Source organism: Streptomyces sp. NBC_01429 (assembly GCF_036231945.1).
Taxonomy (GTDB): Bacteria; Actinomycetota; Actinomycetes; order Streptomycetales; family Streptomycetaceae; genus Streptomyces.
This window is the reverse complement of sequence record NZ_CP109599.1, coordinates 2,065,515-2,180,857: the sequence shown is the minus strand read 5'-3', so window position 1 is coordinate 2,180,857 and position 115,343 is coordinate 2,065,515. Positions and strand designations below refer to the sequence as shown.

Sequence of the window (115,343 nt, the reverse complement as noted above, 5' to 3'; positions counted from 1 at the left end):
TGGCCCGCAACCTCCGCTGGTCCTGGCACACCGGCACCCGTGAACTCTTCGAGGCCGTCGACCCCGACGGCTGGCGGGCCTGCGGCGCCGACCCCGTACGGCTGCTCGGCGCCGTCTCCGCCGCGCGCCTGGCCGAGCTGGCCGGGGACCGCCCCTTCCTCGACCGGCTCGGCGCCGCCGCCACCGATCTCGACACCTATCTGCACGGCGACCGCTGGTACCAGGAACGGGACGGCGAGGGCGCGGGACTGCCCGCCGCCATCGGCTACTTCTCACCCGAGTTCGGCGTGACGGCCGCCCTGCCCCAGTACTCCGGCGGCCTCGGCATCCTCGCCGGCGACCACCTCAAGGCCGCCAGCGACCTCGGCGTACCGCTCATCGGCGTCGGACTGCTCTACCGGCACGGCTACTTCCGCCAGTCGCTCTCCCGCGACGGCTGGCAGCAGGAGCGCTATCCGGTCCTCGACCCCGACGAACTGCCCCTCACCCAGCTCCGCGAGGCCGACGGCACACCCGTCCGTATCGCCCTCACCCTGCCGGGCCACCGCTCGCTGCGCGCCTGCGTCTGGCAGGCCAGGGTCGGCCGGGTCCCGCTGCTGCTCCTCGACTCCGACGTCGAGGAGAACGGGCCGGGCGAGCGCGAGGTCACCGACCGGCTCTACGGGGGCGGCAGCGAACACCGGCTGCTCCAGGAGATGCTGCTCGGCATCGGCGGCGTCCGCGCCGTCCGCGCGTACTGCCGGCTCACCGGACACCCCGCGCCCGAGGTGTTCCACACCAACGAGGGCCACGCCGGCTTCCTCGGCCTGGAGCGCATCCGCGAACTCATGACGAGCGGCCCGAGCCCGGACGGGACCACGGGCGAGGGTGCGGGCAGCGGTGGGGACGGCAGCGCCGGAGAAGGCGGGGCACTCGGCTTCGAGGCCGCGCTGGAGGCGGTGCGGGCCGGGACGGTCTTCACCACCCACACCCCCGTCCCCGCCGGCATCGACCGCTTCGACCGCGACCTGATCTCCCGTCACTTCGGCGACGACGGCGAGCTGCCCGGCGTGCCCGCCGAGCGCGTCCTCGGCCTCGGCGTGGAGACCTACCCCGGCGGCGAGCCCCACCTGTTCAACATGGCGGTGATGGGCCTGCGGCTCGCCCAGCGCGCCAACGGCGTCTCCACCCTGCACGGCGCGGTCAGCCGCCAGATGTTCGCCGGGCTCTGGCCGGACTTCGACCCGGACGAGGTGCCCATCACCTCCATCACCAACGGCGTGCACGCGCCGACCTGGACCGCGCCCGAGGTCACCCGGCTCGGACCGGCCGAGGAGGTGCCCGCCGCCGAACTCTGGGAGGTACGGCGCGCGCTGCGCGAGCGGCTGGTCGGCGAGGTGCGCACGAGGCTGCACGCCTCCTGGCGGGAGCGCGGCGCCGAAGCCGCCGAACTCGGCTGGATCGACGGTGTCCTCGACCCCGACGTCCTCACCATCGGCTTCGCCCGCCGCGTCCCCTCGTACAAGCGCCTCACTCTCATGCTGCGCGACCGCGAGCGGCTGACGAACCTGCTGCTCCACCCGGAGCGGCCCGTCCAGATCGTCGTCGCCGGCAAGGCCCATCCGGCCGACGACGGCGGCAAGCGGCTGGTGCGCGAGCTGGTGCGGTTCGCCGACGACGCCCGGGTCCGCCACCGCATCGTCTTCCTGCCCGACTACGGGATGGGGATGGCGCAGAAGCTCTACCCGGGCTGCGACGTCTGGCTCAACAACCCACTGCGCCCGCTGGAGGCGTGCGGCACCAGCGGTATGAAGGCCGCGCTCAACGGCTGTCTCAACCTGTCGGTGCTGGACGGCTGGTGGGACGAGTGGTTCGAGCCGGACTTCGGCTGGGCCATCCCCACCGCCGACGGCTCGTCCGCCGACGAGAACCGGCGCGACGAGCTGGAGGCCAACGCGCTCTACGAGCTGCTGGAGGACCGCATCGCGCCCCGCTTCTACGACCGGGGCGAGGCCGGACTGCCGGACCGCTGGATCGAGATGGTCCGGCGCACCCTGGTCACGCTCGGGCCGAAGGTGCTGGCCGGCCGGATGGTACGGGAGTACGTGGAGCGGCTGTACGCCCCGGCGGCGGACGCCCACCGCGCGCTGGACGCGGACACCGCGACGGAGCTGGCCGCCTGGAAGTACCGGACGCGCACCCTCTGGCCGTACGTCTCCGTGGACCATGTCGAGGCGGTCGCCGCGAGCGGCGCCCCCGGCGGCGAGGGAAGCGGCGCCGAGCTGGGCTCCACGCTCTCCCTGCGGGTGCGCGTCGGACTCGGCGAACTGCGCCCGGAGGCGGTGGAGGTCCAGGCCGTCGCGGGCCGGGTCGGCTCGGACGACACGATCGCCGACGCCCGGACCTTCCCGCTCAAACCGGCCGGCGGCCCCGACCTGGAGGGCCGCTGGGTGTACGAGGGCCCGCTCGCCCTCGACCGTACGGGCCCCTACGGCTACACCGTCCGCGTCCTGCCCGCCCACCCGCTGCTCGCCACCAGCGCGGACCTGGGACTGGTCGCGCTGCCCACGGAGGCGACCGGGGAGGGCGCGGGCGTCCTGATGCGCTGAGGGCGCCGCGCCCGGCGGCCGGGGTGGGCCGCCGGACGCGGCGCGGCACCTACGGCAGGCGCCGTGCCTTGACGGTGTTGTTCGCGTGGAAGCCCTGCTGCCCCTCGGGGCCGGTCGAGGGCGCCCGGTGTTCCGCGGCGACCAGGATCTCCCACTCCCCGGAACGGAGTTCGAGGGCGTCGAGCACCTCCCGCGCGCCCGGCAGCCGCACATCGGCCGGCGGCTCCTCCATCCATGAGGGGAAGCCGGAGTGGCCGACCACGAGCAGCACCCCGCCGGGCGCGACGGCCGAGGCGGCGGTCCGCAGGATCCGCTCGCGCGGCATGTCCAGGTACGAGTGCAGGAAGTGCGCGCAGACCAGGTCGAAGGAGCCCTCGGGGAAGGACTCCGCGAGGTCGTGGCGCTCCAGGACCACCCGGTCGGTGACACCGGCGCGCGCCGCGTGCTCGGCCGTGCGGCCGAGGGCGACCCCGGAGACGTCGGTCGCGGTGACGTGCCAGCCCTGCCGCGCGAGCCAGATCGTGTCACCGCCCTCGCCGCAGCCCAGTTCGAGCGCGGTGCCCGGCTTCAGGCCGGCGGTCTCCTCGACCAGGGTGGCATTGGGGTCGCCGCTCCAGATCCGCTCGCTCTCGTTGTAACGGTCGTCCCAGAACTGCTCGTGCGTGGTGGACTCGTCGGCCCCGGTGGCCTGGGCGGACTCGGCGGTCCGGGTGGACTCGGTGGTCATCGGGGCGCCTTCCGGTCGTCGGTGGTCGTGCGGGCGGGGCCGGACGCACGCCGTTCGGCGACGGCCACGCGGATCTCCTCGGCCGTCAGATCGGCGTTGATCGCCGCGCCCGCGAGCGTGCCGCCGGTGGCCGCGGCGTTGACCTGGGCGGTCGGGTTGGTGACATTGCCGGCCACCCATACGCCCGGCACCCCGGTGGCGCCGGTGGGGTCGGCGGCGATGTGCGTGGCGACGACATGGCCCGACATCTCCTGCTCCGTGACGTCGAGGCCCAGGCCGGTGAGGAAGCCCGCGCGGGCGGTGAAGCGCGGGGCGACCACCACGGCCTGGCAGGGCAGCGTGCGGCCGTCGGCGAGCCGGACCCCGGCGAGCCGGTCGCCGGTGACCTCGACGCCGGTCACCTCGCCGTCCACCACGGCGATCTCCCGGGCGGCGAGCCGCTCGTACTCCTCGTCGTCCGGTTCGGGTCCGGTGTGCAGGAAGAGGGTGACGTCCTTGCTCCACTGCCGCCACATCAGCGCCTGGTGCACGCCGAGTGGCCCGCTCGACAGGACTCCGATCGGCTCGTCGCGGACCTCCCAGCCGTGGCAGTACGGGCAGTGCAGCACCTCGCGCCCCCACCGGCCGGCCAGCCCCGGCACCTCGGGCAGCTCGTCGGTCAGCCCCGTGGTCACCAGCAGCCGGGCCGCCGTGACCGAGGACCCGTCCGCCAGCTCGACCCGGAACCCCGCGTCGTCCGCGAGGCGCCGCGCCGTCACCACGGTCCCGTCGACGATCTCGCCGCCGTACCCGGTCACCTCCCGGCGCCCGGCGGCCAGCAGCTCGGCGGGCGCGGTGCCGTCCAGTCCCAGATAGCCGTGGATCCCCGACGCGGGCGCGTTACGGGGCCGGCCCTCGTCGATGACCAGCACCGAACGCCGTGCGCGTGCCAGCGTCAGCGCCCCACTGAGCCCGGCCGCCCCGCCGCCGATGACCACGGCGTCGTACCGGTCCGCCGTGCCGAGTCGTCCGCGCGTGCTCGATTGTTCTCGCGTACCCATGCGTAGTACCTCCGTTCACGGCCGATGCTCCGCTCGGAGGTGCACGCGTGGCAACTATTGTTGCCGAACCGGCAAAGCGCCGAGAGTGGGCGCCCCGCCCTCACGCGCTCGTGTCCGACAGGGGCGTCCTCAGCCGCCCTCGGTCAGCGTCCGCGGATCCGTGTTCGCGCCGCACAGCACCACGCACACCCTCTCGTCCGCGGCCGCCCGGTACGCCCCGCCGCTCAGCGCCGCCATCGCCGTCGCCGCGCCGTGTTCGACCGCGATGCGGTGGTCGTGCCAGAGGAGCCCGCGGGCGCGGACGATCTCCGTGTCCGGGACGAGGACGCTGCGCACGCCCTCCCGCCGGGCCGCGTCCAGCGCGGCGGCCGAGACGCGGCGCGCGCCCAGGGAGTCGGCCGCCACCGAGTCGACCGGGACGTCCACCACGGCGCCCGCCTCGACGGCGGCGTTGAGCGCGCGGCAGTTCTCCGGCTCGACCGCCACCACCCGTACGCCGTGCTCCCGCGCGGCCGTGGCCACGCCCGCGAACAGGCCGCCGCCGCCCACCGCGACCACCACGGTGTCCAGGCCGGGGAGGCGCTCGTGGATCTCCTCCATCAGCGTCCCGGCCCCGGCGGCGATCAGCGGGTTGTCGTACGCGTGGGAGGCGAGCGCGCCCGTCGTGGCGGCGAACTCCTGGCACGCGGCCAGCGCTTCGGCGTACGCCGTGCCCACGAGACGCACCTCGGCGCCGTACGAACGCAGTCGCGCGACCTTCACCTCCGGCGCCGTCCGCGGCAGGAACACCGTCGCGCGCGTCCCCTGCCCGCGCGCGGCCCACGCGCAGGCCAGTCCGGCGTTGCCGCCCGAGGCGATCGTGACACCGGCGTCCGGCAGCGTGCCCGACTCCGTGTGCGCGCGCAGGAAGTTGACCGCGCCGCGCGCCTTGAAACAGCCGGTGTGCTGGAGATACTCCAGCGCCAGCCGGACCCGGGGGCCGGGTCCGGCGCCGTCCGGGTCAGCCGGCGCCACCGTCACCGCGCGCACCCGGCCCGCCGTGCGGTCCACCGCCCGCTTGATGTCGCCGTAGGTCAGTTCGGACATGTGCGCGCTCGCTCCCTGGGTCCCGTCCGGAACTCCGATACGCTGTATCGTACGATGGCTCACATGACCGGGCAATCCGCTTCCCCCGACCCCGCCGCCCCCGCGCGCATCGCCGCCGCCGCGCTCTCGCTCCTCGACGAGGACGGGCCCGGCGCGCTCAGTTTCCGTACGGTCGCGGCCCGCCTCGGCGTCGCGCACGCCACGGTGCAGCGCCGCTGCGGCGACCTCGCGGGGCTGCTGGACCTCTGCGCCGACCAGCTGGCCGCCGAGCTGCCCGGCATCCCGCCGGGGAGCGACTGGGCCTCGGCCACCGAGGCGCGCTTCCGCGGGCTGTACGGCGCGCTGACCGCCCGTCCCGGGCTGCTCGCCCTGCGCGGCGGGCGGCCGTGGCTGGGGCCGGAGCTGCTGGGGAAGCTGGTGGAGCCGCAGCTCGCGGACAGCGTCGCGGCGGGCATGACGCCCGAGCGGGCCATGGTCACGTACCGCCAGCTGTATCTGCTCACCCTCGGCAGCGCGACCTTCGTCGACCACCGGGACCCGAAGGCGGCCGTCGCCCTGACCCGTACCGCCCTGGCGGCGCTGGATCCGGCGGAGTTCCCCGTACTCACCGGGCACTTCGCCGCGATGCTGCCCGCCACCGTGGACCACGAGGTGTACTACGACGCGCTGCGCAAGCTCATCCACGCGGCGGAGCCGCCCGGGGCGTGGGACACCCCGGACGGCTCATAGGCGTGCTGGACCGTACCGCTCATGCGGCCGTTCGGCCCGTCAGGCCCGTACGGCTCAGAAGGTGAGCTTGAAGCCGTTGATCCGGCCCGTGTCCCGGGCCGCGACGTCCTGGACCTTCAGCTGCCAGGTGCCGTTCGCCGTCTCCGACGACGCGTTGACGAAGTACGTCTCCACCACGTCCTGCGCGGAGTCGCCGCCGCTGGAGCTCTTCAGCCGGTAGGACGTGCCGCTCGGCCCGACCAGGTCGACGACCAGGTCGCCGCGCCAGGTGTGCGTGATGTCCACGTCGACCTGGAGGGAGGCCGGGGCGTTGCCCGTGATGCCGGTGACCGCGAGCGGCGAGGTGACCGCCGGGCCGTTGTCCGGGATGGCGACCACGGTGCTGCTGGAGAAGACCGTGCCCGTGTTGCCGCCGCTGCCGGGGCGGGCGCCCACGTTGATGGCCGCCCAGGCGTCCGTGACGGACTTGTACTCGGCGCTGTCCGTGCCGTACAGGTCGGCCGTCACGGCGAGCGTGCCGGTGCGCGCCGCCGCGTAGTTGGTCGTGGAGGTGAACTTCGTGGTGAGCGCCTTGAACCAGATCTGCGCGGCCTTGTCCCGGCCGATGCCCGTCACCGGCAGGCCGTCGTAGGTCGGCGAGTCGTAGGCGACACCGTTGACGGTCTTGGCGCCGCTGCCCTCGGAGATCAGGTAGAACCAGTGGTTCGCCGGGCCCGAGGAGTAGTGGACGTCCACATTGCCGAGGGTGGAGGACCAGTAGTCGCGCGAGGCGCCGTCCTTGCTGGGCTTGTCCATGTAGCGCAACGGGGTGCCGTTGCCGTTGATGTTGATCTTCTCGCCGATGAGGTAGTCGCCCGGGTCGTCGGCGTTGTCGGCGTAGAACTCGACGGCGGCGGCGAAGATGTCGGAGGTGGCCTCGTTGAGACCGCCGGACTCACCGCTGTAGTTGAGCTTGGCGGTGACGGAGGTGACGCCGTGGGTCATCTCGTGGGCGGCCACGTCGATCGAGGTCAGCGGGCGGGCGTTGCCGGAGCCGTCGCCGTAGGTCATGCAGAAGCACGAGTCCTGCCAGAAGGCGTTGACGTAGCCGCTGCTGTAGTGGACGCGGGAGTACGCGCCGACGCCGTCGCCCTTGATGCCGGTGCGGCCGTGCACGTTCTTGTAGTAGTCCCAGGTGAGCCCGGCGCCGTAGGCCGCGTCCGCGCCGGCGGTCTCCAGGTTGGCCGGGAGGCTGTTGCCCCAGGTGTCGGTGGAGTTGGAGAAGAGCGTGCCGGTGCCGGAGGTGGAGCGGTTCAGGTTGTACGTACGGTGGTTGCCGCGCCCCCCGTCGGTGAGGTTGTACGTGGATCCCGACGGGGTGGATCCCAGGGTGACCTGGCCGCTGTACTGGGTGTTGCCCACGCCGTTCTCGACGGCCTGCCACTCGTACAGCTTCGCGCCGGTGGCCGCGTCGGTGACGACGTGCAGCTCGTTGGGGGTGTCGTCGTGCTGGAACCCGCCGATCACGGTCTCGTACGCGAGGGTCGGGGTGCCCTTGGCCATCCAGACGACCTTGCGCGGCGCGCTGTCGGTCTCGATCTTCTTCGCGTCGTTCGCCTTGGAGTCGGCCTTCGCGGCGGCGCTCAGCGCCTGCTTCTCGGCGGCGGCCGGGGTGATCGAGGCGGTGGTGGAGACGTTCTTCAGCGTGGCGGTGGACGCCTTGCTGACGGTCTCGGTCGCGCCCGACTTCGACGCGGAGACGACGAGGTCGCCGCCGAGGACGGGAAGCCCCTGGTAGGTGCGCTCGTAGCGGGTGTGCGTGGTGCCGTCGACGTCCTGCACGACATCGCGGACGACGAGTTTCTCTCCCGCCCCCAGGCCGAGGTCCTTCGCGGTCTCCGTCCTGGTGGCGTCGGCCTCGCGTATCAGCGCGGTGCGCGCCGCGGGCGAGAGCGAACGCGGCAGCGCGCCGGGGTCGGCCTTGCCGGCGACGGGCTTCGCGGGCGCGCTGCCGGGCTGTGCGGTGGCGGTGGTGGCCTGGACGCCGACGCCGAGCAGGGCCGCGGCGGCGATGAGCGCGCCGGTGGCGGTGGCGCGGCGGCGGGACGTGGCACTCAGGGGTCTGACAGGTCTCACGCGAACTCCTTCTGCGAGGGGGGAGTGCGGGACGGCTCTGATCAGCCGTGTGTGCGGAGCGAGCGGAGCAAGTGGTGCGTGGTGGTGCGGGGTGGTGCTGGGGTGGTGCGAAGAACGGGGGAAGAGTCGCAGCCGGGACGCCCCACTGTCAGGAGCGCGTCAACAAGTTGGCCGGAAATCGTCCGCTGCCAGAAATGACATGTTCGTTAAGCGGACGTTTCGTCGATCATCACGGCGATGCCGTCGAGGGTCAGCCGCAGCCCGAACTCGAAGAGGGTATCGAGGTCCAGATCGAACTGGTCCTGTGTGAAGAGCGTGTTGATCAGCGGATAAGCGCCGCCCGCCACGATGGCGTCGAACCGTGGCTCGTTCCGCGCGAGCCACTCCTCGTCGGACAGCCCGGTGTCCTGCCTCGCCTGGTTCTCCATGTCCGCCGCCATGGCCAGTCCCTGGACATAGGCGAAGACTGTGAGATGGCTGTGAATCATCTCGAACGGCGAGAGCCCGGTGTTCCGCAGGGTGTTCAGCACCCACTCCGTGTACGCCATGGCGTCGGGCGCGGCGGCGGGGCGGGTGAAGGAGGCCATGGCGGTGGCCAGCCAGGGGTGGCGCGCGTTCGCCCGCCACAGCCAGCGCGCCGCGTGCTCCAGACCCGCGCGCCAGTCGGCCGGTACGGGCCCCATCGGCTCCTCGCCCGAGACCGCGTCGGACATCAGCCGCACCAGCTCGGCCTTGCCGGGGACATGGCGGTAGAGCGCCATGGTCGAGGTGGCGAGCGCGGTGGCGACCCGGCGCATCGAGAGCGTGGCGAGCCCCTCGGAGTCCGCCAGTTCGATCGCGGTCCTGACGATCCGCCGCCGGTTCAGGGCCGGTTCGCCGCGCACCGGGTCCCCGGGGTTGCGGCGCGGCTGGGCGCCGGCCCGGTCGACCACCGTGCCGACGCCCGGCACGGCCCGTACCAGGCCCTCCTGGCGCAGCGCGGCCAGCGCCTTCGTGGCGGTCGCCATCGCCACCCCCCACTCCTGGGTGATCGCGCGGGTGGACGGCACGCGGTCGCCGGGGCGCAGCACGCCCGCCTCGACGCGGTCGCGGATCTCGGCGGCGATCCTGAGATAGGGCGGCAGGTAGGGCGGTTCGGTCACCACGAGCGTGAGTGTACTAGTGCGGTTGAACGGGGGTAACCGCGGTTGAGCTGGGGCGGGGAGCCCCACGGCAGCCCGGTGCACTAGGCAGGGCTGGCGGTGTACGCGCCGGGCTGCTGTGCTCCCCGTATGACCGAGGGAATGACACCCGACAGCGCACCCCACGAGAAGCACGAGCAGCACGAGAGGCACGAACAGCACGAGACACCCGGGGCGCCGGGCGCCGCGCGCGCCGGACGCCGGGAGTGGACGGCACTGGGCGTGCTGATGCTGCCGCTGCTGCTGGTCTCGATGGACGTCTCCATCCTCTACTTCGCCATCCCCGCCATCAGCGAGGACCTGCGGCCCGGCTCCACCCAGCAGTTGTGGATCCTCGACATCTACGGATTCGTGCTCGCCGGGCTCCTGATCACGATGGGCGCCCTCGGCGACCGCGTCGGCCGCCGCCGGCTGCTGCTGGCCGGCGCCGTGGTCTTCGGCGCGGCCTCGGTCGCCGCCGGATACGCGCACACCCCCGGCGCGCTCATCGTCGCGCGGGCCCTGCTCGGCGTGGGCGGCGCCTGCCTGATGCCGTCCACGCTCGCCCTGATCCGCAACCTCTTCCGCGACCCCGGGCAGCGTGCCAAGGCCATCACCCTCTGGACGACCGTGATGGCCGGCGGGGTCGCCTTCGGCCCCGTGGTCAGCGGCGCGCTGCTGGAGCACTTCTGGTGGGGCTCGGTCTTCCTGATCAACCTTCCGGCGATGACCCTGCTGCTGGTGCTCGCGCCGCTCCTGCTCCCGGAGTTCCGCTCGCCGCCGGCCGGCCGGTTCGACGTACTGAGCGCGGTGCTCTCACTCGCCGCCCTGCTGCCGCTCATCCAGGGCATCAAGGAGCTGGCCAAGAACGGCTACGAACCGCTGTCCGTGCTCGCCGTCGCCGTCGGGCTGCTGTTCGCCGCCGCCTTCCTGGTCCGTCAGCTGCGCCTCGATCATCCGATGGTCGATCTGGCGCTGGTGCGGCGGGCGGCGTACGGCGGCTCGGTGCTCGTCAATCTCCTCGCGATGGCAGCGACCGTCGGCTACGCGATCTTCCTCACCCAGTACCTCCAGTCGGTGCTCGGCAAGAGCCCGTTCGAGGCCGCGCTGTGGAGTCTGGTGCCCTCGCTCGGCGTGGTGGTCGCCGCCCCGACCGGAGCCGCCCTCGCCACCCGCGTGGACCGCGCCCATGTCATGTGCGGTGGACTGCTCCTGTCGGCCGCCGGGTTCGGCTGGCTCAGCCAGGTCCGTACGGACTCGGCGCTGTGGACCGTACTCGTCGGCTCCTCGATGTACGCGGCCGGACTGGTCACCGCGATGACCCTGGCCAACGAACTCGCCCTCGGCGCCGCCCCGCCCGAGCGCGCGGGCTCGGCGGCCGCCGTCCTGGAATCCGGCCAGGAGCTGGGCGGCGCGCTGGGCATGGCCATCCTCGGATCGATCGGAGCGGCCGTGTACAGCGCCGACATGAAGTCCGCCGCCCCCGACGCCCCGGCCGCCGCGCGCGAGACGCTCGGCGGCGCGATGTCGGCGGCCCAGCGGCTCGGCGGGGACGCCGGGGACTCCCTGCTGGCCACCGCGCGCGAGGCATTCACGCACGGCATGGGCTACGCCGGGGTGGGCGCCGCCGTGACGATGGTGGGGGCGGCGGTCCTCTCGGTCACGGTGCTGCGGCACGCGCGGGTGGGGGAGGAGGCCGGTCCGCGACAGGCCGGCGGTTCCGCGGACCGGCCGGGTGCCGAAGCGGGGACGGCGGGCGCGCCCAGCGGGACGCGATGACCGCGCACACCATCAGCTGGATCTGGTGGTAGAGCATCAGCGGAAGGATCACCGGCCCGGCCGAGGCCCCGAACAGCGCCGCCGCCATCGGCAGCCCCGTCGCCAGGCTCTTGTTGGAGCCGCAGAAGACGATGGCGACCCGGTCCTCCCGGCTGAACCCCAGCCGCAGCGCCGCGTACGACGTCGTGCCGAGGGCCAGTGCGAGCAGCGTCGCGCACACCGCGAACAGGGCGAGCAGCCGGACGGGGGTGACCTGCTGCCAGACGCCCTCCACCATGCCCCGGCTGAAGGCCGTGTAGACCACGAGCAGGATGGCGCCCCGGTCCAGCAGGCCGAGCTTCCTCTTGTGCCGGGCGACGAAGTCCCCGATCCATCGGCGGCACAACTGCCCCGCCAGGAAGGGGAGAAGCAGCTGTACGACGAGGGCCCGCGCCCCGTCCGCCGAGAAGCCCGCCGTGGCGCCGATCAGCCAGCCGGCGAGCAGCGGGGTGGCCGCCATGCCGAGCAGGCTGGAGTACGTACCGGCGCAGATCGCGGCCGGCACATTGCCCCGGGCGGTGGAGGTGAGGGCGATGGACGACTGGACGGTGGAGGGCACGACACAGAGGAAGAGCAGGCCCATGTGGAGCCGGTCGGTGAGTACGTGCGGGACGAGCCCGCTCGCGGCCAGCCCCAGCAGCGGGAAGAGGACGAAGGTGGCCGCCCCGACGAGGAGATGCAGCCGCCACTGCCGCAGGCCGTCCACCGCCTCCCGGGCCGACAGCCGCGCGCCGTACAGGAAGAACAGCAGTCCGATGGCGAGGTCGGCGCAGCCGCCGACGGCCCCGGCCGCCCGGCCCGTCGCGGGCAGCAGCGCGGCGAGCGCGACCGTACCGAGCAGGGCGAGGACGTACGGATCGACGGCCCTCCTCAGCCGGGCGGGCAGCCGGGCGGGCGGCTCGGCCCCTTGGCTCGTCCCCGGAGCCGTCCGTGACGCCGCGTCAGTCACCGTTCTCCCCCTGCCAGGGGGGATGGCCGATCAGCGGGATCCAACTGCCCGACCCGCCGCCGGCCGTACCGCCGTCGGTACCGGTGGCCGGGGGCGCGGCCGGGGCCGTGCTCTCCCCGGCCTGTACGTCGATGGCGCCGCCGCCCCCGTCGTGGTCGCTGCCCGCCGTCCCCTTGGCGCCGATCAGGAAGTTGAGCGTCCGGTCGATCTCCAGCCAGGAGTCCGCGTGGGAGTTGTCGATCACCAGGAGGCCGACGTTCCGGCCGGCGATCAGCGCGGTCGGCGGGGGAGGCTCGTCGGCCTGTGCGAGACCGGCGCCGGCGCCGCCGCAGAGGATGCCCGCGGCGACGGCGACGCCCTTGGCGGACGCGCGCGTCGGACGTGGCCCCTTCTCCGTCATGCGATGCCGGCCGGTGCCCGGCCGAAAGGGATTCGTCGACACGAGAGGGAATACCGGATCAGACCGATACCGGGACCGGGACGGATTCCGGGTCCGGGTGCCGCCCGAGGTGATGCCTGCTGATGTTCTTCTCCAGCAGTTCCGTGGAACCCTTCACCCCGATGGCGCCGGTCTCCCGGGAATCCGGGAGCCGCCCGTCGGACATCTTCAGATCGATCAGCGCGCCGTCGATCGCGCCGTGCGCGGCGAAAAGGCACGGGGTGCTGTAGATGGCCACATCGACACCCAGCTCGGAGAGTTCCGAGAGCGAGAGCCGCGGCGACTTGCCGCCCGCGATCTGATTGAACAGCAGGGGCTTGTCACCGACCACCGCGCGGATCCGGCGGATCCACTCGACGCTGCGCACCCCGTCGACGAGGATGACGTCCGCGTCGGTCCGCGACAGGGCCTCCGCGCGCCGTACGATCTCCGCCTCCTCCGTGGCGTCCGTACGGGCCACCACGAGGAGGTCCTCCCTGCTGCGCAGCACCAGGTCGAGCTTCTCCAGGTACTCCTCCAGCGGCAGGATCAGCTTGCCGTCGGCGTGCCCGCAGCGGCGGGGCCGCTTCTGGTCCTCCAGGATCACCCCGGACGCCCCGATGCTCTCCAGTTGCCGCACCACATGGCAGGCGACCTCCGGGTCCACATAGCCGTCGTCGATGTCGACGAGCATGTGGTGGTGGGGGAAGGCCATCCGGAGCCGGCCCGCGAAGGCGACCATGTCGGGCCAGGCGATGTAACCGATGTCCGGGAGCCCGTAATGCGACGCGGCGAAACCGAATCCGGAGACGAAGAATCCGTTGTAGTGCTGGGCCGCGATAGAGGCCGAGTACATGTCGTAAATTCCGATGAGCGGGGTGGTGCGAGGCGTTGCGACCGCTTCGCGCAAAGCAGTGCCGTAGCGCATGGCTCTCCCTGATGACAGAACTCGCCCGTCGCGAGTTCGGGACCTGTGCTGAATGACCTGTGCTGACGGGCAAAAGATTTGCAAGAGAACCAAGAATCGGTAATGCGACACACCGGTCACTCTCTCGATCTGGCAAAATTCGCGTATAGATCGCTATTTGCGCAAGTCGTGAAGAGACACGTATGGCATAGGGCATCTCACGAGGAGGCGACGGGAGCGGGCGGGCGGAATCAGCGCCAGGGGATGTTCCGCCACGGGCTGCCCTCGTGCTCCGTCAGGAGCCGGTGGGCCACGACGGTCTGCTCGTAGTACGAGCCGTACTCCTCGTCGTCGAAGCGCAGCACCCGGCCCAGCGCGTACGCCGCCGAGAACTCCTCCCACGAGCCGTAGGCCGACTTGCTCAGCGCCCCGGCGTACACGATCGCCTGCTCCGCCTCGTGCGGGTCGCAGAATCTGGCGGACAGCCCCCAGCGCGCCAGGTTCACCGCGCGTCCGTAGTCGTAGGCGACCGCGGTGACGACCCTGCCGTCCGGCGGCAGCAGTCCGTCCGCGCGGAACCGGGCCTCGTACCGGATGACGCGCCGCACCAGCTCCTCGATGCGCACGACCGCGTCCTGGCCCACCCCCAGGTCCTGCGCGTGGCCGGCCGCCGTCTCGCGCCACAGCTCGGCGGGCGGCGGCTCGCCGAGGCCGGTCCGCAGCTCCTCGCGCACCCGCAGGACGAAATCGGTCTCCGCCGGGCTGTTGCGCCCGTCCAGCAGGAGGTTCAACTGCTTCTGCCAGCCGGTACGTTCGGTGATGCCCCAGGAATCGCGGAGCAGTTCGCGCTCGGTGGAGTACTCGAAGCAGACCGTGCCCACCTCGTTCCACGGCACCCCGTGCCCGATCGCCAGATGCACGCCGCAGGCCAGGCCGTAGGCGAGCGGCCCGTGCAGCGCGCCGTGCCGCAGCGCGATCAGCCGGTCTCCGTCGGGGCGGTCGTGCTCCGCGTAGCAGCGCAGCCACAGCGCGCGGTGCCGGGGCGTGGCGGGCAGCAGGAGCTGGCCCGGGGTGCCGCCGTTGACGATCAGCGGCTGCCTCGGGTCCCGCCACTCGAACGTGGCGATCCACTTGAGGGTGACCCCGTGGAACACCCACTCGGGATGCCACGGCGGCAGCATGCCCCGGGTGAGCACCGGCTTGCCGACCAGCCCCGTCGCGTCCCGGTGCGGGCGCCAGGTGACCATGCCGGGCTCTGCGTCGGCCTCGGCCTTCGGCGCGCCGATGTACAGCTCCGCGCCCGCCAGCACCCGCAGTTGCGCCTCCACGTCGCCGCGCGCGCCCGCCTCGTACAGCAGCTGCTCGGTCTCCGACGGCGGCACCCAGGGCGCCGCGTACGCCGGGTGCTGGGGGAAGGGACGGGGCGGCCGCTGGTTCATGACCACGGGATGTTCCGGTAAGGGCTCGTGGGGTCCTGGGTGAGGATGCGGTGCTGGGCGAGCGACTCCTCGCGGGTGATCTCCGCCTCCTCGTCCCCGGCGTAGTGGATCACCCGGGCCAGCCCGTAGCCGAGGGAGAACTCCGCCCAGGATCCGTAGGCCCGCCGGGCGAGTTCACCGATCCGCACCACGGCCTGCCCGGCCTCCGCCGGATCGCAGTAGCGCGCGCCCAGCGCCAGCCGTACGACGTTGACGGCCCGTCCGTAGTCGAAGGCGGCCAGGGTGTCGATCCGCCCGTCCGGCGCGAGGAAGCCCTCGGCCCGGAAACGGTCCTCGCAGTCGACGACGCGCCGCAGCCACTCCTCGGCCTCCGCGAGGTCGGCGGCGGACGCGCCGCGTTGGACCAGCGCCCCCGTGACGCCGTCGGCCCACTCCTGGCGCGTCGGGGCGCGCTTCAGCCTGCGGACGAGACCGAGCCGGGTCCGCAGGACGGACTCGGGAGCACGGCCCATCAGCCGGGTGGCCATCAGCGAGTCGAGCGTCCGCCGGTAGCCGGCGCGGTGGGTGACTCCCCACGGGTCGCGCAGCCGGGCGATGTCCGTCTCGTAGTCCAGGTAGGCGGCGCCGAGCTGGTTCCAGAAGAGGCTGTTGTGCACGGCGAGATGGGCGCCGACGGCCAGACCGTGGGCCACCGGTCCGTGCGTGGGGCCGCCGCCGTGCGTCAGCAGCAGTCCGGCCGGCGGTCCGCCGGACCGCGACTCCGCCGCCGGCCACGCCTTGCGCCGCGCGGGGCGGGCGTCGACGACCGTCGCGTACGGGGTGCCAAGGTTCACCCCCAGCCACCGCTTGTCGTGGGGCCAGCGGTGGGCGAGTTCGGCGAGGGAGGTCCGCCGGAAGACCCACTCCGGATGCCAGGGCGGCACCATGCCCGAGGTCAGCACCGGGACGCAGGTACGGCCTGTCGCGGGATCGCGCTGCGACGGCAGCGCGGCGGTGTGGCCGGGGGTGTCGGCGTGCAGCCGGGCGGTGAGCAGACGGAGCCGGCCGCGCGCGAGCGCGTCGAGCACCCCGTCCCCGTCCCCGCGCGCCGCCGCCTCGCTCAGCAGCGACTCGATCCATGTCGGCGACGCCCAGCCCGTATCCGTCCCCGTGTCCGTCGCCGTTCCCGTCCCCTTTGTCACGGCCCGATCCTACGGAACGGGCCGGTGGCCCCGCCGACCCGGTGGGCCGGATCCATGCCCGCCGCCCGTCCAGGAGGCGCGCGCGATCGACGGCTCAGACCAGGCTGTCCCGCCAGGCGCGGTGCAGGTCGGCGAAGCGGCCCGTGCCCGCGATCAGGTCGGCCGGGGCGCCGTCCTCCACGACACGGCCGTGCTCCATGACCAGCACCCGGTCGGCGATCTCGACCGTGGAGAGCCGGTGCGCGATCAGCACCGCCGTACGGCCGTGCAGAACGGTGTCCATCGCGCGCTGGACCGCGCGCTCGCCCGGTATGTCGAGCGAGCTGGTCGCCTCGTCGAGGATGAGGACGGCCGGGTCGGCCAGCAACGCGCGCGCGAAGCCGACCAGTTGGCGCTGGCCCGCGGAGATGCGGCCGCCCCGTTTGCGCACGTCCGTGTCGTAGCCGTCGGGCAGGCCGCTGATGAAGTCGTGGGCGCCGATGGCCTTGGCCGCGCGCTCGATCTCCGCACGCGAGGCGTCGGGGCGGCCGACGGCGATGTTCTCGGCGACCGTGCCGGAGAACAGGAACGCCTCCTGGGTCACCATCACCACACCGCGCCGCAGTTCGGCCGTCTCCAGATCGCGCAGATCGACCCCGTCGAGCAGCACCCGGCCCTCCGTCGGATCGTAGAACCGGGCCAGCAGCTTGGCGAGCGTGGACTTGCCAGCGCCCGTCGAGCCGACCACCGCGACCGTCTGTCCGGCCGGGACCCTCAGATCGAACCGGGGCAGGACCTCCCCGCCCGTACGGTACGAGAACGCCACCGACTCGAAGACGGCCTCGCGCCCCGGGAGTTCACCGGTGAGCGCGGGCAGCGGCCGGGGGGCGGCCGGCTCGGGCACGGACGGCGTCTGGGCCAGCAGACCGGCGATCTTCTCCAGCGAGGCGCCGGCAGACTGGTACGAGTTGAGGAACATCCCCAGCCGGTCGATCGGTTCGTAGAGCCGCCGCAGATACAGCACCACCGCCGCCAGCACACCGAGCGCCAGCGTGCCGTCCGCCACCCGGTAGGCGCCCCACAGGACCAGCCCGGCGACGGTGACGTTCGCGACGAGCCGCGAACCGACCACATAGCGGGCCATCTCCAGCAGCGAGTCCCCGTTGCTCCGCTCATGGGTCCGGTTGAGCGTCAGGAACGCCGCGTCGTTGGCGCGCTCGCGCCGGAACGCCTGCACCGGCCTGATGCCGTTCATCGTCTCCGCGAACTTGACGATGACGGCGGCGATCGCGGTGGAGCGCCGGCCGAAGACCAGCGCGGACCGGCGCTGGTAGAGCCGCACCAGCAGATACAGAGGTACGAAGGAGAGCACGGCCGTCGCGCCGAGCCCCAGGTCCAGATAGAGCAGCATCGCCGAGATGTAGACGAACGACAGCACCACGCCGATGAGTTCCTGGAGGCCCTCGCTCAGCAGCTCGCGCAGGGACTCCACATCGGTGGTCGACCGGGAGATCAGCCTGCCGGAGGTGTACCGCTCGTGGAAGTCCACGCTGAGCATCTGCGCATGGCGGAAGATACGGCCGCGCAGATCGAGGAGCACGTCCTGGTTGATCCGGGCGGCGGCCCGGACGAACGCGTACTGGAACGCGCCGGAACCCAGCGCGCAGATCAGATACCCCGCGCCCACCGCGTACAGCGGGCCGTGGTCGCCGTCCCGGAAGGCCGGCACCCCCCGGTCGATGGCGTACGCGACGAGCAGCGGGCCGGTCTGGGCGGCGGCCTGCTGGAGCAGCAGAAGCAGCGCGGCAACGGCCACGCGCGTACGGCGGGTGGCCAGCAGCGACCGCAGCAGCGCGCCGGTCGCGCCGTCGGCCGTCGGCAGATCGTCGCGGACGAAGCAGTCCGGGGCGGGGGAGTCCACGACGGGCGTGGACGTGGGCGCGGGCGCCGTGGCGGACGGCCGCGCGGGCGCGGTGGCGCCGTCCGGCCCCGTACTGGTCGATGTCGTCATCACTCGCTCCCCTCAACGGCCCCGGCCCCTGCCGTGCTCTTCGCCGGGGTCTCGGCGTCCGGCGCCGCCCCGGCCATCAGCCACGCGTACTCCGTACTGCTCCGCAGCAGCTCCTGATGGGTGCCCACCGCGGCGATCCGCCCCTCCGACAGCAGCGCCACCCGGTCCGCGAGCAGCACGGTCGACGGCCGGTGCGCCACCACCAGCGCCGTGGTCTCCCGCAGGACGCGCCGCAGCGCCGCCTCCACCAGTGCCTCCGTGTGCACGTCCAGCGCGGACAGCGGATCGTCCAGCACCAGGAAGCGCGGCCGGCCCACCACCGCGCGCGCCAGCGCCAGCCGCTGGCGCTGACCGCCGGAGAGGCTGTGGCCCTGCTCGCCGACCTCGGTGCCGATCCCCTCGGGGAGATCCCTGACGAACCCCGCCTGCGCCACGTCCAGGGCCCGGTCCAGCGCGTCCTCGTCGGCGTCGGCCCTGCCCATCAGCACGTTCTCCCCGACGCTCGCGGAGAACAGCGTCGGCTCCTCGAACGCCACCGACACCAGCTCGCGCAGCCGCCGCCGCTCCATCAGGGCGATGTCCTCGCCGTCCAGGGTGATCCGCCCGGACGTCACTTCGTGCAGCCGGGGGACGAGCGCGGTCAGCGTCGTCTTGCCCGATCCGGTGGCGCCGACCAGGGCCATGGTCTCGCCGGGTCTGATGTGCAGATCTATCCCGGTCAGTACGGGCACGGACTCCGCGCCCTGGTCCTCTTCCGGATACCGGAACGAGACGCCCTCGAAGCGCAGCCCGTCCCCAACGGACGTCCCCGCCGCGGTCGCGGCGCCCGCCGCGCCCGCCCCGGTCCCCGCGGGCTCGGTCTCCTCCGGCACGTCCATCACTTCGAAGAACCGCGTGGTCGCCGTCGCCGACTCCTGGCTGATCGCCAGCAGGAACCCGATCGACTCCACCGGCCACCGCAGTGCGAGCGCGGTCGACAGGAACGCCACCAGCGTGCCCGCCGAGAGCCCGCCGTCCGCCACCTGGATCGTGCCCAGCACCAGCGCCGCGCCGATCGCCAGCTCCGGGATCGTCATGATCAGGCCCCAGATGCCCGCCAGCAGCCGCGCCTTGCCCAGCTCCGTGCCGCGCAGCCGCCGGGTGAGCGCGCGGAAGGCGAGGGACTGGCTCTGGTGGCGTCCGAAGCCCTTGATGATCCGGATGCCGAGGACCCCCTCCTCGACCACCGTCGTCAGATCACCCACCTGGTCCTGCGCCTGCCGCGCGACCAGCGCGTACCGCGCCTCGAAGAGCGAACAGAGGATGACCAGCGGGACCACGGGCGCCAGCAGCACCAGCCCCAGCGTCCACTCCTGTATCAGCAGAATGACGAAGCCGACCAGGATCGTGGTGGAGTTGACCAGCAGGAAGGTCAGCGGGAAGGCCAGGAACATCCGCAGCAGCATCAGATCCGTCGTCCCGCGCGACAGCAGCTGACCCGAGGGCCACCGGTCGTGGAAGGCCACCGGCAGCCGTTGCAGATGACGGTAGAGATCGGCCCGCATCGCCGCCTCCACCCCGGCCAGCGGCCTGGCCACCAGCCAGCGGCGCAGGCCGAACAGCACCGCCTCCACGATCCCCAGCGCCAGCAGCACCAGCGCCCCCAGCCAGACACCTCCGGGGTCCCGGTCGGTGACCGGACCGTCCACCATCCACTTCAGCACGAGCGGGATCACCAGGCCGAGGCAGGACGCGACGACCGCCACGAACGCCGCGCCGAAGAGACGCCCGCGCACCGGCCGTACGTACGGCCAGAGCCGCAGCAACGTGCGCACGGCGGACGGTTTCCGGGAGGCAGCGTCGGTGGCTGCGTATGTATCGGTCATCAGGGGCGAGCCTACGGTTCACCACTGACATGGCTCACGGGGTTTTCCACAGGCGGCGGCCGAAGCCATACCTTCATACCGGTTGTTCGGACACTCACCCCGCGTCCTACGCGCACACCCGGAACAGCAGCACCGACCGCCCCGGGACCCTCACCGCCGCCCCCGCCTCGTACACCGTCCCCGGCGGCTTCGTCTGGTCCTCCCGCGCCGTGTCGACCACCAGCTCGTACGCCCGCGCCCACGGCGCCCCCGGCAGGACGAAGTCCCGGTCCCGGTCGCACGCGTGCAGCACGGTCAGGAAGCTGTCGTCCGTGATCCGGGCCCCGCGCTCGTCCCGCCCCGGGATGTCCCGCCCGGACAGGAAGAGCCCCAGCGTCGTGGCCGGCGCGTACCAGTCCCGCTCCGTCATCTCCGTGCCGCACGGCGTGAACCACGCCAGATCCGCCAGCCCGTCCGGGTCGCGCGGACGGCCCGAGAAGAAGGCGCGCCTGCGCAGTACGGGATGGGCCCGGCGCAGCGCGAGCAGCCGGGTGGTCAGCCGGTGCAGCCCCGCCCCCGGTCCCGCCGGGTCCGCCAGCAGCGACCAGTCGAGCCAGCTCACCTCGTTGTCCTGGCAGTACGCGTTGTTGTTGCCGCGCTGCGTGCGGCCCATCTCGTCGCCCGCGACCAGCATCGGGACGCCCGTGGAGACCAGCAGGGTGGTCAGCAGATTGCGCAGCTGCCGGCGCCGCAGCGCGTTGACGCGCGCGTCGTCGCTCTCGCCCTCCACCCCGCAGTTCCAGGCCCGGTTGTCGTCCGTCCCGTCCCGGTTGCCCTCGCCGTTGGCCTCGTTGTGCTTGTGCTCGTACGAGACGAGGTCGCGCAGCGTGAAGCCGTCGTGCGCGGTGATGAAGTTGACGGAGGCGTACGGCCGCCTCCCGCCCCACGCGTACAGGTCGCTCGACCCGGAGAGCCGGTAGCCGAGGTCCCGTACGTCGGGCAGGGCGCCGCGCCAGAAGTCCCTTACGGCGTCGCGGTAGCGGTCGTTCCACTCCGTCCACAGCGGCGGGAACGCGCCCACCTGGTAGCCGCCGTTGCCCACGTCCCACGGCTCGGCGATGAGCTTCACCCGGCGCAGCACCGGGTCCTGGGCGATGACGGCGAGGAACGGCGAGAGCATGTCGACGTCGTGCATGGAGCGCGCGAGCGCCGCCGCCAGATCGAAGCGGAAGCCGTCGACGCCCATCTCCGTCACCCAGTAGCGCAGCGAGTCGGTGATCAGCCGCAGCACGTTCGGCTGCACCACGTGGAGGGTGTTGCCGCACCCCGTGTAGTCCGTGTAGCGGCGGGCGTCGGAGGGCAGCCGGTAGTAGCCGCGGTTGTCGATCCCGCGCAGCGAGAGCGTCGGCCCCAGCTCCCCGGCCTCCGCCGTGTGGTTGTAGACGACGTCCAGGATCACCTCGATCCCGGCCGCGTGCAGCGCCCGCACCATCGCCTTGAACTCCGTGACCTGCCGGCCGCGGGTGGAGCCCGCCGCGTAGCCCGCGTGCGGCGCGAAGTAGCCGATGGAGTTGTAGCCCCAGTAGTTGCGCATCCCGCGCCGGAGCAGATGCTCCTCGTGGGCGAACTGGTGCACGGGGAGCAGCTCCACCGCCGTCACCCCCAGCTCCCGCAGATACGCGATCGCCGCCGGGTGCGCGAGCCCCGCGTACGTACCGCGCAGCTCCTCGGGGATGCCCGGATGGCGCTGGGTGAAGCCCTTCACATGCAGCTCGTAGATGACCGAGTCGGCCCACGGCGTCTTGGGCCGCCGGTCGTCGGCCCACTCGTCGCCGGGCGCCTCGTCGTGGACGACGACGCCCTTGGGGACGTACGGGGCCGAGTCGCGTTCGTCGCGCACCGTGTCGGCGACATTGCCCTGCGGCCAGTCGCGGACATGGCCGTAGACCTCCGGCGGGAGGCCGAACTCGCCGTCGACCGCGCGGGCGTACGGGTCGAGCAGCAGCTTCGCCGGATTCCAGCGGGCGCCGGTCCAGGGGTCCCAGCGGCCGTGCACCCGGAACCCGTAGCGCCGGCCGGGGCGGACACCGGGCACGAAGCCGTGCCAGATCTCATGGGTCAGCTCGGTCAGCGGCAGCCGGATCTCGGTCCCGGGACCGTCCGCTCCGGCGCCCGGCCGGCCGTCTACGTCCCCGTTCCCGTCCCCGTTCCCGTCCCCGTCCCCGTCCCCGTCCTCCTCCGGGCCGAAGAGGCACAGCTCGACCGCCTCGGCGCCGCCCGCCCAGAGCGCGAAGTTGGTGCCCGCCACACCGTCGGGGCCCACCCGGTAGCGCGCCCCGAGGGGGGTCGGGGCCCCCGGCCAGACCTCGGGGGGCGCGGTGCGGGACCGCTCGTGGTGGCCGGTCCGGCTGATCCCGGGAGGCGCCTCGGGCCGTTGGGCCCCTGGCGCGGCGCGCTCCTCGTCCCGTACTCCGTCCCGTACCCCGTCGCGCGGCCCCTCCTCCTCTTCCCCTCGCACTGCCTCCTGCTCGGCTGCGCTCGCCACTGACCGGCCTCCCGCGGCTCGACGGCCCCGCGGGTCGGAGCGCGCGGCGTCCCGGCCGCGGCTCGCCCAATGGGGTCCTTCTCCTGTTCTGCCCGCAACAGGGCCCGCCCTCACGTTTCCCCCGGAGGGGGGTGGTCGTTGGGACGAGCGTGAGAAACGTAACGAAGCGGGCAGGGGCGGGCGCAGCCACCGTCCTGACATGGGCAGGACTGGTGGCCGTACTGGCCTTACTGTCGGGATGCACCGGCGGAGCAACCTTCACTGAAGGCAAGTCGCGGGGGGCCGGCGACACCATCGCCATCACCCCGAAGGACGGCGCCAAGGGCATCGGCCGTACGGATCCGGTCGAGGTGACGGTGCCAGACGGCCGACTGGAACGGGTCAGGGTGACCCAGATCGAGGACGCCCAGCCGAGGGAACTGTCCGGAGAGATCTCCGAGGACGGCCGCTCCTGGACCCCCCGGAGCGGCGCGCGGGTCGCGCTCGCCGCCAAGTACAGCGTGGACGCGGTGGCCGTCGATGCAGCGGGCCGCCGCTCGGCCCGCCACACCACCTTCACGACGGCGGTGCCCACGGACCGGTTCATCGGCTACTTCTCCCCGGAGAACCGCTCGACCGTCGGTACCGGCATGATCATTTCCTTCGATTTCAACCGTAGGATCCGGGACCGCGTCGCCGTCGAACGCGCCATCAAGGTGACGGCCGATCCGGCGGTGGAGATCGAGGGCCACTGGTTCGGCGACCAGCGCCTGGACTTCCGGCCCAGGGAGTACTGGGAGCCGGGCACCGAGGTCACCGTCGAACTGGCCCTGCGGGACGTCCAGGCCGCACCGGGCGTCTTCGGCATCCAGCACAAGACCTTCGGGTTCACGGTCGGCCGCTCCCAGGTCTCGCTGGTCGACGCGGAGAAGCACACCATGGAGGTACGGCGCGACGGCGACCTGCTGTCGACCGTACCGATCACGGCGGGCGCCCCGAAGAACACCACGTACAACGGGAAGATGGTGGTCACCGAGTTGTACGACGTCACACGCATGGACGGCAGGACGGTCGGGTTCGGCGGCGAGTACGACATCAAGGACGTGCCGCACGCCGTGCGGCTCACCACCTCGGGGACCTTCCTGCACGGCAACTACTGGGCGGACTCGGAGACCTTCGGCTCGGAGAACGTCAGCCACGGCTGCGTCGGGCTGCGGGACGTCAAGGGCGGCGGCCCCGACACCCCGGCGGGCTGGTTCTTCGAGCGGACCCTGATCGGCGACGTCGTGGAGGTGGTCAACTCCAAGGACCGCACGGTCGCCGCCGACAACGGGCTCGGCGGCTGGAACCTCGACTGGAACCGGTGGCGCGCGGGCTCGGCCCTTCGCTGACCGTTCCCCGATCTCCCCTCTGCCGGCTCCCCGCCCGCCTTGATCGTTCCGCCCGCCCGCACGGGCCTGATGGGCCGTCATACCGCCTTGACCTGCGCCGTCCCGGGCCGGTTGGGACCGAATAGTGACATTCCGCAGGTCTGTGTCACGCCTCCGGTGTGGTTATCTAACGCCGTGCGCGTGCACTGGACGCGCAGGAGTGCGGGCCGTGGCGGGGCCAGGCCGTGCGAGGGGAGACGACCATGGGGAACGGGCTGCCGATATCGGGGGCTTCCGAAGCGTGTCCGGGTGACCGGGGAGCGGGCGGAGCACCGGAACGGCGAATACGGCAGGCGCGGCCGGTACGGCGCGGACGACGGGGGACCGGGGTGCCGGCCCTCCTGATGGGAGCCCTGCTCCTGCTGGTCACCGCGTGCGGCGGCGGAGGCGGGAGCGAGGGCTCCGGCAGCGGCGACGGCGGCAAGGGCGACGGCAAGGGCGCGTCGAAGGTCGGCAACGCCGCGTCGGTGGCGGTGGTGACCGTCGCGCCGAAGGACAAGGCCGACGACGTGGCCACCACCGGCGCCCTCAAGGTCTCCGCCACCGACGGCAAGCTGACCTCGGTCGAGGTCCAGGACGACAAGGGCGAGCCCGTCGAGGGCAAGCTCGCCGCCGACGGCGCGACCTGGGAGCCGCTCCAGCACCTGGCCGGCGCCACCAAGTACCGGGTGCACGCGACAGCCAAGGACGACGACGGCCGCGAGTCCGCCAAGGACACCACCTTCACCACCCTCGTACCGAAGAACACCTTCATCGGTCAGTACACCCCTGAGGACGGCTCCACGGTCGGCGTCGGGATGCCGGTCTCCCTCAACTTCACCCGGGGCATCACCGAACCGGAGGCCGTGGAGAAGGCGATCACCGTGACGGCGAAGCCGTCCGTGCCGATCGAGGCCCACTGGTTCGGCAACGACCGGCTGGACTTCCGCCCCGAGAAGTACTGGGCCGCCGGTACGAAGGTGACGGTCAAGCTCAACCTCGACGGCGTCGAGGGCCGCCCCGGGGTCTACGGCAAGCAGGCCAAGTCCTTCTCCTTCACCATCGGCCGCAGCCAGATATCCACCGTGGACGCGAGCGCGAAGACGATGAAGGTGGTCCGCGACGGCAAGCTCATCAAGACGATCCCGATCACGGCGGGCGCCCCCTCGACCACCACGTACAACGGCCAGATGGTCATCAGCGAGAAGTACGCGGTGACCCGGATGGACGGCGCGACGGTGGGCTTCGGCGGCGAGTACGACATCAAGGACGTGCCGCACGCCATGCGCCTGTCCACCTCGGGCACCTTCATGCACGGCAACTACTGGGCCTCCGCAGGCACCTTCGGCTCCGCGAACGTCAGCCACGGCTGCGTGGGGCTGCGGGACATCCGGGGCGGCGGCGACAACGGCACGCCTTCGGCGTGGATGTACAACGCCTCGATCATCGGCGACGTGGTGATCGTGAAGAACTCGAACGACAAGCAGATCGCCCCGGACAACGGCCTCAACGGCTGGAACATGTCCTGGGCGGAGTGGACCGCGTAGACCTCGCGCCACCGGGGTGGCGAGCGGGCCCGGAACGCGGTGGGACCGCGCGCCGGGCCCGATGTCGTGAGCGGGCGTTAACCTGCGGTATGGCCTATGTGAACCTGGAAGTCTCCGGCGGCGTCGGTACGATCCGGCTCGACCGCCCTCCGATGAACGCGCTCGACACCTCCATCCAGGACCGGCTGCGCGAGCTGGCCGAGGAGGCGGGGCGGCGGGACGACGTGCGCTCCGTGATCCTCTACGGCGGCGAGAAGGTCTTCGCGGCCGGCGCCGACATCAAGGAGATGCGGCGGATGGACCACGCGGCGATGGTCGTGCGCTCCCGGGCGCTCCAGGAGTCGTTCACCGCCGTGGCCCGTATCCCCAAGCCCGTCGTCGCCGCGGTCACCGGCTACGCGCTGGGCGGCGGCTGCGAGCTGGCGCTCTGCGCCGACTTCCGGATCGCCGGGGACAACGCGAAGCTCGGCCAGCCGGAGATCCTGCTCGGGCTGATCCCGGGCGCGGGCGGCACCCAGCGGCTCGCCCGGCTGATCGGCCCGTCGCGGGCCAAGGACCTCATCTTCACGGGCCGTCAGGTCAGGGCGGACGAGGCGCTGACGATCGGTCTGGTCGACCGGGTGGTCCCGGCGGCGGAGGTGTACGAGCAGGCGCACGCCTGGGCCGCCAAGCTCGCCCAGGGCCCGGCGCTGGCGCTGCGCGCCGCCAAGGAGTCGGTGGACGCGGGCCTGGAGACCGATCTGGAGAGCGGGCTCGCGATCGAACGCACCTGGTTCGCCGGGCTGTTCGCCACCGAGGACCGCGAGCGCGGGATGCGGTCGTTCGAGGAGGAGGGGCCGGGCAAGGCCAAGTTCCTCTGAGAGCGGACCCGTTGGACACGCAGTGTGTTCATGTGGGATACGCGGAGTCGTCACGTCAACTCGACGACCGACTTAGCCGGGCCTTAAGACGACCTTAAGCAATTCGCCGAAATAACACCCGGTGATCATTTTGACGCTTGTCGTTACCGCAGGTCAGAATAGGTCAGTGGGTATCAGCACTGCCACCGGCATATGCGTTGAAGGCCCCCCGGAGTCACTCGTTCCGGGGGGTCGATTCCCCCGGAACGCCCCCGGAAATGGCTCTGTGCGGCCATGATGGGAGACATGGCGGGCCTGGAGGATGTGGAGCAGCCGCGGCGGCGCGGCAGCGCGACCGCTGGGCGGTGGATACCGTCCGGCGAGGACGAACAGGCGCTCAGGGCGCTGGAATTGTTCGGCAATCCGACCGAGGCGGAAGTCCGGTTACCCTCCCGGCCCGAATCCGCCTCGGCCGCCCGCAGGATCACTCACTCGGTGGTGCTGCGTCAGTGGGCGCTCTCGCCCCAGACCGCGGAGCACGCGGTGCTGCTCGTCTCGGAACTCGTCGGCAACGCCGTACGCCACACCGGGGCCCGGGTCTTCGGGTTACGGATGCTGCGCAGACGCGGCTGGATCAGGATCGAGGTGCGCGATCCCTCGCGCGGGCTGCCGTGCCTGATGCCGGTGCGCGAGATGGACACCAGCGGGCGCGGACTCTTCCTGGTGGACAAGCTCTCCGACCGCTGGGGAGTGGACCTGCTGCCGCGCGGCAAGACGACCTGGTTCGAGATGCGGATCTCCGACCGCCAGTCGCCCTGAGCCCCGGCCGACGCCCCGGCCCACGTCCCGGCCCGACGCCCCGGCTGTCCCGCGGCCCCGGCCCACGTCCCGGCTGCCCCGGTGATCCGCCCGGAGCAATCCCGCGAGCCCGCGAAGCCGCCAAAAGAGTCAATCGTTCTCCTACGCGCTCCTTCCCCCTCGAATTCGCGCTTCTTGCCCCTTAAATGGGGGCGTGATCCCGATCGACCGTCGCAGTGCACTGCGCGCAGCAGCGGGAGCGGCCGTCGCGGGCGCCCTCGCCACCGGCTGTACGGACGGCACGTCCGACTCCGTACCCGCTTCCGCCGCCCCGTCAGGCTCCCCGTCCGCCAACGGCTCCAGCTCCGGCGGGTCACGTCCCGTCGCCAAGTCCGCCCCCGCGCCCCGGCGTTTTCCGGGCCGTCCCGTCGAGATCGCGCACGGCCCCCGGGACCGGCCCCGGGTCGCCCTCACCTTCCACGGCCAGGGCGACCCCGCCACCGCCACCGCCCTGCTGGCCGAGGCGGAGCGCGCCGGAGCCCGGGTCACCGTCCTCGCCGTCGGCGAATGGCTCGACGAACATCCCGCGCTCGCCCGCCGGATCCTCGACGGCGGCCACGACCTCGGCAACCACACGCTGCACCACACCGACATCTCCGAGATGGACGAGGCGCGGGCGTACGCGGAGATCACCGGCTGCGCCGATCGGCTGCGCCGGCTCACCGGCTCCATCGGCACCTGGTTCCGCCCCTCGCGCACCCAGCACGCCACCCCGCTCGTGCGGCGGCTCGCCGCGCGGGCCGGCTACCCGCACGTCCTCTCCTACGACGTCGACTCCCTCGACTTCACCTCGCCCGGCGCCACCGCCGTCACCCGTACCGTCACCGAAGAGATCCGCAACGGCTCGGTGGTGAGCCTGCACTTCGGCTACGCGGACACGGTGGCCGCACTGCCCGCCCTCCTCGACGCACTGGAACGCCGCGGCCTGCGCGCGGTGACGACCACGGAGCTGCTGACCTGATGCACCGGATGCCGCCCCCCGCCGGGCCCTCCCGCACCCCCCGAACCTCGCGCGCCTTCCCCGCCACGCGCGCCTCGGCGCCGGCGCTGGCCGCCGTCCTCGCGCTCCTGGCGGGCTGCGGCGGCGCCGACGACGCCGCGCCGACGGAGAGGGCCGCGACCAAGGCCGCCGTCCGCCCGGCCGTCCCCCGGGCGACGGCGCCGCCCGGGCTGCCCGGCATGCCGCCGGTGCAGGACCCCAAGGACGTCTACGCCGCCGACCGGCCGGGGATGCTCTCACCCGTCGTACGGGGCTTCCCCTCCCGGGTCTACGTCCCCAACACCAACTCCGACACCGTCTCCGTCATCGATCCGGCGACGTACAAGGTCATCGACACCATCGACGTCGGCCGGCAGCCGCAGCACGTCGTCCCGTCCTGGGACCTCAAGACCCTCTGGGTCAACAACAACCGCGGCCATACGCTCACTCCGATCAACCCCGCCACCGGCGAGGCGGGCGAGCCCGTCGACGTGCACGACCCGTACAACCTGTACTTCACGCCCAACGGCAAGTACGCCGTCGTCATGGCCTCGCTCGACCGCGAACTGGTCTTCCGCGACCCGCACACCATGGAGATCAAGAAGACCGTGCCGGTCACCTGCGCCGGCGTCAACCACGCGGACTTCTCCGCCGACGGCCGGTACTTCATCGTCTCGTGCGAGTTCTCCGGCGAACTCCTCAAGGTCGACACGGAGAAGATGGAGGTCATCGGCCAGCAGGAGCTGCCCTTCGACGGCGCGATGCCGCAGGACGTGAAGATGTCGCCCGACGGCAAAACGTTCTACATCGCGGACATGATGGCGCACGGCATGTGGGTGCTGAACGGCGAGAAGTTCACCACCCCCAAGCTGCTGCCCACGGGCGAGGGCTGCCACGGGCTGTACGTCAGCCGCGACTCCAAGGAGATGTACGTCTCCAACCGGGGCGAGGGCACCATCTCGATCTTCGACTTCACCAAGAACCGGCTGACCAAGAAGTGGCACCTGCCCGAGGGCGGCAGCCCCGACATGGGCGGCGTCTCGGCCGACGGCAAGGTCCTGTGGCTGGCCGGGCGTTACGACTCCGAGGTGTACGCGATCGACACCGCCACCGGCAAGCAGCTCGCCCGGATCCCGGTGGGCGGCGGCCCGCACGGACTGGCGGTCTACCCGCAGCCCGGCCGCTACTCCCTGGGCCACACGGGAGTCTTCCGCTGACCCGACCCGCCGTTGACCCAACTCGCCGTGCCCCGGGCAGCGTTCCGGTCCGACACGCCCCCGAAGGGGTGGCGGTCCACGGCCCGCCGCCGTACGGCGTGGAGGGTGCATCCCATGATCGCCTCACGAAACCGGCGGCGGGCCGCCGCGCTCGCCCTGTCCGTCTGCGCCGTACTCCTCCCGGCCTCCGCGTCCGCCACCACGTCGGACGCCACGGGGGACCCGGCGCCCCCCGCTGAGCCCGCCGGGACCGTTCAGCCCGCCGGGACCGCCGAGGCGCCCCGGGCGGCCGACCTCTGTCCGCCCGTCACCGACCCGCTGTTCGCCGCGGCGGACCGCAGCGTCGAGGCGGACCGCATCAGCCCGGCGCCGACCTGGCGCACCAACTGCAAGCAGCTCTACCGCGCGGAGAGCCGGGCGCCGGAGATCGTCTTCGAGCAGGGCTTCCTGCCGAAGGCGCCGGTCAACGGCCAGTACGACGTGGAGAAGCACGTCCTGGCCGGCCAGGACTCGCCGTACGTCTCCGCGACCCACGACCACGACCTGTACAAGCAGGAGAGCGTGAGCGGCTTCAACTACTACATCGACGCTCCCGGCGGGATCGATGTGAACAGGACGATCGGCGCCACCCACAAGGCGGCCCACCGGGAGGAGGTCGCCTTCCCCGGCGGTGTCTCGCGTGAGCTGATCGTCGGTGTCTGCCCGGTCGACAGGGCGAAGAAGACCGAGATCATGGCCGAGTGCCAGGACAACCCGCACTACAAGCCCTGGCGCGGCTGAGCCCTGCCGGGACCGGAGGCCGCCTTCCTCCTGGAACGCCCGCGCCCGGTGGGCGTTCCGGTCCCTTCCGGCCCTGCGTACGGCATCTGCCGTAGTCGCGTTGCGAGTGATCGACCGGGATAAGAGGATCAACCGGTGATATTCCCGGAACCGTCCGCCGAGGACACCACCCGCTCCGTACCGCGCAGGGCCACCCTCACGGCGGGTCTCGCCACCGGGGCCGCCCTGCTCGCGCTCCTCGTCGCGCTGCTCGGCGCGGGCATCGCCGCGCGGGGCACCGGAGAGCTGCGGATACCCGCGGCGGGTGCGACGACCGTCCTGCGCGTCGCCGTCTTCGCCGCCCTCGCACTGCACCTCGGCGAGCTGGCGGGCATCCGGCTGGCCCGTACCGGCCCCCTCCCGCGGAGTTGGGCGCTCGCCGCCGCGCTCACCGGAGCGGGCGCCGCCGCCGGACAGATCCTGCTGCTGGCCGCCGTCAGCGGCCTCGGCCTCACCGAGGTGTACGGGACGGTCGAGGGCCGCCTCCTGCTCGTCATGGCCAACGGCTTCCTGCTGGCCGCCGGGTGCGTGGCGCTGAACCGCCCGCCGCTGGCCGTGGTTCCGCTCGCCGTGGTGGTCGGCGCCGAGGCGCTCCGGGCGCACCCGGAGCCGTACACCCCGCTGCTGGGCGCCGCGCTCACCGTCGTCCACCTCGGCGCCGCCGCCCTGTGGACCGGCGGGCTGCTGCACGCGCTGCGCACCATGCGGCTGCGGCGCGCTGACCCGGCCGGCGCCCGGGAGGTACTGGCGCGCTACGCCCGGCTCGCGGGCCGCCTCTTCGCCGCGCTCGTCCTCACCGGCACGCTCTCCACGCTGCGCAGGCTGCCCGTCGATGTCGTCCTCACCACGGCCTACGGCCGCGTCCTGATCGCCAAGCTGCTGCTCGTCGGGGTGGTCGCCGCCCTCGCCCTGGCCGCCCGCCGCCGACTGCGCCGCGCGGCCGACGCCACCGGCCCGGCCCGCGTCGAACTGGCCGTACTCGCGCTGGTCCTGCTGGTCTCGGCGATCCTGACGGTCGTTCCCGACCCGCACTGGCTCAGCACACGGTGAGGTTCCTCAGGCGCCGGACAGCCCCTCGGCCGCGTTTCGCCCGGCGTCGGCGGTACGGCGGAGGAGGTCGGCGAGCCGTTCGGTGGTGAGACGATGCCGGAGGATCTTGCCGGTGCAGGTACGGGGGAGCTCCCGCACCGGTTCGATCAGGCGGACGCGGCGCTGCGGCGACACCTGCCGGGCGACGTGGGCGAGCAGGCCTTGAGGACGAAGTGTTCGCGGCCGAGGGGGGGATGTGGCCAGGCGGTAGAGGAAGCGTTCGAGGACGTCCTCGACCATGATCTCGTCTGTTGACCGGCTGGTGCGTCGGGCCAGGTTGCGCAGGTCGTTGTAGACGCGGCCGGCTGTGGTGTCACGCGTGGGGCTGGCCATCAGGCGAGCACTGCCTCAACGGCAGGGCGGATGAGGGGGAGCGCACTCAACTCGCGCGCGACGTGCTGGAGTTCGCCGACGTTATGGCGTCCGCCCTGGCGCAGATAGCGGCCGAGCGCGGACAGGGCGAGGGTTTCGCCGATGCGGCTGCGGTGTCGCATTGCGTCGATGACGCTGCGGGCGGCGCTGTACACGGGGATGGTTTCTTCTGGGGCTGCTTCGAATCGTTCGACGCCGAGGGCGAAGGTCGTCGGGGCGTACTGCGCCACTACGGTGGGCGGGTAGGAGATCGTGGGGCGGCGTGTACCGCGCGGCACGGCGATGTGTACCGCTGTAGGGATGTCGTCGATGAGTTCGTGCAGGGCCAGGGCGGACTCACCGCACACGACGGCACGCGGAGCCCGCGCGCACACGGCCAGCAGATCGGCGTGCGCCGTCTCTGGTGCGTCTGCCCGTCGGTAGACCCCCCGGGACAGTCTGTCGATCTCTCCCGCCGCGACCAAGGACGTCAGATCACGGGGGGAAAGCAGGGCCTGACGTGCCTGTGCCGTCGTGAACGTGGGGGCGAGGCCGGTCAGTCGCTGCTCCAGGCGTGAGGTCTCCGCAGCACTCATGTATCGAATGGTACCCCTGTGGTGGCCTTAGGGGATCGATTTGATACAACCTCGTGGTTGTCGGCAGCCTGTGCGAAGCGGAGCAGTAATTGCTGGGTGTTGCGATTCCCCAGGTCAGGCGCCTGTCCCGTGGAACAACCCAGGGACTTTTCAGGGACTTTCCGCCGCGTGAGCGGGGAAGGCCCTGACAGCGCCGAAAGATACGAACGCGCTGGTCAGGGCCCATCTGCCTAGCACTCGATGATGTTCACCGCGAGCCCGCCGCGCGCGGTCTCCTTGTACTTCACGGACATGTCGGCGCCGGTCTCCTTCATCGTCTTGATGACCTTGTCGAGGGAGACCTTGTGACTGCCGTCGCCCCGCAGGGCCATCTTCGCCGCCGTGACGGCCTTGACCGCCGCCATGCCGTTGCGCTCGATGCAGGGGATCTGGACGAGGCCGCCGACCGGGTCGCAGGTGAGGCCGAGGTTGTGCTCCATGCCGATCTCGGCGGCGTTCTCGACCTGTTCCGTCGAGCCCCCGAGGACCTCGGCGAGGGCGCCGGCGGCCATGGAGCAGGCGGAGCCGACCTCGCCCTGGCAGCCGACCTCGGCGCCGGAGATGGAGGCGTTCTCCTTGAAGAGCATGCCGATGGCGCCGGCCGCGAGGAGGAAGCGGACGACGTTGTCGTCCTTCTCCGTCTCGGTGGCGCCGCCCGCCGCGAAATTCATGTAGTAGTGCAGGACCGCCGGGATGATGCCGGCGGCGCCGTTGGTGGGGGCGGTGACGACGCGGCCGCCCGCGGCGTTCTCCTCGTTGACGGCCATGGCGTAGAGCGTGATCCACTCCATGGCGTGGGTCTGCGGGTCGCCCTCGGCGCGCAGCTGGCGGGCCGAGTGGGCGGCGCGGCGGCGGACCTTGAGGCCGCCGGGGAGGATGCCCTCGCGGGACATGCCGCGTGCGACGCACGCCTGCATGACGCGCCAGATCTCCAGCAGACCGGCGCGGATCTCGTCCTCGGTGCGCCACGCCTTCTCGTTCTCCAGCATCAGCGCGGAGATCGACAGACCGGTGTCGGCGGAGAGCCGCAGCAGCTCGTCGCCGGTCCGGAAGGGGTGCTTCAGCACGGTGTCGTCGGGGACGATGGGGTCCTTGGCCGTGCCGTCCGTGTCGAGCACGGTCTCGTCCACGACGAAGCCGCCGCCCACCGAGTAGTACGTCTTCTCCAGCAGCGCGCCCCCGTCGGCGCCGTACGCCGCGAGCGTCATGCCGTTGGCGTGGTACGGCAGGGCCTTGCGGCGGTGCAGGACGAGGTCCTCGTCGGCGTCGAAGGCGATCTCGTGCATGCCGAGCACCTGGAGCCGGCCGCTGGTGCGGATACGTTCCGCCTCGGCGTCGGCGTTCTCCACGTCGACCGTACGGGGGGAGTTGCCCTCCAGGCCCAGCAGGACGGCCTTGGGGGTGCCGTGGCCGTGGCCGGTCGCGCCGAGGGAGCCGTACAGCTCGGCCCGGATCGAGACCGTATGGGCGATCAGGCCCTCGTTCTTCAGGCGGCGGGCGAACATCCGGGCCGCGCGCATGGGGCCGACCGTGTGCGAGCTGGACGGGCCGATACCGATCGAGAACAGGTCGAAGACCGAGATGGCCACGGTGGGACTCCTTGTTGCCGGTTGGCGGACGCCGTTGCCCGCCGGGGTGGTGCGGAGAGGACGGAATACACGGGGCGGGGCACCGCGCGCACTGTTCCAGTGTGCGCGGTGCCCCGGTGACGCGGGCTGTACGGGTGATTACAGGCCGGGGTACAGCGGGTGCTTCGCGGCCAGCTCGGAGACCCGGCCCGCCAGCGCCTCGCGGTCGAACGCGGGCTTCAGCGCCGCCGCGATGATCTCGGCGACCTCGGTGAAGTCCTCGGTCGTGAAACCGCGGGTGGCCAGCGCCGGGGTGCCGATGCGCAGACCCGAGGTGACCATCGGGGGGCGCGGGTCGTTCGGGACGGCGTTGCGGTTGACCGTGATGCCGACCTCGTGGAGCCGGTCCTCGGCCTGCTGGCCGTCCAGCTCGGAGTTCCGCAGGTCGACCAGGACCAGGTGGACGTCCGTACCGCCGGAGAGCACGGAGACACCGACCTCGGTGACATCCGGCCGGCCCAGCCGCTCGGCGAGGATCCGGGCGCCCTCCAGGGTGCGCAGCTGGCGCTCCTTGAACTCCTCGGTGGCCGCCACCTTGAAGGAGACCGCCTTGCCCGCGATGACATGCTCCAGCGGGCCGCCCTGCTGACCGGGGAAGACCGCGGAGTTGATCTTCTTCGCCAGTTCCTTGGTGGAGAGGATCACCCCACCGCGCGGACCGCCCAGGGTCTTGTGCGTGGTGGTGGTCACGACATGGGCGTGCGGCACCGGGTTGGGGTGCAGGCCCGCGGCGACCAGACCGGCGAAGTGCGCCATGTCGACCATCAGGTACGCGCCGACCTCGTCCGCGATCCGGCGGAACGCGGCGAAGTCCAGCTGGCGGGGGTAGGCGGACCAGCCGGCCACGATCAGCTTCGGACGGGACTCCTTGGCGAGCCGCTCGACCTCGGTCATGTCGACCTGACCGGTCGTGTCGTCCACGTGGTAGGCGACGACGTTGTAGAGCTTGCCGGAGAAGTTGATCTTCATGCCGTGGGTCAGGTGCCCGCCGTGGGCGAGGTTCAGACCCATGATCGTGTCGCCGGGGGAGAGCAGCGCGAACATCGCGGCGGCGTTCGCCTGGGCACCGGAGTGCGGCTGTACGTTCGCGTGCTCGGCGCCGAAGAGGGCCTTCACCCGGTCGATGGCGATCTGCTCGATCACGTCGACGTGCTCACAGCCGCCGTAGTAGCGGCGGCCCGGGTAGCCCTCGGCGTACTTGTTGGTCAGTACGGAGCCCTGCGCCTCCATCACCGCGACCGGAGCGAAGTTCTCCGAGGCGATCATTTCGAGGGTGGACTGCTGCCGGTGGAGTTCGGCGTCGACAGCGGCGGCGACGTCGGGGTCCAGTTCGTGGAGCGAGGCGTTCAGAAGGGAATTCGAAGACATCACAGTCCCTGGGGTGTCAGTTGCCGGAGAACTCTTTGTACTCGTCGGCGGAGAGCAGGTCGCCCGGCTCCTCCGCGACGCGCACCTTGAACAGCCAGCCGCCCTCGTAGGGAGCGGAATTCACCAGCGAGGGGTCGTCCACGACGTCCTGGTTCGTCTCGGTGACCTCGCCGGTCACAGGGGAGTAGAGATCGCTGACGGACTTGGTGGACTCCAGCTCTCCACAGGTCTCGCCCGCGGTCACCGCGTCACCGACCTCGGGGAGCTGGGCGAACACGACGTCGCCGAGGGCGTTCGCCGCGTACTCCGTGATGCCGACCGTCGACACACCGTTGTCGGCGGCCGTCAGCCACTCGTGCTCCTTGCTGTAGCGCAGCTGCTGGGGGTTGCTCATGACCTGAATTCTCCTGTACGCGGGGGTGTGGTGCGGAACAGCCGTCTTACGGACCGAGACGGCGGGGGACGGCGGGTCGTCGGGGACGTCGCGGGACGGCGGGGCGTGGACGGACTCGGCGCGTACGGACGCGACCGGTCCGTCCGTATCACTTCCGGCGCTTGTAGAACGGCAGCGCCACGACCTCGTACGGCTCGTGGGAGCCCCGGATGTCCACGCCGACGCCCTCGGTGCCGGGCTCGGCGTGCCCGGCGTCGACGTAGGCCATCGCGATCGGCCGGCCCAGGGTCGGCGAGGGGGCGCCCGAGGTGACCTCTCCCACCTTCGCCCCCGCGGCGACCACCGGGTAACCGGCGCGCGGCACGCGGCGGCCCTCGGCGATCAGGCCGACCAGTTTGCGCGGCGGGGCGCTCGCGGCGCGCTCGGCCGCCGCCTCCAGGGCCGTACGCCCGACGAAGTCGCCGTCGTTCGACGTCTTCTCGAACTTCACGACCCGGCCGAGGCCCGCGTCGAACGGGGTGAGGCCGGTGGACAGCTCGTTCCCGTACAGCGGCATGCCCGCCTCGAGACGCAGGGTGTCGCGGCAGGACAGCCCGCACGGCACCAGGCCGACGCCCTCGCCCGCCTCGGTCAGCGCCCGCCACAGCCGCTCGGCGTACCGGGGCTCGACGAACAGCTCGAAGCCGTCCTCGCCCGTGTAGCCGGTACGGGCGATCAGCGCGGGGACCCCGGCGACCGTGCCGGGCAGACCCGCGTAGTACTTGAGCCCGTCCAGATCGGCGTCCGTCACGGACTTCAGGATGCCGGCGGCCTCGGGGCCCTGGACGGCCAGCAGCGCGTACGCGTCCCGGTCGTCGCGCACATCGGCGTCGAACCCCTCGGAGCGCGCGTTCATGGCGTCCAGCACCACGCGGGCGTTGGAGGCGTTGGCGACGATCATGTACTCGTCGTCCTGGAGGCGGTAGACGATCAGGTCGTCCAGGATCCCGCCGTCCTCGCGGCAGATCATGGTGTAGCGGGCCCGGCCCACGGCGAGCGCGCCGATGTTGCCGACCAGCGCGTAGTCCAGGAGCGCTCCGGCCGCCGGACCCGACACGGTGATCTCGCCCATGTGGGAGAGGTCGAAGAGGCCCGCGCGGGTCCGCACGGCGAGGTGCTCGTCACGCTCGCTGCCGTACCGCAGCGGCATGTCCCAGCCCGCGAAGTCGGTCATGGTCGCGCCCAGCGCGCGGTGCGTGGCGTCGAGGGCGGTCGTACGGGGGCCGACGGGCGCGGCGGGGGTGCTGCTCGGGGGGACATGGCTCATCGGTGTGGCTCCCAGGGCATGACGGCGAGGACGGTCCTCCCCATCTGTCATCGGAACCTGAGAGGTTCACCACGGCCACACGTACGCACGCGCACGCAGGTCGTGACTTGCACCTTGGGTGGAGCCGCTGTCAGTGCGGCCCGCTTTTCAGATCTGCCTCATCCACGCGGTACGGGGCCTGAGAGATTCAAGGGAGGAACTTGCTCCTTCGGCGCCCGGCGCACACGGTGACCGGGACTCTCCCGCGCGGATTCAAACGGCCGGTATGCAGTTGGCGGGCACATCATCGCACGCATCGGCACGGATCGGGCCCGGGGGCCCCCAACTCGCCCGGCCGGGTGAAAAGCTTGTGCGACATTGCCATTTCTTTACACTTCGTGGGCAAGGGTCGTGCACACGTACCGGGACCAGACCCTGTACGGGCGGGCTGACAGGGGGACGGCGAATGATGTCGCAGGGGTCCGGAACGTATCCGGCGGCCGGCGCGACGGCGCGCGTGCCCGTCCAGCCGGGAGCACCCGCCGGGGACACGATCGCGGATACGGGACCGGGAGCACGGGACGTACGGGACTTACGCGGCCGGCCCGGCCGGGTGCCGCGCACCCTGGTCTTCGCCGCCGGGGACGTGGTGGTCGTCTCCGGGCTGCCCGGCAGCGGCAAGTCCACCCTCATCCGGCGCACCGCGCCGGGCGGCGGGATCGACTCCCAGGACGCCAGGGACCGCTGGGCGCGCGTGCTGCCGCCCTCGCTCCCGTACTCCCTCTACCGCCCGCTCGTACGGCTCGCCCACTACGCGGGCCTGTGGCGCGCGCTGCGCTCCGGCGCGGGCATCGTCGTCCACGACTGCGGTACGCAGAGCTGGGTACGGAGCTGGCTGGCCCGCGAGACCGGCAGGCGCGGCCGGCTGCTCCACCTCCTCCTGCTGGACGTGGAGCCCGAGGTGGCCCGCGCCGGACAGCGCGAACGGGGGCGCGGCGTCTCCCGGTACGCCTTCGCCCGGCACCGCCGCGCGGTGGGCCGGCTCCTCGCCGGCGCCGAGTGCGGACTGCTTCCGGCGGGGTGCGCCTCCGCGGTGCTCCTGGACCGGGAGGCGGCCGGGGCGCTGGAGCGCGTCGTGTTCCGGGGCGCAGCGCCCGGGACCCCGGCGGCCGGTACGCCGTAAGGTGCTTGCCGCAGGGTCGAGGCGGAGGATTGAGGACAGTGAACACAGCATGGCCGGGCAATGAGCTGGAAGAGGTGCTCGCCGCCTCGCTCGGTGTCGAGGGAGCGGGCGCGCGGCTGATCGAGGTGCTCGGGCGCAGCGAGGTCTGGGTGCCGCTGCCCAACGGCGGCGGACCGGACAGTCCCTCGCTCGATCTGCCCACGGTGGAGATCGAGGGTGGCGCCTACGTCCCGGTGTTCAGCTCGGCGGAACAGTTCCGCACCTGCGTCGGCACCCACATGGCCTTCACCGTCGCCCCCGCACGCGACTTCGCCCGGGGCCTGCCGCCGCAGCTCGGCGTCGTGGTCAACCCGGGAGGGCTGGTCGGCATGCCGCTGCCGCCGCTCGCCGTCGCCGAGTTGTGCCGGGCGGGCCGCACCCCGCTCGACGGCCCGGCCAGCGGGGGCCGGGCCAGGCTCTTCGAGCCGGACTGGCAGGAGGACCCGGTGGAGTTCCTCACCGCGGCGGCGGCCGAGTTCGAGGCCGTCGGCGTCGTCCTGTCCGCCCGCCGCGCGCTCGCCAGCGTCGAGGGCGAGCCGCCGGTGCTCTTCGTAGGCGTCCAGCTCTCGTCCTGGGAGGCCGCCGAACGCAACGCCCCGATGGACGCGCTGGGCCGGGCCCTGGGACGGGTGGAGGTCGGCTGGCCGGTGAACCTGCTGCTGCTGGACGTGGCCCAGGACCCCGTGGCTGACTGGCTGCTGACGAAGGTGCGGCCCTTCTACCAGCGCGGGTAGCGGCGCGGGCGGCCACCTCGGTGGCCGCCGAGGAGGCATGGCCTTTCGGCCAGGCGGGATTCTCACCACACCGCCTAAGCTGTTTCCTGGCCGGGCCGCCGCACCGTGTGCCCGGACGGTGCCCGGGGGAGCTGGGCGCATGGTGGATCGACGAGGGGCGGAACCCACAGTGAGCGCGTCAGGCACCGCGGCGGCCGGGCAGGTCGAGCACATGCTGCGTCAGGTGACGCCCGGACGGTACGACGCGTACGAGGCGCTCCTGGAGGCCCTCGCCGACGACAGCGTCTGGATGCTGCTCTGGCACGGCGGGGCCGGCTCGCCCGACGCCCAGTACGGAAACATGGAGATCGACGGACTGGGCTACGCCCCCTGCGTCACCTCCGCCCAGGAACTCGCCGTCAGCGGCTGGACCCGCGCCCACGAGGTGGTCACCGGCCGCGACATCGCCCGCGCCCTCTACCCCGACCGCTGGGGGATCTGGCTCAATCCGCACGCTCCCGGCGGCGGCGTCGGCATCCCCTGGCTCGACCTGCGCCGCATCGCCACCGGCCTGGACCGGATGCCCGCGGGACCGCTGCGCCTCTCCGAACCGGCCGTACCGCTCGCGCAGTTCTACGCCCTGCTCACGCAGAACGCGCACCGCACGCCCGCCGTCCGCTCGCTGCGCCGCACCTGGGTGCAGCCCGCGCTCGGCGTGCCGTACCTCGCGATCGGCCTCGATCTGTACGACACGAGTCCCGCCTCCGTCGACTCCGTGCACGCGATGATGCGGCAGTCGGTCGCCGCCGTACCGGACGGGCTGCCGGTCTCCACCGTCGCGATGTCCGACGAATACGACCCGGTAACAATGTGGCTGCGCTCCAACTCCCGTCCGTTTTACGACCGCGAGGCCCACGCGGCGCCCGCGGGACCGGACCGCGCACCCGGATACGGCTATCCGCTGCCCGGCCCCGGCGGCTACTGAGCGCGCCGCGCCCCGGACGTCCGGGGCGCGGCGGATCGGCCGCGCACAAGGTCTGGACCTGCGGTCTTGCCGGGTGTCGAACACTGGGGAGACAGGAGTTCGGGGTGGCCGGATGGGTTGGTTGCGCAGGGCATGCGGGTAGCTGGGCGGCATGACCGATCTGGTGGATTAGTCACCCACATCGTCCGTTGAGCCGAAAACCGTGTCCGGATAACGGTAACCCTCTTATCGCATCACGTTTGAGCAACCATTCACCGTGAGGGCTGGCGGGTGATCGCTTCGTGGTTGAAGACTCCGTGCAGCAGGTGGCCTCGGCACGTACTAGTGTGCGATGCGCTCCAAGAAGCAGTCCCCCGGGATCTAGGGGGACCACTGTGCGAAATCTGAAGTGAACGAGCCGCTACAGCGGCGGTCATGGGCCGGCCACCGTCGGCCGAGAGGGGTCTCCAGCGCAATGACGGCACCTATCGAGACCACCGGATCGGCGGCGCCGCCGGAAGCGGTGCTGGAAGGCGCCGGGGTCAAGCAGATCGAGGGCCGCTCGCTCGGCCGGATCGCGTGGACGCGTTTCAAACGGGACAAAGTCGCCCTGGTCGGCGCGCTGATCGTGATCCTCCTGGTCCTTGTCGCCGTACTTTCCAAGCCGATCCAGTCGGTCTTCGGGCTCGACCCCAACGCCTTCAACCAGGACCTGGTGGACCCCACCCTGCTGGCGCCCAAGGGCAGCTTCGGCGGGATCAGCTGGGACCACCCGCTGGGTGTCGAGCCGCAGACCGGCCGCGACATCCTGGCCCGCATCATCGAGGGCTCCTGGGTCTCCCTGGTCGTCGCGGCCGGTTCCACGATGCTCTCCGTCGTCATCGGCGTCGTGATGGGCGTGGTGGCCGGGTTCTACGGCGGCTGGGTCGACAGCGCGATCAGCCGCATGATGGACACCTTCCTCGCCTTCCCGCTCCTGCTGTTCGCGATCTCCATCTCGGCGTCGCTCCAGGGCAGCGCGTTCGGCCTCGAAGGGCTCTCCCTGCGCATCGCGGTGCTGATCTTCGTCATCGGCTTCTTCAGCTGGCCGTACATCGGACGCATCGTGCGCGCGCAGACCATGAGCCTGCGCGAGCGGGAGTTCGTGGAGGCCGCCAGGTCGCTGGGCGCCCGCGGGCCGTTCATCCTCTTCCGGGAGCTGCTGCCGAACCTGATCGCGCCGATCCTGGTCTACGCGACGCTGCTGATCCCCACCAACATCCTCTTCGAGGCGTCCCTGAGCTTCCTCGGCGTCGGCATCGCCCCGCCGCAGGCCTCGTGGGGCGGCATGCTGTCCACCGCGGTCGACCTCTACCAGGTCGACCCGATGTTCATGATCATTCCTGGCATGGCGATCTTCATCACCGTGCTGGCCTTCAATCTGCTGGGGGACGGGCTGCGTGACGCACTCGACCCCCGTGGCAAGTAATCGCGGCCCTGCCGCACCGGTCAATCGAGGGGGCTTTCCTCAGGATGAACAGCAGAAAGACAGCATCGGCCATCGCGGTCACGCTGGCGGTGGCGCTGGGTGCGACCGCCTGTGGCAGCGGTGACAGCAAGGACAAGGACGGCAATGGGGGCGGCAGCGCGAAGGCCGATGCCGGACTGAGCAGCATCGTCAACGCGAGTGACAAGAAGGGGGGGACGGTCACGTACGAGCACTCCAGTGGCCCGGACTCCCTGGACCCGGGCAACACGTACTACGGCTGGGTGCAGAACTTCTCCCGCCTGTACGGCCGTTCGCTCGTGACGTTCAAGCCGGCGGCGGGCAAGGAGGGCCTCACGGTCGTTCCCGACCTGGCCACCTCGCTCGGCAAGGGCAGCGCGGACGCCAAGACCTGGACCTACACGCTCCGCAAGGGCGTCAAGTTCGAGGACGGCACCGAGGTCACCTCGAAGGACGTCAAGTACGCCATCGAGCGCTCCAACTTCGCGCCCGAGGCCCTGTCCAACGGCCCGACGTACTTCAAGGCCTACCTCGACGGTGGCGACAAGTACAAGGGTCCGTACAAGGACAAGTCCAAGGACGGTCTCAAGTCCATCGAGACGCCGGACGACTACACGATCACCTTCAAGCTGAACAAGCCGTTCGCGGACATGGACTACCTCGCGGCGTTCTCGCAGACCGCTCCGGTCCCGCAGAAGGCCGACAAGGGCGCCGAGTACGTCCAGAAGATCGTGTCCTCGGGCCCGTACAAGTTCTCGTCGTACAGCGAGAGCCGCGGCGCGACCCTGGTGCGCAACCCCGAGTGGGACGCCGCGTCGGACCCGATCCGCAAGGCCCTGCCGGACAAGATCGACCTGAAGTTCAACGTCAACGCCTCGACGATCGATGAGCACCTGCTCAACGACACGATCACCGCGGACATCGGCGGCACCGGCCTCCAGTCGAAGACGCAGCCGAAGGTGCTCGTCAAGCCGGCGGAGAAGGCCAAGACGGACAACCCGTACGCGGGTGCCACCCAGTACCTGGCGATCAACGTCAACGTGAAGCCGTTCGACAACGTCGAGTGCCGCAAGGCCGTCCAGTACGCCGTGAACAAGGCCGGCATGGTCGACTCCATCGGTGGTTCGGTCAAGGGCGAGCCCGCGACGACGCTGATCCCGCCGTCGGTCGCCGGTTACAAGAAGTTCGACCTGTACCCGTCCGCCGGCAACAAGGGCGACGAGGCCAAGTCGAAGGAGGCCCTGACCGCGTGCAAGCAGCCGAAGGGCTTCAAGACCAACCTGACCGCGCGCTCGGACCGTCCCGATGAGGTCACCGCGGCCACCCAGCTCCAGGAGAGTCTGAAGAAGGTCGGCATCACCGCCGACATCAAGACCTTCCCGAGCGACAAGTACTTCACGGACTTCGCCGGTTCGCCGAAGTGGGTGCACGACAACAAGGCCGGCCTCATGATGATGGCCTGGGGTGCCGACTGGCCGACCGGCTACGGCTTCCTCGACCAGATCGTGAACGGTTCGGCCATCAAGCCGTCCGGTGGCACGAACCTGATGGAGCTGAACGACCCGAAGATCAACAAGGCGCTGACGGACGGTATCGGCACGCTCGACACCGACGCCCGCGGCAAGATCTGGGGCGAAGTGGACCAGATGGTCGCCGAGAACGCCTCGGTCGTCCCGCTGTTCTACCGCAAGAACCTGCTCTACCGCCCGGAGTCGGCGACCAACGTCACCGTCGCCGAGTCCTACCTCGGCATGTACGACTACACGCTGATGGGCTCGTCGAAGTAGTAACGCCCTGTGGCCTGCCTTCCGGGCCTCGTAACACCTCGTAACACCTGTACATCAAAACAGCACCCCCCGAAAGGCAGGTGAAGGTGCCGGGTCGTGCGGGCGTACCCCGCTCGCACGACCCGGCACCGCACGGCTGTGGCTGCGTACATCATCCGACGCGTCTTCGCCGCGGTGTTGCTGCTGCTGGTGGTCAGCGCAGTCACGTTCGCGATTTTCTTCCTGGTGCCCCGCCTCGGCGGGCAGACGACCGACTCACTGGCCGCCCAGTACGTCGGTAAGGGAGCCGACCCCGCCTCCGTCGCCGCGATCAAGGCGAACCTGGGGCTGGACGATCCCCTCTACCTTCAGTACTGGCACTTCATCAAGGCCATCGTGGTCGGCGCCGAATACAACTTCGGCCCCAACCCCTCGATCTGCAACGCCCCGTGCTTCGGCTACTCGTTCAAGACGCATGTCGAGGTCTGGCCCGAGATCGTCCAGCGCATACCCGTGACCCTGTCGCTCGCCGTCGGCGCGGCTGTCATCTGGGTCCTCTCCGGTGTCGCCATCGGCGTGCTCTCGGCGCTCAAGAAGGGCTCGATCTTCGACCGCCTCGCCATGGGCGTCGCCCTGGCCGGCGTCTCGCTGCCGATGTTCTTCACCGGCATGGTCTCCCTCGCCCTGTTCAGCTTCCACTGGACGATCTGGGAGAACGTCGAGTTCGTACCGTTCACCCAGAACCCCGGTGAATGGGCCTGGAACCTCCTCCTTCCCTGGTGCACCCTCGCCTTCCTGTACTCCGCGCTCTACGCGCGGCTCACCCGGGCGGGCATGCTGGAGACCATGGGCGAGGACTACATCAGAACCGCGCGGGCGAAGGGCCTGCGGGAGCGCAACGTGGTCGTCAAGCACGGCCTGCGCGCCGCGCTCACCCCGCTCGTCACCATCTTCGGCATGGACTTCGCGCTGCTCCTGGGAGGCGCGGTCATCACCGAGACCGTCTTCTCCTTCCAGGGCATGGGCCAGTACGCCATCCAGGGCGTGACCAAGAGCGACCTGCCCATCGTGATGGGTGTGACCATGGTCGCGGCCTTCTTCATCGTTGTATGCAATCTGCTGGTGGACCTCGTGTACGCCGCGATCGACCCCCGGGTGAGGCTCTCATGAGCGACGCGAGCAAGAAGTTCCTCTCCGTACGGGACCTGCGCATCCACTTCGACACCGACGACGGCCTGGTCAAGTCCGTCGACGGCGTCAGCTTCGACCTCGAAGCGGGCAAGACCCTCGGCATCGTCGGCGAGTCCGGCTCGGGCAAGTCCGTGACGTCCCTGGGCGTCATGGGCCTGCACAACTCCGACCGGGCCAGGATCTCCGGCGAGATCTGGCTGGACGGCGAGGAGCTGATCGGCGCCGGACCCGAGCGGGTGCGTCAGCTGCGCGGCCAGAAGATGTCGATGATCTTCCAGGACCCGCTGTCGGCGCTGCACCCGTACTACAGCATCGGCGCGCAGATCGTGGAGGCGTACCGCGTCCACAACGCCGTCGACAAGAAGACGGCCAAGAAGCGCGCCGTCGAGATGCTGGACCGGGTCGGCATCCCCGAGCCCGCGCGGCGCTACAACGACTACCCGCACCAGTTCTCCGGCGGTATGCGCCAGCGCGCGATGATCGCGATGTCCCTGGTCAACAACCCCGAGCTGCTGATCGCCGACGAGCCGACGACCGCGCTGGACGTGACCGTCCAGGCGCAGATCCTCGACCTGATCCGGGACCTCCAGAAGGAGTTCCACTCGGCGGTCGTCATCATCACCCACGACCTGGGCGTCGTCGCCGAGATCGCGGACGAGCTGCTGGTGATGTACGCCGGCCGCTGCATCGAGCGCGGCAGCGCCGAGAAGGTCTTCTACCAGCCGCAGCACCCGTACACCTGGGGTCTGCTCGGCTCGATGCCCCGGATCGACCGTGAGCAGACCGAGCGGCTCATTCCGGTCAAGGGAACCCCGCCCAGTCTGATCAACGTCCCGTCCGGCTGCGCCTTCCACCCGCGCTGCCCGTACGCCGACGTCCCCAAGGACAACCTCACCCGTACCGAGCGTCCCAATCTGCGGGAGATCACCGACGGGCACTTCTCCGCCTGCCACATGTCGAAGGCGGAGCGGGAACAGATCTGGACCGAAGAGATTGCGCCGAAGCTGTGACTGAGCTGACGAAGAAGATTCCGGAGCAGGTCGCGACAGGCGAGGCCGCGGCGGGCGGGGCGTCGGACGGGCCCGAGCCGATCCTCAAGGTCACCGGCCTGGTGAAGCACTTCCCGATCACCAAAGGGGTGCTGAAACGCAAGGTCGGCGCCGTCCAGGCCGTCGACGGGCTGTCCTTCGACGTCCGCCCGGGGGAGACCCTCGGCGTCGTCGGTGAGTCGGGCTGCGGCAAGTCGACCATGGGCCGGCTGATCACCCGGCTGCTCGAACCGACCGGCGGCAAGGTCGAGTTCGAGGGCAAGGACATCACCCACATGTCCGCCGGGGCGCTGCGACCGCTGCGGCGCGACATCCAGATGATCTTCCAGGACCCGTACGGGTCGCTGAACCCGCGCCACACCATCGGCGGGATCGTCTCCACCCCCTTCAAGCTCCAGGGCATCGAGCCCGAGGGCGGCGTGAAGAAGGAGGTGCAGCGGCTGCTGGAGCTGGTGGGCCTGAGCCCCGAGCACTACAACCGCTATCCGCACGAGTTCTCCGGCGGTCAGCGCCAGCGCATCGGTATCGCGCGGGCGCTGGCGCTCAACCCGAAGCTGGTCGTCGCCGACGAGCCGGTCTCGGCGCTGGACGTGTCGATCCAGGCGCAGGTGGTGAACCTGCTGGACGACCTCCAGGACGAGCTGGGTCTGACGTACGTGATCATCGCGCACGACCTGTCGGTCATCCGCCATGTCTCGGACCGGATCGCGGTGATGTACCTCGGCAAGATCGTCGAGCTGGCCGACCGAAAGTCGCTGTACGAGTCGCCGAAGCACCCGTACACGAAGGCGCTGCTGTCGGCGGTGCCGGTGCCCGACCCGAGCAGGCGCGGTGGCAAGAGCGACCGGATCCTGCTCAAGGGCGATGTGCCGTCACCGATCTCGCCGCCGAGCGGCTGCCGGTTCCACACCCGGTGCTGGAAGGCGACGGAGGTCTGCAAGACGACCGACCCGCCGCTGATCCAGCTCGCGCCCGGCCACCAGGCGGCCTGCCACCACCCGGAGAACGCGCCGGACCAGCGGCCGCAGGACACGGTTTCGGTGGCGGCGCGCGAGACGGTGGAGCTGGCCGAGCCGGGTGCGAGTGCGGGAGCGGGAGCGGGTACCGGGAAGCCGGCGGCCGAGACCGCTGCGGACGCCGGGGAGCCGGACGCCGGGACCGCCGGTACTCAGGACGCCGGGGAGCCGGACAAGAAGTAGGCGCTTCGGGTAGAGAGCGAGCGCTCTGCCACGGAGCGGTGCGAGCGCTCTGCCACGGAGCGGAGTGAGCACGGGACCAGGGACGCACGACATCGGCCTTCGCGGCCGGTCTCGTGCGTCCCTGGTCCCGTTCCGCGGTGTCCTCGCCGCACCGGCACAATGTCCGGGTGCTCCACGACCTTTTCACCCCCTCCGTCCAGCACGCGCTCGACCTCGTCGGCATCTTCGTCTTCGCGATCTCCGGCGCCCTGCTCGCCGTCCGCAAGAACTTCGACGTCTTCGGCATGGCGGTGCTGGCCGAGATCACCGCGCTGGGCGGCGGACTGCTGCGCGATCTGATCATCGGCGCTGTGCCGCCCGCCGCCTTCACCGACCTCGGCTACTTCTCCATGCCGCTGGTGGCGACCGTGCTGGTCTTCTTCCTGCATCCGCACGTCGAACGCATCCAGGGCGCGGTCAATGTCTTCGACGCCGCCGGGCTCGGCCTCTTCTGCGTCACGGGCACCACCAAGGCGTACGAGTACGGTCTCGGCCTCACCTCCTCCGTCGTGCTCGGCCTGGCCACGGCGGTCGGCGGCGGGGTGCTGCGGGACGTGCTCGCCAACGAGGTGCCCTCGCTGCTGCGCTGGGACCGCGACCTGTACGCCGTACCGGCCATCGTCGGCGCCTCGATGGTGGCGCTCTGCATCCGCTTCGAGGCGCTGAACGGGCTGACCAGCACCCTCGCCGTGCTCACAGCGTTCGCTCTGCGGCTGCTCGCGATGCGGTTCCACTGGCGGGCGCCGCGGGCCTGGAACCGGCGCTCGGCGGCGGCCGAGGAGGAGGGGGCCGGAGGGTGAGAGATGCCGAGCGGTCAGCGGGCCGTGGCCGTCAGCTGGCCGTGGCCGTCCGGGCCGCGGCCGTCCGGCCTTCGGCCAGGAAACGAGCCACCGCCGCGGTGAGTTCCGCGGGGGCGTCCTCCTGGACGAGATGGCCGGCACCCGCCAGCAGCCGTAGCTCCGCGCCAGGAATGAGCGCCGCCAGTTCGCGTCCCCTGGCCGGCGGGATCCAGCTGTCCTCCTCGCCCCAGCAGATCAGCACAGGCAGCTCCAACTCCCCGTAGCGGTCCTGGATCTCGTCCGTGAACCGCTGGTCGTTCTGCTCGATCTGCCGGTAGAAGGCGGGCTGTCCGTCCGCCCCGCACCAGTCGTCCGTCAGCCGGTCCAGGACGTCCGGCGCGAGCCCCGGTGGCTCCCCGAGGAGAGGTACTCGCGCACCAGCGCCCGGTGCAGAGCCGCGGGCAGCCGGCCGAAGACCTCGCCGTGCCGGCCGAGCAGCCGGTACGTGGGGGAGCCCCAGGGCGCCAGCGCCACCGGATCGACCAGCGCCAGCCGCTCGTACCGGACGCCGTGCAGCAGATAAGCGCGGAGCGCGACGCAGCCGCCGAAGTCGTGGGCGACGACGCGGGGCGCGGCCGGGCCCCGGTCCAGCCCCCAGTGGCCGAGGAGCTCGGTGAAGACCCGCGCCTGGGCGGCCAGCGACACGTCCTGGTCCGGGCTCCGCTCCGACGCGCCGTATCCCGGCATGTCCCAGACCAGCACCCGGTGGTCCTGGGCGAGGGCGCGCGCGACGGCGCGCCAGACGTACGAGGAGAACGGCGTCCCGTGCAGCAGCACGACGGGCGGCAGTTCCGGCGAGCCGAGTTCGGCCCACCGCACGGCGCCGGAAGAGCTGGGGAAGGTGCGGTCGAGCATCCACGCTGTCATGACCGTAAAGCTAGACGCTACTGTCGCATCCGGGCAAGAGCACCGCTGGACGACGGGGTGGCGCGCGCGGCGGTGCGCGGTTCGCGCGGCCCGTCCCCGGGCCTGCTGCGAGCGCGTCCGCCCGCGCTCGTAGAATCGTGCGCACCATGGCTTATCTCGACCACGCCGCGACCACTCCGATGCTGCCGGAGGCGATCGAGGCGATGACCGCCCAGTTCCGCCTCGCCGGCAACGCCTCCTCGCTCCACGCCGCCGGGCGCCGGGCCCGCCGTACCGTCGAGGAGGCCCGCGAGACGCTCGCGGAGGCCCTCGGCGCGCGGCCCAGCGAGGTGGTCTTCACGTCGGGCGGCACGGAGGCGGACAACCTCGCCGTGAAGGGCCTGTACTGGGCCCGCCGCGCCGCCGACCCGGCCAGGACCCGGGTGCTGGCCAGCCCCGTGGAGCACCATGCCGTCCTCGACGCCGTGGACTGGCTCGCCGAGCACGAGGGCGCGACCGTCGAATACCTGCCGGTCGACTCGCACGGCCGGGTGGCGCCCGAGGCGCTGCGCGCGGCCGTCGAGCGGAACCCCGACGATGTCGCGCTCGCCACCGTCATGTGGGCCAACAACGAGATCGGCACCATCCTGCCGATCAGGGAACTCGCCGAGGTGGCGGCGGAGTTCCGGATTCCGCTGCACTCCGACGCCGTTCAGGCGTTCGGCCAGACGGAGCTGGACTTCGGTGGATCCGGGCTCGCCGCGATGACCGTCAGCGGCCACAAGATCGGCGGCCCCTACGGCATCGGCGCGCTGCTGCTCGGCCGCGAGTACACCCCCGTACCCGTCCTGCACGGCGGCGGCCAGGAGCGCCATGTGCGCTCGGGCACCCTCGACGTGCCCGCGATCGCCGCCTTCGCCGTCGCTGGACGGCTCGCCGCCGAGCGGCGCGAGGAGTTCGCGCGGGACATCGGCGTGCTGCGGGACCGGCTGGTGGCCGCCGTACGGGACGTGGTGCCCGACGCGGTCCTCGGCGGCGACCCGGACAACCGGCTGCCCGCCAACGCGCACTTCAGCTTCCCCGGCTGCGAGGGCGACTCCCTGCTCCTGCTGCTCGACGCCCAGGGCATCGAGTGCTCGACGGGCTCCGCGTGCACGGCCGGGGTGGCGCAGCCCAGCCATGTCCTGCTGGCCACCGGCAGCGACCCCGACCTGGCCAGGGGCACCCTGCGGTTCTCCCTCGGCCACACCTCCACTCCGGCGGACGTCGAGGCGGTCGCGCAGGCGATCGGACCTGTGGTGGCCCGTGCCAGGAGCGCGGGCCTGAGCTGACGGCCGACGGGGGAGCGGGCGAGGGGCCGCGGGCGCGTGGCCGCCGGCGGTGAGCGGGCGCGGCGGTCACTCCGCCGGTGCGGTCTCCTGGCGGGCGTACGCCTCCCGTACGTACCTCATGTACCGGTTCCAGTCCCAGCCCTTCCCCGGGTCCGTGTGATCCGTGCCAGGGACCTCGACATGCCCGACGATGTGCTCGCGGTCCACCGGTATCCCGTACCGGTGGCATATGTCGGCGGTGAGCCGCGCGGAGGAGCGGTACATCGTGTCCGTGAAGGACTCCGGCCGCTCCACGTACCCCTCGTGCTCGATCCCGATCGACCGCTCGTTGTAGCCGCGGTCGCCCGCGTGGTACGCCACGTCCAGCTCGCGGATCATCTGTGCCACATGGCCGTCCTTGGCCACCACGTAGTGCGCGGCAGCGCCGTGAGCGGGATCCTTGAAGACCTGGAGCGCCACCGCGTAGCTGCCCTGGACGACATGGATCACGACGCGGTCGATCCGGTAGTCGTCGGGGCGGTCGGCCATCTGCCAGTTCGCGGACGAGGCGGCGGCCCACTCGGCGGGGATGTAATCCAGCTCACCCTCCTTGCGCGGCTTGTGCCCCACGGACAGTTTCCGCCAGACCCACGACAGCTCGTCGCGCGCCAGCACACCGCCGCCGAGCACCGTGGCGGCGCCGCCGATCAGCACCGCCCTGCGGGTGGCCTTCGGGCCGTCGGCGGACGCGCGCCGACGCGTGCCGCGACTCCCGGTACCCCGTGATTTCTCGCCCATATGATCGTCAACGCATTCTCGCGCGAATGTGGTTCCCCCGGGCCGTACCCTGGTTGGGCTATGACTCAGAATTCCCAGCGCACCCGCCCGCTCCGCGTACTCGCCGCCATGTCCGGCGGCGTGGACTCCGCCGTCGCCGCCGCCCGTGCGGCCGAGGCGGGCCACGACGTCACCGGAGTGCATCTGGCGCTCTCCGCGAATCCGCAGTCCTTCCGCACCGGCGCACGCGGCTGCTGCACCATCGAGGACTCCCGCGACGCGCGCCGCGCCGCCGATGTCATCGGCATCCCGTTCTACGTATGGGATCTCGCCGAACGGTTCCGCGAGGACGTGGTCGAGGACTTCGTCGCCGAGTACGAGGCGGGCCGCACCCCCAACCCGTGTCTGCGCTGCAACGAGAAGATCAAGTTCGCCGCGCTGCTCGACAAGGCGCTCGCCCTCGGCTTCGACGCCGTGTGCACGGGCCACTACGCCACGGTCGTCACCGCCCCCGACGGCGGCCGCGAGCTGCACCGGGCGAGCGACATGGCCAAGGACCAGTCCTACGTTCTCGGGGTGCTGGACGAGCGCCAGCTCGCGCACGCGATGTTCCCCCTGGGCGACACCCTGACCACCAAGGACGAGATCCGCGCCGAGGCCGAGCGCCGGGGCCTCGCCGTGGCGAAGAAGCCCGACAGCCACGACATCTGCTTCATCGCCGACGGCGACACCCAGGGCTTCCTGGCCGACCGGCTCGGCCGCGCCGAGGGCGACATCGTCGACGAGTCGGGTACGCGGATCGGCAGCCACGACGGCGCCTTCGGCTTCACGATCGGCCAGCGCAAGGGCCTGCGCATCGGCCACCCGGCCGCCGACGGCAAGCCGCGCTACGTGCTGGACATCTCGCCCGTCGACAACACCGTCACCGTCGGCCCCGCGGCCGCCCTCGACGTCACCGCCCTGACCGCCCTCAAGCCCCGCTGGTGCGGCACCGCCCCGGCCGGCCCCGGCGAGTACACCGCCCAACTGCGCGCCCACGGCGACGAGACCCCGGTCACGGCCGAACTCACCGACGGCACCCTCCACGTCCGCTTCGACGCACCGGTCCGCGGCGTCGCCCCCGGCCAGGCGATCGTCCTGTACGACGGCACCCGCGTCGTCGGCTCGGCGACGATCGCGACGACCCAGCGGCGGACGGGCGCGCTGGCGGGCTGAGCGCGGGGAGGGGCCGTGCACCGTAGCCCGCCGGCGCTCAGCGCATGTACGGCGGCGGCCACTCCCGCTCCCACGCGGCGGACACAGTGATCACCGCACTGCCGCGTGGGCGCTCGACCACGGCCCCGGACTCGTATTCGTCCGGGGTCAGAGCCAGCACCGCGTCGCCGCCCTGAGCCGCGACGTCCTCGGGCGGCGCCTCGAAGCGCCAGCCGCGATCGGTCAGCTTGCGCAGCAGCCGCTGATAGGCGCGCTCGGCGACGGGGGCGTCCTCACAGGTGTACGTCCACTGGTGCTGCCCCACACAGGAGCTGTCCTGGCTCCGGACGTACACGTAGGGCTTCTCCTCGGAGGGCCAGCCGCCGATGAGGCCGTCCAGAACCTGGCTGGAGACGTCCTTCACACCGTTGAGGGCCTGCTGCCGCACCTTCAACTCGGTCTTGGTCGTGGGGAGGGGAAGGCCGAGGTCACTGGAGACGGGGGCCTTGACCTCGTCGGGCTCCTTGTCCCAGAAGCACGGGGAGGTGACGCCCACACTGAGCTGGCCGCCGAGGCCCATGGCCACCTGCATGAGGAAGTCGTCGGGCTTCCTACGCAGGTTGGCGCCGACGGCCCTGCGCTCGTAGTCCGGTGCGGCATCGACGGTGTGACCGGCGGTCTTCCAGTTCTCGAACACCTGGCGGACGACGTCCTTGCCCTGGTCGGGGGGGATGTCGCGCAGCCAGTAGTTCTTTGTCAGCGTCACACGGTCCTCGGACCCGCCATCACTCGGGTCCAGGCACGGCCCCACTTCTCCGCCGAGAGGCTCCAGGCGCGGCACCGGGCTTACGCCGTGGATCGCTTGCTGAATCAATTCGTCGGCCGTGCCTCTTGCTTTTTCCATATTCATCGGGGTGCCTCCATTTTCATCAGTGGATTCGTTCGACGTCCGAGAGGTTGGGACCCCAAGGCGAATCCCCGTGACGCCCAACTGATCTTCACGACACACGACGCCACCCTGCTTGGCAGCGAGGTCCTGGACCGGCCGCTCGGCCGGGCTCAGGTCTGGATCACGGCGAAGGACCGCACGGGAGCGACCGAGCTGTATCCGCTGACCGCCGCGCGTCCGGCGGATGGCGAGAGCCTGGAACGGGGCTATCTGCGAGGCCGGTACGGCGGCGTCCCGCGCGTCAGCGCGGGTGAGATCGCCCGTGAGGTGTCCTGGCAGGAGGCGAAGGCGACAGCGTGAATACGCGGGGTGGCGGGCAGCAGGGGAAACCGGGACACCGGCGGGACGAGGACTCGCCGGAGGCCGGTACGCCGAAGCGGAAAAGCGCAGGGTGAGTAAAGGCGACGAGCAGCCGCTGATTCCGACCCCGACTCCGCCGCCGGACGCTTCCCGGGCGGTGCGGGTGGCGTACGTGGGGTGCGAGGGCGAGTCCACCGAGGTGGACCACCTCAACCACCTCAACGACCGGTACGGGGACGGCAGCGGGTACGAGGGCCAGCGGTTCCATATCCAGCCTGTCTACAAAAAGAACGGCTACACGCTGGCGGAGGCCGTGGCGGCCGTACGCGACGAAGCCGCGGAGGACGAGGCGTGGGCTCTCTTCGACCGCGACGACCACCACGACATCCCGAAGACTCTGAGAGAAGCGGCGGAGGGCTCCACCGAGGTCTGTTTCTCCCATCCGTCCTTCGAACTGTGGCTGCTGCTGCACTTTCAGGAGTTCGGCGGGCGGCAGAGCGGCAAGAACAAGGACGTCATAAAGAAGCTGCGGCAGGCACATCCCGCCTTCAAGAAGTTCGACGGCAGGAACGACAAGAGCATCAAGGACGTGCGGCGAACGGCGCTGGACGGTTCCGGGACGCTGAAAGAGGCGGTGTCCCGCGCGAAGCGCCTGGTCGGCCAGTGCGAGCACGGTTCGTGCAAGGCGGTCAACGCCAAGACGTACCCGTACAGCCGCGACAATCAGCCGAAGTCCACGACATCATGGGCTGCACGCTCCGGGCACGCCCATGACTGCGAGACGCTGCGGCGAGACCCGTCGACCGACGTGTGGCGCCTGGTGGTGAGCCTGGGCATCGTCGAGGACTCTTCACGGTCGGCGGCAAGCCGGGGCCACGGTTATTCAGCAGGGCCCTGGGGCGGCCCCCCGGTCCGGTCGGGGCCCGCGATCCCGGCCGCCGCTGGGGCGCCCGGGAACAGGGCGGATCCATCTCGGTCCACTGGGCACTGATGCAATTGCCCACGCTGGTTCACGGACGAAGAGCCCCACCTGTGGCGTGGGGCGGTCCGTCCGCGGTGAGCGCCTGCGGGGGCCGGTAAGACGCGTCACGCCGCGAAGAACTCCTCCAGCACCGGCGCCAGCACATGCGGGGCCACCTCGTGCGTCTGGCCCGTCAGGGTGCGGTGGCGGCCTCGGGGGAGGGACCTCGCCGTCGCGCGGGCCGCGTCGCGCAGGGCCGCAGGGGAGGCGCCGCCGTCCACGACCATCGCGCGGGTGCGCACCGCCGCGAGCCGCTCGGCGGGCACCGGGCCCCGGCCCAGCACGGCGTCGTCGTACGCCAGGGTGTGGGCCACCGCCGTCAGCCCCGGCCACATCGGCGACCGCCGCATCACGGCGATCATCGCTGGCGTCGCGTCCACGGCCGACAGGAACAGCTCGACCGCCTCGTCCCGCAGCCCCAGCGCCAGCAGCCCGGCCAGCCGCTCGCGGTAGGCCGCCATGCCGCGCGGATCGGCGGCGTCGGTGACGTACGGGGGCTCGTACAGCGCCAGTTGGGTGATCGGCAGCCCGGCGATCGCCGCCTCCAGCACCAGCGCCGCGCCCGAGGACACGCCGTACACCGAGGCGTCTCCGCCCGCCTCTTCGAGAAGGGCGGCGAGATCCTCGATCTCCCGCTCCACCGCGTACGGAGCGGTGTCCCCGCTGGCGCCGCGCCCGCGCCGGTCGTAGGTGATGACACTGAAGACCGGCGCGAGCAGCTTCGCCAGCGGAGCCTCCGACTCCGCCGTACTGAACGCCCCACCCACCAGAATGACCGGCGGTCCCTCGCCCGACCGCCGGAACGCGATCGGGGTGGCGTCCCCCGACTTCACCAAGCACACGTTGTCCATGGAGAGTCAGACCCCGGTGCCCCGCTCAACTCATCGCTCGGCGGCGAAGATTTCCTCGTCTTCTTCAGGAGGGCTTCGTCAGTCCGCGACGACCTCCGTGTCGTAGAAGCAGAAGTGGTCCTTGACCTGCGCGACCTCCGCCTTCGGCACGGGGTACGCCCAGACGAGATCAGGGGCGTCCGGCAGCGACCAGTAGGAAGCGTCGCCCTTGAACGGGCAGTGCGTGGTGGTCTCCGACGGCGTCAGCAGCTGGGTCCGGACGTCGCTCGGCGGAATGTAGTAGCGCACGGGGCAGCCGGTCTCGCGCAGCAGCAGCGGACGGCGGCTCTCCGCGAGAAGCCGCCCGTCGCGTACGACGCGTACATGCTCGGTGCCCTGCTCGACGGTGATGCGGTGTCCGGTGGCCATCGTGATCATCTCTCCCTCGGTCGGTCCTGTCGTCCCTCGGTACTGTGACCGCACTCAGGTCAGCAACAAGGAGCGGCGCGCTCTTCCCCGCGCGCTCTACCGTGGCCCCATGAATATTTGTGTCTTCCTCTCCGCCGCCGACCTCGACGAGCGCTACACCCGCCCCGCCCGCGAGTTCGGCGAGCTGATCGGCAAGAGCGGCCACACGCTCGTCTGGGGCGGCTCGGACAGCGGGCTGATGAAGGTCGTCGCCGACGGAGTGCAGGAGGGCGGCGGCCGGCTGGTCGGGGTCTCGGTGGGCTTCCTCCAGAACGTGGCCCGGCCGAACGCCGACGAGATGGTGATCGCGAAGGACCTCGCGGAGCGCAAGGCGCTGCTGCTCGCCAAGTCCGACGCCGTCGTGATCATGGTCGGCGGCACCGGCACCCTGGACGAGGCCACCGAGATCCTGGAACTCAAGAAGCACGCCCTCCACACCAAGCCCGTGGTGCTGCTCAACACGGCGGGCTTCTACGACGGGCTGAAGCAGCAGTTCCGCCGGATGGACGAGGAGGGATTCCTGCCGATGCCCCTCACCGACCTGGTGTTCTTCGCCGAGGACGGGGTGAGCGCACTCGCCTACCTGGAGGAGTCGGCCGGCGAACGCTGACCGTGTCATGACCGGCCCGGGGTGATGCGACGATGACCGCATGGCTACCCATCTGATCACCGGTGCGGGCTCCGGCATCGGCGCCGCCGTCGCGCGCCGCCTGCACGAGCGCGGCGACGACCTGCTGCTGTTCGCGCGCGACGCCGCCCGCGCCAAGGAACTCGTCGCGGGCTTTCCCGGCGCCCGTACCCTCGTCGGCGACCTCTCCAACCCCGACCGGCTCTCCTGGGCGCTCGCCCAGCAGTCCATGCCCGACCGGCTCGACTCGCTCCTGCACATCGCGGGCGTCGTGGACCTGGGGACGGTCGGGGAGCTGACCCCCAAGGCCTGGCACAGCCAGCTCGCGGTGAACCTCGTGGCCCCGGCGGAGCTGACCCGGCTCCTCCTGCCCCAACTGCGCGTCGCACACGGCCAGGTGATCTTCGTCAACTCGGGCGCCGGGCTCAGCGCCCACGCCGAGTGGAGCGCGTACGCCGCCTCCAAGCACGGCCTCAAGGCGCTGGCCGACGCGCTGCGCGAGGAGGAGCGCCCCAACGGCCTGCGGGTCACCTCCGTCTACCCGGGCCGTACGGCGAGCCCCATGCAGGCCAAGGTCCACCAGCAGGAGGGCAAGGAGTACGACCCGTCCCGCTGGATCGACCCCGAGTCCGTGGCCACCACGATCCTGGCCGCGCTCGATCTGCCGCGCGACGCCCGGATCGACGACGTCACGGTCAGGCCGGGCCGGTGAGCGCGCTGTCCTACGGACCCGCCACGGGCATCGGCTCCCTGCCGGGCGGCGACGCGCGGGAGACCGCCAGGGCCGTCACCGGAACCTTCGAGGGATTCCCGTACCTGCCGGAACTGCCCGCACGCGGGCCCGGCGCCGACATGATCGGCCGTACGGCGGGGCTCCTCGCCGAGGTCTACGCGCGCGTGGAGCCAAGCGGCTGGCGGATCGGCGACCGGCCCGGCCGGGACACCAAGCGGGCCAGGTCATGGCTGGGGGAGGACCTGGACGCGCTGGAGGAGTTCACCCAGGGATACGAGGGGCCGCTCAAGATCCAGGCCGTCGGACCGTGGACCCTGGCCGCCGCGCTGGAACTGCGCAACGGCGAGGCGGCGCTCAGCGACCCCGGAGCCTGCCGGGACCTGACCGCCTCCCTGGTGGAAGGGCTCACCGGGCATCTCGCCGAGGTACGGCGCCGGGTGCCGGGAGCCGTACCGGTGCTCCAGCTCGACGAGCCGTCCCTCACCGCCGTCCTGCGCGGACACATCAAATCCGCCAGCGGCTACCGCGCCCACCGCGCGGCGGACCGCCAGGTGGTCGAGAGCGCGCTGCGGGAGGTGACCGCGCTCGGTGCCGGGACGACGGTGGTGCACTCGTGCGCGCCTGACGTGCCCTTCGCGCTGCTGCGGCGCGCGGGCGCCGCGGCCGTTTCGTTCGATTTCGACCTGCTCACCGAGCGTGATGAGGAGACGATCGGCGACGCCGTCGAGGGCGGTACGAAACTCTTCGCCGGAATCGTGCCGGGTACCGACGGCCCATTGTCAGACCCTGCCGGTAGCGTCAGGGGAGTCAGAACGCTGTGGCGCAGGCTGGGGCTGAATCCGGGGACTCTCGCGGAGTCCGTGGTGCTCACCCCCGCGTGCGGGCTCGCGGGTGCTTCACCCGCGTACGCGCACGCCGCGCAGGCCCACTGCGTCAGGGCCGCGAGATCCCTCGTGGACAACCCTGAGTGACGATCCCGGCGACGGGTGACGGCCGGATCATGGTGAATCGGGAGGACGAGACGGTGGCAGGCGAACAGCGGAGCGTGGTGTCTGCGATGCCCGAGGTGCCCGCGGAGGCGCGGGAGCGGCACGCCCTGCTCTCCGAGCAGATCGAGGAGCACCGCTTCCGGTACTACGTGAAGGACCAGCCGGTCGTCAGCGACGGCGAGTTCGACCGGCTGCTGCGCTCGCTGGAGGAGCTGGAGGAGACTCATCCGGAGCTGCGCACCCCGGACTCCCCGACCCAGAAGGTCGCCGGGCAGTACGAGACGGAGTTCACCGCGGTCCAGCACCGCGAGCGGATGCTCTCCCTGGACAACGCCTTCGACGACGAGGAGCTGGCGGCCTGGGCGGAGCGCGTCGCCAAGGACGTGGGCACCCCCGACTTCCACTTCCTGTGCGAGCTGAAGGTCGACGGACTGGCCGTCAACCTCACCTACGAGCACGGTCTGCTGACCCGCGCGGCGACCCGGGGCGACGGCCGTACGGGCGAGGACATCACGCCCAACGTCCGTACGATCGCCGAGATCCCGCACCGGCTGCACGGCGAGCGCGTCCCGGACCTCGTCGAGATCCGCGGCGAGGTCTACTTCCCGATGGAGGCGTTCCAGGAGCTCAACGCGCGTCTGGTGGAGGCCGGCGACAAGCCCTTCGCCAACCCGCGCAACGCGGCGGCGGGTTCGCTGCGCCAGAAGGACCCGAAGATCACCGCGACCCGCCCGCTGCACATGGTGGTGCACGGCATCGGGGCCCGTGAGGGCTTCGACATCGACTGCCTCTCGCACGCCTACGAGCTGCTGCGCGAGTGGGGTCTGCCCACCGCCCAGCACAACAGGGTGGTCCAAAGCGTCCAGGAGGTGCGGGAGTTCATCGCCCACTTCGGGGAGAACCGGCACTCCGTCGAGCACGAGATCGACGGCGTCGTCGTCAAGCTGGACGAGATCCCGCTCCAGGGCCGGCTGGGCTCCACCTCGCGCGCGCCGCGCTGGGCGATCGCCTGGAAGTACGCGCCGGAGGAGGTCAACACCAAGCTGGTGAACATCCGGGTGGGTGTCGGCCGCACCGGGCGCGTCACCCCGTACGCGCAGGTCGAGCCGGTGACGGTGGCCGGCTCCGAGGTCGAGTTCGCCACCCTGCACAACCAGGAGGTGGTGAAGGCCAAGGGCGTGTGGATCGGGGACACGGTGGTGCTGCGCAAGGCGGGCGACGTCATCCCGGAGATCCTCGGCCCGGTCATCGATCTGCGCCCTGAGGACGCGTACGAGTTCGTGATGCCGGCCGAGTGCCCCGAGTGCGGGACCCCGCTGCGGGCGATGAAGGAGGGCGACATCGACCTCCGCTGCCCCAACGCGCGCACCTGCCCGGCCCAGTTGCGGGAGCGGCTGTTCTACCTGGCGGGCCGCAAGTGCCTGGACATCGAGAACTTCGGCTATGTCGCCGCCGCCGCCCTGACCAAGCCGCTGGAGCCCGACACCCCGCCGCTGGTGGACGAGGGCGACCTCTTCGACCTCACCATCGAGCAGCTGCTGCCCATCAAGGCGTACGTCCTGGACCAGGACAGCGGACTGCCCAAGCGGGACCCGAAGACGGGTGAGGACAAGAAGGCGATGGTCTTCGCCACCAAGGAGGGCGAGCCCAAGCGGAACGCCGAGAAGATGCTGGAGAACATCGCGAAGGCCAAGGACCGCCCGCTGGCCCGGATCATCACCGGCCTCTCCGTGCGCCATGTCGGGCCGGTCGCCGCCGAGGCGCTGGCCCGGGAGTTCCGCTCCATCGACCGGATCGACGAGGCCACGCAGGAGGAGCTGGCGGCCGTCGAGGGCGTCGGACCGGTCATCGCGGCCTCGCTCAAGGAGTGGTTCGCGGACGAGTGGCACCGCGAGATCCTGCGCAAGTGGCGCGCGGCCGGGGTCCGTACGGAGGACGAGGGCTCGGGCGAGGACCAGGGGCCGCGCCCGCTGGAGGGCCTCACGGTCGTGGTGACCGGCACGCTGGAGCGGTACACGAGAGATGGCGCGAAAGAGGCGCTTCAGGCGCGTGGTGCCAAGGTGACCGGATCCGTGTCGAAGAAGACCGCCTTCGTCGTGGTCGGCGAGAACCCCGGTTCGAAGCACGACAAGGCCGTGCAGTTGAAGGTCCCCGTGCTGGACGAACGGGGCTTCACCGTCCTCCTGGAGCAGGGTCCGGACGCGGCCGCGGCGGTGTCCGTCGCGGCCGCCGAGAAGAGTGCGGAAACGGCCGAGGAGAGCACGGAAACGGCCGAGAACAGCGCGGCGGCGGATAGGACAGGGCCGGAGATGGGTAAGGAGACGGAAATCACTCCCCAGGAGTAAGAGCGGTCAACGCCCCGAGGACCAGGGCCCGCACCGTCGAATTCGGGCCGTCAAGGTCACCCGTTCGGCGCATACCAGACGGATACGGATGGGCGGGTCGCATTCGGGCAACAGCTGTAGAGCGCTGCCCGTTGGGGCCTTCGGCGGCCTACTGTTGGGATGTGCGCCTGTCGTGCACGGCTGAGGAGTCGATTCCAGCCGTGTTGGCATGACAACGTGCCATCGCGTGGCATCGGCTCCGCCGGCTGTGAGAGGGACGGGAATGAAACCGACCGAGAGCGCCGCCCCGGCCTCACCCCCGCGCGGAATCGCGGGATTTGTGGCGGGACGCGCCGGTATCGCGGCCTGGACACCCCCTCTGGTGGTGGGACTGGCCGTGGCCGTCCTGGCGACAGGACTGGTCCGTACGCTGCTGGACGGGCTCGCGCTCTTCCCCGGCTCCACGGCCGGCTGGGCGCTGGCCGTCCTCACCGGCATCATCGTCGGGCACCTGGTCGCGCTCGGCCGCGACCGCTGGTGGGGCGGTACGGGCTCCGGCGCCGCCCTCACCCTGGCGGTGCTGCTGCTGTACGGCTGGGTGGCGGCCGGGCTGGTCAGCCTGACCGTCGTGGTCCTGGTCGGCGTGGCCCGCCGGCACCGCTGGCGGCAGGGCGTGCTGCACGGAGCGGCGGACATGCTGGGCATCGGCGCCGCCGCGCTCGTCCTCGCCCTGTTCGGCGTGGTCCCGACCGTCGAGCGGCCCTGGCAGCCGCTCGACTGGTCCATCGGCAGCGTCCCGGAGATCGTGCTCGCCGCCGCCACCCATCTCCTCGTCACCCGGCTGCTGTTGTGGTACGCGCTCTCCCCGCAGCACAGCGGCGAGCCGGCCGGCGCCAGGACCGCCCTCTACCGACAGGGTCTCGTCGCGGTCGCGCTGCTCGGCATCGCGCCGCTGATCTGCGTCGTCGCCGTGTCCCTGCCGGTGCTGCTGCCCCTGTTCGCCATTCCGCTGATCGCCCTCGACTCGACGCTCTGGATCGCCAGGGCGCGGGCCGAGGAGCAGTTGCGCGACCCGCTGACCAAACTGCCCAACAGGCAGTGGCTGCTGGAGCGCACCTGGTCGGCGCTGGAGGAGGCGGAGGGCATGGGGGCCAGGTCCGCGCTGGTCCTGATCGACCTCGACCGCTTCCGTTCCGTCAACGACACCCTCGGCCATCTCGCGGGGGACCGGCTGCTCCTCCAGATAGCCGACCGGCTCAGGCTGGCCCTGCCGCGCGGCGCGGAGGCCGCCCGGCTCGGCGGCGACGAGTTCGCCGTACTCCTGCCGACCTGCGACTCCACCACCAGCGCCCAGCGCGTCGCCCGCCATCTGGTGGCCGAGCTGTCCTCGCCGCTGGATCTCGACGGCCTCACGCTCGTCCTGGAGGCCAGCGCCGGAGTGGCGGTCTACCCCGAGCACGCGGCGGACGCGGAGGGCCTGCTGCGCCGCGCGGACGTCGCGATGTACCAGGCGAAGCGGGACCGCACGGGCGTCGAGGTGTACGAGTCCAAGCGCGACTCCAACACCCCCGACCGGCTCGGGCTGCTGGGCGACCTGCGGCGTGCCCTGGACGCCGGCGAGGTGGAGCTGCACTACCAGCCGAAGGTTCGCTTCGACGGCCAGGTGGCCGGCCTGGAGGCGCTGGTGCGCTGGGTGCACCCGGAGCGCGGCCGGGTCCCTCCCGACGACTTCATCGCCATCGCCGAGTCCTCCGGTCTCATGCCTCACCTCACGGAATACGTACTGGAGAAGGCTCTCGCTCAAGTCGCCCGCTGGCGATCCCAGGGACTGATGGTCCCGGTGGCCGTCAACGTCTCGCCGCGCGATGTGCACACCCCCGGATTCGCGGGCGCGGTGGCCGCCCGGCTGGCCCGGCACGGCGTCCCGGCCGGCTCCCTCCAGCTGGAGATAACCGAACACGTACTGCTGGAGGACCCCCAGCGGGCGGCCGACACCCTCGCGGGACTGACCGGGCACGGCGTGAAGATGTCCCTGGACGACTTCGGCACCGGATACTCCTCGCTGGTGCACCTGCGCCGGCTGCCGGTCAGCGAGCTGAAGATCGACCGGTCGTTCGTGGCCAGGCTCGCGGTCGACACCGAGGACGCCGAGATCGTGCGCTGCACTGTCGACCTGGCGCACTCGCTGGGACTCCTCGTCGTCGCGGAGGGCGTCGAGGACGACGAGACCTGGGAGCGGCTGCGGGACCTGGGGTGCGACGCGGTGCAGGGCTGGCTGGTGGCCGCCGCGATGCCGCCGCACGAGGCGACGGCCTGGCTGCTGGCCAGGGGCGAGCGGGGCTGGCAGCGCCCGGCCGAGTTGGAGGCGGCGCGCGCCAGGGAGCGCTCGCAGGTGGTCCAGCAGTCGGGCCACGTCGTGCAGTAGCGGCGTCCGGTGGCGGCGGCCGGTGGCGCGGCCGGGCCACCGGCCGGGGCGGCCGGGTGCCGGAGGGGCAGCCCCCCGGGGGGTGTCCGTCCGCACGGCCCCGGGGGTAAGCGTTTCGTGGGTACGGGACCGGGCCCATAGGATTGGGCCACAACCCATCACACTCACCCCAGAGGATCGCTGCATGCCTGGCATCACGCGCGAGGAGGTCGCCCACCTCGCCCGGCTGGCGCGTCTGGAGCTGAAGGGCGAAGAGCTAGAGCACTTCGCCGGACAGCTCGACGACATCATCGGCGCGGTCGCCCGCGTATCCGAGGTAGCCGACCAAGACGTACCGCCGACCTCCCACCCGCTGCCGCTGACCAACGTCATGCGCGCGGACGAGGTCCGTCCGTCGCTCACCCCCGAGCAGGCGCTTTCCGGCGCCCCTGCCCAGGAGCAGCAGCGTTTCAAGGTGCCGCAGATCCTGGGGGAGGACTAAACAGTCATGACGGACATCAGCAAGACGGACATCACCAAGCTCACCGCCGCCGGGATCGCCGAGCGCATCGCGTCCGGCGAACTCACGGCCGTCGAGGTCACCGAGGCCCATCTCGCCCGTATCGAGGCCGTCGACGAGAAGATCAACGCCTTCCTGCACGTCGACCGCGAGGGGGCGCTGGCCCAGGCCCGTGCCGTGGACGCGAAGCGGGCGGCGGGTGAGCCGCTCGGGCCGCTGGCCGGTGTGCCCGTCGCGCTCAAGGACATCTTCACCACCGAGGGGGTGCCGACCACCGTCGGCTCCAAGATCCTCGAAGGCTGGATCCCGCCCTACGACGCGACGCTCACCAAGAAGCTCAAGGCCGCCGGCGTCGTCATCCTCGGCAAGACCAACATGGACGAGTTCGCCATGGGGTCCTCCACCGAGAACAGCGCGTACGGCCCCACCGCCAACCCCTGGGACCTGACCAGGGTCCCCGGCGGCTCCGGCGGCGGCTCGTCCGCCTCGCTCGCCTCGTACCAGGCGCCGCTGGCCATCGGCACGGACACCGGCGGCTCCATCCGCCAGCCCGCCGCGCTCACCGGCACCGTCGGCGTCAAGCCGACCTACGGCGGGGTCTCCCGCTACGGCATGGTCGCCTTCTCGTCCTCCCTCGACCAGGGCGGCCCCTGCGCCCGTACGGTCCTGGACGCGGCCCTGCTGCACGAGGCGATCGCCGGTCACGACCCGCTCGACTCCACCTCCATCGACGCCCCGGTCCCGCCGGTCGTCGAGGCGGCCCGCAACGGCTCGGTCGCCGGGATGCGCGTCGGCGTCGTCAAGCAGTTCCGCGGCGAGGGCTACCAGGCGGGCGTCGTCCAGCGCTTCGACGAGTCGGTGGAGCTGCTCCGCGAGCTCGGCGCCGAGATCGTCGAGCTGGACTGCCCGTCCTTCGACCTCGGCCTGGCCGCGTACTACCTGATCGCGCCGTCCGAGTGCTCCTCGAACCTCGCCCGCTTCGACGCCATGCGCTACGGCCTGCGCGTCGGCGACGACGGTACGAGGTCCGCCGAGGACGTCACCGCGCTGACCCGCGAGGCCGGCTTCGGCGACGAGGTCAAGCGCCGGATCATCCTCGGCACGTACGCGCTCAGCTCCGGCTACTACGACGCGTACTACGGCTCGGCGCAGAAGGTCCGCACCCTCATCACCCGGGACTTCGAGAAGGCGTTCGAGCGGGTCGACGTGATCGTCTCCCCGACGACCCCGACCACCGCCTTCCCGATCGGCGAGCGCGCCGACGACCCGATGGCGATGTACCTCGCCGACCTGTGCACCATCCCCACCAACCTGGCGGGCAACGCGGCGATGTCGCTGCCCTGCGGCCTCGCCCCGGAGGACGGCCTCCCGGTCGGACTCCAGATCATCGCCCCCGCCATGAAGGACGACCGGCTGTACAAGGTCGGTGCCGCTGTCGAGGCGGCCTTCGTGGAAAAGTGGGGCCACCCGTTGCTGGAGGAGGCACCGTCGCTATGACCAACGCACTGAGCAAGGCCAAGGGCTTCAAGAAGTCCAAGGCCGGGACGTACCTGTCGATCGGAAGCACCGCCCTCGGCGCCCTGAGCGTCGCCAAGCAGGCCAAGCTGGCCCGCCAGGAGCACGACACGCTCCGGCTGGTCGACGCCGCGGTCTCCGCCGTGGCGATCGTGACCGGACTCGCGATCCTGTACCGCGAGCTGAAGCGGCTGGGCGACGACGACGTACTGCTGGGCTGAACGGACAGGCCGGGAGGCCGTTCTCGGGACGGCCTCCCGGGCTCCCGGCGCACCGCTCCACGGAAGGAGGTGACGCGGTGATCACCCGCATTGAGATCGACGGCTTCAAGTCGTTCGTGGGCTTCGGCCTGGACGTACGTCCCTGCACGGTGCTCATGGGCGTCAACGGCGCTGGGAAGTCGAACCTCCTGGACGCGCTGGACTTCGTCCGGCGGGTGGTGACGACCGGGCTGGTCAGAGCCCTGGACGGCGACAACCCGCGGCTCGCCGCCCGAGACCTCTTCCACCATGCCGACGGAGCCGGCGGCGCCTACACGGCGGCTGAGCTGACTGTCAAAATCGGCATGATCGTGCCCAGCGCGTACGGGCCGCTCCCGCTGGTCGTCCGGCTGGGAGTCGAAAGGCACGGCACGCCACCGGGGCCGGTGAGGGTCGGGTGGCGCGGCGGACGGGTGTGGGTGAGCAGCCTCACGCGTACGGAGTGGATGGACCGGCTGTCGATCCCGGGACAGCTGCGTGCGGCACTCGCCACGGCGAGGGAGTCGTTCGTGGAGCGCAACGGGACCGACTGGGCTTCTCTCCGCGGCAGCGATCCCGCCTCGGGCGCCCCCAAGGCAGAGGGCGCGCAGGAGCTTCTCGGTCACCTCGCGAGCGAAACCGCGACCTGGGAGCGGATCGCACTCGATCCCGCCGCCATGCGCAGGCCGTTCGGCGGCAGTGACGAGCTGACGCTCCTTTCGAACGGCGGCAATCTGGCTGCCGTTCTCCAGCGGCTCAGCACGGAAGAGCTCCGCGACATGGAGGCCGATCTGGCCGCTCTGATCCCTGAAGCGTCCGGGATCAGGCCGCTGTTCGACGACCGGCGCGGTGAGTACGACTTCGACGTACGGTTCCGGCACACCGGCTGGACATCCCCGCCGATGCTGTCCGACGGCACGATGCGTGTGCTCGCGCTGCTGGCGGCCTGGTACGACGACCGTCGGGCCGGCCTGCTGGCCGTCGAGGAGATCGAGAACGGGCTGCACCCCACCCGGATCGCCGAACTGGTGCGGCGGCTGCGCAGAGACGTGGCCGACTTCCCGGACTTGGTGGAACTGGCCGGGAAGGTCTTCGGGTTCCGCCAGCTCATCGCGACCACTCACTCGCCCGTTCTGCTCTCCGCCCTCCGGGACGACGACTCCGGCAGCCTCGTCTTCCTGGAACAGGCGTCCCACGTCGACCCGGCGCGCCCCGGGGTCTCGACCGTCACCCGGGCCCGCCCCGTGCGTAAGCCCCGCGCGGACGAGGAACCCGGCGACACGGTCACCGTCGAGCAGGTGAAGCGGCTGCTGGAGTCCATGGGACAGGTGATCTCATGAGCCGGGTACGGCTGCTCAGGCTCGGGCTGCTGGTGGAGGGCCGGAGCGATCTGCTGTTCCTCGAACGGCTGATCGTCCGGCAACTGGAGGAAACGCTGCACGCCAGGGCGCTGAAGGCCACCGAGGTGCTGACTCCCTGCGAGACGGCTCCGGTCTACAGCACAGCCGAGCCGAAGGCTCTTCTCCAGGCGGCCACGGCACTGGCCGAGCGGTGCGACGTACTCTTCGTCCATCGGGACCACAAGGAGATTCCGGATGCCTACGGTCTGCTGGAGGCGCTGTCCGCGCTGCCGAAGCAGGCGGCGGCGCCCGTATTGCTCGGTCCCCGGGTGATGACCGAGTCATGGGTGCTCGCGGACCGGGACGCGCTGGTCCGGGTGCAGCCCGCCGCCGATCTGTCGGCGCACCCGCACCTTCAGCCGGAGGATGTGGAACAAGGAAATCCGGCACCTGGGCACCCGGCCCACCCGAAACGCGTGCTGGCGAACGTGCTCAAGAAGGCCCGGCGATCCGACCCCGGCGATTACTTCGCCCGCCTCGCCGACGAAGTGGATCTCTCCGTACTCGGGAAGCTGTCGTCCTACCAGCGCTGGCTGGCGGACACCGATGAAGCATTGAAGAGGAAGAAGTACCTGTGACCGTCATTGACCTGGTGTCGTACGAGGACGCCCTCGCGACCTACGACCCCGTCATGGGCCTGGAAGTCCATGTCGAGCTGGGTACCAAGACCAAGATGTTCTGCGGCTGCTCGACCGAGCTGGGTGCCGAGCCCAACTCGCAGACCTGCCCGACCTGTCTTGGCATGCCGGGATCGCTGCCCGTCGTCAACGCGATCGGTGTCGAGTCGGCGATCAAGATCGGCCTCGCGCTGAACTGCGAGATCGCCGAGTGGTGCCGCTTCGCCCGGAAGAACTACTTCTATCCGGACATGCCGAAGAACTTCCAGACCTCCCAGTACGACGAGCCGATCGCCTTCAACGGCCATCTGGACGTCCAGCTGGAGGACGGCGAGATCTTCCGCGTGGAGATCGAGCGCGCCCACATGGAGGAGGACACCGGCAAGTCGCTGCACGTCGGCGGCGCCACCGGACGTATTCACGGGGCGTCCCACTCGCTGCTGGACTACAACCGCGCCGGTATCCCGCTCATCGAGATCGTCACCAAGCCCATCGAGGGAGCCGGAGCGCGCGCCCCCGAGGTCGCCAAGGCGTACGTCGCCGAGCTGCGTGAGCTGATCAAGGCGCTGGGCGTCTCCGAGGCCCGGATGGAGATGGGCCAGATGCGGTGCGACGTGAACCTGTCGCTGCGCCCGCACGGCCGCGCGGAGTTCGGTACGCGCTCCGAGACGAAGAACGTCAACTCGCTGCGCAGCGTGGAGCGTGCCGCCCGGTTCGAGATCCAGCGCCACGCCGCGGTGCTGAACGGCGGCGGCACGATCCTCCAGGAGACCCGGCACTTCCACGAGGAGGACGGCTCCACCACCTCCGGCCGGATCAAGGACAACGCCGAGGACTACCGGTACTTCCCGGAGCCCGACCTCGTGCCGGTCGCCCCGGCCCGCGACTGGGTCGAGGAGCTGCGGCAGGGGCTTCCCGAGCTGCCCCGGGTACGCCGCAACCGGCTCCGCGAGGAGTGGGGCGTCTCCGAGCACGACATGCAGTCCATCCTCAACGCGGGCGCGATCGACCTCATCGTCGCCACCATCGAGGCCGGTGCCCCGGCCGACCAGGCCCGCAAGTGGTGGATGGGCGAGCTGGCCCGGCACGCCAACGAGTCGGGCCGCGCGCTGGACGAGCAGCCCATCACCCCGGCCCAGGTCGCCAGGGTCGCCGCGCTCGTCGCCTCCGGCGACCTCAACGACAAGCTGGCCCGGCAGGTGATCGAGGGCGTGCTCGCGGGCGAGGGCGACCCGGACACCGTCGTGGAGAAGCGCGGCCTGAAGGTCGTCTCCGACGAGGGCGCGCTCGGTACCGCCGTGGACGAGGCCATCGCGGCCAACGCGGCCGTCGCCGACAAGATCCGCGCGGGCAAGGTCGCCGCGGCCGGCGCGCTCGTCGGCGCGGTCATGAAGGCCACGCGCGGCCAGGCCGACGCGGCGCGCGTGCGCGAGCTGATTCTTGAGAGGCTCGCTCCGAGCGAATGAAACAAGCACAGCCTGGAGCCGGTCGCTCCGAGCGAATGAGCGGGCATCGTCCGGAGAGGCCGCGCGTCGAGGGCTGACGCGGGCCGCTCCGGCCGCTTCAGGGGGCGGCGGGCCGGTGGGCGCGCCGCCCCCGGCTCGTCCGGCCGGGCGGAGGCTGATATTCCTGTCGAGTGAATACCATCGCCGCCGAGATCGTCTCCGTCGGGCTGCTGCTCGGCGTGCTGGCGTTCGCGGTCGTCCGGCCGCGCGGCCTGCCCGAGGCCGTCGCCGCCGTCCCCGCCGCGCTGCTGGTCATCGTCCTGGGCGCGGTCTCGCCCGCGGACGCCTGGGAGCAGACCCGTACCCTGCTGCCGGTCGTCGTCTTCCTCGCGGCCGTGCTGGTGCTGGCGCAGCTCTGCGCCGAGGAGGGGCTGTTCGCCGCCGCCGGCGATCTGGTGGCCCGGGTCTGCGGCGGCAGACCGCGCCGGCTGCTCGGCGGGGTGTTCGCGGTCGCCGCCGTCATCACCGCCGTACTGAGCCTGGACGCCACCGTCGTGCTGCTCACCCCGGTGGTCTTCGCCACGGCCGCCCGGGTCGGCGCGCGGCCCCGGCCGCACGTCTACGCCTGTACGCACCTCGCGAACTCCGCGTCCCTGCTGCTGCCCGTCTCCAATCTCACCAACCTGCTGGCCTTCACCGCGAGCGGGCTCTCCTTCACCCGGTTCGCCGTACTGATGGCGCTGCCGTGGCTGGCGGCGATCGCCGTCGAGTACGTCGTCTTCCGCCGCTTCTTCGCCGCCGATCTGGCCGCCGGGGCGCATGCGCCGAGGACGGACGAGCGGCAGCCGCTGCCGGTGTTCACGCTGGTCGTGCTGGGGCTGACCCTGGCGGGGTTCGTGGTCACCTCGTTCGCCGGGATCGAGCCGCTGTGGGCGGCCGTCGCCGGCGCCGCCGTGCTGGCCGCACGGGCGCTGCGGCGCCGCCGTACGACCGTCACGGGGCTGGTCAGGGCCGCCTCCCCGCTCTTCTGCCTGTTCGTCCTGGCGCTCGGCGTCGTCGTCAAGGCGGTCGTGGACAACGGTCTGGACAGCGGGATCGGATGGCTGCTGCCGGACAGCTCCTCGCTGCTCTCCCTGCTCGCCATCGCCGCGATCGCCGCCGTCCTGGCCAACGCGATCAACAACCTCCCGGCGATCCTGGCGCTGCTGCCGGTGGTCGCGCCCGCCGGACCCGGGCCGGTGCTGGCGGCGCTGATCGGCGTCAACCTCGGCCCGAACCTGACGTACGTCGGGTCGCTGGCCACCCTGCTGTGGCGGCGCATCCTCCACGAGCACGACAGCGAGGCCGAACTCGGCCACTTCACCCGGCTCGGCCTGCTGACCGTGCCCGCCACGCTGGTGGTGTCTACGGTGGCTTTGTGGGGCACGCTGCGACTGATCGGATGACGACCGGAGGCTGAGCGCCGTGACCGTACCCGTACCGGTACCGCCGTCGAGTGACCCGATGCCCGGTCCGGAGCCCGGCGAGGCGGCCGGCGCGCGGACCACGGTGGTCGTGTGGATCATCGAATCCACCTGGCCCGCCTGCGTGGACGCGGCCCGCGCCCGCGCCCCGCACGACGACGTGGTGCTCCTCCATGTGGGCGACGACGAGGTGGTCGCCGCCGCGCACCGCGCCTACGCCGGACTCCTCGGCCGCGGCCACCGCCCGGACCGCGACCCGGGCGCGCGCCTGGAAGCCCTCGCTGGTCCGGCCGCCGCCGACCTGCTGGAGGCCGCCGCGCACCGGCTGGGACGGCCCTGCGAACTCCTCGAACACCACGGCCGGGTGGAGCACGAGGTGGTACGGGCGGCGGCCGGCGCGGACCTGCTGATCTGCGCCCGCGACGGTGAACCCGACCGTCCCGGGCCGCACAGCCTCGGCAGGGCCACCCGCTTCGTGGTCGACCACGCCGCGTGCCCGGTCCTGCTGGTGTGGCCGTACGGCGAGTAGCCCGGGGTGGCGTGCGTACGGAGCACGCGCCCTCGTTCCCTCCGGGGGCGTTCACCAGGCCGACGTCCGGCGGTCTTCCCACTGCCACCCGCCGTCACTACCGTCCCGTGACATGTCACCGGAGATTTCGCGCAGAAGAATGCTCACTCTCGGCTCCGGCGCCCTGGGCGCGGCGGCGGTGGGGTCGGTGCTGCCGCCGTCCCTGCGGACGGCGCTCGCCGCCGAGCCCGCGCCCGGCGGGATGGACGCGATCAGGCACGTGGTGATCCTGATGCAGGAGAACCGTTCGTTCGACCACTACTTCGGCACGCTGCGCGGGGTCCGCGGCTTCGGTGACCGCAACGCCGTCGAACTGCCCTCGGGGAAGCCCGTCTTCGCCCAGCCCGGCCCGTCGGCCCCCGTCCTGCCGTTCCCCGTACGGGACGCCGCCGAGGCGCAGCGCAAGGATCTCCAGTACATCGGGGCCCTCGACCACTCCTGGGACGGCGGCGCCACGGCCTGGCACGACGGGTGGATGGACCGCTGGGTCTCCGCCAAGACCGCCGCCACCATGGCGTACTACGACCGGCGCGACCTCCCGCTCCACTACGAGCTGGCCGACACCTTCACGGTCTGCGACGCGTACCACTCGTCCGTCCACTCCTCGACGAGCCCCAACCGCAACCACCTGTGGAGCGGCTGGACCGGCTTCGAGGCCGACGGGCGGCGGGCCGTGGGCAACGACGCGTACGAGGAGGACACCCACCCGGGCTATCCCTGGCCGACCTACGCCGAGCGCCTGGAGAAGGCGGGCCGCAGCTGGCGGACGTACACCGAGTGGGAGAACTTCACCGACAACAACATCGAGTTCTTCACCGTCTTCAAGGACATCGCCCGCAAGGCGCTCAGCAGGGCGCGGGAGCTGCCGGGTCAGCCCGGGGCCGCCGGATTCACCTATATGGAGGCGTTCTACGCCGCCGTGCGCGAGACCAGCGACCCGCAGGCGCGCGGACGGCTGCTGGCCGCGCTGGAGGAGGGCGTCGCGACGCTGACCGCGCACGAGCGTTCGCTCTTCGAGCGCGGGCTGCGGCGCGTGGAGAGCGGCACGCTGGCCGAGCGGTTCCGCGCCGATGTGGCGGCGGGGACGCTGCCCGAGGTGTCGTACCTGGTGCCGCCGGCGGTCGACTCGGAGCATCCCGGCTCCTCGTCGCCGGTCGCCAGCGCCGGTCTCGTCTACCAGGTGCTCGACGCGCTCGGCGCGCACCCGGAGGTCTGGCGGCACACCGTCGTACTGATCAACTACGACGAGAACGACGGCTTCTTCGACCATGTGCCGCCGCCCGTCGCGCCCGTGGACGACCCCGACGAGCGCTGGGAGGGACGGCGGACCGGGCTCGGCATGCGGGTCCCGCTGCTGGTCGTCTCGCCCTGGACGGTCGGCGGCCATGTCTGCTCGCAGGTCTTCGACCACACCTCGGTCATCCGCTTCCTGGAGCGGTGGACGGGGGTGGGCGAGCCGAACATCACCCCGTGGCGGCGCGCCGTCACCGGCGATCTGACCTCTGCCTTCGACTTCGCCGGAGGCCGGCCCCAGCCCGAGGTGGAACAGCCCGCGAGCGTGCCGCCGTTCACCGGCCGCTGGCTGCCCGTCCCCCCGGCCGAGCAGCGGATGCCCGTCCAGGAGCCCGGCGTACGCCCGGCCAGAGCGCTGCCGTACCAGACCGACGCGTACGGCCGGATCGGCGCGGACGGCCGCGCGTTCGAGGTCGTGCTCAGGAATACGGGGCGCGCGAGCGCGCACTTCGCGCTCTACCCGTACGCCGCGGAGTTCGAGATTCCGCAGCACCGCGATGTAAGGGGCACGGCGCAATGGACGGTGCCCCTTACCGGCCGCGGCGGACCGGAGCGCGACGGCTACCGCTTCACCATCACCGGACCGAACGGCTTCCGCCGCGAGTTCGCCGGGCCCGTGACCGGTCACGGCGCCGAGGTCTCCTCAGCGGTCGACCACCACGACCGCGATCTGCGTCTCACGCTGCGCAACCGGGGCGAGCGGCCCCTCACCTTCACCGTGCGCCCCCTCGGCTATGGGGACGAAGCCGACCTGGACGGCTGGACCCGGCGGATCACGGTCAAGCCGGGCCGCCGCCGCGACCTCGTGCACTCGGCCGCCGACGCGCACGGCTGGTACGACATCGAGGTCACCGCGGACGGCGCCGACGACGCGTCCGTTCCCTTCCGCCGCCGCCTCATGGGACACATCGAGAACGGACGGGCGAGCGTATCCGGTTGACGGCCTCTCCGTTATTCCGGAATGCCACTGTGAGTAACCCCACGAAGCGGACAAACGATCATTATATGCTGCGACAGTAGCTCTCCGTAGGTCACGCGTTCTTCGCGGGCTCCTCCCGACGGGCTGTTCCCGATGAAGACCCACCGATCCAGGGAGCGGTCCGTTGGCAGCCCTCGCACGCTGGTGCGTCCACCACCGGCTCCTCGCCGTGCTCCTCTGGCTGTTCGCGCTCGGCGGCGTCTCGACGGCCGCCATGGTGACGGGTTCCGCGTACTCCAACGACTACGAGGTGCCCGGCACCGAGTCCGGCGAGGCCACCCGGCTCCTCGACAGCGGATTCCCCGGTCTGGGCGGCGACAGCGACACCATCGTCTGGCACACCGGCGAGGGTGACACGCCCGGGAGCCGGCCGTACGGGTCGGTGCGCGCGACCGAGGTCGAGCTGCGGACCGGCGAGATGCTCGGCAAGGTGGCGAAGCTGCCGGGCATCGCGTCCGTCGTCAGTCCGTACTCCGCCGAGGGCCAGGAACAGATCAGCGCCGACGGACGGACGGCCTACGCGCGCGTGACGTTCGACCGGCCGGCCGACGCCGTTCCCGAGGCGGCGGCCCGCGCGCTGGTCGACACCGCGAAGGCCGCCGTCGCGCCGGGTCTCGACGTCGAACTCGGCGGCAGCGCCGTCGCGCTCACCGAATCCAGCACCGGGCACCTCGCCGAGGCCGTGGGCGTGGCCGTCGCCGCCGTCGTGCTCTTCCTCGCCTTCGGCTCGCTCGCGGCCAGCCTGCTGCCCATCGCGACCGCTCTCGTCCCGGTCGGCACGGCGTACGCGGGCATCGTGCTGCTCGGCCAGGTGATGACGGTCGCCGACTTCGCGCCGATGCTCGGGCTGCTGATCGGGCTCGGCGTCGGCATCGACTACGCGCTGTTCATCGTCACCCGCCACCGCAAGGGCCTGAAACGCGGCCTGAGCGTCCCCGAGGCCGCCGCCGAAGCCGTCGCGACCACCGGCAGGGCCGTCGTCTTCGCCGGGGCCACGGTCTGTATCGCCCTGCTCGGCATGCTGATACTGCGGCTGAACTTCCTGAACGGCGTCGCGGTCGCCGCCTCGCTCACGGTCGTCCTCACCGTCGCCGCCTCCGTGACCCTGCTGCCGGCCCTGCTGTCCTTCATCGGTACGCGCGCGCTGAGCCGCCGCGAGCGCGCGCGGCTCGCGGCGCGGGGGCCCGCCACCGAACAGCCGACCGGCTTCGCCGTGCGCTGGTCGCTCATCGTCGAGCGCCGTCCTCAACTGCTCGGCGCCGTCGCCGCCGTGGTGATGCTCGTCCTGGCCCTTCCCACGTTCTCGCTCCGGCTCGGCACCTCCGACCAGGGCAACAACCCGGCCACGGCCACCACCCGCAAGGCGTACGACCTGCTCGCCGACGGCTTCGGCCCCGGCGTCAACGGTCCGCTCACCCTGGTCGCGCGGCTCGACGGCGCGGACGACCGGCTCGCCATGGACCAGCTGCCCGACACCCTGCGCCGGACCGAGGGCGTCGCCTCGGTCGGCCCGATCGTGTTCAACGGCAGCGGTGACCGGGCGCTGCTCACCGTCGTACCGGACTCGGCGCCCCAGGCGCGGCACACCAGCGAGCTGGTCGACCGCCTCCGTACAGAGGTGCTGCCCGGCAACGGGAGCGGCACCACACTGAAGGTGTACGTCGGCGGGGTCACCGCGAGCTACGACGACTTCGCCGCGATCATCGTCGGCAAGCTCCCGCTCTTCGTCGGCGTGGTCATCGCCCTCGGCTGTCTGCTTCTGCTGCTCGCCTTCCGGTCCGTGGGTATCCCGCTGAAGGCCGCGCTGATGAATGTCGCCGCCGTCGCCTCGTCCTTCGGGATCGTGGTCGCGATCTTCCAGTGGGGATGGGGGAGCGAGCTGCTGGGACTGGGCAGCGCGGGCCCCATCGAGCCCTTCCTGCCCGTGATCATGGTCTCGGTCCTCTTCGGGCTCTCCATGGACTACCAGGTCTTCCTGGTCAGCCGGATGTACGAGGAGTGGCTGGAGACGGGCGACAACCGGCGGGCCGTACGGGTCGGGCTCGCCGAGACCGGCCGGGTGATCAACTCGGCGGCGGTCATCATGATCTCGGTCTTCCTGGCCTTCGTCCTCAGCGGGGACCGGGTCATCGCGATGTTCGGCATCGGGCTGGCGGCGGCCGTGGCGCTGGACGCCTTCGTCCTCCGTACCCTCCTGGTCCCCGCCCTGATGCATCTGCTCGGCGGCGCCAACTGGTGGCTGCCGCGCCGGGTGGACCGCTGGCTGCCGAGGATCAGCATCGAAGCGCCCGGGCGCCGTCCCCGGGCCAGGATTCCCGAGGCGCGCGAGCGCGCGGAGACTCCGCTCGTACGGTGAGAGCGGGCGGGAGAGCGGGCGGGGGAGCGGGCGGGCCGGCCGCGCGCGGGTCCGGGATCCGGAGTTCTCAGAAAGCTCTCAGACGCGGCCCCTAGCGTGCGCCGTATGAACCCCACACCCGAGACCGAGACCCCCGAACAGACGACGGCCGACGCGACCGACACGAAGGACACGAAGCCTCCGGCCACGGACCTGTCCAAGGAGACGGCCGACGGGACGGCCGAGGACCCGGCCACCAAGGACGCCGCCCCGGCGGACAGCCCCACCGGTCCGGCCCCGGCCCCGGCCGCCGACGGCACCGACGACAACGACTACACCGACGATGACGATGACGACGACGCGGCGGACGACGCCGCCACCGCCGGCTCCTCCGGCCTCGGCTCCGCCGCGGCGGCCGTCCTCGCCGTCTGCCTCGGCATCGTCGCCCTCACCGGGACCTGGAGCAGCCGGGTCCTCGGCGAGCGCCAGGGGCTCGTCGGACAGCTCAAGACCGGCCAGTCCGCCACCGCCGAGCAGCAGATCTCCGCGATCTACGGCGACGCCTGGCACCTCACCGCCCTGGTCAACGGCGGCGTCGCGCTGGTGGCGCTGATCGTCGGCGCGATCGTGCTCGCGCTGCCGCGGCCCCGTACCGCCTGGGTGCGCCCCTTCGCGCTGGCCGGTGCCGTCCTCGGCCTCCTCGGACTGCTCATGTCCCTCGGCATGTACTTCGACCTCTTCGCCGCCCTGCCGACCACCGCCTCCTGACCGAGGCGCCTCCTCTGAGGAGGCCCTTGGTCGCCGGGCCTTAGACCAGGCACTGTTTCTAAGGCCCGGGGCCCCGCGAACATGCGGCACACTCCCGATGCGGCCCCACCCCCTGGGAGACGAAGGTGAAGGCATCGGCACGATGCCGCACCGTTTCGTCAGGGGGACACCATGTACGGGTACGAACTCCACAAGATCCGCGAGGCCGAACTCATCCGCGCCGCCGACAACCAGCGCCTCGTACGGCAGGTGCGCAGGGCCCGCGGACAGGCCCGGCGCACAGCGCGGCGAGCGGCAGACAAGGCCCCGGAGGGGCAGGTGAGCCCGCTCCTCCACCGGCCGCGCCACACCACGTGAGCCGGTCGAAAACGAGTGCCGCGCTGTCCGACCCCTGTGCGATGCTCGGCACCGTGGAGACCAGGTCAGTCAGCCCGGTGTTCGTCGGCAGGACCGACGAACTGACCGTGCTCACCGAAGCGCTCGCCCGCGCCACCGCGGGCGAGCCGCAGGCGTTGCTCATCGGCGGCGAGGCGGGGGTCGGCAAGACCCGGCTCGTCGAGGAGCTGCACGAGAGGGCGTGCCGGGAGAAGGCCGTCGTGGCGATCGGCGGCTGTGTCGAGATCGGCGCGGACGGACTGCCGTTCGCGCCCTTCTCCACCGCGCTGCGCTCCCTGCGCCGCCGGCTGCCCGACGAGCTGATCGCGGCGGCCGACGGCCAGGAGGACGAGCTGGCCCGCATCCTGCCCGAGCTGGGCCGCTCCGACCGGGGCGCGCTCGACGAAGACGGCACCGCGCGCCTCTTCGAGCTGACCGCGCGGCTGCTGGAGCGGCTCGCGACGGACCGTACGGTGGTGCTCGTCCTGGAGGATCTGCACTGGGCGGACGCCTCCACCCGCCACCTCCTCGCCTATCTCTTCCGCGCCCTGCGCCGCGGCCGGATCGTCGTGCTCGGCACCTACCGCGCCGACGACATCCACCGCCGCCACCCGCTGCGCCCGCTCCTCGCCGAGCTGGACCGGCTGAGATCCGTCCGGCGCGTCGAGCTGCCCCGCTTCAACCGCGCCGAGGTACGCAGCCAGCTCACCGGGATCCTCGACGGCGAGCCCGACCCCGGCGTGCTCGACCGCATCTTCGAACGCTCCGACGGCAACGCGTTCTTCGTGGAGGAGCTGGCCTGCTCCCTCGGGACCGGCCGCGGCACCGGGCTGAGCGACTCGCTGCGCGATCTGCTGCTCGTCAGGGTCGAGGCGCTGCCCGAGGACGCCCAGCGGGTCGCCAGGATCGTCGCCGAGGGCGGCACCACCGTCGAGTACCCGCTGCTGCTGGCCGTCGCCCGGCTCGCTGAGGACGATCTCATCGAGGCGCTGCGCGCCGCCGTCGGCGCCAACATCCTGCTGCCCACCCCGGACGGCGACGGCTACCGCTTCCGGCACTCCCTGGTGCGCGAGGCGGTCAGCGACGACCTGCTGCCCGGCGAGCGGTCCCGGCTCAACCGCCGCTTCGCCGAAGTACTGGAGGCCGACCCCCGGCTCGTACGGGCCGACGAGCGCACCACCCGTCTCGCCAGCCACTGGTACCACGCGCACGACCCGGCGAAGGCCCTTCCCGTCGTGCTGCGCGCCTCCGTGGAGGCCAGGGAGCGCTACGCCCACGCCGAGCAACTGAGGCTGCTCGAACGGGCCATGGAGCTGTGGGACAGCGCGCCCGCCGAGGTGCGCGGCACCCTGCGCCCGCCGGACGACCTGGACGCGTACCCGGCCTGCGGAAGCCGGCCCGACAACTCCCCGCTGAGCTTTCTGGACCTGATGGCGGAGGCGACGGACGCCGCCCGCGTCGGCGGCGAGCACGAACGGGCCCTGGCGATCTCGAAGAAGGCCCTGCGGATCCTCGACGGCGAGGAGGGCGGCCGCGATCCGCTGCGCGCCGCGTGGTTCTGGATCCAGCGCTCCCGGCTGAACCAGCAGCTGTCCCGGGGCGACGGCTGGTCCGAACTGGGCACCGCCCAGGAGCTGGTGCGCGGCCTGCGGCCGTCCGCCGTCCACGCGGAGGTCCTCGCGGCGGTCGCCGCCTGGGGCGCCCTGCACCGGCCGGGGCCCGAGAGCCTGGCCGCCGCCGACCGCGCCGTGGAGTACGCGCGGCTCGTCGGAGCCGAACACACCGAGCTGCACGCCCGCCTCACCCGGGGCTGGCTCACCGCCGACGCCGGCGGTCCCGGCGAGGGCATCGCCGAGATGTACGCGGTCCGCGACCGGGCCGTCGAGCTGGACGCCGTCGGGATCGTGGGGCGCGCCAGCATCAATCTGCCCTCCACGCTGGAGACCCAGGGGCGGTCCGAGGAGGCGGTGGCCGTCGCCGAGCAGGGCGTGACCTTCAGCCATCAGCGCGGACTCGCCGACACGGAGGTATGGGTCCGCCACAATCTGGCCCACTCCCTCTTCTCCCTCGGCCGCTGGTCCGAGGCGGACGCCGTCCTCGACGCGGCGGCGGATCTCGCCCAGTCCCAGAAGGCGCGCGGACTCGTCGCCGACCGCCGCGCCGAACTCGCGCTGGTACGGGGCGACTTCGACGAGGCGGGGCGGCAGGTGGCGCTGGCCCGCGCATTCTTCGGCACCCACGACTTCCAGCCGCAGCACCACATACCGCCGACCCGGCTCGCCATGTCCCTGGCCGCGCGCCGGGGCGCGCTGGCCGAGGCCAGGGCCGAATTCGAGCGGACTACCGGCCACGGCTTCCCGCCCGGCACCCAGCAGCACGCGCTGCCCCTGCTCTGCGCGGCGGCGTCGATGGAGGCGGACGCCCGGGGGCTGCCGGACGCGGACGCGGGCCGGACGGCGGTCCTCGCGGCCGTACGGACCCACGGGAAGCGGCTGCCGACCCTGGTGCCCGTCTGGCGGGCGTACGGACTGCTGCTGGAGGCGGAGCTGGCCCGCGCGGAAGGCGGAGCGGCACCGGAGGGGTGGGCGCGCGCCGTCGCGGCCTTCGAGGAGACCGCGCGCCCCTACGAGCTGGCCCTCGTCCGGCTGCGGCTGGCGGCGGCCCTGCTCGACTCCCACGCGGAGCGCTCCGAGGCCGCGCGGCCGCTGCTCCTCGCCCACGCCACCGCCACCGCGCTCGGCGCGCGCCCCCTCGCCGAGGAGATCGCACTGCTCGCGGGCCGGGCGCGCATCAGCCTCTCGACGGCCCCCGGCGCCGCCCGGCACCCGGATCCGGGCGGCGCCGGACCAGCCGCGGACCCGCGGCCGGCGGCCGCCGGAGAAGCGCAGCCCGACCCGGTCCGCGCCCTGGGGCTGACGCCGCGCGAGCGGGACGTCCTGCGGCTGGTCGCCGCGGGCCACAGCAACCGCCGTATCGCCGAGGAGCTGTACATCTCGCCCAAGACCGCCAGCGTCCACGTGTCGAACATCCTGGCGAAGCTCGGGGTCTCGGGGCGTACGGAGGCGGCGGCCCTCGCCCATCGGCTGCGCCTCTTCCAGCCCTGAGAGGCTCGGCCGGGAGAGATGCCCGGAGAGGTTCAGCCCCGGGACGTCTTTCGCCCGGCCCCGCCGCCGGACTCCGGCTCTGCTCCCGCCTCGGTCCCGGCCCCGGATTCCTCGGCACCGGAATGCCCGGCGTCGGGATGCTCAGCGCCGGACTCCTCGGCCACGGACTCCTCGGCCACGGATTCCTCCGGGACTCTTATCGTGACCTTCCCCGAGGTCAGGTCTATCGGGCCCCGGCCCGGATCGTTGGGGTCCACGTCGACCCGGCTCAGCTCCAGCCGCTTCTGCTCGTCATGGGTGTGTTTGCGGCCCGGTGCGAAGATCTCCTCGAACATGTTGAACACGGACAGTTGCCCCTTTCTCGCTCTCGGCTCCCGGTCGCGCGTTCCCGTGCCGCTACCCGACCTCCAGCTGGAGGATCCTGTCGTCCCCCGGCTTCGGGTCGCCCCGGCCGTCCGTATCACTGGTCGTCAGCCACACGGTGCCGCCGCTCGCGGCGAGCACCGTACGCAGGCGCCCGTACTTCCCCTTCAGGAACGCCTGCGGAGCCGCCGCGGATTCCCGGCCCGCCAGCGGAACGCGCCAGAGCCGCTCGCCGCGCAGCGCCGCCATCCACAAGGAGCCCTCCGCGAACGCCAGCCCGCTCGGCGAAGCGTCCCTGGGCGCCCACTCCTCCACCGGGTCCACGAACCCGGCGGACGTGCCGCCCCTGCCCTCCACATCCGGCCAGCCGTAGTTCTTCCCCGGCTCGATCAGATTCAGCTCGTCCCACTTGTCCTGACCGAATTCCGAGGCCCACAGCCGCCCCTCGGCGTCCCAGGCCAGACCCTGCACATCGCGGTGGCCCAGGGAATAGACCACCGAGTCCGCCTCCGGGTTGCCGTGCACGGGCTGTCCGTCCGGAGTCATCCGCAGGATCTTCCCGCCCAGCGACTCCTTGTCCTGGGCGAGTGCCGGATCACCCGCCTCACCCGTCCCCGCGTACAGCATCTTGTCCGGGCCGAAGGCGATCCGGCCGCCGTTGTGGATGGTCCCCTTCGGAATGCCGCGCAGCACCGTGTCGGGGGCGCCCAACTGCTGCCCGGCCGGCTTCTTCTCGTCGTACAGCATGCGGGCGACGCGGTTGTCCGAAGCGGTGGTGAAGTACGCGTACACCAGGTGGTCCGAGGCGTACGTGGGGGAGAGCGCGATCCCCAGCAGGCCGCCCTCGCCGGCGGGCGCGACCCCGGGCACCGAGCCGATCGTGATCTTCCTCCCGCGCTTGCCGTCCCGTACCCCGACGCGGGTGATCGTCCCGTCGTCGCGCGAGGAGACCAGGAGATCGCCGTCGGGCAGTTCGGCCAGCCCCCAGGGCGTCTTCAGGCCCTGGGCCAGAGTGGACACCACCTTCACCGAGCCCTTCGCCGGCGCGGCCGACGGACTCGGCCGCCCGTCCTCGGACGGTGTGGCGGCCGGACTCGACGCCGGGCTCCGGCCGAGATCCGGGGCGCGGTCGGACGAGCATCCGGTGGCCACGAGAAGCGCCGCCGCGGCACACACGGCCGTCACTGCTGAACGGTGCACGGTTCGGGTTCCCTTTCGACGAGACGGACAGGACGAACGGAGGACAGCCACGTACAGCCACGCGCGGCCACGTACAGCCGCCCCGGAAGGCACGCACGGACGTGACCGACCGTTTCTCCCCCTGCTTCTTACACCGTTGCCCCGTCCTCAGTAGTCCCACGACTCCCGTACCGGCGGCAGCGAGGCTATCTCGGCCAGATCCCGCGCCGTCAGCTCCAGATCCGCCGCCCGCGCGTTCTCCACCGCCCACTCCTCCCGCTTCGTCCCCGGCAGCGGCACCACATGGCGCCCCCTGGTCAGTACCCACGCCAGCGCCACCTGCGCCGGCGTCGCGCCGTAACGTTCCGCTATCCGCCGCAACCCGACCACCAGCGGCTGGTTCGAGGCCATGATCTCGGCCGTGAACCGGGGATGGCGCGCCCGCAGATCGTCCGGTTCGAACCCCTGCCCCGGGGTGAGCGTGCCGGTCAGGAAACCGTTGCCCAGCGGCATCGCCGCGAGGAACCCGATCCCGCGCGCCTCGCACCACGGCAGCAGCCGCTCCAGCGCCTCCGGCGACCAGACCGACAGCTCCGCCTCCACCGTGCTCACCGGAAACACCTGCTGGATCCGCTCCAACTGGCGGATCGTCGCGTCGTGCAGATGCGCCCCCGACCGCCGGCGGGAAGCGCGCGCCCCCACGGCGCACAGCCCCAGCGCCCGTACCTTCCCGGCGCTCACCAGCTCCGCCATCGCGCCCCAGGTCTCCTCGACCGGTATCTCGGGGTCGGCGCGGTGCAGTTGGTAGAGGTCGATCACATCGGTCTGCAACCGGCGCAGCGAGGCGTCGCACGCGCGCCGCACATACGAGGGCCTGCCGTTGGCCACGATGTGCTGGTCACCGACGAGCAGTCCGCACTTGGTCGAGACGAAGACGTCCGCCCGCCGCTTGCCGACCACCCGCCCCAGCAGCAGCTCATTGGTGAAGGGGCCGTACATGTCGGCCGTGTCCAGCAGGCTCGTACCGGCGTCGAGCGCCGCGTGCACCGCACGGAGCGACCGGTCGCCGCGCTGCTGCGAGCCGGTGTACGCCCAGTGCATGGGCATGCAGCCGAGTCCGATCGCCCCCACTTCGAGCGCCGCCGCACCGATTGTCCTGCGCTCCAACTGCCGTACCCCTCCATAAGACCGCCCCTGCGGTCCCTGTGCCGTCCTCAAGCTAACCTCATCACCGCGCCGGGCTTCGCATAGCCTCCTGACCATGACTTCAGACGTATGGCTCCCGCTTCCGGCAGACGAGATCGAAGGGCTTCCCGAGGGCCTGGACTACCGCTTCTGGGACGGCGAGGACTCCTTCCCCGCCGACCCGGCGCGCTGCGCCCTGTACGTCGTGCCGTACATGCGCGGTCCGGAGATCTCCACCAGGCCGCTGGCCGGCATGACGTCCCTGCGCCTCGTACAGACCCTCTCCGCGGGCGTCGACAACGTGACCCCCGGACTGGACGTGCTGGCGCCCGGGGTGCGGCTGTGCAACGCCAAGGGCGTCCACGAGGCCAGCACGGCCGAGCTGGCCCTCACCCTGACCCTCGCCTCCCTGCGCGGGGTGCCCGGTTTCGTCAGGTCCCAGGACCGGCGGGAGTGGAACTCCGGCTTCCACCAGGCGCTCGCCGACAAGTCCGTACTGATCGTCGGGTACGGCTCGATCGGCGCCGCCGTCGAGGACCGGCTCGCGCCCTTCGAGTGCGCGCGGGTGATACGCGTCGCGCGCTCCGCCCGCACCACGGAGCGCGGCGCGGTCCACGCGTTCACCGAACTGCCCGCGCTGCTGCCCGAGGCGGACGTGGTGATCCTCTCGACGCCGCTCACCGAGGGGACCAAGGGGCTGGCCGGAGCCGCTTTCCTGGCCGGGATGAAGGACGGCGCGCTGCTCGTGAACGTCGCACGGGGCGCGGTCGTCGACACCAAGGCGCTCCTCGCGGAGCTGGAGAGCGGCAGGATCCAGGCCGCTCTCGATGTCACCGACCCCGAGCCCCTGCCCGCGGACCATCCGCTCTGGCATGCTCCGGGTGTCCTGATCAGTCCCCACGTCGGCGGACCCACCTCCGCCTTCCTGCCGCGCGCCAAGCGTCTGCTCGTCGAGCAGCTGACCCGGTTCGCGGCCGGGGACGAGCCGCTGAACGTCGTCCTCACCACGGGAGCCTGAACCCCGCGGAGCGGGCGCCCCGCACCGTCCCGCGCGCCCGTCGCGACCGCCCCGCCGCACCCCCGATGCCGACAACACCCCAGGTCGTCACGGAGAGTAGAAGAACTATGTCCCTGAGTGACGAGTCTGGTGTATCGTCCCGATCTGGGGGCTGTGCCGCGCCTGGGGCGGTGCGGCGGAGCGATCAGGAACCGAGGGGGGCGACGGGCGATGTACGGCCGATGGACGAACGATCCGACGCGTCAAGGACGCCGGCGGCGGCCTCCGGACACCCCGGAGCGCACACCGTGCGCGCCGACGGTCACGGAGACACCTCAGACACCTCAGACATCTCACGGAGCGCTCCGGTGAGCGCCGAGGGCATGGTCGTCGGCGCGCGCCCGGCCGCCGGCGGAAGCAGCGGGCCGGCCGCCCAGCTCCTCCTCGCCCTGATCTGCGCGGGCTACGCCGCCGGCGCCGCGCTGGGCTGGGGCTCGGAGCGGCTGGCCCTGTTCATGGGTGACTTCGGGCTGAGCCTCGCCGCCCTGATCGCCGCCGTCTCCTGCTTCTTCTACGCCCGCGGCCACACCAGCCGCTTCCGGCCCGCCTGGCTGCTGTTCTCGTTCTCGTCCGCGATGGCCTCGGCGGGAAACGCGGTCTGGGGGTGGTACGAAGTCGTGCTCGACGAGCCCGTACCCAGCCCCTCCTTCGCGGATCTCTTCTTCCTCTGCTTCGCGCCGCCCGCCATCGTGGGGCTGCTCGTCCTCGCCAAGCGCCCGGTGAGCAGGGCCGGCTGGGTCTGTCTCGCGCTGGACTCCTGGCTCATCGGCGGTTCGCTGCTCACCCTCTCCTGGAGCCTCGCGCTCGCGCGCACGGCGACCTTCCAGGGCGAGAGCGTGCTCCAGGCCGCTCTCTCGCTCGCCTATCCACTGCTCGACATCGTGCTCGTCAGCATGGTCCTCGCGCTCCACTTCCGGCGCGCCACGGGCAGCCGCTCCGCGGTCAACACCGCGATCGCCGCCCTTGCCCTGACGGTGCTCTGTGATGCCCTGTTCACCTCCCCGCTGCTGCGTGACACCTACCGCTCCGGACAGCTGCTGGACGCCGGATGGTTCGCCGGCTCGCTGCTCCTCGCCTACGCGCCCTGGGGGGTGCGCCGCATGACGGACACCGTCCCGGCACCGCCCCGGCAGGGCCGCCACTCCACGCCCATCGCCAGCTCGCTGGCCGCGCTCACGCCGTATCTGGCCGCCGCCGTCTGCACGCTGGGGATTCTCTACAACGTCATCGAGGGCCGCCGGGTCGACCGGGTCGTCGTCCTCACCGGCTGCACGGTCGTCCTCGCCCTGGTCATACGGCAGGGCATCATGCTCGTCGACAACATCGCGCTCACCCATGAACTGGCCCAGAAGGAGAACCACTTCCGCTCCCTGGTGCAGGGGTCCAGCGATGTGATCATGATCGCCGCGGCCTCCGGCACCCTGCGCTACGTCAGCCCCGCGGCGGCGGGGGTGTACGGGCGGGACGCCGAGGATCTCGTCGGCGCCGAACTGGCCTCGATCATCCACCCGGACGACCTCGGCCGGGTGATCCACGAGGTCCGGCGCTTTCTCGCCACACCTCCGGCGGAGGAACCCACCACCAGGATCGAGTGCCGGTTCAGCTCCGGCAGCGGCGGCTGGCTCAACGTGGAGTCCACCGTCAACCGCCACCAGGGCGGGCTGATCTTCAACAGCCGGGACGTCACCGAGCGCGTCCGCCTCCAGGCGCAGTTGCAGCACAACGCCGAGCACGACCCGCTCACCGACCTCCCCAACCGCGCCCTGTTCACCGAACGGGTCCGCCAGGCCCTCGCCGGCCGCCGCGCGACCGACGCCGGCACCGCGGTGCTCTTCATCGACCTCGACGGCTTCAAGGGCGTCAACGACCGGCTGGGCCACCAGACCGGTGACGAGCTGCTCGTCCAGGCCGCCCACCGCCTCCAGGAGTCCGTACGGGCCGGGGACACCGCCGCCAGGCTCGGCGGCGACGAGTTCGCCGCCATCGTCCTCGGCGACGGCTCCACCGACCGCACGGCCCGGGAGTACCAGGTCCACGAGATCGCCGACCGGCTCCGCCTCCGGCTCTCCCAGCCGTACCGGATCGACGGCAACGACGTCCGGGTCGCCGCCTCCATCGGCGTCGCCTTCGCCGAGCCGGGGATAACTCCCACCGGCCTCATGCGCAACGCCGACCTCGCCATGTACCGCGCCAAGGCGGCGGGCAAGGACCGCGTCGAGCTGTACGCGCCCCAGATGCAGGCGGACGTGGTCCGCAGGACCGAGCTGGCCACCCGGCTGCGCACCGCCCTGCACGACGGCGAGTTCGCCCTGCTCCACCAGCCCGTGGTGCACCTCACCTCCGGCCGGGTCTCCGCCGTCGCCGCCCAGGCCCGATGGCGCTCCGCCCAGGGCATCCTGTACACCCCCGCCGAGTTCCTGCGCGTCGCCGACGACAGCGACCGCACCGCGGAACTGGGCCGCTGGCTGCTCGAACAGGCCGTCGAGCAGGCCGCCGAGCGCGCCGGGCTCGGCCACACCGTCCCCGTGGCCGTCCGGCTGCCCGCCCGCAGGCTGCTCGACAAGTCCATGCCGCTGGGCTCCATCGAAGCGCTGCTGACCCGGCACGGGCTGCCCTCGGGCGCCCTGATGATCGAGCTGTCCGACAGCGACCCGCGCGCCTCCCTGGACGAGCTGGAGCACCGTCTCGTCGCGCTGCGCCGACTCGGCGTCCGGATCGCGCTCGACGGCTTCGGCAGCGGATACGCGGCGATAAGCGCCCTGCGCAGGCTCCCCGTCGACGTACTGAAACTGGACCGCGGACTGGTCGAGGGCGTCGTGGAGTCCGCCAGGCTGCACAAGATCACCGCGGGGCTGCTCCGGATCGCCTGCGACCTCGGCATGCAGTCCGTCGCCGAGGGCGTCGACGTCCCCGAACAGGTGATCGCCCTGCGCGCCATGGGATGCACCCACGGTCAGGGCATGGCCTTCGCCGGACCGCTGGACGAGCACCGGCTGCGCCGCGCCCTGGTCGCGGGCTCGTACCCGGTCCCGGGCGCCGTCGCCCAGCCGGTCCTCTCCGGCAGCGCGCTGCCCGTCCGGCGCTCCCGTCAGCCGGTCTCCGACCGGATTCCGCGTCCCACCATGCGCTCAAATAGTGAGACGCCCGTCCCACCCACTTGACAGTCGGGGCGCGGCGGAGGGAGGGTCAGTGCCATGCGCACCCGAATTCTCGTACTTGGAAAGCGCGTCGGCTGAAGCAGAGCCCCGTACCCGCTCTGCAGACCGCACCGACGCGCTCCCCTCGCCTGCCTCACGGCACGAGGGGTTTTTTGTTGCACCGGCACACCCCAAACCCTCGCAAAAACCCTCAGCTTCGAGAAGAGAATGCCGATGACCGACCAGGCCACCGGGGCCCACCATCCGCAGCCGCGGGCCCGTAACGGCGCACCGTCCTCCGCCTCCGTCGAGCACGTCACGGGCGCGCAGTCGCTCATCCGCTCTCTTGAGGAAGTGGGCGCCGACACGGTATTCGGCATCCCCGGCGGCGCCATCCTCCCCGCGTACGACCCGATGATGGACTCCACCCGGGTCCGCCACATCCTCGTCCGCCACGAGCAGGGCGCCGGCCACGCGGCCGAGGGATACGCCCAGGCCACCGGCAAGGTCGGCGTCTGCATGGCGACCTCGGGCCCCGGCGCCACCAACCTGGTCACGCCGATCGCCGACGCGCACATGGACTCCGTGCCGCTGGTCGCGATCACCGGGCAGGTGGCGAGCGCCGCGATCGGCACGGACGCCTTCCAGGAGGCGGACATCTGCGGCATCACCATGCCGATCACGAAGCACAACTTCCTCGTCACCAAGGCCGAGGACATCCCCAGGACCATCGCGGAGGCCTTCCACATCGCCTCTACCGGCCGTCCGGGACCCGTCCTGGTCGACATCGCCAAGGACGCCCTCCAGGCGCGGACCACCTTCAGCTGGCCGCCCGTCCAGGACCTGCCCGGCTACCGCCCGGTGACCAAGCCGCACGCCAAGCAGATCCGCGAGGCCGCCAAGCTGATCTCCCAGGCCAAGCGCCCGGTGCTGTACGTCGGCGGCGGAGTTCTCAAGGCCCGCGCCACGGCCGAGCTGAAGGTCCTCGCCGAGCTGACCGGGGCCCCCGTCACCACCACCCTGATGGCGCTGGGCGCGTTCCCCGACACCCACCCCCTGCACGTGGGCATGCCGGGCATGCACGGGGCGGTCACCGCCGTCACCGCGCTCCAGAAGGCCGACCTGATCGTGGCCCTGGGCGCCCGCTTCGACGACCGCGTCACCGGCAAGCTGGAGAGCTTCGCCCCGCACGCCAAGATCGTGCACGCCGACATCGACCCGGCCGAGATCGGCAAGAACCGCATCGCGGACGTGCCGATCGTCGGCGACGCCCGCGAGGTCCTCGCCGACCTCGTCCAGGCCGTCCAGACAGAGCACACCGAGGGCCAGGTCGGAGAGGCCGCCAAGTCGGGATACGCGGCCTGGTGGAAGGACCTCAACCGCTGGCGCGAGACCTACCCCCTCGGTTACGACCAGCCCGACAACGGCACGCTCGCACCGCAGCAGGTCATCGAGCGCATCGGCCGGCTCGCGCCCGAGGGCACCGTCTTCGCCGCGGGCGTCGGCCAGCACCAGATGTGGGCCGCCCACTTCATCCAGTACGAGAAGCCCGCCACCTGGCTGAACTCCGGCGGCGCCGGAACCATGGGGTACGCGGTCCCCGCCGCCATGGGCGCCAAGGCCGGGCTGCCGGACCGTACGGTCTGGGCGATCGACGGCGACGGCTGCTTCCAGATGACCAACCAGGAACTCACCACCTGCGCCCTGAACAACATCCCGATCAAGGTCGCGATCATCAACAACGGCGCGCTGGGCATGGTCCGCCAGTGGCAGACCCTCTTCTACAACCAGCGCTACTCCAACACCGTGCTGCACGCGGGCCAGGAGACCGACGGCGGCCCCACCGGCGGCACCCGGGTCCCGGACTTCGTGAAGCTGGCGGAGGCCATGGGATGCGTCGCGATGCGCTGTGAGTCCCCGGACGAGCTGGACGCGGTGATCGCCAAGGCCAACGCCATCAACGACCGCCCCGTCGTGGTCGACTTCATCGTCCACGAGGACGCCCAGGTGTGGCCGATGGTCGCCGCCGGCACCTCGAACGACGAGGTCATGGCCGCCCGGGACGTCCGTCCCGACTTCGGCGACAGCGCAGACGACTGACCGCGGAACGAGAGCCCGAGAGAAGAGACCGACCATGACCAGGCACACACTCTCCGTTCTGGTGGAGAACACCCCCGGCATCCTCGCCCGGATCGCCGCGCTGTTCTCCCGCCGCGGGTTCAACATCGACTCACTCGCGGTCGGTGTCACCGAACACCCCGACATCTCCCGCATCACCATCGTGGTCAATGTCGAGGAACTGCCCCTGGAGCAGGTGACGAAACAGCTCAACAAGCTGGTGAACGTCCTCAAGATCGTCGAACTGGAGCCCGGCGCTGCGATCCAGCGCGAGCTGGTCCTGGTGAAGGTCAGGGCCGACAACGAGACCCGCTCCCAGATCGTCGAGATCGTCCAGCTGTTCCGCGCCAAGACCGTGGACGTCTCACCCGAGGCCGTCACGATCGAGGCCACCGGATCGAGCGACAAGCTCGACGCGATGCTCAAGATGCTGGAGCAGTTCGGCATCAAGGAGCTCGTGCAGTCCGGGACGATCGCCATAGGGCGCGGCGCGCGGTCCATCACGGACCGCAGCCTCCGGGCGCTCGACCGCAGCGCCTAGGCAGTGTCCTCCCGGCTCGAATACCGAGACCGGGAAACCACCATCAGCCGCCCCGCCGTACGGTGGGGAGCGAGCTGTTCCACCGAAGTGCACATCAAGGAGAAGACCCAGTGGCCGAGCTGTTCTACGACGACGATGCCGACCTGTCCATCATCCAGAACCGCAAGGTCGCGGTCATCGGGTACGGCAGCCAGGGCCACGCCCACGCGCTGTCGCTCCGTGACTCGGGTGTCGACGTCCGGGTCGGCCTGCACGAGGGCTCGAAGTCCAAGGCCAAGGCCGAGGAGCAGGGCCTGCGCGTGGTGACGCCGGCCGAGGCCGCCGCCGAGGCCGACGTCATCATGATCCTGGTGCCGGACCCGATCCAGGGCCAGGTCTACGAGGAGTCCATCAAGGACAACCTGAAGGACGGCGACGCGCTCTTCTTCGGCCACGGCCTGAACATCCGCTACGAGTTCATCAAGCCGCCGGCCAACGTCGATGTCGCGATGGTCGCCCCCAAGGGCCCGGGCCACCTGGTCCGCCGCCAGTACGAGGAGGGCCGCGGCGTTCCGTGTATCGCGGCCGTCGAGCAGGACTTCTCCGGCAAGGCGTTCGCGCTGGCCCTCTCGTACGCGAAGGGCATCGGCGGCACCCGCGCCGGCGTCATCAAGACGACCTTCAAGGAAGAGACCGAGACCGACCTCTTCGGCGAGCAGGCCGTCCTCTGCGGCGGTACCGCCGCGCTGGTCAAGGCGGGCTTCGAGACGCTGACCGAGGCCGGCTACCAGCCGGAGATCGCGTACTTCGAGTGCCTCCACGAGCTGAAGCTGATCGTGGACCTCATGTACGAGGGCGGCCTGGAGAAGATGCGCTGGTCGGTCTCCGAGACCGCCGAGTGGGGCGACTACGTCAGCGGCCCGCGCGTCATCAACGACCAGACCAAGGTCGAGATGAAGAAGATCCTGGCCGAGATCCAGGACGGTACGTTCGCCAAGAACTGGATGGACGAGTACCACGGCGGTCTGAAGAAGTACAACGAGTACAAGAAGGCCGACAGCGACAGCCTGCTGGCGACCACCGGCGCCGAGCTGCGCAAGCTCATGAGCTGGGTCGACAACGACGACGCGTAGTACCTGGACGGGCGGCCCCGGTCCCTGCGGATTCCCGCACGGACCGGGGCCGCCGCACCGGGCGCCGACGCCGGGCCGCACGTACGAGTGATCCTGCCGCACGGGCGGAATAACCCTCCGGCGACGGCATTACACTGCTCAACACATACGCGTCAGGCCCACAGCGTCGTGCGTCTTTCACGCGGTTAGGGCGCGCTCCGCCCTAGGACCCCTCCACCGCATGCGGCCGTCGGGACGGCCGTCCGCAATGGGACTTGTGAGGACTCACGTGAGCTCGAAACCTGTCGTACTCATCGCTGAAGAGCTTTCGCCCGCCACCGTCGACGCACTCGGTCCGGATTTCGAGATCCGGCACTGTGACGGCGCCGACCGCGCGCAACTGCTGCCCGCGATCGCCGATGTGGACGCGATTCTCGTCCGCTCCGCGACCAAGGTCGACGCCGAGGCCGTCGCCGCGGCCTCGAAGCTGAGGGTCGTCGCCCGCGCCGGGGTCGGTCTCGACAACGTCGACGTCGCCGCCGCCACCAAGGCCGGCGTGATGGTCGTCAACGCGCCGACCTCCAATATCGTCACCGCCGCCGAGCTGGCCTGCGGTCTGCTCGTCGCCACCGCGCGCAACATCCCGCAGGCGAACACCGCCCTCAAGAACGGCGAGTGGAAGCGCTCCAAGTACACGGGCGTCGAGCTGAGCGAGAAGACCCTCGGCGTCGTCGGCCTCGGCCGCATCGGCGTGCTGGTCGCGCAGCGCATGTCCGCCTTCGGCATGAAGATCGTGGCGTACGACCCCTATGTGCAGCCGGCCCGCGCCGCGCAGATGGGCGTCAAGCTGCTGTCGCTGGACGAGCTGCTCGAAGTCTCCGACTTCATCACGGTGCACCTGCCCAAGACCCCCGAGACGCTGGGTCTGATCGGCGACGAGGCGCTCCACAAGGTCAAGCCGTCCGTGCGGATTGTCAACGCCGCGCGCGGCGGGATCGTCGACGAGGAGGCGCTCGCCTCCGCCCTCAAGGAGGGCCGCGTCGCCGGTGCCGGGCTGGACGTGTACACGAAGGAGCCCTGCACGGACTCCCCGCTGTTCCAGTTCGACCAGGTCGTCTGCACCCCGCACCTCGGCGCCTCCACCGACGAGGCGCAGGAGAAGGCGGGCATCGCCGTCGCCAGGTCCGTACGGCTCGCGCTCGCCGGTGAACTCGTACCGGACGCGGTCAACGTCCAGGGCGGGGTCATCGCCGAGGACGTACGCCCGGGCCTGCCGCTCGCCGAGAAGCTCGGCCGGATCTTCACCGCCCTCGCGGGCGAGGTCGCCGCCCGGCTCGATGTCGAGGTGTACGGCGAGATCACCCAGCACGATGTGAAGGTGCTCGAACTCTCCGCGCTCAAGGGCGTGTTCGAGGATGTCGTCGCCGAGACCGTGTCGTACGTCAACGCCCCGCTGTTCGCTCAGGAGCGTGGCGTCGAGGTCCGGCTCACCACCTCCAGCGAGTCCCCGAACCACCGCAATGTGGTCACCGTGCGCGGCACCCTCGCCGACGGCGAGGAGGTCTCGGTCTCCGGCACCCTGGCCGGGCCCAAGCACCTGCTGAAAATCGTCGCGATCGGTGAGTACGACGTGGAGCTGGCGCTGGCCGACCACATGGTCGTGCTGCGGTACGAGGACCGCCCCGGCGTCGTCGGCACGGTCGGCCGGATCCTCGGCGAGGCCGGGCTGAACATCGCGGGCATGCAGGTCGCGCGCGCGGAGGAGGGCGGCGAGGCGCTGGTCGTGCTCACCGTGGACGACACCGTGCCGCCGGCGGTGCTCGCCGAGATCTCCGAGGAGATCGGCGCGGCCTCGGCCCGCTCGGTGAACCTGACCGACTGACGCGGTCCGCTGGTACGTGGCTGAGGGGCCCGGTGTCGGCACCGGGCCCCTCAGCCACGTCACGGGCTCTGTAGCCGCGGCCTGTTGTCCTGCCGACGCCGCGGTGGAAAGATCTTCTTATGCAGTCGTCGCCCTCACCGCAGTCGGATCAGCCGCGCACGCCGCCCGCTGAACCCCCTTCCACCGCACGGTCGGAGCCGCCGGCAGCCCTGACAGCCCCGGCCACGCGGCCTGCCGGGCCGCTGGTGATCGCCCTGGCGGTCGGGCTGGTGCTCGGAGGCGGGGGCGTGGGCGCGGCATGGGCGCTCTCGGGTGGTGGTGAGGAGCCGGGGGCGCGAGCCGACGCCGTGGCCGCCTGTGCGGCTCTCGACGGGTTCGACGAGTCGAAGTACATGACCAAGGGACCCGCCGGGGAAGTCGCGAGCCACCGCTGGGGCGCCGCGTACAGCCTTTCGCGCGCGGCCGCGGCGGGCGACGCCGCGTACAAGCCGCTCGCGACCACGCTCCAGGAGGCGACCGACCGCATCATGATGACGTTCAAGGTCGACGCCGAGGTGAAGGCCGGCATTGGCAAGGCGCGCGACCTGTGCGCTGACCTCTGACCCACCGCGGTGTGTACCCGCCGGTCAGAGCCGTGCCGCCTTCAGTGCCATGTGGAGGAGCAGCCGGTCCTCGCCGTCGTCCAGATCGAGGCCGGTGAGCTGCTCGATCCGGGAGAGCCGGTAGTAGAGCGTCTGCCGGTGGATGCCCAGGGCCGAGGCGGTGCGGCCCGCCTGCCCGGCGTGGTCGAGGAACACCTCGGCGGTGTGCGCCAGTTCGCCGTGGGCGGGGGACAGGAGCGTACGGACCGCGGGATCGGGCCCGGTGGGCAGCGCGGTGAGCAGGCGGTACGGGCCGATGGACGCCCACTGGGCCACCGGGCCGAAGCGGGGCTGGGCCTCGCAGGCGCGGGCCGCCGCGACCGCCTCGCGCCAGGCCTCCGGCAGTTCGGCGGGGCCCCGGCGCGGGGCGCTCGCGCCGGCGGCGGCCCCGGGGCCCGCGCTCTCGCGCAGCCGGTCCACGGCCGCGAGCACGGGGGCGAGCGCGTCGGCGGAGCGCAGCCGTACGAGCAGGGCCAGCGCAGCCGGGCCGCCCCGCCCGTCGGAATCGGCCCCCGCCGTGTCCTCGGCGCCGCTCCCGTGGCCGTAGCCGTACGGCAGGGTGCACAGCGCCGCCGTCCCCGGCACCGCGCGTGTCCCCGGCTCCTCGTCGCGCCAGGGCGCCACGCAGACCACCACATGCAGGCCCTCCGCGCTCGGGCCGAGCGCCGTGCGCAGGGTGGCCAGCGCCATCTCCCGCTGCCAGCCCGGCCCGGCGGTGAGCACCGCCCGCAGCTCGCGGGCCAGGTCCACCCCGGTCCGCAGCTCGTCGGCGAGCAGATCGCCGATCCGGCCGGTCACCTCCATCGCCGCCGCCAGCCGGGAGGCGGCCGGTCCCGGGTCCGAGTCGTCCAGCAGCCATACGTAGCCGAGGACATGGCCCCGGTGGCGCACGGGCAGACAGATCCGGCCCCGGAAGACCCCCGCGTCCGGTGCGGCCGGGATGCGGACCGGATCCGTGGCGCGCGTGATGCCGAACGCCTCGAACCAGGCGCGGACCGCCGGTGTCGACTTCCGGGTCAGGATCGAGCGCGTCCTGACCGGGTCCATCGCCGTGTCGTCCTCGCTGTCGTGCGCGCCGAAGGCGATCAGCCCGAAGTCGCGGTTCTCCAGCGTCGCCGGGACGCCCAGGAGCGCCGAGATCTCGTCGACCAGTTCCTGATAACCATCGTTCACCCGGACATTCTCCCACCGGCTTCAGACATATGTCTGAGATGGGGGCCACGGATGCGTGACAGCTGTCGATGGCAGAGGATCGGAGCGGTCTCTAGGTTTCGCAGTGGTTCCCCGTTTGCGGTTCCCCGTTTCGATTCCACCGTGGAGGTGACCCGTGCTGGGTCCCGTGATCCTCGCCGCGTCGCGCAGCGACACCATGCGCCGCGCCGTCTCGGCCGCCCCGGTCACCAAGCCGGTGGTGAACCGGTTCATCGCCGGTGAGTCCGTCGAGGAGACGACTCCCGTCATCCGGACGATGGCCGACAGCGGTCTGGAGATCACCCTCGACGTGCTCGGCGAGGACATCACCGACCGGTCCGAGGCGCTGGCCGCCCGGGACGCGTACCTGCGGCTGATCGAGGCCCTCGCGCCGCTGGAGCTGGGGACGCGCGCCGAGATGTCGGTGAAGCTGTCCTCCTTCGGCCAGGCCCTGCCCGGCGGGCACGGCCTCGCGCTGGAGAACGTCACCGCCGTCGTCGAGGCCGCCGCCGAGATCGGCACCACGGTCACCCTCGACGCCGAGGACCACACCACCATCGACTCGATGCTCGCCATCCACGGTGAGCTGCGCGAGCGCTTCCCGCAGACCGGCGCGGTCGTGCAGTCGTACCTCTTCCGCACCGAGGAGGACTGCCGCGCCCTCGCCGCCGCCGGCTCGCGCGTCCGCCTCGTCAAGGGCGCCTACAAGGAGCCCGCCTCCGTCGCCCACCAGGACAAGGGCGAGGTCGACAAGGCGTACATCCGCTCGCTGCGGATCCTGATGGAGGGCGGCGGCTACCCGATGGTCGGCACCCACGACCCGCGCATCGTCGCGATCGCCCAGGACCTCGCCCGGCGTGCCGGACGTAAGCTCGATGAGTACGAGTTCCAGATGCTGTACGGCATCCGCGAGGCCGAGCAGCTCCGGCTCGCCGCCGAGGGACACCGGATGCGGGTCTACATCGCGTACGGCACCGACTGGTACGGCTACTTCATGCGCCGCCTCGCCGAGCGCCCCGCCAACCTCGCGTTCTTCCTGCGCTCGCTGGTCACCCGCGGCTGACCGGCCCGGCCGCGGCCCCGCACCCGCACCCGCACCCGAGCGCGACGACGCAACCCAGCACGACCGACGTACAGATCCAGCAGATTGAGGAGATTCGCCACCATGGACGCTGTGACCCAGGTTCCCGCGCCGGTCAACGAGCCGGTGCACGGGTACGCTCCCGGCTCCGCCGAGCTGGCCCGCCTGGAGGCCAGGCTCAAGGAGCTGGCCGAGAACCCCGTCGACCTGCCGATGACCATCGGCGGCGAGAAGCGGATGGGCGGCGGCGCCCGCGTCGACGTCGTACAGCCCCACAACCACCGGGCCGTGCTGGGCACCTTCGCCGGTGCCACCGAGCAGGACGCGCGGGACGCGGTCGACGCCGCGCTGGCCGCCGCCCCCGGCTGGCGCGCGATGGCCTTCGACGACCGCGCCGCGATCATCCTGCGCGCCGCCGAGCTGCTCGCCGGCCCCTGGCGCGAGACGCTGGCCGCCGCGACCATGCTCGGCCAGTCGAAGACCGCGCAGCAGGCCGAGATCGACACCCCGTGCGAGCTGGTCGACTTCTGGCGCTTCAACGTCAAGTACGCCCGTGACCTGCTCGCCGAGCAGCCGCCGGCCAACTCGCCCGGTGTCTGGAACCGGCTCGACCACCGCCCGCTCGAAGGCTTCGTCTACGCGATCACGCCCTTCAACTTCACCGCCATCGCGGGCAATCTGCCCACCGCGCCCGCGCTCATGGGCAATGTCGTGGTGTGGAAGCCGTCCCCGACGCAGACCCTCGCCGCCGTCCTGCTGATGCGGGTGCTTGAGGAGGCCGGACTGCCCAAGGGCGTCATCAACCTGGTGACGGGCGACGGCTCCGCCGTCTCCGAGGTGGCCCTGAACCACCCCGAGCTGGCGGGCATCCACTTCACCGGCTCGACCAAGACCTTCCAGCACCTGTGGAAGACGGTCGGCAACAACATCGAGAAGTACCGCTCCTACCCGCGGATCGTCGGCGAGACGGGCGGCAAGGACTTCGTCGTCGCCCATCCGAGCGCCGACCGCGCGATCCTCAAGACCGCGCTGACCAGGGGCTCCTTCGAGTACCAGGGCCAGAAGTGTTCGGCGTCCTCGCGTGCGTACATTCCCGCGTCGATCTGGAACGACGGCTTCGAGGCGGAGTTCGCGGCCGAGGTCGACGGGATCGCCATGGGCGACGTCACCGACCTGTCGAACTTCATCGGCGCCGTCATCGACGAGCGCGCCTTCGCCAAGAACAAGGCCGCGATCGACCGCGCCGCCGCCGACCCCACCTGCACGATCGTCGCGGGCGGGACGTACGACGACTCCGTCGGCTACTTCGTCCGCCCGACCGTCATCCTCTGCACCGACCCTTCGAGCGAGGTCTTCACCACCGAGTACTTCGGCCCGATCCTCGCCGTGCACGTCTACGACGACGCCCAGTACGAGGCCATGCTCGACCAGATGGAGTCCGTCTCGGCGTACGCCCTGACCGGGGCCGTCATCGCGGGCGACCGCGCCGCCGCCGCGCACACCATGGAGAAGCTGCGCTACGCGGCCGGCAACTTCTACATCAACGACAAGTCGACCGGCGCCGTCGTCGGCCAGCAGCCCTTCGGCGGCGGTCGCGCGTCCGGCACCAACGACAAGGCGGGCGCGCCGCAGAACCTGATGCGCTGGACGCTGACCCGCGCCATCAAGGAGACGCTGGTCCCGCCGACGGACTACCGCTACCCGCACATGGGCTGACGGCTCCGTCCCCCGATCCCGCCCCCGTACCGGTTGCCCCCCCTTCCGGTACGGGGGCGGTCCTCATACGGGGGCGGCCCCTCCGGGGGCGGCCTCTCAGACCTTGCGCCAGCGGGCCATCGAGCACGAGAAGACCCCGAACAGCGCCAGCCCCACCGCGACCACGGCCAGCAGCCACGGCCCCGCCGGGGTGTCGGTGAACGAGCGCAGCGTGTTGTCGAACCCCTTCGCCTTGTCCGGCTCGTACGCGACGGCCGCCAGCACCACGAACACCCCGGCCGCCGTGAACAGGACGCCCCGCGCGGATCCGCCGCCCACGCCCGCGACATCGACGAACCGCCGCTCGGCGCGCGACATCTCGCCCAGCTTCAGATGCTTGTGGTACTTGCGCAGCACCGCGCGGGCGCCGATCCACAGCCCCGCGAGCGCCACCCCCACCCCGGCGGCCCCCACGATCCACCGGCCGCCCGGCAGCTCCAGGGCCTTCGCCGTGACATCGCGCGACTCCTGGTCGCTCGACCCCTTGCCGCTGCTCTTCTCCCCGACCGCGAACGCCAGCACCGAGTACGCGGAGAATCCGTAGAAGACGGCCCGCCCGGCGGACAGCAGCCGCTTGCCCGCCTCGGAGCCGTCCGGGCCCGCCAGGCCGAACAGCGCCTCGGAGAGCCGCCACAGCGCCATCCCGGCGAGCCCGACGCCCACCGCCCAGAGCAGGACGGATCCCATCGGCCTCGCGGCCAGTTCGGCCAGCGCGCCGCCCTTGTCGGCCTGCTGACCGCTGCCGAACGCGACCCGCAGCGCCAGCACGCCGATGAGCAGATAGATCACACCGCGCGAGCCGAAGCCCCAGCGGGCCGCCGCGTCCATGGCGGAGCTGTTCGCCGCGCGCCGCGCCTTGTCGTGCCCGTCGCGGGTCCTGGTCCGTACGTCCATGTTTGCCTCCGCGGCCCGGGTGCCCCGGTCCGGCTCGGCGAAACGACGGGCAGGGGGCGCGCGTGGCCTGGGAGAGTGGGCGCATGACGTTACCGTTGCGTACCGCTCACACCTTCGAACTCGCTCCGGCCGAACTCAGCGCGATCCGCGCCCTGTTGGACGACGCCTTCGAGGAAGGGTTCGACGACGAGGACTGGGACCACGGGCTCGGCGGCATCCACGCCTTCGTACGGGACCCGGACGGCGCGTTCGTCGCCCACGGCAGCCTGGTCCAGCGCCGGGTCCTGCTGGCGGGCCGCTCGTACCGCATCGGTTACGTGGAGGCCGTCGCCGTACGGGCCGACCGGCGCCGCCAGGGTCTCGGCGGCCGGGTGATGGCCTCGCTCGAACGGGTGCTCGACGGTGCCTATGCGGCCGGAGCCCTGGCGGCCTCGGACGACGGCGCCCTCCTCTACCGAGCCCGCGGCTGGCACCCCTGGCCGGACCGGATCGAGGCGCTGGGGCCCGGGGGAGTCGTCCGCCTGCCGGAGGAGGAGGGCGCCCTCTATCTGCGCCCGTCCGCCGGCCACCCGCCGCTCGACCCCTCCGGTGGCGCGCTGGTCTTCGACTGGCGCGAAGGAGCGGTGCTGTAGTGGCCTGAAGCGCCGCGCCGTCTCAGATAGTAGGAAGTCCGAGTAATCGTGCAGACAGACGGCCGCCCCTCGCTTAGCTTGGAATGAGCCGAACGTCTCGCTCCATCCAGCGAAGGGCGGTCGTGGGCCCGCGCCATACAGGCAATCCCTGTCGCGCAGACGCCCCCGCCCCGGCACCTCGCAGCTGCATCACGTGGTTCCGCCGCGTGTCCCCACTGCCTCAAGGAGTCGATCATCATGGCCGAGACGACCGTCCGCCGCCGTGTCCGTCACACCCCCCGCACCAGCGAGTCCGACCGCAAGAACGCCGCCGCCGCCCTCCAGCGTGCCCTCGACCGCAGGGACAACGGCGGCTCGACCGGCCACTGACGGCGGCCCTCCGGCCGGTCGGCCGCTCCTGTCCGCGCCGGCGCGTGACCGAGGTCGGCGCGTGACCGCTGTCAGCGCGTGACCGTGAAGTGGTCGACGCGCCGGCCCGACTCGGCCAGCGCGGAGACCCGCAGCTCGGGGCGGTGCCCCGTCGTCACCTCGACGGCGAGGAACGAGAAGCCGGTGTAGCGCACCCGGGACCACTCCACGGTCTCGGTAGCCTTCGCGCCGTCCGCCGTCCAGTGGTACGTGGGCACGCTCTCCAGGTCGGCCACATGGCCCTCGTAGCTGTCCGGCACCGGGAAGTCGTACAGCGCCTTGCCCGCGCCGCCCGCCGTGACGTACACGATGCCGTCCCGTACCGAGCTGACGGACTCGCCGACCGGCACCCGGCGCTTGACGCCGCCGCCGCGCAGCGCGTCCGTCCGCTCGTACACATGGTTGTGGCCGTTGACGACCAGATCGACGCCGTGCTTGTCGAACAGCGGCACCCACGCGTCCCGCACGCCACCGTCGGAGGCGTGCGCGTTCGTCGTGGAGAAGGCGCAGTGGTGGAAGAAGACCACGATGAAGTCGACGTCCCGGTCCGCGCGCAGCTCGCCCAGCCGCTTGTCCAGCCATCGGGTCTGGGCGCCGTCCGTGTAGCCGGTGTTGGCGCGGATCTCGTGCGAGACGTCGTTGGCGTCCAGCGCCACCACCGCCACGTTGCCGTACGTGAACGCGTACACGCCCGGTGACCTCACCGGATCGGGCCCGCCCTCCGGCAGCGTCCAGCGCGCGTTCTGCCCGCCGTAGCCGTTGGGGGAGTACCACGCCTCCATGTCGTGGTTCCCGGTGGTCACCATCCACGGCACCCGCGACGCGACCGGCTCGGTCTGCGCCAGGAACTGGTCCCACACGCGCGCGTCGTACGTGTCGGCGGGCAGCCCCCGGCCGTTGCTGTCCGCGTAGCAGATGTCCCCCGCGTGCAGATGGAAGACCGGGTTCTGGCCCAGGATCACCTGGTCGTTGGCGAGGGCGTCGTACGACACCCCCTGGTCCCCGAAGGCGGTGAAGACGAACGGCTCGGCGTGGGACGGGGCCGTACGGAAGCTTCCCACCGTCCCGATGTGCCGCGCGTCCGCCGGGTCGAAGCCGTCGTGGCCGACGCCGTAGTAGTACGTCGTGCCGGGGCGCAGCCGCTCCAGCGAGGCGTGCAGGTAGTACTGGTCGACGGCGGGCAGCTTCGCCGACAGCGACGGCGTGTGCAGCGGCCGTACCTCCGCCCCGATCTTCCGGCTCAGGTCCCAGGGCTTCGGGCCGACCCGTACGTACGGGTTCCGCACCGGCAGCGGCACCTGCCACGAGACCGTCATCCGGGTCTTCGGGTCCGAGCCGAAGGCGAGGTGGCGGCCGAACGGCGCGACCAGCGAGCCGTCCACCCGGGTGGCGGCCGACGAGGGAAGAAAGGCCGGCGCGGTGGGGGACGCCGTGGCGCCGCTGGAGCCGAGCAGCCCGGCGCCCGCCACCGTCCCGGCGGCGAGTGTCCCGGCGCGCAGCAGACCGCGCCGGCCGATCCGGGCGCGCAGATACTCGTGCTGCTCCGGCATGGTCATGCGGGAGGCGAGATGGTCGGGGATCCCGACCCGGGGAGTGGGAGATTCCATGGCTCGACCGTCGCACCGCCGGATGGCGCCGGCGTGGAGCCCCGGCGTCCAGTGGGCGACCGAATCGCAATGTGTCCACAGAATGGACGTGCCGTGTCATGGGATGGGACGAGCGTTAGGCTGCCGTCATGTCTCGCAGCCTCAGTCTCGCAGTGATCCCCGGTGACGGCATCGGCCGGGAAGTCGTGGCCCAGGGCCTCAAGGTCCTTGAGTCCGTCCTCCCGCAGGACGTGAAACTGGAGACGACGGAGTTCGACCTCGGCGCCAGCCGCTGGCACCGCACCGGAGAGACCCTCCCGGACGCGGACCTCGACGCGCTCAAGGACCACGACGCGATCCTGCTCGGCGCGATCGGCGACCCGTCCGTGCCGTCCGGCGTCCTGGAGCGCGGACTGCTGCTCAAGCTGCGCTTCGCCTTCGACCACTACGTGAACCTGCGTCCGTCGAAGCTCTTCCCGAACACGTCGACCCCGCTGGCCGGCCGGCCCGAGATCGACTTCGTCGTCGTGCGCGAGGGCACCGAGGGCCCCTACACGGGCAACGGCGGCTCCCTGCGCACCGGCACGCCCGCCGAGGTGGCCACCGAGGTGAGCCTCAATACGGCATACGGCGTGGAGCGCGTCGTGCGCGACGCGTACGAGCGGGCCAACTCCCGTCCCCGCAAGAAGCTGACGCTGGTCCACAAGAACAACGTCCTCGTCTACGCGGGCCACCTGTGGAAGAACATCTTCGACCGCGTGGGCCAGGAGTACCCCGAGGTCACCACCGACTATCTGCACGTCGACGCGGCGACGATCTTCTTCGTCACCCAGCCCGAGCGCTTCGACGTGATCGTCACCGACAACCTCTTCGGTGACATCCTCACCGACCTGGCCGCCGCCGTGACCGGCGGTATCGGCCTGGCCGCGTCCGCGAACATCAATCCGGACCGCACGTTCCCGTCCATGTTCGAGCCGGTCCACGGATCGGCCCCGGACATCGCGGGCCAGGGGAAGGCCGACCCCACGGCCACCATCCTCTCCGTCGCCCTGCTGCTGCGGCACCTCGGCTTCGACGCCGAGGCCGTCCGGATCGAGGAGGCCGTCGCGGCCGACCTCGCCGGGCGTGACGGTACGGCGGCCTCCGCGCGTACGACCGACGAGATCGGTGACGCGCTCGCCGTACGAGTAGCGAGCTGACCCGACGACTTCCTCACGCAGCCGCCGGGTCTCCCCAGGAACCCGGCGGCTGCGCTGTGCGGTGCGGCCGCCGGGTGACACCATCAGCCACGGACCGCACTCACCCACACGTTTCCGTCCCGCCCTTCCGAGCGATAATCGGAGTGGGCCGCAGCACACGGGAATGCTCGGACGTCCTAGTAGGCGTAGCGGTGTGAGCACGGTCCGTCACACACAACCGGTGAAGGACGAGTATTCATGACCACGCCAACCACGATCGAACTCAAGCCCTCCTCCAGCCCGCTGTCCGACGCGGAGCGCGAGGCGATCCTCACCGCTCCCGGGTTCGGCCGGTACTTCACCGACCACATGGTGACGATCAGGTGGACGGAGGGGCGCGGCTGGCACGACGCGCAGCTCGTCCCGTACGGCCCGCTCTCGCTCGACCCGGCCAACATGACCCTGCACTACGCGCAGGAGATCTTCGAGGGGCTCAAGGCCTACCGCCGCCCCGACGGCACGGTCGCCACCTTCCGCCCCGAGGCCAACGCCGCCCGCTTCCAGAGCTCGGCCCGCAGGCTCGCCATGCCCGAGCTGCCCGTCGAGACGTTCATCGCCGCGTGCGACGCGCTCGTCCAGCAGGACAAGGCGTGGGTGCCGGCGCACGGCGGGGAGGACTCCCTCTACCTGCGCCCGTTCATGATCGCGGCGGAGGTCGGTCTCGGTGTCCGGCCGGCCAACGAGTACCTGTTCCTCGTCATCGCCTCGCCCGCCGGCGCCTACTTCCCCGGCGGCGTCGAGCCGGTCTCCGTCTGGCTCTCGGAGAACTACGTCCGCGCGGTCCCCGGCGGCATCGGCGACGCCAAGACCGGCGGCAACTACGCGGCCTCCCTGCTCGCCCAGGCCGAGGCGGCGGAGAAGGGCTGCGCCCAGGTGGCCTATCTGGACGCGGTGGAGCACCGCTGGGTCGAGGAGCTGGGCGGGATGAACCTGTACTTCGTGTACGGGGACCGCATCGTCACGCCGGAGCTGACCGGCTCCCTGCTGGCGGGCATCACCCGTGACTCGCTGCTCAAACTGGCCGGAGACCTCGGCTACGCCTCCGAGGAGGGCCGGATCTCGAAGGAGCAGTGGCGCCGCGACGCGGAGAACGGCACGCTCACCGAGGTCTTCGCCTGCGGTACGGCGGCGGTGATCACCCCCGTCGGTGTGGTCAAGTCGGCGAGCGGCGAGTGGACCCAGGCCGGCGGCGAGCCCGGCGAGGTCACGCTGAAGCTGCGCGCGGCGCTGCTCGACATCCAGACCGGCAAGGGCCCCGACGCCCACGGCTGGATGCACGAGCTGGGCTGAGAGCCTGCCGGGTCCGCGCCCCGGCGGCCCGGGTCCGCGCCCTCCGGGGCGCGGACCCGGCCGTCCGCCGTCCACCGCCCGCATCGTGAGACGGTTCCTCCCGTCCGGGCGGGACATGCGAAAATCGCCCCGTGCTTTCGTTCGCCATGATTATCGGCAGCAAGCGCGCCGGTCCGCAGTGACTGCCCCGTACCACCCGTACGGCGCGGCCATCGTGCCCCAGACCCGCGCGCAGACCTCTCGCACCCGCGAGGGGTTTTTTCGTTTTCCGGCCCCACCCCGGCGGAGAACGGGCGGCACGCGATGATGGGGGCAAGTGGAGCGAGACCTTCCACTCGACAGGAGCAAACCACCATGACCACAGAGTCCGCGGAGACCGACGACAGTTTTCATGTCTTCGACACGACGCTGCGCGACGGCGCACAGCGCGAAGGCATCAACCTCACGGTCGCCGACAAGCTGGCCATCGCCCGGCATCTGGACGACTTCGGGGTGGGCTTCATCGAGGGCGGCTGGCCCGGCGCCAACCCGCGCGACACCGAGTTCTTCGCGCGGGCCCAGCAGGAGATCGACTTCCGGCACGCCCAGCTCGTCGCCTTCGGCTCCACCCGCAGGCCCGGCGCCAAGGCATCCGAGGACCCCCAGGTCAGAGCGCTGGTCGAGTCCGGGGCGCCGGTGGTGACCCTGGTCGCCAAGGCACACGACCGCCATGTCGAACTGGCGCTGCGCACGACCCTCGACGAGAACGTGGCGATGGTCCGCGACACCGTCGCCCACCTGCGCGAACAGGGCCGCCGGGTCTTCGTCGACTGCGAGCACTTCTTCGACGGCTACCGCGCCAACCCCGAGTACGCCAAGTCCGTCGTACGGGCCGCCGCCGAGGCGGGCGCCGATGTCGTCGTCCTGTGCGACACCAACGGCGGGATGCTGCCCGCGCAGATCCACGCCGTCGTCGCCACCGTGCTCGCCGACACCGGCGCCCGGCTCGGCATCCACGCCCAGGACGACACCGGCTGCGCCGTCGCCAACACCCTCGCGGCGGTCGACGCGGGCGCCACCCACGTCCAGTGCACGGCCAACGGATACGGCGAGCGCGTCGGCAACGCCAACCTCTTCCCGGTCGTCGCCGCCCTGGAGCTGAAGTACGACAAGCGCGTGCTGCCCGAGGGCGCGCTCGCCGAGATGACCCGGATCTCGCACGCCGTCGCCGAGATCGTCAACCTCGCCCCCTCCACCCACCAGCCGTACGTCGGGGTCTCGGCCTTCGCCCACAAGGGCGGACTGCACGCCTCCGCGATCAAGGTCGACCCCGACCTGTACCAGCACATCGCGCCCGAGCTGGTCGGCAACACCATGCGGATGCTCGTCTCCGACATGGCGGGCCGCGCCTCCGTCGAGCTGAAGGGCAAGGAGCTGGGCATCGACCTCGGCGGCGACCGCGATCTGGTCGGCCGGGTCGTCGGCCGGGTCAAGGAGCGCGAGCTGAAGGGCTACACGTACGAGGCGGCCGACGCCTCCTTCGAGCTGATGCTCCGCGAGGAGGTCGAGGGCCGGGTCCGCGGCTACTTCCGCACGGAGTCCTGGCGCGCGATCGTCGAGGACCGCCCCGACGGCACGCACGCCAACGAGGCCACCGTGAAGCTGTGGGCCAAGGGCGAGCGCATCGTCTCCACCGCCGAGGGCAACGGCCCGGTCAATGCGCTGGACCGGGCCATGCGCAACGGTCTGGAGCGGATCTACCCGCAGCTGGCCAAGTTCGAGCTGGTGGACTACAAGGTCCGCATCCTCGAAGGCAGGCACGGTACGGAGTCCACCACCCGGGTCCTGATCACCACGGGCGACGGCGGCACCGAGTGGTCCACGGTCGGTGTCGGCGAGAACGTCATCGCGGCCTCCTGGCAGGCGCTGGAGGACGCGTACACGTACGGACTGCTGCGCGCCGGGGTCGAACCGGCGGAGTGACCCGGCCCGGCCCGGCTCCCGCCCCGGCCCTGGTCCCAGCTCTGGAGCCGCCACTTCTGGTTGGCGGCTCCGGTGCAGGTCCAGATCCGGGCGCGGGCCCCGTTGGCCGACGCGTTGTCCGTCACGTCCAGGCACGTGTCAATTTTGCCCACCCTTTGCCTGTCCGGTATTGCCACACTTCGGGTAGCGTCTGGGTATGAGGCCGAGGCTGTTTTCCACACTTTCCGGGCTGCTTCTCGTCTTTTCCGCGGCCGCCGTCGCCGCCGCGCCCGCCGCGACGGCCGCCGACACGGGTCCGGCGGCCGTGGGCGCGGCACTGAAGGAGGGGCCCGTCTATGTGGACCCCCGGGCCGCGTCCCAGCTCCCGGCGGCCGACGCCGAGGCCCTGGCGAAGAAGATCAAGGACGCGGGCAAGCCGGTCTTCGTGGCCGTCCTGCCCGCCACGGCCGACTTCCCGAAGGACAGCGTGCTGCGGACGGTGCGGACGCAGACCGGGGTGACGGGGCTGTACGCGATCCGCCTCGGTGACTCCTTCGGCGCCAACGCCGACCGTGCGGTCATGTCGCGGCAGGCCGTCGCCAACCTCGCCGAAGCGGTCAGGGCGGGTGGCCCGGTCGACACCGTGACCGAGCTGAACAACTTCGTGGACCAGGCGCTTCCGCAGGCCAGGGGCCAGGCCCCGGCCTCGTGGGGCACCGCCTCGGGAGGGGGTGACGGCGGCGACCCGGCCGGCGGTCTCATCGCGCTCGGCTCGATCGCCGTGGTGGGCGGCGCGGGCGCGTACGCCGTCACGCGCAGGAACCGCCGGAAGAAGGCGGAGCGGGAGCGGGAGGCCCTGGAGAAGCTGCGGGTCGTCGTGGACGAGGACATCACCGCCTTCGGCGAGGAGCTGGACCGGCTCGACTTCCACCCCTCGGAGGCGGGCGCGGACGACGCCATGCGCGCGGACTACGCCCACTCCCTGGACGCGTACGAGAACGCCAAGTCCCTGATGGGCTCGGCCCAGCGGCCCGACGACGTGAGCGGGGTGACGCGGGCGCTGGAGGACGGCCGGTTCTCCCTGGCCACGCTGGCCGCGCGCCGGCGGGGCGCCCCGCTTCCCGAGCGCCGCTCGCCGTGCTTCTTCGACCCGCGCCACGGCCCCTCGACGACCGACGCGCAGTGGTCCCCGCCCGCCGGGGCGCGGCGGACCGTGCCGGTCTGCGCGGCCGACGCGGCGCGGCTGGCGGACGGCGAGGACCCGGCGGTGCGTACGGTGGCGACCGACCAGGGTCCGCGGCCCTACTACGAGGCGGGCCCGGCGTACGGGCCGTGGGCCGGGGGCTACTTCGGCGGCGGCCTGCTGCCGGGGCTGCTGGTGGGGACGATGCTCGGCTCGATGATGGCGAGCCCCGCCTATGCCGCGGACTTCGGCGGCGGTGACGCCGCCGGCTTCGGCGGGGGCGACTACTCGGGCGCGGACTTCGACCCGGGCGACTTCGGCGGCGGCTTCGGTGGCGGCGGGGGAGGGGACTTCGGCGGCGGCGGAGGAGGCTTCGACGGCGGGGGCTTCTGAGGCCCGCCCCGCGCGCTCCGCTCCTCCCGTCCGCCGGTCACCGCGATCGCCGGGGGCTCAGGCGGCCGCCGCGGCCTTCTTGACCGCGGAGATGTCGAAGCCCAGCTTGACCTTGTCGCTGACCATCACGCCGCCGGTCTCCAGCGCCGCGTTCCAGGTCAGGCCCCAGTCGGAGCGCAGGATGGTGGCGCTGCCCTCGAATCCGACGCGCTCGTTGCCGTACACGTCGGTGGCCGAGCCGTGGAACTCCAGGTCGATGGTGAGCGGCTTGGTGACGTCCTTGATCGTCAGGTCGCCGGTGAGGCGGTAGGTCTCCGGGTCGATCTGCTCGACCGAGGTGGAGTGGAAGGTCATCTTCGGGTACGTCTCGGCGTCGAAGAAGTCACCGCTGCGCAGATGGCCGTCGCGGTCCGCGATGCCGGTGTCGACGCTGGCGATCGAGACGTCGATGGACGCCGTGGAGGCGGCCGGGTTCGCGCCGTCCAGGTTCAGGTACCCCTCGTGTTCGCCGAACGAGCCCCGGACATTGGTGACCATCGCGTGCCGGACGGTGAAGCCGATCGTGCTGTGGGCGGCGTCGATGGTGTATTCGCCGGTGAGCGCGGCCAGCGCCGGGTCCGCCTCACGGGTGGCGGTGGCGGTGGCGGAGCTGTCGTTCCTGCGGCCGAAGAGAGCCATGATTCCTCCTGCGAGTAATTGTTTAAGCTTCAACGAGATCGACCGTAGCGCTATCTCGTTCAAACTTCAACAGCATGAGGTCCTGCGCGAAATGTTCACTCCACCGAGTGACTCTCGTTGCCATGGACGCGCGTAGACATGGGCAGGATTCCCCCCGCTCCACTGTCCGGCCCTACGCACCGTTCGTAAGGATCCGGCCGTCCCCCGTCGGATCCTCAGCAGGAGAGGGACTCCCCCCATGAAAATCCGCTCGGTCCTCACCGCCCTCGCCCTTCTCGTGGGCGCGCTCCTCGCCCCCGGCTTCGGAGTGCTCGCGGCGGCCACCGACGCCCAGGCGGCCACGAAGATCACCCATGCCACGGCGACCTCGATGTTCAGCTCGTCCGGGGTCACCTGGTCGTCGTCGGGCGGCTGCTCCAACCGGAATGTCTCGACCTGTACGTCGTTCGACCAGCTCAACCTGGACACCGCCAAGGGGGCCCAGACGCTCAGGAGCGCCACCGGCTGCGCCCTCAACATCACGGGAGGCACGGAGACCGGCCACGCGAGCGGCACCTACTCGCACTGGAACGGCTACAAGCTGGACTTCGGCAAGTCGACCTGCGTCACCAACTACATCAAGAACACCTTCGCCTACATCGGTGTACGCGGGGACGGCGCCCAGCAGTGGCAGTCGGGCTCCGGCAACGTCTACGCGGACGAGGGCAACCACTGGGACGTGACGTACTACAACTGCGGCGGCTGCTGAGGCCGTACGCGGCGGTGCCCCGCCCCCACCGGTCGGTCCGGGGGAGCGGGGCACCGTTCGGGCCGGCGTCCTTCGCCGGGTCCCGCGCGTCTCGATCGCGGCTCAGGAGCCGACGGTCACCGTCCAGCGGCGCGGGTTGCCGTCGTGGGCCGCGCCCGAGACGTCCGGCTGGCCGTCGGGCTGGACGTCGTCGTACGGGAAGGCGTAGCCGATCGGGGTGTTGGCGTGCACCACCCGGGCGAAGTGGTTGGTGGCCGGGTCCTGGTAGTAGTCCGCCGCCGTGGCGCCGTTCGGCTGGTCGGCGTGGCTGAGGACCGTCGAGCGGCTGAAGGCGGCCCCGAGCCGGGCGAGCAGCCCCTTCTTGTCGTCCGAGTCCTCGGGGTTGTTGGCGAACGGGCCGCTGTTGCAGGTGAAGATGTCCATCGAGGTCGGCTTGGTGAAGGTGTGCCCGCCGTTGAAGGTGAGGACATCGCCGCTGACCCGGCCGGTGAACACGCCCCGGCCGCCCTGGAGGTCGATCTTCAGATCCGTCGAGCGGTACTTCTCCCAGACCTGGTCGACATAGCTGTCGAAGACGTGCTCGAACGGGGTCTCACCCGCCAGGTTCTGCGGGGAGATCACCCGCAGGACCTTGCCGTCGCTGCCGCGCAGGACCAGCTTGTCCCACGGGTGGCCGTCCACCGCCGCCTGCTCGGTGAGCCCGTCCGCGATCTTCTGGAGGGCGCCCTCCGGCAGCGGGGCGACCGTATGCGTGGCGTCGCCCTCCAGGGTGATGCCGATGGGCAGCCCCGTCACCAGGTCGACGTAGCTGATGTTGGAGAAGAGCTGGTCCGAGTTGAAGGTGAACTCGCAGAAGGACCAGGTGCGGTCGTAGTTCGGGTCCGCCTCGGTCGCGAACGCCGGCTCGACCAGCGAGGGCCCGGGGTTGAGGAAGAAGTCCAGCTTGTCGTCGCGTACGAAGTAGACGCGCGCGCCGAACATCTGAGGCAGCCTCAGCACGACCGGCTCGCCGCCCGCCGGGTTCAGCGGGATCGCGCAGTCGACCGGCAGCGGGGTCTGCGGGGCGCCGGGCGACTCCGGCCGGTAGACGCTGCCGTCGGCGCGCAGCAGCACCCAGCCGTTGGTGGCGGCGTCGTGGCCGGTGACGTACGCGCTGACCGCACCGGGCAACGACTTGTTCTGGAGGGCGATTTCGCAGGTCTCCGGGGCGGCCGAGGCGTGGGGGCTCAGGGCGCTTCCCCAGACGGGGTACGTGAGGGCCGTCGCGGCGGCGGCCGTGCCGGAGAGGAACAGTCGGCGGGATATCACGGAAGGTCTCCTGATACGTGGGGGGACGCCGGGCGCGGCGTGTGGGAGGAGGCGCCCTGCGTTGGCACCCACTCTTGCTACGCACGAGGTACCAGTCAAGAGTTGGGGCTGAGAGCGCTCTCACTACGGCGATGCGTGTACCCCCGGTAGCGGTCCGATGTGATAGACCGGTGAACAGCCGCTCCATGAGCCGCTGTTGAGGGCGGCGGCCACGACCCAGGTCCGATCGTGGAGGTTCCCGTGCCGCTGCCGTCCGCCCGGCCCCACCCCGCCACCGGCTCCCGTCGCGCCTTCCTGGCCACGGCCCTGGCCGCCGCCGGGGCGGGGGCCCTGTCCGTGCCGCTCTCCGCGCGGTCCGCCGCCGCCGATCCGTCCGCGTTCGAGGAGTTGCGGCTGCGCTGGGTGGATCTCCGGCTCGGCACCGGATACGACCCCACCGCCGAGCCGTATGCCTCCCGGCTCGCCGCCACCGGCGAACAGGCCGCCCGGCTGCGCGCGACGATGGCCCCGGCGGCCACCTCCCTCTGGCCGGACCGGCCCTTCGACCCGCCGTCCGGCATCACCCAGAGCTACACCCGGCTCTGGACCATGACCCGCGCCTACGCCCAGCCCGGTACCGGACTCACCGGTGACGCCACGCTGTCGGCCGACGTCGTGCGCGGACTCGACCACCTCGCCGCGACGGTCTACCGCCCCGCCACCGCCCCCTACGGCAACTGGTGGGAATGGCAGATCGGCAGCCCCCGGCCGCTCATGGACATCACCGCCGTCCTGTACGACCGGCTCACCGAGGAGACGAGGGCCGCCGCCCACGCCGCCGTCGACCACTTCATCCCCGACCGGCTGCTCACCGACTACACGGGCACCAGCACCGGGGCCAACCGCGTCGACCTCTGCCGCTCGGTCGTGCTGCGCGGCGTCCTCGGCGCCGCCCCCGACCGGATCGCGCTGGCCCGCGACGCCCTCTCGCCCGTCTTCCCGTACGTGACGACGGGCGACGGGCTCTACGCCGACGGCTCGTTCGTCCAGCACACCACGGTCGCCTACTCGGGAACGTACGGCCAGGTCATGCTGGACGGCCTCGGCCTGCTCCTCACCCTGCTCGACGGGTCGGCCTGGGCCGTCACCGATCCGAACCGGCAACTCGTCCTCGACAGCGTGGAACGCGCCTACGCCCCGCTGGTCTACAACGGTCTGGCGATGGACAGCGTCAGCGGCCGGGCCGTCAGCCGGGGCCTGCTCGCGAGCGACGACCAGCGGGTGCCGCGCGGCGACCACTTCCACGGACAGGGGCTGATCGCGGCCGTCGCCGTGCTCGCGGGCGCCGCGTCCCCGGCCGAGCGCGAGCGGTGGAGCGCGCTGGTCAAGGGGTGGATCGAGCGCGACACCGTGTCGCCCGTACTCACCGCCCCGCAGTTCGACGTGGCCGACCTCGCCCGGCTGCGGGCGCTCGCCGCCGCCGAGGTGCCCCCGGCCCCCGAGCCGACCGGCCACACGCTCTTCGCCGCGATGGACCGGGCCGTGCACCGCCGCCCCGGCTGGGCCGCCAACATCGCGATGGCCTCCGACCGGATCTCGCACTACGAATGCGGCAACGGCGAGAACCCGCGCGGCTGGCACACCGGCGCTGGAATGCTCTACTGGTGGCGCGCGGACGCGGGCAACGACCAGTACACCGACTGGTTCTGGCCCACGGTCGACCCCTACCGGCTGCCCGGCACGACGGTCTCCACCCGGCGGCTGGCGGACCGGGCCGGCGGCGAATGGGGCGAGCCCCGGCCGGCCGTACGGTGGGTCGGTGGGGTCACCGACGGTGCGTACGCCGCCGTGGGCCAGCACCTCAAGGGACTCGGCTCCACCCTCGAAGCCCGCAAGTCCTGGTTCTGCGTCGCCGACGCCGTCGTCTGCCTGGGCGCCGGGATCAGCTGCGCCGACGGGGTGCCCGTCGAAACGGTCGTCGACAACCGGAATCTGGGCGAGAACGGCGAGCACACCCTCACCCTCGGCCCCGGCGGCACCCACGGCCCGCACGGTCCGCGGCCCCGCTGGGCCCATCTGGCGGGCCACGGCGGCTGGCTCTTCCCCGGCGGCGCCGACCTGCGGACCCTCCAGGAGGACCGGACGGGAGCCTGGCGCGACATCAACACCGGCGGCTCACCCGAACGGCGCACCCGCCGGTACCGGACGCTCTGGCTGGACCACGGCACGGACCCCGTGGACGCCTCGTACAGCTACCTCCTGATGCCCGGCGCCTCCCGGCGCGCCCTCGCCGCCCGCGCCGCCGACCCGCGCTGGCTGGAGATCCTCGACAACAGCGCCGACCGGCAGGCCGTCGCGATCCGCTCCCTCGGCTGCGTCGCCGCGAACTTCTGGCGGCCCGGTACGGTGGGACCGCTCACCGCGACCGCGCCCGCCGCCGTCCTCGTCGTGGAACGCGGCCCTACCGCGACGCTCCGGGTGAGCGAGCCCGTACGCTCGGGAGAGCCGCTGGAGATCGTCTGGGACCGGCGGGTACGGGAGATCACCGGCCGGGACCCGTCGGTCGAGGTGCTCGAAGCGGGCCGTACGGTACGGCTGAGGATCACACCCGGCACCGCGGGCGCCACGCATGGCTGCATGGTGTCCCTCCGCTGAAATCTAGGGGGATCCCTACAACCCGTAGGGGTGGCGCGCTGTGCACCTGCCCCGCATCGGGTGCGGTTCTGTCCAGGCCCACCAGGAATACCGCCGGGAGACTGTGTGGAGTCGACGGCGCGCTTTCCTTGGTGGTGTTCGTAGGGTTGGGACATGACCGTAGTGGACGAGACGCCGAGCGGGCCCGCTGACGCCCGGGGCCGTGTGGCCGAATTGCACGCGCTGCGCCAGGAGGCCCTCCGGGGCCCCAGCGACCGCGCCACCGAGGCCCAGCGAGCCAAGGGCAAGCTGACCGCCCGCGAGCGCATCGAGCTGCTGCTCGACGAGGGCTCCTTCAAAGAGGTCGAGCAGCTGCGCAGGCACCGCGCGACCGGCTTCGGCCTGGAGGCCAAGAAGCCGTACACGGACGGTGTCATCACCGGCTGGGGCACGGTCGAGGGCCGCACGGTCTTCGTCTACGCCCACGACTTCCGGATCTTCGGCGGCGCGCTGGGCGAGGCCCACGCCACCAAGATCCACAAGATCATGGACATGGCCATCTCGGCCGGTGCCCCGCTGGTCTCGCTGAACGACGGCGCCGGCGCCCGTATCCAGGAGGGCGTCTCCGCGCTCGCCGGCTACGGCGGCATCTTCCAGCGCAACACCCGCGCCTCCGGTGTCATCCCGCAGATCAGCGTGATGCTCGGCCCGTGCGCGGGCGGCGCCGCCTACAGCCCGGCCCTCACCGACTTCGTCTTCATGGTCCGCGAGACCTCGCAGATGTTCATCACGGGCCCCGACGTGGTCAAGGCCGTCACCGGTGAGGAGATTACCCAGAACGGCCTCGGCGGCGCCGATGTGCACGCCGAGACCTCGGGCGTCGCGCACTTCGCGTACGACGACGAGGAGACCTGCATCGCCGAGGTGCGCTACCTCCTGTCGATGCTCCCGCAGAACAACCGCGAGAACCCGCCGACGGTCGTCTCCGAGGACCCGGCCGACCGCCGCTCCGAGGTGCTGCTCGACCTGGTTCCCGCCGACGGCAACCGCCCGTACGACATGCACAAGGTGATCGAGGAGCTCGTCGACGACGGCGACTTCCTGGAGATCCACGAGCGCTGGGCCCGCAACATCATCTGCGCCCTGGCCCGGATCGACGGTCAGGTCATCGGCATCGTGGCCAACCAGCCGCAGTCCCTCGCCGGGGTCCTGGACATCGAGGCGTCCGAGAAGGCTGCGCGCTTTGTCCAGATGTGCGACGCTTTCAATATCCCGATCGTCACGCTGCTGGACGTGCCCGGCTTCCTGCCCGGCGTCGACCAGGAGCACGGCGGGATCATCCGGCACGGTGCCAAGCTGCTGTACGCCTACTGCAACGCCACCGTGCCCCGGATCTCCCTGATCCTGCGCAAGGCATACGGAGGCGCCTACATCGTCATGGACTCCCAGTCCATCGGGGCCGACCTCACCTTCGCCTGGCCCACCAACGAGATCGCGGTGATGGGCGCGGAAGGCGCGGCCAACGTCATCTTCCGCAAGCAGATCGCCGAGGCCGAGGACTCCGAGGCCATGCGCACCCGCATGGTCAAGGAGTACAAGGCCGAGCTGATGCACCCCTACTACGCGGCGGAGCGCGGGCTGGTCGACGACGTCATCGACCCCGTGGAGACCCGCGAGGTGCTCGCGAGCGCGCTCGCGATGCTCCGTACGAAACACGCCGACCTGCCGTCCCGCAAGCACGGCAACCCCCCGCAGTGACCACCGCGTCCTCCTGCCGAGAAGACGGAGAGAAGACCTCCATGAGCGATCCCACGAACGATTCCCTGCTGCGCGTCGAGAAGGGCCAGGCCGGCCCGGAGGAACTCGCCGCCATCACCGCGATCCTGATGGCCCGCGCCGCCTCCCGGCCGCAGACCGCCGACGCCGCCGCCCACCGCGGCCGCTCCACGGCCGGCTGGCGCCGGCTGGAGCGCACCCCCGGGTTCCGCGCCCCGCACAGCTGGCAGGGCTGAACGTCCCGCAGTACGGCGAAGGCCCCCGCACTCCTTACGAGTGCGGGGGCCTTCGCGCGTCCGGGGACGCCCTAGCGGAGTCGGGCCATGAGGGCGTGTTCGACGAGGGTGATGAGTCCGCTTTTGGCGTCGGCGCGGTGGCGGGCGTCGGTGGTGATGATGGGGGTGTCGGGGCCGATCTGGAGTGCTTCGCGTACTTCGTCGGGGGTGTAGGGCTGGTGTCCGTCGAAGCCGTTGAGGGCGATGACGAAGGGGAGTCCTGAGTTTTCGAAGTAGTCGACGGCGGGGAAGCAGTCGGCGAGGCGGCGGGTGTCGACGAGAACGACGGCGCCGATGGCGCCGCGTACGAGGTCGTCCCACATGAACCAGAAGCGGTCCTGGCCGGGGGTGCCGAAGAGGTAGAGGATGAGGTCTTGGTCGAGGGTGATGCGGCCGAAGTCCATGGCCACGGTGGTGGTGGTCTTGTCTCCGGTGTGGGTGAGGTCGTCGATGCCGGCGGAGGCGCTGGTCATGACGGCTTCGGTACGCAGCGGGTTGATCTCCGAGACGGCGCCGACGAACGTGGTCTTGCCCACGCCGAAGCCGCCCGCCACCACGATCTTCGCGCTGGTGGTTGAGCGGGCTGCACCGCCGCTAGAGCTTGCGAAGTCCACTGAGCACCCTTTCGAGCAGTGTCACGTCAGGTGTGCCGCCGGTTTCCTCGCCGCCGGGCTGGTGGATGGCGACAAGGCCAGCCTCCGCCAGGTCGGCCACGAGGATCCGGGCGACACCCAGGGGGATGGAGAGGAGCGCCGAAATCTCGGCGACCGATTTGATCTCAAAACACAATTGGCAGATCCGCTGATGCTCGGGCAACTGCCCTTGCAGCTGGGACGGATCGGCTGTCGTACTGACCAGTGCCTCGATGGCGAGCTGGTACCGCGGCCGGGTCCGGCCGCCGGTCATGGCGTACGGGCGCACCAACGGATTGTGTGTGCCCATGGAGGGAGCGGGCTCCCGGGAGCGCCTCGGCCGGTCCTGCTGGGAGCGGGACTGCCTCGGCTGTTCGTACGATGGTTCGATGGGCTGTTCGTACGGCTGTGGGGGCTGGACCTGGGACGGGGGCCGGCGCTGGGGCTGGGGCTGCTGCGGTGGCTGCGGCGACTGGTAGGGCCCTGAGAGCGGCTCGTAACCGCCGCTCATGCCACCGCCCTGACCGCTCTGGCCACCGTGATTCCCCTGGCCGGCCTGACCGCTCGGCGCGGAGGGGAAGTTGAAGCGGTTCCGGACACGCTCACCCGGAAGCTCCGGGCCGCCGTCATAGGGATGCCCGTCTGGGGGTGTAGCCACGTTTCCTCCTCCGACTGCCGGTCGCCGGGCCCGATGTCTACGGACCTGTGCCACCCGCGCCACCGCACTTTAATGGTGCGGCGGCGAGCGGCGCACTGTCTGTCAGTTGAGCAGACTTCCCTGGAGTTCGGCGCGCAGGTCCGGAGTGAGGACCGTACCCGCGCGGTCGACCAGGAGCGCCATCTCGTAACCCACCAGGCCGATATCGGCCTCGGGGTGGGCGAGTACGGCCAGTGACGAGCCGTCCGAGATGGACATGAGGAAGAGGAATCCGCGCTCCATCTCGACGACGGTCTGGTTGACGGCACCGCCTTCGAAGATCCGGGACGCCCCCGCGGTCAGCGAGGTCAGACCGGACGCCACGGCCGCGAGCTGATCGGCTCGGTCGCGTGGGAAACCTTCGGACATGGCCAGCAGGAGTCCGTCGGCGGAGACCACCACCGTGTGGGACACCCCGGGGGTGTTGTCCACAAAGTTGGTGATCAACCAGTTCAGATTCTGCGCCGCCTGGCTCATCGGGCTCACACTAACGCTCCTGGTTGTAGGTACTGCCCGGGCCGCGGCCCGGTCCGTTCGTGTCCGTTCCGGCGGAGCGGCCCCGCTCGACGCCCCGCCGCAGGCTGCTCAACCTGCCACGTATGTCCTCCGGCGCGCGGGAGACGGAGGGGCCGCTCTGCGGGGTCTGCTCCGCCGCTCCCTCGACCAGGTTGGCCTTGGGTACGCGGCGGGGCAGACCCGACGTGGTGACTCCGCCCGCCTTGGGCTCGCGGAGCTTCTCGGCCCGGTGCCAGCGCTCGTCGTTCTTCGAGCGCCAGTCCTCGGTGCCGGCCGCTTCGGTCTGCCCGAAGTTGGCGACGCCGTTGCTGCCGCCGTTGGTCGCGCCGTTGGCGGCCCCGCCCTCGCCGAAGGCCGTACCGCTGGTGGCGGGTCCGCCGTCGCTCGGGCCAACGCTCTGACCGTTGCTCTGTGTGTTGTTCTGGGTGTTGTTCTTGTTGCCGTTCTGGCTGTTGTTCTGGCCACCGCCCCGGCGCGGCAGACCCGCGTCCGTCAACGCGTGGCTGGTGCTCGGGGACG

Annotated in this window: 96 protein-coding genes, 2 pseudogenes and 1 riboswitch (2 of these 99 cut by a window edge); of the genes and pseudogenes, 61 read left to right on the top strand and 37 right to left on the bottom strand. The window is 71.5% G+C overall.

The features are described 5' to 3' along the window. On the top strand, positions 1–2,588 hold the 3' portion of the coding sequence (gene glgP / locus OG627_RS08985) for an alpha-glucan family phosphorylase (RefSeq protein WP_329063171.1). Its footprint begins 67 nt before the window's first position; the window shows 2,588 of its 2,655 coding nt (coding positions 68–2,655); its start codon lies beyond the left edge, outside the window; its stop codon occupies positions 2,586–2,588. A 49-nt stretch (positions 2,589–2,637) separates the two neighbouring features. On the opposite strand, the gene OG627_RS08980 is transcribed toward glgP, so the two are convergent. The 3 genes from OG627_RS08980 to OG627_RS08970 all read right to left on the bottom strand — a co-directional run bounded on the left by OG627_RS08980 (position 2,638) and on the right by OG627_RS08970 (position 5,441). Continuing rightward, positions 2,638–3,315, bottom strand: a complete 678-nt coding sequence (locus OG627_RS08980) for a class I SAM-dependent methyltransferase (RefSeq protein ID WP_329063169.1) — start codon at positions 3,313–3,315, stop codon at positions 2,638–2,640. Then, entirely contained in the window at positions 3,312–4,355 is a 1,044-nt protein-coding gene (locus OG627_RS08975) for an NAD(P)/FAD-dependent oxidoreductase (RefSeq protein ID WP_329063167.1), read from the bottom strand. Before OG627_RS08975 ends, OG627_RS08980 begins: the two co-directional genes overlap by 4 nt. 129 nt (positions 4,356–4,484) lie before the next feature. Beyond that, entirely contained in the window at positions 4,485–5,441 is a 957-nt protein-coding gene (locus OG627_RS08970) for a threonine/serine dehydratase (RefSeq protein ID WP_329063165.1), read from the bottom strand. Positions 5,442–5,504: 63 nt separating this feature from the next. Here OG627_RS08970 and OG627_RS08965 point away from each other — a divergent pair, with 63 nt between their 5' ends. Then, on the top strand, positions 5,505–6,170 hold the full coding sequence (locus OG627_RS08965; protein ID WP_329063163.1) for a TetR/AcrR family transcriptional regulator: 666 nt from the start codon (positions 5,505–5,507) through the stop codon (positions 6,168–6,170). A 54-nt stretch (positions 6,171–6,224) separates the two neighbouring features. Here the strand turns inward: OG627_RS08965 and OG627_RS08960 are convergent, their stop codons facing one another. Further along, positions 6,225–8,267: a M4 family metallopeptidase gene (locus tag OG627_RS08960; RefSeq protein ID WP_329072512.1), complete on the bottom strand. Its 2,043-nt coding sequence runs from the start codon at positions 8,265–8,267 to the stop codon at positions 6,225–6,227. A 224-nt stretch (positions 8,268–8,491) separates the two neighbouring features. Continuing rightward, the gene (locus OG627_RS08955) at positions 8,492–9,430 is read right to left on the bottom strand and encodes a TetR/AcrR family transcriptional regulator C-terminal domain-containing protein (protein WP_329063161.1); all 939 of its coding nucleotides are present in this window, start codon (positions 9,428–9,430) and stop codon (positions 8,492–8,494) included. Positions 9,431–9,568: 138 nt separating this feature from the next. Here OG627_RS08955 and OG627_RS08950 point away from each other — a divergent pair, with 138 nt between their 5' ends. After that, positions 9,569–11,224 carry an MFS transporter gene (locus OG627_RS08950; RefSeq protein WP_443073437.1) on the top strand — a complete coding sequence of 552 codons (1,656 nt, stop codon included), beginning with the start codon at positions 9,569–9,571 and terminating at the stop codon, positions 11,222–11,224. On the opposite strand, the gene OG627_RS08945 is transcribed toward OG627_RS08950, so the two are convergent. The 8 genes from OG627_RS08945 to glgX form a co-directional block, all read right to left on the bottom strand. Further along, positions 11,106–12,149 (bottom strand): bile acid:sodium symporter family protein, encoded by a 1,044-nt coding sequence (locus OG627_RS08945; protein ID WP_329072509.1) that lies wholly within the window; start codon positions 12,147–12,149, stop codon positions 11,106–11,108. The genes OG627_RS08950 and OG627_RS08945 overlap by 119 nt on opposite strands. Positions 12,150–12,204: 55 nt before the next feature. Beyond that, positions 12,205–12,612 (bottom strand): hypothetical protein, encoded by a 408-nt coding sequence (locus tag OG627_RS08940; protein ID WP_329063159.1) that lies wholly within the window; start codon positions 12,610–12,612, stop codon positions 12,205–12,207. 58 nt (positions 12,613–12,670) lie between these two features. Next, the gene (locus OG627_RS08935) at positions 12,671–13,558 is read right to left on the bottom strand and encodes an isocitrate lyase/PEP mutase family protein (RefSeq protein WP_329063157.1); all 888 of its coding nucleotides are present in this window, start codon (positions 13,556–13,558) and stop codon (positions 12,671–12,673) included. Between the two features lie 230 nt (positions 13,559–13,788). Beyond that, positions 13,789–14,976 (bottom strand): DUF1266 domain-containing protein, encoded by a 1,188-nt coding sequence (locus OG627_RS08930; protein ID WP_329063156.1) that lies wholly within the window; start codon positions 14,974–14,976, stop codon positions 13,789–13,791. After that, a complete protein-coding gene (locus OG627_RS08925; RefSeq protein WP_329063154.1) occupies positions 14,973–16,157 on the bottom strand; it encodes a DUF1266 domain-containing protein in 1,185 nt (394 codons plus the stop codon). The genes OG627_RS08930 and OG627_RS08925 overlap by 4 nt, the downstream gene beginning before the upstream one ends. Before the next feature lie 94 nt (positions 16,158–16,251). Next, positions 16,252–18,147 carry an ABC transporter ATP-binding protein gene (locus tag OG627_RS08920; RefSeq protein ID WP_329063152.1) on the bottom strand — a complete coding sequence of 632 codons (1,896 nt, stop codon included), beginning with the start codon at positions 18,145–18,147 and terminating at the stop codon, positions 16,252–16,254. Then, positions 18,147–20,012 carry an ABC transporter ATP-binding protein gene (locus OG627_RS08915; protein ID WP_329063150.1) on the bottom strand — a complete coding sequence of 622 codons (1,866 nt, stop codon included), beginning with the start codon at positions 20,010–20,012 and terminating at the stop codon, positions 18,147–18,149. The genes OG627_RS08920 and OG627_RS08915 overlap by 1 nt, the downstream gene beginning before the upstream one ends. Before the next feature lie 106 nt (positions 20,013–20,118). Continuing rightward, positions 20,119–22,536, bottom strand: coding sequence for a glycogen debranching protein GlgX (glgX, locus tag OG627_RS08910; protein ID WP_443073436.1), 2,418 nt, complete (start codon positions 22,534–22,536; stop codon positions 20,119–20,121). A 149-nt stretch (positions 22,537–22,685) separates the two neighbouring features. Between glgX and OG627_RS08905 the strand changes: the two genes are divergently transcribed. From OG627_RS08905 to OG627_RS08870, 8 genes are all read left to right on the top strand, one after another. Next, positions 22,686–23,906 (top strand): L,D-transpeptidase, encoded by a 1,221-nt coding sequence (locus OG627_RS08905; RefSeq protein WP_329063149.1) that lies wholly within the window; start codon positions 22,686–22,688, stop codon positions 23,904–23,906. A gap of 383 nt (positions 23,907–24,289) precedes the next feature. Then, positions 24,290–25,471, top strand: a complete 1,182-nt coding sequence (locus OG627_RS08900) for a L,D-transpeptidase (RefSeq protein ID WP_329063148.1) — start codon at positions 24,290–24,292, stop codon at positions 25,469–25,471. 89 nt (positions 25,472–25,560) lie between these two features. After that, positions 25,561–26,331: an enoyl-CoA hydratase/isomerase family protein gene (locus OG627_RS08895; RefSeq protein WP_329063147.1), complete on the top strand. Its 771-nt coding sequence runs from the start codon at positions 25,561–25,563 to the stop codon at positions 26,329–26,331. Positions 26,332–26,604: 273 nt separating this feature from the next. Beyond that, entirely contained in the window at positions 26,605–27,129 is a 525-nt protein-coding gene (locus OG627_RS08890) for an ATP-binding protein (protein ID WP_329063145.1), read from the top strand. 193 nt (positions 27,130–27,322) lie between these two features. Beyond that, on the top strand, positions 27,323–28,129 hold the full coding sequence (locus OG627_RS08885) for a polysaccharide deacetylase family protein (RefSeq protein WP_329063144.1): 807 nt from the start codon (positions 27,323–27,325) through the stop codon (positions 28,127–28,129). 8 nt (positions 28,130–28,137) lie between these two features. Then, positions 28,138–29,364 carry a YncE family protein gene (locus OG627_RS08880; protein WP_329063142.1) on the top strand — a complete coding sequence of 409 codons (1,227 nt, stop codon included), beginning with the start codon at positions 28,138–28,140 and terminating at the stop codon, positions 29,362–29,364. 114 nt (positions 29,365–29,478) lie between these two features. Continuing rightward, positions 29,479–30,144, top strand: coding sequence for an ADP-ribosyltransferase (locus tag OG627_RS08875; protein ID WP_329063140.1), 666 nt, complete (start codon positions 29,479–29,481; stop codon positions 30,142–30,144). A 135-nt stretch (positions 30,145–30,279) separates the two neighbouring features. Further along, positions 30,280–31,233 carry a CopD family protein gene (locus OG627_RS08870; RefSeq protein WP_329063138.1) on the top strand — a complete coding sequence of 318 codons (954 nt, stop codon included), beginning with the start codon at positions 30,280–30,282 and terminating at the stop codon, positions 31,231–31,233. A gap of 6 nt (positions 31,234–31,239) precedes the next feature. On the opposite strand, the gene OG627_RS08865 is transcribed toward OG627_RS08870, so the two are convergent. From OG627_RS08865 to gcvT, 6 genes are all read right to left on the bottom strand, one after another. Next, positions 31,240–31,605 carry a hypothetical protein gene (locus tag OG627_RS08865; protein ID WP_329063137.1) on the bottom strand — a complete coding sequence of 122 codons (366 nt, stop codon included), beginning with the start codon at positions 31,603–31,605 and terminating at the stop codon, positions 31,240–31,242. After that, the gene (locus OG627_RS08860; RefSeq protein ID WP_329063135.1) at positions 31,605–32,219 is read right to left on the bottom strand and encodes a type IV toxin-antitoxin system AbiEi family antitoxin domain-containing protein; all 615 of its coding nucleotides are present in this window, start codon (positions 32,217–32,219) and stop codon (positions 31,605–31,607) included. Before OG627_RS08860 ends, OG627_RS08865 begins: the two co-directional genes overlap by 1 nt. A gap of 230 nt (positions 32,220–32,449) precedes the next feature. Continuing rightward, positions 32,450–33,847, bottom strand: a complete 1,398-nt coding sequence (locus OG627_RS08855; RefSeq protein ID WP_329063134.1) for an L-serine ammonia-lyase — start codon at positions 33,845–33,847, stop codon at positions 32,450–32,452. Between the two features lie 138 nt (positions 33,848–33,985). After that, positions 33,986–35,254 carry a serine hydroxymethyltransferase gene (glyA, locus tag OG627_RS08850; protein WP_329063132.1) on the bottom strand — a complete coding sequence of 423 codons (1,269 nt, stop codon included), beginning with the start codon at positions 35,252–35,254 and terminating at the stop codon, positions 33,986–33,988. Between the two features lie 16 nt (positions 35,255–35,270). Further along, a complete protein-coding gene (gene gcvH, locus OG627_RS08845; RefSeq protein WP_329063129.1) occupies positions 35,271–35,648 on the bottom strand; it encodes a glycine cleavage system protein GcvH in 378 nt (125 codons plus the stop codon). A gap of 148 nt (positions 35,649–35,796) precedes the next feature. Next, complete coding sequence (gene gcvT, locus OG627_RS08840) at positions 35,797–36,954, bottom strand: glycine cleavage system aminomethyltransferase GcvT (RefSeq protein WP_329063127.1); 1,158 nt, start codon at positions 36,952–36,954, stop codon at positions 35,797–35,799. A gap of 157 nt (positions 36,955–37,111) precedes the next feature. Beyond that, positions 37,112–37,209: riboswitch (glycine riboswitch) on the bottom strand. A gap of 190 nt (positions 37,210–37,399) precedes the next feature. On the opposite strand from gcvT, the gene OG627_RS08835 reads away from it, so the two are divergent. The 9 genes from OG627_RS08835 (at position 37,400) to OG627_RS08795 (ending at position 47,362) form a co-directional block, all read left to right on the top strand. Then, the gene (locus OG627_RS08835; protein ID WP_443073435.1) at positions 37,400–38,116 is read left to right on the top strand and encodes an AAA family ATPase; all 717 of its coding nucleotides are present in this window, start codon (positions 37,400–37,402) and stop codon (positions 38,114–38,116) included. Positions 38,117–38,154: 38 nt separating this feature from the next. Further along, the gene (locus tag OG627_RS08830; RefSeq protein ID WP_329063124.1) at positions 38,155–38,889 is read left to right on the top strand and encodes an enhanced serine sensitivity protein SseB; all 735 of its coding nucleotides are present in this window, start codon (positions 38,155–38,157) and stop codon (positions 38,887–38,889) included. A gap of 169 nt (positions 38,890–39,058) precedes the next feature. After that, complete coding sequence (locus OG627_RS08825; RefSeq protein WP_329063122.1) at positions 39,059–39,853, top strand: enhanced serine sensitivity protein SseB C-terminal domain-containing protein; 795 nt, start codon at positions 39,059–39,061, stop codon at positions 39,851–39,853. 454 nt (positions 39,854–40,307) lie between these two features. Then, positions 40,308–41,300 carry an ABC transporter permease gene (locus tag OG627_RS08820; protein ID WP_329063120.1) on the top strand — a complete coding sequence of 331 codons (993 nt, stop codon included), beginning with the start codon at positions 40,308–40,310 and terminating at the stop codon, positions 41,298–41,300. 44 nt (positions 41,301–41,344) lie between these two features. Next, complete coding sequence (locus OG627_RS08815) at positions 41,345–43,105, top strand: ABC transporter substrate-binding protein (RefSeq protein WP_329063117.1); 1,761 nt, start codon at positions 41,345–41,347, stop codon at positions 43,103–43,105. A 138-nt stretch (positions 43,106–43,243) separates the two neighbouring features. Next, on the top strand, positions 43,244–44,254 hold the full coding sequence (locus OG627_RS08810) for an ABC transporter permease (RefSeq protein WP_329063114.1): 1,011 nt from the start codon (positions 43,244–43,246) through the stop codon (positions 44,252–44,254). Then, entirely contained in the window at positions 44,251–45,285 is a 1,035-nt protein-coding gene (locus OG627_RS08805) for an ABC transporter ATP-binding protein (RefSeq protein WP_329063112.1), read from the top strand. The genes OG627_RS08810 and OG627_RS08805 overlap by 4 nt, the downstream gene beginning before the upstream one ends. Then, entirely contained in the window at positions 45,282–46,523 is a 1,242-nt protein-coding gene (locus tag OG627_RS08800) for an ABC transporter ATP-binding protein (protein ID WP_443073434.1), read from the top strand. Before OG627_RS08805 ends, OG627_RS08800 begins: the two co-directional genes overlap by 4 nt. 167 nt (positions 46,524–46,690) lie before the next feature. After that, complete coding sequence (locus tag OG627_RS08795; protein WP_329063110.1) at positions 46,691–47,362, top strand: trimeric intracellular cation channel family protein; 672 nt, start codon at positions 46,691–46,693, stop codon at positions 47,360–47,362. A 31-nt stretch (positions 47,363–47,393) separates the two neighbouring features. Here OG627_RS08795 and OG627_RS08790 read toward each other — a convergent pair. Beyond that, positions 47,394–48,268 (bottom strand): annotated as a pseudogene (locus tag OG627_RS08790) (alpha/beta fold hydrolase). A gap of 146 nt (positions 48,269–48,414) precedes the next feature. Between OG627_RS08790 and OG627_RS08785 the strand changes: the two are divergent. Beyond that, positions 48,415–49,578: a cysteine desulfurase family protein gene (locus tag OG627_RS08785; RefSeq protein ID WP_329063108.1), complete on the top strand. Its 1,164-nt coding sequence runs from the start codon at positions 48,415–48,417 to the stop codon at positions 49,576–49,578. Between the two features lie 66 nt (positions 49,579–49,644). Here the strand turns inward: OG627_RS08785 and OG627_RS08780 are convergent, their stop codons facing one another. Beyond that, positions 49,645–50,355, bottom strand: coding sequence for an N-acetylmuramoyl-L-alanine amidase (locus tag OG627_RS08780; protein ID WP_329063107.1), 711 nt, complete (start codon positions 50,353–50,355; stop codon positions 49,645–49,647). A 60-nt stretch (positions 50,356–50,415) separates the two neighbouring features. On the opposite strand from OG627_RS08780, the gene mnmA reads away from it, so the two are divergent. Continuing rightward, on the top strand, positions 50,416–51,549 hold the full coding sequence (gene mnmA, locus OG627_RS08775) for a tRNA 2-thiouridine(34) synthase MnmA (protein WP_329063106.1): 1,134 nt from the start codon (positions 50,416–50,418) through the stop codon (positions 51,547–51,549). 37 nt (positions 51,550–51,586) lie between these two features. Here the strand turns inward: mnmA and OG627_RS08770 are convergent, their stop codons facing one another. Continuing rightward, a complete protein-coding gene (locus OG627_RS08770; protein ID WP_329063105.1) occupies positions 51,587–52,294 on the bottom strand; it encodes a hypothetical protein in 708 nt (235 codons plus the stop codon). Positions 52,295–52,381: 87 nt separating this feature from the next. Here OG627_RS08770 and OG627_RS08765 point away from each other — a divergent pair, with 87 nt between their 5' ends. Both OG627_RS08765 and OG627_RS08760 read left to right on the top strand, forming a co-directional pair. Next, the gene (locus OG627_RS08765; RefSeq protein WP_329063104.1) at positions 52,382–52,777 is read left to right on the top strand and encodes an AAA family ATPase; all 396 of its coding nucleotides are present in this window, start codon (positions 52,382–52,384) and stop codon (positions 52,775–52,777) included. A gap of 91 nt (positions 52,778–52,868) precedes the next feature. Further along, the gene (locus OG627_RS08760) at positions 52,869–53,768 is read left to right on the top strand and encodes an RloB family protein (RefSeq protein ID WP_329063102.1); all 900 of its coding nucleotides are present in this window, start codon (positions 52,869–52,871) and stop codon (positions 53,766–53,768) included. Between the two features lie 95 nt (positions 53,769–53,863). On the opposite strand, the gene OG627_RS08755 is transcribed toward OG627_RS08760, so the two are convergent. Then, positions 53,864–54,649, bottom strand: a complete 786-nt coding sequence (locus OG627_RS08755) for an alpha/beta fold hydrolase (RefSeq protein ID WP_329063100.1) — start codon at positions 54,647–54,649, stop codon at positions 53,864–53,866. A 78-nt stretch (positions 54,650–54,727) separates the two neighbouring features. After that, positions 54,728–55,063, bottom strand: coding sequence for a DUF427 domain-containing protein (locus OG627_RS08750; protein WP_329072501.1), 336 nt, complete (start codon positions 55,061–55,063; stop codon positions 54,728–54,730). Between the two features lie 103 nt (positions 55,064–55,166). On the opposite strand from OG627_RS08750, the gene OG627_RS08745 reads away from it, so the two are divergent. The 18 genes from OG627_RS08745 (at position 55,167) to OG627_RS08660 (ending at position 78,795) form a co-directional block, all read left to right on the top strand. Next, positions 55,167–55,706 carry a TIGR00730 family Rossman fold protein gene (locus OG627_RS08745; RefSeq protein ID WP_329063099.1) on the top strand — a complete coding sequence of 180 codons (540 nt, stop codon included), beginning with the start codon at positions 55,167–55,169 and terminating at the stop codon, positions 55,704–55,706. Between the two features lie 40 nt (positions 55,707–55,746). Continuing rightward, the gene (locus tag OG627_RS08740) at positions 55,747–56,436 is read left to right on the top strand and encodes an SDR family oxidoreductase (protein WP_329063097.1); all 690 of its coding nucleotides are present in this window, start codon (positions 55,747–55,749) and stop codon (positions 56,434–56,436) included. Beyond that, entirely contained in the window at positions 56,433–57,428 is a 996-nt protein-coding gene (locus tag OG627_RS08735) for a methionine synthase (protein ID WP_329063096.1), read from the top strand. Before OG627_RS08740 ends, OG627_RS08735 begins: the two co-directional genes overlap by 4 nt. Before the next feature lie 86 nt (positions 57,429–57,514). Further along, positions 57,515–59,791: an NAD-dependent DNA ligase LigA gene (gene ligA, locus OG627_RS08730; RefSeq protein WP_329072499.1), complete on the top strand. Its 2,277-nt coding sequence runs from the start codon at positions 57,515–57,517 to the stop codon at positions 59,789–59,791. Positions 59,792–60,053: 262 nt separating this feature from the next. Continuing rightward, a complete protein-coding gene (locus tag OG627_RS08725; RefSeq protein ID WP_329063094.1) occupies positions 60,054–62,195 on the top strand; it encodes a putative bifunctional diguanylate cyclase/phosphodiesterase in 2,142 nt (713 codons plus the stop codon). Positions 62,196–62,379: 184 nt separating this feature from the next. Beyond that, complete coding sequence (gene gatC, locus OG627_RS08720; protein WP_014153935.1) at positions 62,380–62,676, top strand: Asp-tRNA(Asn)/Glu-tRNA(Gln) amidotransferase subunit GatC; 297 nt, start codon at positions 62,380–62,382, stop codon at positions 62,674–62,676. A 6-nt stretch (positions 62,677–62,682) separates the two neighbouring features. Beyond that, entirely contained in the window at positions 62,683–64,191 is a 1,509-nt protein-coding gene (gene gatA / locus OG627_RS08715; RefSeq protein ID WP_329063092.1) for an Asp-tRNA(Asn)/Glu-tRNA(Gln) amidotransferase subunit GatA, read from the top strand. After that, the gene (locus OG627_RS08710; protein ID WP_329063090.1) at positions 64,188–64,430 is read left to right on the top strand and encodes a hypothetical protein; all 243 of its coding nucleotides are present in this window, start codon (positions 64,188–64,190) and stop codon (positions 64,428–64,430) included. Before gatA ends, OG627_RS08710 begins: the two co-directional genes overlap by 4 nt. A gap of 77 nt (positions 64,431–64,507) precedes the next feature. Further along, on the top strand, positions 64,508–65,788 hold the full coding sequence (locus OG627_RS08705) for an AAA family ATPase (protein ID WP_329063089.1): 1,281 nt from the start codon (positions 64,508–64,510) through the stop codon (positions 65,786–65,788). After that, positions 65,785–66,426 carry a hypothetical protein gene (locus tag OG627_RS08700; RefSeq protein WP_329063086.1) on the top strand — a complete coding sequence of 214 codons (642 nt, stop codon included), beginning with the start codon at positions 65,785–65,787 and terminating at the stop codon, positions 66,424–66,426. Before OG627_RS08705 ends, OG627_RS08700 begins: the two co-directional genes overlap by 4 nt. Then, positions 66,423–67,931, top strand: coding sequence for an Asp-tRNA(Asn)/Glu-tRNA(Gln) amidotransferase subunit GatB (gene gatB, locus OG627_RS08695; RefSeq protein WP_329063084.1), 1,509 nt, complete (start codon positions 66,423–66,425; stop codon positions 67,929–67,931). The genes OG627_RS08700 and gatB overlap by 4 nt, the downstream gene beginning before the upstream one ends. A gap of 170 nt (positions 67,932–68,101) precedes the next feature. Beyond that, on the top strand, positions 68,102–69,355 hold the full coding sequence (locus OG627_RS08690) for an SLC13 family permease (RefSeq protein WP_329063082.1): 1,254 nt from the start codon (positions 68,102–68,104) through the stop codon (positions 69,353–69,355). A gap of 58 nt (positions 69,356–69,413) precedes the next feature. Then, positions 69,414–69,902: a universal stress protein gene (locus tag OG627_RS08685; protein WP_329072497.1), complete on the top strand. Its 489-nt coding sequence runs from the start codon at positions 69,414–69,416 to the stop codon at positions 69,900–69,902. 112 nt (positions 69,903–70,014) lie between these two features. Beyond that, complete coding sequence (locus OG627_RS08680; protein WP_329063080.1) at positions 70,015–72,174, top strand: phosphocholine-specific phospholipase C; 2,160 nt, start codon at positions 70,015–70,017, stop codon at positions 72,172–72,174. 163 nt (positions 72,175–72,337) lie between these two features. After that, the gene (locus OG627_RS08675) at positions 72,338–74,569 is read left to right on the top strand and encodes an MMPL family transporter (RefSeq protein WP_329063079.1); all 2,232 of its coding nucleotides are present in this window, start codon (positions 72,338–72,340) and stop codon (positions 74,567–74,569) included. 105 nt (positions 74,570–74,674) lie between these two features. Then, positions 74,675–75,316: a hypothetical protein gene (locus OG627_RS08670; RefSeq protein WP_329063077.1), complete on the top strand. Its 642-nt coding sequence runs from the start codon at positions 74,675–74,677 to the stop codon at positions 75,314–75,316. A 171-nt stretch (positions 75,317–75,487) separates the two neighbouring features. Beyond that, positions 75,488–75,673 (top strand): hypothetical protein, encoded by a 186-nt coding sequence (locus OG627_RS08665; protein WP_329063075.1) that lies wholly within the window; start codon positions 75,488–75,490, stop codon positions 75,671–75,673. Positions 75,674–75,714: 41 nt separating this feature from the next. Further along, complete coding sequence (locus OG627_RS08660; RefSeq protein WP_329063073.1) at positions 75,715–78,795, top strand: helix-turn-helix transcriptional regulator; 3,081 nt, start codon at positions 75,715–75,717, stop codon at positions 78,793–78,795. A 32-nt stretch (positions 78,796–78,827) separates the two neighbouring features. Here the strand turns inward: OG627_RS08660 and OG627_RS08655 are convergent, their stop codons facing one another. From OG627_RS08655 to OG627_RS08645, 3 genes are all read right to left on the bottom strand, one after another. Beyond that, a complete protein-coding gene (locus OG627_RS08655; protein ID WP_443073612.1) occupies positions 78,828–79,130 on the bottom strand; it encodes a DUF6191 domain-containing protein in 303 nt (100 codons plus the stop codon). 61 nt (positions 79,131–79,191) lie between these two features. Further along, entirely contained in the window at positions 79,192–80,358 is a 1,167-nt protein-coding gene (locus OG627_RS08650; RefSeq protein WP_329063069.1) for a PQQ-dependent sugar dehydrogenase, read from the bottom strand. Positions 80,359–80,505: 147 nt separating this feature from the next. Further along, a complete protein-coding gene (locus OG627_RS08645) occupies positions 80,506–81,504 on the bottom strand; it encodes an aldo/keto reductase (protein ID WP_443073433.1) in 999 nt (332 codons plus the stop codon). 94 nt (positions 81,505–81,598) lie between these two features. Between OG627_RS08645 and OG627_RS08640 the strand changes: the two genes are divergently transcribed. The 7 genes from OG627_RS08640 (at position 81,599) to OG627_RS08610 (ending at position 91,950) form a co-directional block, all read left to right on the top strand. Further along, the gene (locus OG627_RS08640; protein ID WP_329063067.1) at positions 81,599–82,540 is read left to right on the top strand and encodes a 2-hydroxyacid dehydrogenase; all 942 of its coding nucleotides are present in this window, start codon (positions 81,599–81,601) and stop codon (positions 82,538–82,540) included. A gap of 362 nt (positions 82,541–82,902) precedes the next feature. Next, positions 82,903–85,740 carry a putative bifunctional diguanylate cyclase/phosphodiesterase gene (locus OG627_RS08635; RefSeq protein WP_329072493.1) on the top strand — a complete coding sequence of 946 codons (2,838 nt, stop codon included), beginning with the start codon at positions 82,903–82,905 and terminating at the stop codon, positions 85,738–85,740. Between the two features lie 210 nt (positions 85,741–85,950). Then, a complete protein-coding gene (locus OG627_RS08630; RefSeq protein ID WP_329063065.1) occupies positions 85,951–87,816 on the top strand; it encodes an acetolactate synthase large subunit in 1,866 nt (621 codons plus the stop codon). A 34-nt stretch (positions 87,817–87,850) separates the two neighbouring features. Beyond that, positions 87,851–88,375 carry an acetolactate synthase small subunit gene (ilvN, locus tag OG627_RS08625; RefSeq protein WP_066945691.1) on the top strand — a complete coding sequence of 175 codons (525 nt, stop codon included), beginning with the start codon at positions 87,851–87,853 and terminating at the stop codon, positions 88,373–88,375. A 110-nt stretch (positions 88,376–88,485) separates the two neighbouring features. Next, the gene (gene ilvC, locus OG627_RS08620) at positions 88,486–89,487 is read left to right on the top strand and encodes a ketol-acid reductoisomerase (protein WP_329063060.1); all 1,002 of its coding nucleotides are present in this window, start codon (positions 88,486–88,488) and stop codon (positions 89,485–89,487) included. Positions 89,488–89,755: 268 nt separating this feature from the next. Next, positions 89,756–91,348, top strand: coding sequence for a phosphoglycerate dehydrogenase (gene serA, locus OG627_RS08615; RefSeq protein ID WP_329063058.1), 1,593 nt, complete (start codon positions 89,756–89,758; stop codon positions 91,346–91,348). 245 nt (positions 91,349–91,593) lie between these two features. Beyond that, positions 91,594–91,950, top strand: coding sequence for a hypothetical protein (locus tag OG627_RS08610; RefSeq protein ID WP_329063056.1), 357 nt, complete (start codon positions 91,594–91,596; stop codon positions 91,948–91,950). A 24-nt stretch (positions 91,951–91,974) separates the two neighbouring features. On the opposite strand, the gene OG627_RS08605 is transcribed toward OG627_RS08610, so the two are convergent. Continuing rightward, on the bottom strand, positions 91,975–93,162 hold the full coding sequence (locus OG627_RS08605) for a PucR family transcriptional regulator (RefSeq protein ID WP_329063054.1): 1,188 nt from the start codon (positions 93,160–93,162) through the stop codon (positions 91,975–91,977). Between the two features lie 154 nt (positions 93,163–93,316). On the opposite strand from OG627_RS08605, the gene OG627_RS08600 reads away from it, so the two are divergent. Both OG627_RS08600 and pruA read left to right on the top strand, forming a co-directional pair. Beyond that, the gene (locus OG627_RS08600) at positions 93,317–94,243 is read left to right on the top strand and encodes a proline dehydrogenase family protein (protein ID WP_329063052.1); all 927 of its coding nucleotides are present in this window, start codon (positions 93,317–93,319) and stop codon (positions 94,241–94,243) included. A gap of 102 nt (positions 94,244–94,345) precedes the next feature. After that, the gene (pruA, locus tag OG627_RS08595; protein ID WP_329063050.1) at positions 94,346–95,977 is read left to right on the top strand and encodes an L-glutamate gamma-semialdehyde dehydrogenase; all 1,632 of its coding nucleotides are present in this window, start codon (positions 94,346–94,348) and stop codon (positions 95,975–95,977) included. Positions 95,978–96,073: 96 nt separating this feature from the next. Here the strand turns inward: pruA and OG627_RS08590 are convergent, their stop codons facing one another. Further along, a complete protein-coding gene (locus OG627_RS08590; protein WP_329063048.1) occupies positions 96,074–96,910 on the bottom strand; it encodes a DUF1206 domain-containing protein in 837 nt (278 codons plus the stop codon). A gap of 83 nt (positions 96,911–96,993) precedes the next feature. Here OG627_RS08590 and OG627_RS08585 point away from each other — a divergent pair, with 83 nt between their 5' ends. Both OG627_RS08585 and OG627_RS08580 read left to right on the top strand, forming a co-directional pair. Further along, positions 96,994–97,542, top strand: a complete 549-nt coding sequence (locus OG627_RS08585; RefSeq protein WP_329063046.1) for a GNAT family N-acetyltransferase — start codon at positions 96,994–96,996, stop codon at positions 97,540–97,542. Positions 97,543–97,779: 237 nt separating this feature from the next. Continuing rightward, positions 97,780–97,911, top strand: a complete 132-nt coding sequence (locus OG627_RS08580) for a hypothetical protein (RefSeq protein ID WP_106979167.1) — start codon at positions 97,780–97,782, stop codon at positions 97,909–97,911. A gap of 71 nt (positions 97,912–97,982) precedes the next feature. Here OG627_RS08580 and OG627_RS08575 read toward each other — a convergent pair whose 3' ends face one another. Then, positions 97,983–99,557, bottom strand: coding sequence for a purple acid phosphatase family protein (locus tag OG627_RS08575; RefSeq protein ID WP_329063042.1), 1,575 nt, complete (start codon positions 99,555–99,557; stop codon positions 97,983–97,985). Between the two features lie 128 nt (positions 99,558–99,685). On the opposite strand from OG627_RS08575, the gene OG627_RS08570 reads away from it, so the two are divergent. From OG627_RS08570 to cimA, 3 genes are all read left to right on the top strand, one after another. Next, positions 99,686–100,735: a 3-isopropylmalate dehydrogenase gene (locus tag OG627_RS08570; RefSeq protein ID WP_329063039.1), complete on the top strand. Its 1,050-nt coding sequence runs from the start codon at positions 99,686–99,688 to the stop codon at positions 100,733–100,735. 237 nt (positions 100,736–100,972) lie between these two features. Then, entirely contained in the window at positions 100,973–102,064 is a 1,092-nt protein-coding gene (locus OG627_RS08565; protein ID WP_329063037.1) for a branched-chain amino acid aminotransferase, read from the top strand. 354 nt (positions 102,065–102,418) lie between these two features. Then, positions 102,419–104,026: a citramalate synthase gene (gene cimA, locus OG627_RS08560; RefSeq protein ID WP_329063035.1), complete on the top strand. Its 1,608-nt coding sequence runs from the start codon at positions 102,419–102,421 to the stop codon at positions 104,024–104,026. Between the two features lie 41 nt (positions 104,027–104,067). Here cimA and OG627_RS08555 read toward each other — a convergent pair. Beyond that, positions 104,068–104,166: pseudogene (locus tag OG627_RS08555) on the bottom strand (RICIN domain-containing protein); the annotation flags it as partial. A 56-nt stretch (positions 104,167–104,222) separates the two neighbouring features. Here OG627_RS08555 and OG627_RS08550 point away from each other — a divergent pair. Beyond that, entirely contained in the window at positions 104,223–105,581 is a 1,359-nt protein-coding gene (locus OG627_RS08550; protein ID WP_329063032.1) for a hypothetical protein, read from the top strand. A 57-nt stretch (positions 105,582–105,638) separates the two neighbouring features. Here OG627_RS08550 and OG627_RS08545 read toward each other — a convergent pair whose 3' ends face one another. Beyond that, entirely contained in the window at positions 105,639–106,259 is a 621-nt protein-coding gene (locus tag OG627_RS08545) for a YceI family protein (protein WP_329063030.1), read from the bottom strand. A gap of 238 nt (positions 106,260–106,497) precedes the next feature. Here OG627_RS08545 and OG627_RS08540 point away from each other — a divergent pair, with 238 nt between their 5' ends. Beyond that, complete coding sequence (locus OG627_RS08540; protein ID WP_329063028.1) at positions 106,498–107,007, top strand: hypothetical protein; 510 nt, start codon at positions 106,498–106,500, stop codon at positions 107,005–107,007. A gap of 102 nt (positions 107,008–107,109) precedes the next feature. Here OG627_RS08540 and OG627_RS08535 read toward each other — a convergent pair whose 3' ends face one another. Beyond that, positions 107,110–108,315 (bottom strand): glycoside hydrolase family 64 protein, encoded by a 1,206-nt coding sequence (locus tag OG627_RS08535; RefSeq protein ID WP_329063026.1) that lies wholly within the window; start codon positions 108,313–108,315, stop codon positions 107,110–107,112. Between the two features lie 240 nt (positions 108,316–108,555). Here OG627_RS08535 and OG627_RS08530 point away from each other — a divergent pair, with 240 nt between their 5' ends. The 3 genes from OG627_RS08530 to OG627_RS08520 all read left to right on the top strand — a co-directional run bounded on the left by OG627_RS08530 (position 108,556) and on the right by OG627_RS08520 (position 112,940). Next, entirely contained in the window at positions 108,556–110,949 is a 2,394-nt protein-coding gene (locus tag OG627_RS08530; protein ID WP_329063024.1) for a polysaccharide lyase 8 family protein, read from the top strand. Between the two features lie 153 nt (positions 110,950–111,102). Further along, positions 111,103–112,686: an acyl-CoA carboxylase subunit beta gene (locus OG627_RS08525; RefSeq protein ID WP_329063022.1), complete on the top strand. Its 1,584-nt coding sequence runs from the start codon at positions 111,103–111,105 to the stop codon at positions 112,684–112,686. Between the two features lie 41 nt (positions 112,687–112,727). Further along, entirely contained in the window at positions 112,728–112,940 is a 213-nt protein-coding gene (locus tag OG627_RS08520) for an acyl-CoA carboxylase subunit epsilon (RefSeq protein ID WP_329063020.1), read from the top strand. A gap of 71 nt (positions 112,941–113,011) precedes the next feature. Here OG627_RS08520 and OG627_RS08515 read toward each other — a convergent pair whose 3' ends face one another. The 4 genes from OG627_RS08515 to OG627_RS08500 form a co-directional block, all read right to left on the bottom strand. After that, entirely contained in the window at positions 113,012–113,593 is a 582-nt protein-coding gene (locus tag OG627_RS08515; protein WP_031229389.1) for a GTP-binding protein, read from the bottom strand. After that, positions 113,574–114,269, bottom strand: a complete 696-nt coding sequence (locus OG627_RS08510) for a DUF742 domain-containing protein (RefSeq protein WP_329063019.1) — start codon at positions 114,267–114,269, stop codon at positions 113,574–113,576. The genes OG627_RS08515 and OG627_RS08510 overlap by 20 nt, the downstream gene beginning before the upstream one ends. A gap of 102 nt (positions 114,270–114,371) precedes the next feature. Continuing rightward, a complete protein-coding gene (locus OG627_RS08505) occupies positions 114,372–114,785 on the bottom strand; it encodes a roadblock/LC7 domain-containing protein (RefSeq protein WP_010984131.1) in 414 nt (137 codons plus the stop codon). Between the two features lie 10 nt (positions 114,786–114,795). Further along, positions 114,796–115,343, bottom strand: the 3' end of a protein-coding gene (locus OG627_RS08500) for a sensor histidine kinase (RefSeq protein ID WP_329063017.1). Its footprint extends 2,707 nt past the window's final position; only the last 548 of its 3,255 coding nucleotides appear in the window; the start codon falls outside the window, past its right edge; its stop codon occupies positions 114,796–114,798.

Coding starts and splice junctions, on each gene's coding strand:
- OG627_RS08980 (WP_329063169.1), bottom strand. CDS start 3,315: ATGACCACCGAGTCCACCCGGACCGCCGAGTCCGCCCAGGCCACCGGG.
- OG627_RS08975 (WP_329063167.1), bottom strand. CDS start 4,355: ATGGGTACGCGAGAACAATCGAGCACGCGCGGACGACTCGGCACGGCG.
- OG627_RS08970 (WP_329063165.1), bottom strand. CDS start 5,441: ATGTCCGAACTGACCTACGGCGACATCAAGCGGGCGGTGGACCGCACG.
- OG627_RS08965 (WP_329063163.1), top strand. CDS start 5,505: ATGACCGGGCAATCCGCTTCCCCCGACCCCGCCGCCCCCGCGCGCATC.
- OG627_RS08950 (WP_443073437.1), top strand. CDS start 9,569: ATGACACCCGACAGCGCACCCCACGAGAAGCACGAGCAGCACGAGAGG.
- OG627_RS08940 (WP_329063159.1), bottom strand. CDS start 12,612: ATGACGGAGAAGGGGCCACGTCCGACGCGCGCGTCCGCCAAGGGCGTC.
- OG627_RS08935 (WP_329063157.1), bottom strand. CDS start 13,558: ATGCGCTACGGCACTGCTTTGCGCGAAGCGGTCGCAACGCCTCGCACC.
- OG627_RS08930 (WP_329063156.1), bottom strand. CDS start 14,976: ATGAACCAGCGGCCGCCCCGTCCCTTCCCCCAGCACCCGGCGTACGCG.
- OG627_RS08920 (WP_329063152.1), bottom strand. CDS start 18,147: ATGACGACATCGACCAGTACGGGGCCGGACGGCGCCACCGCGCCCGCG.
- OG627_RS08915 (WP_329063150.1), bottom strand. CDS start 20,012: ATGACCGATACATACGCAGCCACCGACGCTGCCTCCCGGAAACCGTCC.
- OG627_RS08900 (WP_329063148.1), top strand. CDS start 24,290: ATGGGAGCCCTGCTCCTGCTGGTCACCGCGTGCGGCGGCGGAGGCGGG.
- OG627_RS08895 (WP_329063147.1), top strand. CDS start 25,561: ATGGCCTATGTGAACCTGGAAGTCTCCGGCGGCGTCGGTACGATCCGG.
- OG627_RS08890 (WP_329063145.1), top strand. CDS start 26,605: ATGATGGGAGACATGGCGGGCCTGGAGGATGTGGAGCAGCCGCGGCGG.
- OG627_RS08880 (WP_329063142.1), top strand. CDS start 28,138: ATGCCGCCCCCCGCCGGGCCCTCCCGCACCCCCCGAACCTCGCGCGCC.
- OG627_RS08875 (WP_329063140.1), top strand. CDS start 29,479: ATGATCGCCTCACGAAACCGGCGGCGGGCCGCCGCGCTCGCCCTGTCC.
- OG627_RS08865 (WP_329063137.1), bottom strand. CDS start 31,605: ATGGCCAGCCCCACGCGTGACACCACAGCCGGCCGCGTCTACAACGAC.
- OG627_RS08860 (WP_329063135.1), bottom strand. CDS start 32,219: ATGAGTGCTGCGGAGACCTCACGCCTGGAGCAGCGACTGACCGGCCTC.
- glyA (WP_329063132.1), bottom strand. CDS start 35,254: ATGTCTTCGAATTCCCTTCTGAACGCCTCGCTCCACGAACTGGACCCC.
- gcvH (WP_329063129.1), bottom strand. CDS start 35,648: ATGAGCAACCCCCAGCAGCTGCGCTACAGCAAGGAGCACGAGTGGCTG.
- gcvT (WP_329063127.1), bottom strand. CDS start 36,954: ATGAGCCATGTCCCCCCGAGCAGCACCCCCGCCGCGCCCGTCGGCCCC.
- OG627_RS08835 (WP_443073435.1), top strand. CDS start 37,400: ATGATGTCGCAGGGGTCCGGAACGTATCCGGCGGCCGGCGCGACGGCG.
- OG627_RS08820 (WP_329063120.1), top strand. CDS start 40,308: ATGACGGCACCTATCGAGACCACCGGATCGGCGGCGCCGCCGGAAGCG.
- OG627_RS08815 (WP_329063117.1), top strand. CDS start 41,345: ATGAACAGCAGAAAGACAGCATCGGCCATCGCGGTCACGCTGGCGGTG.
- OG627_RS08805 (WP_329063112.1), top strand. CDS start 44,251: ATGAGCGACGCGAGCAAGAAGTTCCTCTCCGTACGGGACCTGCGCATC.
- OG627_RS08785 (WP_329063108.1), top strand. CDS start 48,415: ATGGCTTATCTCGACCACGCCGCGACCACTCCGATGCTGCCGGAGGCG.
- OG627_RS08780 (WP_329063107.1), bottom strand. CDS start 50,355: ATGGGCGAGAAATCACGGGGTACCGGGAGTCGCGGCACGCGTCGGCGC.
- mnmA (WP_329063106.1), top strand. CDS start 50,416: ATGACTCAGAATTCCCAGCGCACCCGCCCGCTCCGCGTACTCGCCGCC.
- OG627_RS08755 (WP_329063100.1), bottom strand. CDS start 54,649: ATGGACAACGTGTGCTTGGTGAAGTCGGGGGACGCCACCCCGATCGCG.
- OG627_RS08745 (WP_329063099.1), top strand. CDS start 55,167: ATGAATATTTGTGTCTTCCTCTCCGCCGCCGACCTCGACGAGCGCTAC.
- OG627_RS08740 (WP_329063097.1), top strand. CDS start 55,747: ATGGCTACCCATCTGATCACCGGTGCGGGCTCCGGCATCGGCGCCGCC.
- ligA (WP_329072499.1), top strand. CDS start 57,515: ATGCCCGAGGTGCCCGCGGAGGCGCGGGAGCGGCACGCCCTGCTCTCC.
- OG627_RS08725 (WP_329063094.1), top strand. CDS start 60,054: ATGAAACCGACCGAGAGCGCCGCCCCGGCCTCACCCCCGCGCGGAATC.
- gatC (WP_014153935.1), top strand. CDS start 62,380: ATGCCTGGCATCACGCGCGAGGAGGTCGCCCACCTCGCCCGGCTGGCG.
- gatA (WP_329063092.1), top strand. CDS start 62,683: ATGACGGACATCAGCAAGACGGACATCACCAAGCTCACCGCCGCCGGG.
- OG627_RS08710 (WP_329063090.1), top strand. CDS start 64,188: ATGACCAACGCACTGAGCAAGGCCAAGGGCTTCAAGAAGTCCAAGGCC.
- OG627_RS08700 (WP_329063086.1), top strand. CDS start 65,785: ATGAGCCGGGTACGGCTGCTCAGGCTCGGGCTGCTGGTGGAGGGCCGG.
- OG627_RS08685 (WP_329072497.1), top strand. CDS start 69,414: ATGCCCGGTCCGGAGCCCGGCGAGGCGGCCGGCGCGCGGACCACGGTG.
- OG627_RS08680 (WP_329063080.1), top strand. CDS start 70,015: ATGTCACCGGAGATTTCGCGCAGAAGAATGCTCACTCTCGGCTCCGGC.
- OG627_RS08670 (WP_329063077.1), top strand. CDS start 74,675: ATGAACCCCACACCCGAGACCGAGACCCCCGAACAGACGACGGCCGAC.
- OG627_RS08665 (WP_329063075.1), top strand. CDS start 75,488: ATGTACGGGTACGAACTCCACAAGATCCGCGAGGCCGAACTCATCCGC.
- OG627_RS08660 (WP_329063073.1), top strand. CDS start 75,715: ATGCTCGGCACCGTGGAGACCAGGTCAGTCAGCCCGGTGTTCGTCGGC.
- OG627_RS08655 (WP_443073612.1), bottom strand. CDS start 79,130: ATGTTCGAGGAGATCTTCGCACCGGGCCGCAAACACACCCATGACGAG.
- OG627_RS08640 (WP_329063067.1), top strand. CDS start 81,599: ATGACTTCAGACGTATGGCTCCCGCTTCCGGCAGACGAGATCGAAGGG.
- OG627_RS08635 (WP_329072493.1), top strand. CDS start 82,903: ATGGTCGTCGGCGCGCGCCCGGCCGCCGGCGGAAGCAGCGGGCCGGCC.
- OG627_RS08630 (WP_329063065.1), top strand. CDS start 85,951: ATGACCGACCAGGCCACCGGGGCCCACCATCCGCAGCCGCGGGCCCGT.
- ilvN (WP_066945691.1), top strand. CDS start 87,851: ATGACCAGGCACACACTCTCCGTTCTGGTGGAGAACACCCCCGGCATC.
- pruA (WP_329063050.1), top strand. CDS start 94,346: ATGGACGCTGTGACCCAGGTTCCCGCGCCGGTCAACGAGCCGGTGCAC.
- OG627_RS08590 (WP_329063048.1), bottom strand. CDS start 96,910: ATGGACGTACGGACCAGGACCCGCGACGGGCACGACAAGGCGCGGCGC.
- OG627_RS08585 (WP_329063046.1), top strand. CDS start 96,994: ATGACGTTACCGTTGCGTACCGCTCACACCTTCGAACTCGCTCCGGCC.
- OG627_RS08580 (WP_106979167.1), top strand. CDS start 97,780: ATGGCCGAGACGACCGTCCGCCGCCGTGTCCGTCACACCCCCCGCACC.
- OG627_RS08575 (WP_329063042.1), bottom strand. CDS start 99,557: ATGGAATCTCCCACTCCCCGGGTCGGGATCCCCGACCATCTCGCCTCC.
- OG627_RS08570 (WP_329063039.1), top strand. CDS start 99,686: ATGTCTCGCAGCCTCAGTCTCGCAGTGATCCCCGGTGACGGCATCGGC.
- OG627_RS08565 (WP_329063037.1), top strand. CDS start 100,973: ATGACCACGCCAACCACGATCGAACTCAAGCCCTCCTCCAGCCCGCTG.
- cimA (WP_329063035.1), top strand. CDS start 102,419: ATGACCACAGAGTCCGCGGAGACCGACGACAGTTTTCATGTCTTCGAC.
- OG627_RS08550 (WP_329063032.1), top strand. CDS start 104,223: ATGAGGCCGAGGCTGTTTTCCACACTTTCCGGGCTGCTTCTCGTCTTT.
- OG627_RS08545 (WP_329063030.1), bottom strand. CDS start 106,259: ATGGCTCTCTTCGGCCGCAGGAACGACAGCTCCGCCACCGCCACCGCC.
- OG627_RS08540 (WP_329063028.1), top strand. CDS start 106,498: ATGAAAATCCGCTCGGTCCTCACCGCCCTCGCCCTTCTCGTGGGCGCG.
- OG627_RS08525 (WP_329063022.1), top strand. CDS start 111,103: ATGACCGTAGTGGACGAGACGCCGAGCGGGCCCGCTGACGCCCGGGGC.
- OG627_RS08520 (WP_329063020.1), top strand. CDS start 112,728: ATGAGCGATCCCACGAACGATTCCCTGCTGCGCGTCGAGAAGGGCCAG.
- OG627_RS08505 (WP_010984131.1), bottom strand. CDS start 114,785: ATGAGCCAGGCGGCGCAGAATCTGAACTGGTTGATCACCAACTTTGTG.